This window comes from Citrobacter sp. Cb041 (assembly GCF_030336655.1).
Classification (GTDB): Bacteria; Pseudomonadota; Gammaproteobacteria; order Enterobacterales; family Enterobacteriaceae; genus Citrobacter; species Citrobacter braakii.
Genome location: NZ_JAOWDD010000009.1, coordinates 1 through 115,343 on the forward strand (window position 1 = coordinate 1; position 115,343 = coordinate 115,343).

The window sequence follows — 115,343 nt, forward strand, 5'->3', positions numbered from 1 at the left end:
TTGTTCCGTGTCAGTGGAGGCGCATTATAGGGAGTTATTTCAGGCTGACAAGGGGAAATTTAAAATAATCTTCCGAGTGCCTATTTTTCCACCAAAACAGCCTAAACAGCCAGTTTTTCGAGCGTCTTAAAGCCATAACGCTGCAGCACGGGCAATAATTGTTCGGCTTCTGCCGTCATTGCCATGCAGAATGCGACATTCTCATCAGTTGATTTCGCGTCTGGCGCTTCATGTTCTAATAACCAGGCCGTACGACGCGCAATCGCGGCACCAGAATCCACCAGCCGCGTCCCCTCGGGCAGGACCTGTAAAAGTTCTTCCCGTAATAGAGGGAAATGGGTGCATCCGAGCACCACCGTGTCAGGTGGTTCCGACATCCGCAGCCAAGGGCGCAGGACACGACGCAGTTCTTCCAGAGAAACGGTTTCACCGTGCAGCTTCGCTTCCGCCAGTTCCACCAGCTCAGCGGAACCCAGCATCGCTATCTGACATTCGTTAGCAAACCGTGCAATCAACTCATGGGTATATGAACGCTTCACCGTTGCACGCGTAGCCAGCAGTCCCACCACACCATTCGCCGTGAGTCGCGCCGCCGGTTTAATGGCAGGCACCACGCCCACAACCGGAAAGGCAAATTTCTCACGTAATGCAGGGAGCGATACCGTGCTTGCTGTATTACACGCGATGACCGCAAGAGAGAGGGGATAGCGCTGCTGGACCGCAGTCACAATCTCAACAACACGTTCGACGATAAACTCCTCGCTCTTCTCTCCATAAGGAAAGGCGACGTTGTCGAAAGCGTATATATAGTGGAGATCCGGCAGAAGACGCCGGATCTCGTCATAGACCGACAACCCACCGACGCCGGAATCAAACACCAGCACGGTGGGACGCGGATCAGAAAGTGTAGCTGCCAGACAAGGTGTATTCCCGTCCTGCAGTTGCGTAGCCATAAACTGTCTCGTAATCTTTATCGAACAGGTTGGCGATTTTACCACGAACTGTCAGTTGTGAGGTGATTGGATATGACACGCCAAGATCCCACAGGCTAACCCCACCCATTTTTACTGGCTGGTAGGTTACGTAGTCAGTGTCATAACGCGTTCCCAGGTAATGATACGTCAGGCCCCAGTCAAAATCATAAACCTGCCAGTCGAGCTGGTACTTCACCTGGTTTTTAGAACGGCGTGCGAGCGGCTTGTCCGTAATCGCATTGCGCGAATCGACATAATCGTAGCTCAGCGTATGTGCCAACGGCCCGGTATCAAAGTTTGCGGTCGCTTCCACACCTTTAATACGAACTTTACCTTCGTTAAAGTATTTCTCGGTATGCGGGTCGTAATCGATCATGTCATCGATATCATTACGATATCCGGATACACGCCAGTTCACGCCCGCCGTTAAGCCTTCAAACGCCCCTTCCCATTGCTTACTTTGTTCAGGATCCAGGTTCGAATTACCGTAATAACCATGCAACTGTCCGAGATTAGGCGCTTTGTAAGATGTACCGTAGGACGCAATAAAGCGATAGCCTTCAATAAACTCCCATCCGGCGCTGGTCTGCCATGTGCCATGACGGCCAAACTCGGAGTTATCATCACTGCGCGCCGCACCTTCAAAGGTAAAGTCGCCCAGTTGCTGCAACCCGGTCAGGTAGAGACCCGTATTACGCTGATCGTAACCGTCCGTGACATACCCGGTGCCAGGCGTCGTGGTTTGCTTTTGCCAGTCAACGCCTGCGCCTACGTTACCGTGACCAAGCACCATACTGTTGGACCACTGAACATTATATTGCTTCATATCATCCAGTGTGGCCGAGGAGTCATAGCGGCCATAATCCGGATCATAGTTGTAATCTTTACTATGGCTATAGCTGGAAACCAGTTGTGACTGGATAAGCTCGCCATTAAAGCGCAGCCCGGCATCCCAGCTTTGGCTATAGAGCTGACGGGTATCCACTAACGGCGTCCCAGGATAATAATACGCGTCATAATCTGTTCGGTTATCATAGCCGTAGCCGCGAACAAACCCGCTCCATGTATCGGAAAAGTTATGTTCCAGCGCGCCATATAGCGTCTTACTTAAGAAACCGTCTTTGTCGGGCTGAGCCTGAGAGCCAGTGCTACCGTATGCGACAACATCAAAACCTTTGGTATAGGCATAATCGCCCATTAATGTGACGCGCGTATTTTCGCCAAGCTGTTGTTGGGTTGAGACATCATAATTCTGATACCCATTGCTCCCCACACCAGCAGTGAGTTCCGTCCCCGGCTTTTCACGCGTGGTAATGATATTCACCACACCACCAATCGCATCAGACCCATAAACCGCCGACCGCGGCCCACGAATGTATTCGATACGTTGCACTAACGAGACTGGGAACTGGCTAAGATCGGCTGCGCCGCTAACCCCTGCCAGGTTCAGACGCACGCCGTCAATCAACACCAGCACATGGCTGGCATTGGTGCCGCGAATAGAAATAGACGAATTTTGTCCCATACCACCGTATTGGGCGATATCCACGCCCGGCAGGCGACGAAGCACATCATTGACGGAAGTGGATTGCCAGCGATCGATGTCCTGACGCGTAACAACGGTGATAGGGGCAAGTACAGCGCTACGAGGCTGCTGAAAACGGTTGGCAGTGACGACGAGAGTATCTGGGCTAGTGTCCTGCGCCCAACCCGAAAATGCTGTGACGGACAGCGCCGTGCACAGCAACGATTTTTTAATCATTGTAAAGCATCCACAATATAAGAAGGATGCCGCAGGTCCCACCGATAGTACGCGATGATGAAAACCAGATGCGACGTTAGCCGGCAGGTCTTCGGGCTTGGAGGCAACTTAAAGAGATGATGACTTCCCACGGCAAGCCGCAGTGTCTGCACCAGGTGCGCTCATCTCCTACCTTCCTTACCGCTGCGCGTCAGCTCCAGATTCACACTGGATTCCCTTTTAACTCACAGGACCGGAAAACGGATGCTACAGTTTGTTACAACCTGGTGTCCAGACCGCGCATCACAATATCGGAAATCATCAATGACTGGACATCTGTTGAGCAATCCCTACAATCCCCGCGTACTTTTATTTTTCAGGACGCATCATGACCCCCGAACACCTTCCGACAGAACAGTACGACGCCCAGTTAGCTGAAAAAGTAGTGCGTCTGCAGAGCTTAATGACGCCATTTTATGCACAGGCTCCGGAAGTGTTTCGCTCGCCGGTCAGCCACTACCGTATGCGCGCGGAATTTCGTCTGTGGCATGACGGGGATGATCTGTACCACATCATGTTCGACAGCCAGACCAAAAGCCGTATCCGCGTCGACAGTTTCCCGGCGGCCAGCGAGCTTATCAACACGCTGATGACGGCAATGATCGACGGCGTTCGCAACAACCACGTCCTGCGCCACAAACTGTTCCAGATTGATTACCTCACTACCCTGAGCGATCAGGCGGTGGTATCGATGCTGTACCATAAAAAGCTGGATGATGAATGGCGTCAGGAAGCTGAAGCGCTGCGGGATGCGTTACGGGCGCAAAACCTGAACGTGCATCTGATTGGCCGGGCAACCAAAACCAAAATCGAGCTGGACCAGGATTACATTGACGAACGCTTGCCGGTTGCGGGTAAAGAGATTATCTACCGCCAGGTTGAGAACAGCTTCACCCAGCCGAATGCCGCCATGAATATTCAGATGCTGGAATGGGCGATTGATGTCACCAGGGGATCAAAAGGCGACCTGCTTGAGCTGTACTGCGGCAATGGCAATTTCTCGTTAGCCCTCGCACAAAACTTCAACCGCGTGCTGGCCACTGAAATCGCTAAACCGTCCGTGGCTGCTGCACAATACAACATTGCGGCTAACCATATTGATAACGTACAAATTATCCGCATGGCGGCCGAAGAGTTTACTCAGGCGATGAACGGGGTTCGTGAGTTCAACCGTTTGCAGGGAATCGATCTGAAGAGTTACCAGTGTGAAACCATTTTCGTTGACCCACCGCGCAGCGGTCTGGACAGCGAAACAGAGAAAATGGTGCAGGCGTACCCGCGAATTCTGTACATCTCCTGTAACCCGGAGACATTGTGTAAGAACCTGGAAACGTTAAGCCAGACGCACAATGTTTCACGCCTGGCTCTGTTCGATCAGTTCCCGTATACGCACCATATGGAGTGCGGAGTATTACTGACCGCCAAGTAAATGATGTCCTGGCCGGGGGCGCTTCGCTTGCCCGGCCTACAAATATTACTCCACGATTTCCTGTCTACGGTTACGCACTTTAAAGCCGATCCAGAACACCAGAATCACCGACAGAACCGCCGGGAAGAAGTTAGAGCCAATATCCGGATATTCAGCGCGTACCACAGTGCTGTACAACAGAACGCCGAGAATAAAACAGGCGGCGGCCAGGCCCGGTAACCCCACAGGCATGGTACGGTTTTGATAGCGTTGATGCAGACAATAAACCGTCAGCACTAGCGAAATAATTGGGAATACTGAGAATGGCACAATGGAGCTAAACAGCGCCGCAAATGTGCCATTGATCGATAAGCCAGCAACCAGCGCCAGCAGCAGCGTACCTTTATCTTGACCTGACTGTTTCATTGCTCGTCCTTCTCGTTACTCGGAGTGATGCGTCATCTTCTCTTGTTCACGGCGGTACCAATAAAATGCGCCCTTCGCGATCATGCGCAGTTGCAATACCAGCCGTTCTTCCAGCTGTCGACGCTGCTCGGCGCCAACATCCAGTGCTTCTGCCCCAGCGCTGAACACAATGGTGACCATGGCTTCGGCCTGCGCTTCAGTAAACGCACGAGGCATATGGTTTTCGAGTTCGAGATAGTCCGCAAGTTCCGCAATGAAGTGCTGAATTTCACGAGCGACCGCTGCACGAAACGCTGCGGAGGTTCCCGAACGTTCGCGCAATAATAAACGGAAGGCGTTGGGATTGTTGCCGATGAACTCCATAAATGTTGAGACCGAGGTGCGGATCACACTCCCGCCCTTCGCGATACGCTGACGCGCCTGACGCATCAACTGACGCAGCATCAAACCACTCTCATCCACCATCGTCAGGCCGAGTTCATCCACATCACGGAAATGGCGATAAAACGAGGTTGGCGCAATGCCCGCTTCACGAGCGACTTCGCGTAAACTGAGGCTGGCAAAACTACGCTCAGCGCTGAGTTGACTAAATGCGGCTTCTACCAGCGAACGCCGGGTTTTTTCTTTTTGTTGCGCTCTAACGCCCATCACGATGTCTGAATCCTTCCACATACCTTGCTGGCACTATACCAGAGATTCGGCGGTTGGCATGGCTTTGTGAATGATTGTTTACGCGCAGTTTGTGCTTCGAGTTCGCAAAAAAGCACAACGATAATTGGGTTATCCCGACAACGATGTTACTATTCTGTTGCTTTTATGTATAAGAACAGGTAAGCCTGACCATGTCACATTCCTACGATTACGATGCAATAGTAATAGGTTCCGGTCCCGGCGGCGAAGGCGCTGCAATGGGTCTGGTTAAGCAAGGAGCGCGCGTCGCGGTGATTGAGCGCTATCATAACGTCGGCGGAGGCTGTACCCACTGGGGGACCATCCCGTCGAAAGCCCTCCGCCACGCCGTCAGCCGTATTATTGAATTCAATCAGAACCCACTTTACAGCGACCACTCCCGACTCCTTCGTTCTTCTTTCGCCGATATTCTCAACCACGCTGATAACGTTATTAATCAGCAAACGCGTATGCGGCAAGGATTTTACGAGCGCAACCACTGTGAAATTTTGCAAGGAAATGCCCGTTTTGTTGATGAACACACACTCGCCCTTGAATGCCACGACGGCACGGTGGAAACGCTGACCGCGGATAAGTTCATCATCGCCTGTGGTTCACGCCCCTATCATCCGGTGGATGTCGACTTTTCCCATCCCCGGGTTTATGACAGCGACTCTATCCTGAGCCTGCACCATGAACCCCGCCATGTTTTGATTTATGGCGCGGGAGTAATTGGTTGCGAATATGCGTCGATCTTCCGTGGAATGGACGTCAAAGTTGATTTAATCAACACCCGCGATCGTCTGCTTGCGTTCCTCGATCAAGAGATGTCCGACTCGCTCTCTTACCACTTCTGGAACAGCGGAGTGGTCATTCGCCACAACGAAGAGTACGAGAAGATTGAAGGTTGCGATGACGGCGTCATCATGCATCTGAAATCCGGTAAGAAACTGAAAGCCGACTGCCTGTTGTACGCCAATGGCCGTACCGGTAATACCGATTCGCTGGCGCTGGAAAATATTGGGTTGAAAACCGACAGCCGCGGACAGTTGAAGGTCAACAGCATGTACCAGACGGCGCTGCCGCACGTGTATGCCGTAGGAGATGTGATCGGCTATCCGAGTCTGGCATCGGCGGCCTACGATCAGGGACGCATTGCCGCCCAGGCATTGGTAAAAGGCGAAGCTACCGCGCATCTGATCGAAGATATCCCGACCGGGATTTATACCATTCCGGAAATCAGCTCCGTCGGGAAAACCGAGCAGCAGCTCACGGCCATGAAAGTTCCATACGAGGTTGGCCGCGCCCAGTTTAAACATCTGGCACGTGCGCAAATCGTGGGTATGAGTGTCGGAACGCTGAAGATCCTGTTCCATCGCGAAACGAAAGAGATTCTGGGGATCCACTGCTTTGGGGAACGCGCGGCCGAAATTATTCACATCGGTCAGGCGATAATGGAGCAAAAAGGTGGTGGTAACACCATCGAATACTTCGTTAACACCACCTTTAACTACCCAACCATGGCGGAAGCCTATCGGGTAGCAGCGCTAAATGGCTTAAACCGCCTGTTTTAACGTACTGTCGAAATGGCCATCCATTGACCCACGGATGGCCTCTGCCAGCTGTTCATAACGGCTGCGCAGCGGCGAACCTGGACGATACACCAGGCCAATCGTACGGCGCGGTTCAGGCTTGATGCAGGGCAGATAGACAACGCCATCACGCTTACGCTCCGGCGGCACGGCCAGCGCGGGCAGTAAGGTAATACCGCTGCCTGCCGCCACCATGTTACGCAGCGTTTCCAGACTGGTCGCCCGGAAATGGGTATCCTCATCGGCACCCGCTTCAAAGCAGAAGCCCATCGCCTGATCGCGCAGGCAGTGGCCATCCTCTAGCATCAGCAGTTTCTCACCCGCCAGATCGGACATCGGTACACAGTCGCGGTTTGCCCATGGGTGATCTTCATAGATCGCCAGCAGCATAGGCTCATCAAATAATGGTACTTCGATGAACGCCTCACTCTCTTTCACCAGCGCCAGAATGACGCAGTCGAGCTTACCGCTATCCAGTTGCGCCAACAGCTGATGCGTCTGCGCCTCATGGAGATACATTTCCAGTTTTGGGAAGGTCTGGTGCAACATAGGAATAATATGCGGCAGCAGGTATGGCCCCACCGTTGGGATCAAACCAATATGCAGCGGTCCAGACATTGTCTCGCCTTGTTGGCTTGCCATCTCCTTGAGCACTTTGACCTCGCGCAGCACGGTGCGCGCCTGATCCACCAGCAGTAAACCTGCCTGAGTGAACAGCACTTTGCGACTCGTACGCTCCAGCAGCATGACGCCAAGCTCATCTTCCAGCTTGCGGATCTGTCCGCTCAGCGTTGGCTGACTAACGTGACAGGAGTCTGCCGCTCGTCGGAAGTGACGATGTTCGGCTAGCGCCACCAGGTATTCAAGATCACGAATATTCATTATTCATCCTCCATCGCCACGATAGTTCGTAGCGATAGGTAGAATAGCAACGAACGATTATCCCTATCAAGCTTTCTGTTTAATAATGCACCACAGAAACGGAACGGTACCCCTTTAACCCTTGAAGCTACTGTCCGTTTTGAGAGTTTCTCTCATACTCGAAATAACTAAAGCCAACGTGAACTTTTGCGGACCTTGAGTCCGCATTTTTTTTTGCGCCCGGCGCGAATACATTCAAAAAAATATATACAAAATATAAATTACATATTTCCATTCGATTATTTAAATGAAAATCGTATTAAATTAAAATAATCAAAAACATTTTGTATCATTTATATATTTGACGCCCTATCAGGTTCATAAATAATAACCGCGCGATATTCAATATATGGCAAATCGCAAGAACACTCGTTTCTTCGCCACTCTAATTATTTAGAGTACATTCACCCATATTTTTCTAATATTTATCGAATGGAATCTTTTATGAAACTCAATACTATTTCGCGATATTTTCTCGCGGCAGGCCTGATGTCGTGCGCCGCAAACGCATTCGCCCTGGAAGCCTGGAGCGGTCAGTCAGGTGGAAACACCATTGAAGTTATTTTTGACAGTAAAGTTTATAGTAACCGCTGGTATGTAAATGCCGATAATTGCCCACAGGGCGCGTCCGCTGAAAACTGGGATAATCCGTGGAGTTATGTGCGCGATGCCACAAAAGCGGAAATAGACCAATACGGCAACCCAACGACCTGTGACGCGGGCAGCGCCACGCCGGTCGCCCACGACGCATTCAGCGCAGAAAAAGATTATGCCAAAGATGATATTGTCGCTTATCAGGATGTGACATATGAAGCGTCCAGGCCCATTCCGGCTTATTCCTTCACCCCAGGTGCCGACAACCCGTGGAAACTCTATACGCCAGTACCCGACTGGAGTTCCAGCCAGGTTTATAACAAAGGGGATGAGGTCAAAGTTGACGGCCAGTCTTATGAAGCGCTGTACTATACCGTTGGCGAAAATCCTTCTATTGCAGGTAACCAGAACCCGACCGGCACCAATGGCCGTCCGTGGAAACCGTTAGGCCCAACGGTCGAATTCACCCAGGAACAATTTAATAATGCCCCACAGATCAACTCCATTGCGCTTTACGAAGCTGGCAAACTGGCGGTGTACAAAGGGATACCTTATGTCGCTCAGACGAAAGTCAAAGGCGTTATGCCGGATGATAACAACCCGTGGGCGATTTATACCAACTGGGCAGGCACCAAAGAGCGCGTAGGGACGCCGAAAAATCCGTGGCCTGCCCACGTTTATGCGCCATACGTCGACTTTAGCCTGAACAGCATTCCGGATCTGGCAAAACTGGCGAAAGAGCAAAATATTACCCACTTCACCATGGCGTTTGTCGTCGCGAAAAGCGGCGAGCAGTGCATCCCAACCTGGGGTACGGCCTATAATCTGCAGGATTACTCACAGTACAGCAAAATAAAAGCGCTGCGTGAAGCTGGTGGCGATGTGATGGTTTCCATTGGCGGAGCGAATAACTCCCCGCTGGCAGCAGCCTGTAAGAATGTTAAAGACCTGCAAAAACTCTACTACGACATTGTTGATAACATGAACCTGAACGTGCTGGATTTTGATATCGAAGGCACATGGGTGGCCGATCAGGATTCCATCGATCGCCGCAACCAGGCAGTAAAAGAGGTTCAGGCTCAGTGGAAAGAGGAAGGTCGCAAAGTCGGTATCTGGTACACCCTGCCAATTCTGCCGACCGGTCTGACGGCTGAAGGTCTGTATGTACTGGAAAATGCGCGCCATGCCGGCGTTGAGCTGGCTGGTATTAACGTGATGACCATGGACTACGGTAACGCCGTCTGCCAGTCAGACGGCACCGAAGGGCAGAACATTCACGGTAAATGCGCCACATCCGCTATCGACAACATGTTCACCCAGTTGAAGAAAATCTGGCCAGAGAAATCTGACAAAGAGATCAACGCCATGATGGGCACCACCCCGATGATCGGTTACAACGATGTACAGGGCGAAGTGTTCTATCTGTCCGATGCGAAACTGGTAATGGAAGATGCGAAAAAACGCAACCTCGGCATGATTGGCGCGTGGTCAATGGCACGCGATCAGCCGGGCGTGGCGAAGCAGGTCAGCCCGGAGCACAGCGGCATGACCGCACAGCAGGCACCGATGTACGCATACAGCCAGGTATTTGCGCCGTTTACTCACGCAGATGAAAAAGAGGTCGTCACCGGTGTTTATAAATCACGGAAAAACAACCTCTGCCTGGATGTCAAAAACGGTCAAATCCGGAATGGCGATCGTTTGTTCACCTATGCCTGCTCCGGCTCCAACAACCAGACCTTTAAATTTGATGCCCGTGAACATCTGGTAATTGGCAATAGCCAGAGCTGCCTGGATATTCAAAACGGTTATAATGTTGAAGGCAGAAATATTATTTCTTACACCTGCCACACCCCGACTGATACCAACAAAAATCAGACATGGACCTGGCAAAACAACAAGTTCGTCTCACAGAAGGAAGGCACGCAACGTTGTATGACGGTGGGTAACGACGGTTATGTCACCTTAAGTACCTGCACCGACAATAACGTCGCCCAGGAATTTGAAATTTATCGTCCGTAAACTGCTATCCAGGATAGAAACATGACAAGGCCATCCCTCGGGATGGCCTCTTTTATTACCGACGTTAAATCAGACGCGCCTTCGCGTAGTCGATCGCCTGCGCCACCTGCTGTGGCGACACGCCGCCTTTCGCCGCACGTTTATCCAGGCACGATTGCAACGAGAGGATCGGATAAACGTCCTCGCCAATCACCTGACTGAACTTTTGTAAGTCAGCAAGCGACAGCGCTTCCAGCGGTTTGCCCTGACGAATCGCCTCGACCACCGTCTCACCCACAATATGGTGTGCTTCGCGGAACGGGACGCCTTTTGCTACCAGATAATCCGCCAACTCGGTGGCGTTAGCATAACCCTGCTGCGCCGCTTCCTGACAACGCGGACGTTTCACCTGAATGCCATCCAGCACCAGCGCAGCCATATGCAGACAGTCCAGCCAGGTGTCGAGCGCATCGAACAGCCCTTCTTTGTCTTCCTGCATATCTTTATTGTATGCCAACGGGAGACCTTTTAAGGTCATCATCATGCCGGTCAGCGCACCCTGCACGCGACCGCATTTGCCACGGATCAGCTCCAGCGCATCCGGGTTTTTCTTCTGCGGCATCAGAGATGAACCCGAAGTTACACGATCGGACAGCTCGACAAAACCCGCTTCGCCGGTATTAAAGAAAATCAGGTCTTCAGCAAAACGCGACAGGTGCACCATGCCGATAGAAGCGTTGGAGAGTAACTCCAGCACGTGGTCACGGTCAGAAACACTGTCCAGACTGTTACGCGTCGCCGAGGCAAAGCCCAGCCAACCGGCCAGCTGCTCGCGATCGATTTCATACGCCGTACCCGCCAGCGCGCCGCAGCCCAGTGGACTGACGTCCAGACGCTTGAGCGAATCCTGCAGACGGCTCTCGTCACGCGCCAACATTTCGACATAGGCCAGACACCAATGAGCAAACGTCACCGGCTGCGCACGTTGCAGGTGGGTGTAACCCGGCATGACGGCGTCCTGGTTATTCTCTGCCGTCACCACCAGCGCACTTTGCAGCTGACGGTTGGCCGACAGTAATTCAATAACCGTGTCTTTACACCACAGTTTAAGATCGGTCGCGACCTGGTCATTACGGCTACGTCCGGTATGCAGTTTTTTACCAAGCTGGCCGACTTTATCAATCAGCTTACCTTCCACCCAGCTATGAATATCTTCGGCATCGCTTTGCAGGATCTGCTGCGGATTAACGCGAACCTCTTCCAACAGAGTGTTCAGCGCCTCTTCCAATTGCAGTTGTTCATCGGCAGTCAGTACGCCGACCGTTACCAGCGCTTTAGACCAGGCCACAGAGCCGACAATATCCTGTTCTGCCAGGCGGTAGTCAAAACGCAACGAGTCGTTGAACTGTTTGAACCGCTGATCTGCTGCCTGTGTAAAACGCCCACCCCAAAGTGCCATAACTTGCTTCCTTAATATCTTGAATTTCAACGCCGGATGGCGCTTAGCTTATCCGGCGTACAGGTTCGATTCACGTAGGCCCGATAAGGCATAACCGCCATCGGGTACAAAATAGTTTACGCTAAAATCCGCGTGCCAATTGGCATGCCGTTAAACAGCGCCGGCAGTTGCTCGGCATGACGCCAGGAGGCAATATCCACAGGGCGACCCAGCGTGCGCGCGGCATCCAGCGCCGCATTGACCTTCACGATCATGCCGTCAGTAATAATACCTTGTTCAATCAGTTGTTCCGCTTTCGCGGCGGTCATTTCGGCAATACGCTGGCCTTTACCATCCAGAATACCGCTTACGTCAGAGAGCAGGATCAAATCCGCACCCAGGGTTGCCGCCAGCGCCGTTGCCGCCTGATCGGCATTAACGTTCATCAGCAGTCCGTCTTCAGTAACACCAATAGAGCTAACTACCGGCAGAAAACCGCCTTCCAGCAGTGTGTTAATCAGCTTAGGCGAACCCGGCTGCGCCAGTCCAACATGACCCAGCGCTTTATCGAGCGGCGTCACTTTTACGCTATCGCCATCACCAAGATACAGACCCACGGATGCGATGTGGTGCTTTTTCGCCCAGGCCAGTAAGGTTTTATTCGCTGTTCCCGCCAGGGCGCCGGTAATAATGTCAATTTGATCGGCTGGCGTGACGCGCAGACCATTTTTCTTTTTCACCGGCAGGTTCAGCTGCTTCATCAGATCGTCAACCACGCAGCCGCCACCGTGCACAATGACCAGCGGTCGCTGATGCGACTCACGATAATTCACCAGTGCGGTAAACAGACGCTCCAGCGCCTCTTCGCTATCCAGTAAAACGCCGCCCAGCTTGATAATTAATGGATTCATCGTTGCACCCTTAAATAAGAGACTGAGTTTCAGCAAAGCCAAAACGAATATTTGCGCACTGCATCGCCTGTGCCGACGCGCCTTTCAATAAGTTGTCTTCAGTTGCCACCACGATCAGGTGCTCACCCTGTACGGCAAACCCGATATCACAGAACGGTAAGCCAACCACGTTCTTCAGCGCCGGAACGCCTTTGTCATACAGACGCACCAGTGGCTTATCGCCATACGCCTGTTGCAACGTTTGAGCCACTTGCGCATGGGTTACGCCCGCTTGCAAACGGCAGGTGATGGTTTCCAGAATTCCGCGCGGGAAGTTGCCCAGATGCGGGGTGAAGATCACCTCCGCACCAAGGTGAGTAGCGATTTCCGGCTGATGGCGATGGGTAAACACGCCATACGGCTGCAGGCTCACCTCACAAAAGCTGTTGGAAATAGCCGCCTTACGTCCCGCGCCGCTCACGCCGCTGGTGGCGTTAATTACCGGCCACTGGCTGAGATCCAGCAGCCCGGCATCAATCAGTGGTTTCAGCGACAGCTGCGCCGCCGTCGGGTAGCAACCCGGCACGGCAATCAGATTCGCGTCTTTCAGTTGGTCTGCGCTCCACTCCGCCAGTCCATAAACCGCCTGCTCCAGCAGGTCGGGATGCTGATGGGTAAAGCCGTAATATTTTTCATAGAACGCGCCGTCGTTTACGCGAAACGCGCCCGAGAGGTCAAACACCACGCATCCGGCCTGCAAAAACTGCGGGGCCAGGTCATGGCTCACCTCATGTGCCGTTGCGAGGAACACAACGTCCACCCCTGCGCTAAACTCGCTGATATCTGACATTGGCTGTAACGGTAAATCGACAATGCCTTTCAACTGCGGATGCAAATCGGAGATTAATTTTCCTGCATCATTGCTTTGCGCTGAGACGGTCAAAGCGGTTATGGTCATATCAGGATGGCGATTTACATAGGTCACAAGCTCTGCGCCGGCATAGCCACTGGCGCCCACAATCAGCGTATTCAACATCGGGGCTGCTCACCTTCTTAGATTCTGTTGCCAGATATAAGCCTTTATCACCTCACCTTACACTTGGTGGGTTTTATTACGCTCAACGTTAATGTATTTTTATTCACAAATACTGCATGAATATTGATACTATCATGACCCGAGGTGTGTCAACAATGAAAAACAATTTACCGCCATTTATCGAGATATACCGCGCTCTGATTGCCATGCCGTCGATTAGCGCCACCGAAGAAGCGCTCGACCAAAGTAATGCAGGTTTAATCACTCTGCTGGCGGACTGGTTCAAAGATTTGGGCTTTAATGTGGAGGTCCAGCCGGTTCCCGACACGCGCAATAAATTCAATATGCTGGCAAGCATTGGACAGGGAGCCGGTGGTTTGTTGTTGGCGGGCCATACCGATACCGTCCCCTTTGACGACGGACGCTGGACGCGCGATCCGTTCACCCTGACCGAGCATGACAATAAGCTCTACGGTTTGGGTACGGCAGATATGAAAGGCTTCTTCGCCTTTATCCTCGACGCGCTGCGTGACGTCGACGTCACTCAACTGAAAAAGCCCCTGTACATTCTGGCCACTGCCGATGAAGAGACCAGCATGGCGGGAGCGCGTTATTTCTCTGAAACCACCGCTTTACGCCCGGACTGCGCGATCATTGGCGAACCCACTTCTTTGCAACCGGTCCGCGCGCACAAAGGTCATATCTCTAATGCGATTCGCATTTTGGGACAATCGGGTCACTCGAGCGATCCGGCTCGTGGCGTGAATGCCATTGAACTGATGCATGATGCCATCGGTCATATCATGAATCTGCGAGATGATCTGAAAGAGCGCTATCACCATGATGCTTTTACCGTCCCTTATCCGACGTTAAATTTGGGTCACATCCACGGCGGCGACGCCGCCAACCGAATCTGCGCCTGCTGCGAGCTGCATATGGATATTCGCCCACTGCCCGGCATGACGCTTAACGATCTCAATGGCTTACTTAACGACGCGCTGGCCCCGGTCAGCGAGCGCTGGCCAGGTCGCCTGACGGTGTCGGAGCTACATCCGCCAATTCCAGGCTATGAGTGCCCACCAGATCATCAACTGGTACAAGTGGTTGAGAAACTGCTGGGCGCACAGACAGAAGTGGTGAACTACTGCACCGAAGCGCCGTTTATCCAGACGCTTTGCCCGACGCTGGTGTTAGGGCCTGGCTCCATTAATCAGGCGCATCAGCCGGATGAGTATCTGGAAACTCGTTTTATTAAGCCAACCCGCGAATTGATCACCCAGGTTGTGCATCATTTCTGCTGGCATTAACCGCTTATCGCCTCGCTAACCCTTTAGTGGTAAGCGAGGTAATTTATTAACATTTCCATAAGCAAAGCTTATTTGATTCGATGTGAATTAAATAACGTAAATTCCCGTCATTTTTTCGTTTGCTGAACCGATTTCGCAGCAATTGACGTCACGACTTTTACGTGGCTTTATAAAAGACGGCTAACATACAAAGTCCGAGATATTTCGTGTCACAGCAAGGCGGCAAGCGAGCTCATACCAGGAGCTTACATAAGTAAGTGACCAGATGGGCAAGCGCAGCCAACGCCGATGTCGCGCGAAAGATACAGGACGCATAAATTAAAGATGGGGTGTCTGGGTTAATATGAACGAACAATATTCCGCGTTGCGTAGTAATGTCAGTATGCTCGGCAAAGTGCTGGGGGAGACCATCAAGGATGCGCTGGGAGAGAACATTCTTGACCGCGTAGAAACAATCCGTAAGTTGTCCAAATCATCCCGCGCCGGCAATGAAGTCAATCGCCAGGAGCTGCTCACTACGCTGCAAAACCTGTCTAACGACGAGCTGCTGCCGGTTGCCCGCGCGTTTAGCCAGTTTCTGAACCTGGCCAACACCGCCGAGCAGTACCACAGCATTTCGCCAAAAGGCGAAGCAGCCAGCAACCCGGAAGTGATTGCTCGCACTCTGCGTAAACTGAAAGAGCAGCCCAACCTCGATGAAGCCACCATCAAAAAAGCCGTCGAATCTCTCTCCCTGGAGCTGGTTCTCACTGCCCACCCGACCGAGATCACCCGCCGTACGCTGATCCATAAAATGGGTGAAGTGAACGCCTGTCTCAAGCAACTTGATAACAAAGACCTCGTCGATTACGAGCGCCATCAGTTGATGCGCCGTCTGCGCCAGTTGATTGCCCAGTCCTGGCATACGGATGAAATCCGCAAGCTGCGCCCAAGCCCGGTTGATGAAGCCAAATGGGGCTTCGCGGTGGTTGAAAATAGCCTGTGGGAAGGCGTACCAAATTATCTGCGCGAGCTGAACGAACAACTGGAAGAGCATCTGGGCTATAAGCTGCCCGTTGATTTTGTCCCGGTTCGCTTTACCTCCTGGATGGGCGGCGACCGCGATGGCAACCCGAACGTAACAGCGGATATCACCCGTCACGTGCTGCTACTCAGCCGCTGGAAAGCGACCGATCTGTTCCTGAAAGACATTCAGTTTCTGATTTCTGAGCTGTCGATGGTGGATGCCACACCGGAACTGTTGGCGCTGGTGGGTGAAGAAGGCGCAGCAGAACCTTACCGTTATCTGATGAAAACCCTGCGTTCACGTCTGATGGCAACCCAGGCCTGGCTGGAAGCCCGTCTGAAAGGCGAGAAATTGCCGAAACCTGCGGGACTTCTCACCCAAAACGAACAGCTCTGGGACCCGCTATATGCGTGCTATCAGTCTCTGCAGGCCTGTGGCATGGGCATTATCGCCAATGGCGAATTGCTCGACACCCTACGCCGCGTGAAATGTTTCGGCGTACCGCTGGTACGTATTGATATTCGTCAGGAAAGTACCCGTCACACTGAAGCCCTTGGAGAACTGACCCGTTATCTGGGCATTGGCGACTACGAAAACTGGTCGGAAGCGGATAAACAGGCTTTCCTGATCCGCGAGCTGAACTCCAAGCGTCCGCTGCTCCCACGTAACTGGGAGCCGAGCAACGACACCCGCGAAGTGCTCGACACCTGCCGGGTCATTGCTGAAGCCCCGTATGGCTCTATTGCCGCCTATGTTATCTCAATGGCGAAAACACCATCGGATGTACTGGCCGTACATCTGCTACTGAAAGAAGCCGGTATCGGTTTTGCTATGCCGGTTGCCCCGCTGTTTGAAACGCTGGACGACCTCAACAACGCCGATGACGTCATGTCTCAGCTCCTGAACATTGACTGGTACCGTGGCTTTATTCAGGGCAAACAGATGGTCATGATTGGCTACTCTGACTCCGCAAAAGATGCGGGCGTGATGGCGGCCTCCTGGGCGCAATATCAGGCGCAGGACGCGTTGATCAAAACCTGCGAAAAAGCCGGTATCGAACTGACGCTGTTCCACGGTCGCGGTGGCTCCATTGGTCGCGGTGGCGCGCCTGCGCATGCGGCGCTGCTTTCTCAACCACCAGGCAGCCTGAAAGGCGGTCTGCGCGTGACAGAACAAGGGGAGATGATCCGCTTTAAGTACGGCCTGCCGGAAGTGACCATCAGCAGCCTGTCGCTGTATACCGCAGCAATTCTGGAGGCCAACCTGTTACCGCCGCCAGAGCCGAAAGATAACTGGCGTCATATCATGGATGAGCTTTCCGATATTTCCTGTGAGCTCTATCGTGGATATGTACGTGAAAACAAAGACTTCGTCCCTTACTTCCGCTCCGCAACGCCAGAGCAGGAACTGGGTAAATTACCGCTCGGTTCACGTCCGGCAAAACGTCGCCCAACCGGCGGGGTAGAGTCTCTGCGCGCCATTCCGTGGATTTTTGCCTGGACGCAGAACCGTCTGATGCTCCCGGCGTGGCTGGGTGCAGGCACCGCACTGCAAAAAGTGGTTGAAGACGGTAAGCAAAGCGAACTCGAAGCAATGTGCCGCGACTGGCCATTCTTCTCCACACGTCTTGGCATGCTGGAAATGGTTTTCGCCAAAGCAGACCTGTGGCTGGCAGAATACTACGATCAGCGCCTGGTCAAAAAAGAGCTGTGGCCGCTGGGTGAAGAGCTGCGTCAGCGCCTGGAAGCCGATATCGATGTCGTGCTGGCGATTGCCAACGACTCACATTTGATGGCCGACCTGCCGTGGATTGCCGAGTCCATTCAGTTAAGAAATATTTATACTGACCCGCTGAATGTCTTACAGGCTGAGCTGTTACACCGCTCACGCCTGGCGGAAGAGCAAGGCAATGCACCGGATCCGCGCGTTGAACAAGCGCTGATGGTGACAATCGCTGGTGTCGCAGCCGGCATGCGTAATACAGGCTAACGTCCCCCCTCGTCGCCTTCGTGCTATTGTACGAAGGCGACAACAAAAACTGCTGTCATAACCGCTTCTTTTTCAATATATTCCCGCCTGAATATATTCACATTGTGAATATATCAACAGCAAAACACGATCCTAAGATCGTGATGCTTAAGTTCCTCTTAATATTAAGTCGCTACTCTTGGCGCTACGATTAAAGACAGGCTCACATTATGCAATCCTTACAACTCCAGTCTAAACCTAAATTTAGCTGGAAAGCCCTGGGTTGGGCGCTCCTCTATTTTTGGTTTTTTTCCACTTTACTCCAGGTCGTTATTTGTTTAACCGGATATAGCGGAACTAATGGATTACGCGACTCCTTGCTATTCAGTTCGCTGTGGTTAATCCCGGTATTTTTATTTCCAAACCGTATCCGTATTATTGCTGCCGTCATTGGCATGGTGCTATGGGCGGCCTCGCTGGCTGCTCTGAGCTATTACGTCATCTACGGACAAGAGTTCTCGCAAAGCGTTCTGTATGTGATGTTTGAAACCAATGCGAACGAAGCCAGCGAATATCTCAGCCAGTATTTCAGCCTAAAAATTGTTCTTATCGCCCTGGCCTATACGGCTATCGCTATTCTGCTGTGGACGCGTCTGCGCCCTGTTCATATTCCATCGCCCTGGCGCTATCTGGTGTCGTTTGCGTTGTTATACGGTTTGATTCTGCATCCGATAGCCGTTAACACTTTCATCAAACACAAGCCGTTTGAAAAAACGGTAAATGGTCTCGCCTCACGCATGGAGCCCGCCGCACCGTGGCAATTCATCTCCGGGTATTATCAGTACCGTCAGCAGTTGACCTCACTCAATAGCCTGCTGAATGAGAACAATGCCCTGCCGCCGCTGGCTAACTTCAAAGATAACTCCGGCGATGCCCCACGTACGCTGGTGCTGGTCATTGGCGAGTCAACGCAGCGTGGTCGCATGAGCCTGTATGGTTACCCGCGCGAAACGACGCCAGAACTGGATGCCTTGCATAAATCCGATCCTAACTTCACCGTATTCAATAATGTCGTGACCTCACGTCCGTACACCATTGAAATCCTGCAGCAGGCGCTGACCTTCGCCAACGAGAAGAATCCGGACCTGTACCTGACTCAACCGTCTCTGATGAATATGATGAAACAGGCAGGTTATAAAACCTTCTGGATCACCAATCAGCAGACGATGACGGCTCGCAACACCATGCTGACCGTGTTCTCTAAGCAGACGGATAAGCAGTTCTATATGAATCAGCAGCGTACGCAAAGTGCGCGCGAATATGACAGCAATGTGCTGGCGCCATTTAAAGAAGTACTGGCCGACCCGGCACCGAAAAAGTTCATCATCGTGCACCTGCTGGGTACGCATATTAAGTACAAATTCCGCTATCCGGATGGTCAGGGTAAATTCGATAACAATGTCGACCATGTTCCCCCCGGCCTGGATGATGATGAGCTGGAAGCATACAACGATTACGACAGCGCGAATGTCTACAATGACCATATCATTGCCAGTCTGATCAAAGACTATAAAGCGACCGATCCGAACGGCTTCCTGCTCTACTTCTCCGATCACGGGGAGGAGGTATACGATACGCCACCGCATAAAACGCAGGGTCGTAATGAAGACAACCCGACGCGCCATATGTATACGGTACCGTTCCTGCTGTGGACCTCTGAAAAATGGCAGGCTGCACACCCGCGTGACTTCTCACAGGATGTGAATCGTAAATACAGCAGCTCAGAGCTTATCCACACCTGGTCTGATTTAGCGGGATTCACCTACGACGGTTTCGATCCGACCCGATCCATTACCAGCCCGCAGTTCAAAGAGACGACCCGCTGGATTGGCAATCCGTACAAAAAGAATGCCCTGATTGATTACGATAGCCTGCCGTACGGCGATCAAATCGGTAATCAGTAATACTCGTATCGGCCACTCTTAAAGAGTGGCCTTTTTTTATGATGGCGGTTACTGTTTCCCCTGTCTGCTGCCTGCAAGGGATTAACATGTATCACGACGTCAGCCATCTTCTCTCCCGCCTGATTAACGGCCCCACGCCGCTGCGCCAGGTTTATTTTGCCAGCACCAGTAGCTCAACGCCGGAGCTGGCGTATCAGGTCGATTTTCCCCGGCTGGAAATTGTGCTGGAAGGTGAGTTCACCGATAACGGAGTTGCTGGCGCATCCGCGACGTTACTGCCTTGCGATGTGCTATTCGTTCCGGCTGGCGGCTGGAACTTTCCGCAGTGGCTCACACCGGTCACCACGCTCAGCATTCTGTTCGGCAAACAGCAACTGGGTTTCAGCATCGTCCAGTGGAACGGCAAGCAGTATCAAAATCTTACCCGCCAGCACGTCGCGCGGCGTGGGCCACGAATTGGCTCTTTCCTGCTGCAAACGCTCAATGAAATGCAGATGCAACCGCAGGAGCAACAAACCGCCAGGCTAATCGTTGCGAGCTTACTGAGCCACTGCCGCGATCTGCTGGGCAGCCAGATCCAGACCGCATCACGCAGTCAGGCGCTTTTCGAAGCCATTCGCGACTATATTGATGAACGCTACGCTTCGCCGCTCACCCGAGAATCCGTCGCGCAGGCGTTTTACATCTCACCCAATTACCTCTCCCACCTGTTTCAAAAAACGGGCGCTATCGGGTTTAACGAATACCTGAATCACACGCGACTGGAACACGCGAAAACGCTGCTGAAGGGTTATGAGCTGAAGATCAAAGAAGTGGCGCACACCTGTGGGTTTGTTGACAGCAACTATTTCTGCCGCCTGTTTCGCAAAAATACCGAACGTTCGCCGTCAGAATATCGTCGGCAATACCACAGCCAGCTGACGGAGATAAAAGCTAATCCAAAGTAAGATGTGTGTGCTGTGGTGCAGAAAGCAGCTTTCGCACGGCGCTCATCACCCGCTGCGGCTCTCGCAGAAATGCGCTAATGCCCGACTGGACGTATCGGCTCTGCGTAAATCGCTCGGCTCCTGCCAGTTCAATATCGGTAATGAGCAACACCGCATCAGCGCGGTTAATATCTTCTTCCGTCAGGCGATTTTCGGTACCCAACGCGCCCTGAGTTTCAATCTTGATGCTCCATTTCTCCTGCTGGCAGAGTTTCTCCAGCCGTTCAGCAGCCATATAAGTATGGGCCACGCCGCTTACGCACGCGGTGACTGCAACCAGATATCGTACAGGTGCGATGGCCATACTATCCTCCTACTGTTACCTGAAATCCGGCGCATTCTGCCATCTTACGTATAAAATCTATCTCTTGCGCCGACGGGACGGGCACTTCTTTCATCGACCAGGGTAATCCGAGCAGCTTGTATTTCGGTTCGCCATATTGATGAAACGGTAGCAGGTGCACCTGCTTTATGCCCAATGATGACAACAGCGTCAACGCCTGCTGCGTGTTCTCTACATTCATCGTGAAGCCCGGAATCAGCGGCAGGCGAGGTATGACATTAATTCCTTCAGCGACCATTAGTCGTAAATTCGCCAGCACGCGCGGCAGGTTCATATTAATGGTCTCACGCGCCAAATGGACATCCATAATTTTGAGGTCAAACAGCACCTCATCGCACTCTCTTGCCAGCGATAACAAACGACTGGCTGGCGCATCGCCAGCCGTTTCAATCGCGCAGCGAACATCCCAGCGCCGCAGACGTTGCAGGAATCGTACGGCAAAGGGCGCTTGCATCAGCACTTCACCACCGGAAAGCGTCACCCCCCCGCCAGAGGTGCGAAAGAAAATATCATCTTTCATCACTTCACGTTCCAGCTCATCCAGTGAGATATCACGACCAATACGTTCAAACGCACCGGAGGGACACTCATCAGCATCACGTAGACAGGGTGTACAGTGCAGGCATTTACTCTCCCGCCGTACTGTTTCAATACGTGGGGAGAGAGATTCAGGGTTGGCGCACCACGGGCAGGTATGCGGACAACCTTTAAAAAAGACTACCGTACGAATACCTTGTCCATCATTCAGTGAGTAACGCTGAATATTAAATATACGCGCGACGTCCTCGCCACGTGGGTCAATAACCTCACAGCTGATGCGCGGTGCGGCGAATGATGTCATCCTGGATCTCCTTCGACAGCTCGACAAAGAAGGCGCTGTAACCCGCCACGCGCACCACCAGCCCGGCGAAATCTTGTGGGCGCAGCTGCGCCTCTCGCAATGTGTCGGCATTCACCACGTTAAACTGGATGTGCTGGAGCTTGAGCTGGGTAAATGCCCGCAGAAAATCCGCCAGCTTGCGTAAACCAGCCTCACCTTCCAGTGTGGCTGGCGTAAACTTCACGTTCAGCAAAGTCCCATTGGAAAGCAACGTGTTATCCAGCTTGCTGACCGATTTCAATACCGCCGTCGGCCCTTGCATATCCTGCCCCAGCATCGGCGACAGCCCTCCGTCCGCCAACTGTTCCCCGGCGAAGCGACCATCTGGTGTCGCTCCGACGACCGAACCCAGCGGCACGTGCGCAGAGACAGTATATGAACCCGGCGTAAATTGCCCGCCGCGTGGATTCTGGTATTTCTCTACCTCTTTACAGTAATGACGCAGCAGTTCGGCGCTGATGTTATCTACATCATCAATATCGTTGCCGTATTTTTCGAAGCGGTTAATCAGCCTGGCGCGAATTTTCTCGCCTTCCGGGGTAGCAAAGTTGTCTTTTAGCACCGACAAAAGTTCGTCAAAAGTTAAGCGCTGTTGTTCAAATACCAGTCCATTGAGCGCATGCAGCGAATCGCTCAGGTTCGCAATGCCGATCCCCTGTACGCCGGAGAAGTTATAACGCGCGCCGCCGTCGGTAATATCACACCCTTTATCCAGGCAATCGCTAATAAACGAGGAGAGCAGCGGCACCGGCGCCCAGTCGCGATGACCGATATCGCAGATGTTACTGCCTTCGACCATCAACGTAATGTAGTGGCTGATTTTGGCACGAATATGCTTCAACAGGTCTTCGTACGTCAGCGCGCGATTGCCTTCGTTCTCATGCAGGCAGATTTCCATTACTTTCAGCAGATTAAACATGGCGATGTCGTGCAAACCGTATGTTCTGCCTGGAATAGACAGCTCGACACAGCCGACTACCGCGTAATCTCGCGCATCTTCCAGCGAGACGCCACGGTTAAGAAATGCGGGCACCACCACTTCATCATTAAAGATTTGCGGGATACCGGTCCCGAGGCGAATGGTCTGTGCCGTTTTCATCAGGAACGGCGTATCGATCAACGCGTTCGTGCGCACACCGAGATTTGGTTGCGGCAGTTGTACGCTCTGATAAGCATCAAGGCAGAGAAACGACAGTACGTTTACCGCACTACGACCATTCTCCGTTAATCCCCCAAGCAGTGCGGTGTAACCCGTTGGGAAGCCAGCGAAATAGCGCGCGCTGCTGGTGGATCGCAGCAGTACAATGTCATTGCATTTCACCCATAGCGATTCGAGTATTTCTTTTAAGAATGCAGGATCTTCCCCCTGCGTCAGCGAGGTCTGATAAAACGGCAGCATATACTGGTCGAAGCGTCCGAGTGAGAGCGAACTGGCGTTGGACTCATATTGCAAAATAATGTTCATGTACCAGAACAGCTGACATGCTTGCCAGAAGGTTTGCGGTTTATGCTGGGCGTTATGCCGGGAGTTTTCAGCAATCGTCAGCAATTCCTGACGTCGCTGCGCATCCGGGCAGTTTTCCGCCATTTTTTCTGCCAGCAGGGCGTAACGCAGAATGTGGCTTTGCGAAGCCTCAAGCAGCAGCAGCGCAGCCTGATAAAAGTGGTTATCCGCCTGCTGCAGACAATGCGCCCGCATCTGCGCTACCAGTTCGCCAAGCCCGAGATTCAACAGGCGTGGATAATCAATAATGATATGCCCCTGACCTTTATCCGTCTGGTTAACGCTAAAAATCTGCGTACGGACAGCGGCTTTTACCTCATCGGTCATCTGACCGTTGATGAAATCTTTCATCGACCGCTTTTCCCAGTACGGATACAGCACATCGCGATAGAGATGTTTATCCTCTTCGCTGATGTCAAAACGGTCCTGCGGACGGGTTGGAAACTGCTCCAGCTCGTTGAGCAGCCAGTAAGGATCCATTTCCGGCGACATTATGCCCGCCCGCGGTTTAACGGTGCGGTTCCCGGCTATCAGTTCCTCATCACGAATCGATATTTCAACGTGCTCAAGAATATATGCGGTGGCTTTCGCCCGCCGCAGAATAACCGGCTCTCCCTCCGTCTGCTGGTGGCTGGCGGTATATAGCAGCGCACGCTCAAGCGAAATTTCGCGGTTATTTTGAAACAGAGCGTTTTTTAAACGTTGGATACGGCTAGTCATGAGGAACTCCTGTAGAAAAACTGATGCCAGATGACGCTGTGCTTATCTGGCCTACGTATCAGTAGGCCGGATAAGTCGAAACCACCTTCCGGCAAACAAACCGTTATGCGGTTTGCGCAAGGTGTGCGCCAATCTTGTTCATGATGGCGTCGGCACGTTTCACTGCATCGCTGATGTTGACACGAACGATAGTTTTGCCCGCAAAACGCTCTTCAAACTTAATACCAATGTCTTTGGTCAAAATGACCATGTCGGCTTCTGCCACATCCGCCGCGGTCAGTTCGTTTTCCAGACCGATCGACCCCTGAGTCTCAACCTTTACTTCCCACCCCTTGGCTTTAGCGGCGCTTTCCAGCGCTTCAGCGGCCATATAGGTGTGGGCAACGCCAGAAGGACATGCAGTTACTGCGATAATCTTGGTCATGACTCATTCCTCGCTTAATTCATTTCAAAATCTAAATCCAGGTCGTCTTCTTTCTGGTCGACCTGAGACACTTTTTTCCGCGCCAGACTTTTCAGTACGTTAACGCACACTGCGGTCACTACAGCCCCTACGGCAACCGCCGCGATATAACCCAATTTTCCTTCAACGACCGGCAGAACAATCAGCCCGCCCCAGCCGGCATAACACTGCGCACCAAACAGCGCGGCGGTTACCGTGCCGCAGGCGGAACCCACCATAATGGATGGGATAACGCGCAGCGGATCGGCGGCAGCAAAAGGAATTGCGCCTTCCGTTACGCCAACGCAGCCCATCACCAGCGCGGCTTTACCGGCTTCACGTTCTTCAGAAGAGAAATTCTTACGACCAATCAGCGTCGCCAAACCTAAGCCCAGCGGCGGCACGCAGATCCCTACCGCGGCGATGGCCACCACGGTATAAACCCCCTGCGCCACGCAAATCAGCATGAAAGCGTAGGCAACTTTGTTAATCGGCCCCCCCATATCGAAGGCCAACATCAGTCCCATAATTACCGCCAGCAGCACGATGCTGCCCTGCTGCATACCCTGCAGCCACTCGGTTAGGCTAGTGGTTAACGCGCCAACGGGTTCTCCCAGGCCCCACATCATGATGCCTGCGGTGATAAAGGTGCCGACAATAGGAATAACGAAGATAGGCATTACCGATCGCAACACCTTATGTACGGGGATCTTCTTCAGATAATGGACGACGATACCGCCAATAATCCCGGCAATTAGCGCGCCGAAAAAACCTGCGCCGAAGCTGTTTCCCACCCATGCGCCAATCGCACAAGGGGCGAGAGCAGAACGTTCAGCAATGGAATAACCAATGTAAGCGGCAAGGAATGGCACCATCAACGTCAGCCCTGCGACGCCAATATCAAACAGTTTCTTGAGATTAGGATCGGTCGCTGCATCCGGTACCGCGCCCTTGCCATACAACATGACGGAGACCGCCAGCAAAATTCCACCCGCGACAACGAAGGGGATCATATGCGAAACACCCGTCATCAGGTGCTGACGGGTATTTTTCAGGATTTGTACCAACTCTTTCATAAGTCGCTCCCAGGCTGCCTAAAGCCCATATCCATAAACTTGTTGCGGAAAACAATAGGCAATCCGACGCGGCGCAAACAGTGGATAAAAAGGCCATTTGCTGGACTTTTGTAATGTCAGCGCAAAAATGCGATCCGCCTCATAACTTGTAGTTTCTCGGAATTTATAGAGGACAAACTGACTTGTGAGGGATATCTCACTTTGATGGTTACATTACATTTATCCAGTTTTTGGCAGATTTGTCAGATGGCAGGCTCAGGCGTTGCCCTTTTATCCTGTAGCGAGAAATCGTTATGGGAGATGAGGCTATGGCCCTGATTGTGGAATTTACCTGTGAGCTGCCCAATGGCGTACATGCGCGCCCGGCAAGTCACATAGAAACGCAGTGCAACATCTTTACTTCGCACATTGAGTGGCACAACCTGCGTACCGAACGTAGGGGTAACGCCAAGAGCGCATTGGCGCTGATTGGCACCGATACTCTGGCAGGTGATAGCTGCCAGTTGCTGATTTCCGGTGCTGATGAACAGGCAGCCCACCAGCATTTAACCCAATGGTTACGTAATGAATTTCCACACTGCGATGCACCGCTAGCGGAAGCCAAAAGCAACGAGCTGGAGCCACTTCCTGCATCCCTCACCAATCTAAACCCACAGCTTTTTCGCGCTCGCACCGTCTGCAGCGGCAGTGCGGGAGGCGTTCTGAGTCTGCTCTCTTCGCTGGATCTCAACGCCCTTAACAATCTCCCATCCGCTAAAGATATTGAAACCGAGCAGGCGGCACTGGATAACGGCTTAACGCTGCTGATGAAGAATATTGCGTTTCGGTTACTCGACAGCGACGGCGCAACCAGTGCGATTCTGGAAGCACACCGCTCGCTGGCAAGCGACCTCTCACTGCGTCAGCACCTGCTCGCTGGAGTATCTCGCGGGTTAAGCTGCGCCCAGGCGATTGTCGAAAGTGCCGGACATTTTTGTGATGAATTCGCCCGCTCCAGCAGCAGTTATTTACAGGAACGTGCGCTGGATGTGCGCGATGTCTGCTTCCAGCTTCTGCAGCAAATTTATGGAGAGCAGCGTTTTCCTGCGCCGGGAAAACTAAGCCAGCCTACGGTCTGTATGGCGGACGAGCTCACACCGAGCCAGTTCCTCGAACTGGACAAAACATTGCTGAAAGGCTTGCTGTTAAAAAGCGGCGGTACCACTTCACACACGGTGATTCTCGCCCGGTCATTCAACATTCCTACGCTGGTTGGCGTGGATATTGAATCCTTAATGCCATGGCTGCAGCAAACGGTTTATATCGATGGTAACGCAGGAGCGGTCATTGTTGCCCCTGATGAATCCGTCGTACGTTACTACCAGCAGGAAACCCGTATCCAGGATGCCATTCGAGAACAACAACGTATCTGGCTGACCCAGGAGGCGCGCACGGGTGATGGCATCCGCATGGAAGTCGCCGCCAACATCGCCCATTCCGTGGAAGCGCAAGCAGCCTTTGGCAACGGTGCGGAAGCGGTTGGCCTGTTCCGCACGGAAATGCTGTATATGGACCGTACCTGCGCCCCGGATGAGAACGAGCTATACAACATTTTCTGCCAGGCGCTGGAGCCCGCACAGGGACGCAGCATCATTGTGCGCACCATGGATATCGGCGGTGATAAACCCGTTGATTACCTGAATATTCCTGCCGAAGCCAACCCGTTCCTCGGTTATCGCGCGGTGCGTATCTATGAAGAATACGCCGCTTTGTTTACCACACAACTGCGATCAATCCTGCGCGCATCAGCGCACGGTAGCCTGAAAATCATGATCCCAATGATCTCCTCTATGGAAGAGATCCTGTGGGTCAAAGAGAAGCTGGCCGAAGCCAAACAGCAACTGCGTACTGAACACATCCCGTTTGATGAGAAGATCCCGCTCGGTATCATGCTGGAGGTTCCGTCAGTGATGTTCATCATCGATCAATGCTGCGAAGAAATTGATTTCTTTAGTATTGGCAGTAATGACCTGACGCAATATCTGCTGGCGGTCGACCGCGACAACGCCAAAGTTACCCGCCATTACAACAGCCTGAATCCAGCCTTCTTGCGCGCACTGGATTACGCCGTACAGGCGGTACATCGGCAGGGGAAATGGATTGGCCTGTGCGGCGAACTTGGCGCTAAAGGTTCAGTGCTACCGCTGCTTGTGGGACTGGGTCTGGACGAGATCAGCATGAGCGCTCCCTCCATTCCCGCCGCCAAAGCGCGGATGGCGCAACTTGACAGCCGCGCCTGCCGTCAGTTGCTGAATCAAGCAATGGCGTGTCGAACGTCGCTGGAGGTCGAACATCTGCTGGCTCAGTTCCGCATGACCCAACAGGATACCCCTCTGGTTACCGCCGAGTGCATCACGCTGGATAGCGACTGGCGTAGTAAAGAGGAGGTCATCAAAGGGATGACCGACAACCTCCTGCTGGCAGGTCGTTGCCGCTATCCGCGTAAACTGGAAGCCGATCTGTGGGCGCGCGAAGCGGTCTTCTCTACCGGATTAGGTTTTAGCTTCGCCATTCCGCACAGCAAATCAGAACATATTGAGCAGTCCACTATCAGCGTAGCGCGCCTGCAAGCGCCGGTACGTTGGGGTGATGATGATGCGCAATTCATTATTATGCTGACGCTCAACAAACACGCCGCGGGCGACCAGCATATGCGTATTTTCTCGCGTCTGGCACGGCGCATTATGCATGAAGAATTCCGTAACGCGCTGGTTAACGCCGCCTCTGCCGACGCTATCGCCAGCCTGCTGCAACATGAACTTGAACTTTAAAGAGGGTGTTTTTGTATGGAACTTTACCTTGATACCGCCAACGTTGCGGAAGTCGAACGTCTGGCACGCATCTTCCCTATCGCGGGTGTCACCACCAACCCAAGCATTGTGGCAGCAAACAAAGAATCCATCTGGGATGTGCTGCCGCGCCTGCAAAACGCCATTGGCGAAGAGGGCATTCTGTTTGCCCAAACCATGAGCCGCAACGCACAAGGCATGGTGGAGGAAGCCAAACGTCTGAGCAACGCGGTCCCCGGTCTGGTGGTAAAAATCCCGGTGACATCCGAAGGTCTGGCCGCGATCAAGATGCTGAAAAAAGAGGGTATCACCACGCTGGGAACCGCCGTGTACAGTGCCTCTCAGGGGCTGCTGGCAGCGCTGGCGGGGGCGAAATATATCGCACCTTACGTTAACCGTATTGACGCGCAGGGCGGCGACGGAATTCGCACGGTACAAGAACTGCAAACGTTACTGGAACTGCATGCGCCAAACAGCATGGTACTGGCAGCCAGCTTTAAAACCCCTCGTCAGGCGCTGGATTGCTTACTGGCAGGATGCGAAGCAATCACCCTGCCATTAGACGTAGCGCAACAAATGCTCAATACCCCTGCGGTAGAGTCAGCAATAGAGAAGTTTGAACATGACTGGAACAATACATTTGGTCACATCAACCTGTGAGGGAAATAAAGTATGGATCGCATTATTCAATCACCTGGTAAGTACATCCAGGGTGCCGATGTTATTACCCGTCTTGGCAACTACCTCAAACCACTGGCAGAGCGCTGGCTGGTCGTTGGGGACAAGTTTGTCTTAGGCTTTGCCCAAGGCGCACTGGAAAAAAGCTTCCAGGATGCCGGACTGGCGCTGGAGATTGCACCGTTTGGCGGCGAGTGTTCACAAAACGAAATCGACCGTCTGCGCGGCGTGGCAGAAAAAGCGCAATGTGGCGCAGTACTTGGTATTGGCGGCGGTAAAACGCTGGATACTGCCAAAGCGCTGGCGCACTTTATGGGCGTGCCTGTCGCCATTGCGCCAACCATCGCCTCTACCGATGCACCGTGCAGCGCGCTGTCCGTTATTTACACCGATGCCGGTGAATTCGATCGCTATTTGCTGCTGCCCAATAACCCGGACAGGGTCATTGTTGATACCAAAATTGTCGCGGGCGCACCGGCGCGTCTGTTAGCCGCGGGCATCGGCGATGCGTTGGCGACCTGGTTCGAAGCGCGCGCCTGTTCACGCAGCGGCGCAACCACCATGGCGGGCGGTCAGTGCACTCAGGCGGCGCTGGCGCTGGCTGAGCTGTGCTTTAATACGCTGATAGAAGAAGGTGAAAAAGCGATGCTGGCCGCCGAGCAGCACGTGGTAACGCCTGCGCTGGAGCGCGTTATTGAAGCCAACACCTATCTGAGCGGCGTCGGTTTTGAAAGCGGCGGTCTGGCAGCGGCGCACGCCATCCATAACGGCCTGACGGCAATCCCGGATGCGCATCACTATTACCACGGCGAGAAAGTGGCTTTCGGCACGCTGACGCAACTGGTACTGGAAAACGCGCCGGTCGATGAAATTGAAACCGTTGCGGCGCTGTGTCATTCCGTTGGCCTGCCGATTACCCTGGCGCAACTGGACATCAAACAGGATATTCCGGCGAAAATGCGCATTGTGGCTGAAGCTGCCTGTGCCGAAGGCGAAACCATCCACAACATGCCTGGCGGCGCAACGCCGGACCAGGTGTATGCCGCCCTGCTGGTGGCTGACCAGTACGGTCAACGTTACCTGCAAGAGTGGGAATAACCGACCAATAAAAATCCCCGCAATTGCGGGGATTTTTTTGTTCATACTATGCCGTACCCGCGCAAGCGACATCCGGCATGGTCTGTTACAGCAGATCGAAACGATCCAGGTTCATCACTTTCACCCATGCGGCAACGAAATCTCTCACGAACTTCTCGTGAGCATCGCTGCAGGCATAAACTTCAGCCACTGCGCGCAGTACAGAGTTAGAACCAAACACCAGATCGGCGCGAGTTGCGGTGTATTTTACCTCGCCGCTCGAACGGTCACGGCCTTCAAACAGCTCTTGTGACTCATCAACCGCCTTCCACTCATGACGCATATCCAGCAGATTGACGAAGAAGTCAGTGCTGAGTACGCCAGGGCGATCGGTAAAGACGCCGTGCTGGCTACCATCAAAGTTGGTGCCCAGTACGCGCATACCGCCCACCAGCACGGTCATTTCCGGTGCGGTTAGCGTCAACTGCTGCGCTTTGTCGATCAGCAGCGACTCGGTGGTCGACACGTCAGGACGAGCGCGGTAGTTACGGAAACCATCGGCAATCGGCTCAAGCAGTTCAAACATCTCAATATCCGTTTGATCCTGACGCGCATCCACGCGACCCGGCGCAAAAGGTACCTTGATGCTGACACCCGCAGCGCTAGCCGCCTGCTCGATACCGACAACACCGGCCAGCACGATAATATCGGCCAACGAGGCAGTATGGGCAGACTTATAAATACCTTCCAGCACAGGCAGAACGCGTGCCGCGGTGGCATTCACATCCCAGCCGCGTTGTGGGTCCAGCGCCAGACGCGCACCGTTAGCGCCGCCACGTTTATCCCCGCCACGGAAAGTCGATGCCGAAGCCCACGCTACCGATACCAGTTCGCCCACGGACAGTCCGGAAGCAGCGATGGTCGCCTTCAGCTTCAGGATATCTTCTTCGCTTGGGTTGAAGAACGCATGCGGCAGCGGGTCTTGCCAGATCAGATCTTCTTTTGGCACTTCCGGGCCAATGTAACGCGATTTTGGCCCCATATCGCGGTGCGTCAGTTTAAACCACGCACGGGCAAACGCTTCGTTGAACGCTTGCGGATCGTTCAGGAAACGGCGAGAGATCTTTTCGAACTCAGGATCGAAACGCAGCGTCAGGTCAGTAACCAGCATCGTCGGCTTGCGTTTTTTCGACGGATCAAACGGATCGGGAATAATTTCTGGCGCGTCAACCGCTTCAAACTGAATCGCGCCTGCCGGACTGCGAGTCTGCACCCACTCATATTTGAACAGGTTCTCGAAGAAATAGTTGCTCCATTGGGTAGGCGTCTGCGTCCACACCACTTCCAGACCAGAAGTAATTGCATCCGCGCCCGCGCCACTACCGTAGCTGCTGGCCCAGCCCAGGCCCTGCGCTTCAATCGGTGCAGATTCTGGATCGGCGCCAACGTGCGATGCCGCTGCTGCGCCGTGGGTTTTGCCCAACGTATGACCGCCGCCAATCAGCGCCACGGTTTCTTCGTCGTTCATCCCCATGTTACCGAAGGTCGCGCGAATAGCCGCTGCCGCAGAAAGCGGTTCGCCGCTATGGTCCGGCCCTTCCGGGTTCACATAAATAAGGCCCATTTCGGTGGCGCCCAGCGGCGCTTTTGCCAGCTCTTCCGGGTGACGGTGAGTCAGCCAGGCTTTTTCATCACCCCAGTTTACGTCGAGATCCGGTTCCCAGACATCTTCACGACCGGCACCAAAGCCAAAGGTACGGAAACCTGAGTTTTCCAGCGCCACGTTACCCGCGAGGATAAACAGGTCGGCCCAGGAAATTTTCTGACCATATTTCTGCTTGATTGGCCACAGCAGACGACGCGCTTTATCCAGGCTGACGTTGTCCGGCCAGGAGTTCAGTGGTGCAAAACGCTGCTGTCCGCGACCCGCTCCACCGCGTCCATCGATAGAGCGATAGGTTCCCGCGCCGTGCCATGCCATGCGGATAAACAATCCGGCATAGGTTCCCCAGTCAGCGGGCCACCACGGTTGAGATTCGGACAGAAGGGCTCTGAGATCCCCTTTCAGGGCAGAATAGTCGAGTTTACTAAACTCTTTGCGGTAGTCGAAGTCCTCACCCAGCGGGTTCGAACGGTTGGAATGTTGGTTTAAAAGATCAACGCGGAGTTGATTTGGCCACCAGTCGCGGTTGTTCGTTCCTGCTCCCGCGCTCTGATCGTGACCGCCTTGATGAAAAGGACACTTACCGGCAGTTGATGCGTTTTGGCTATCGTCGGACATGCTCATCTATATGCTCCCTTTACAGTGTTCTGACTACGATATACACCACCAGAGATAAGATATAGTCGAAATAACCCACAGATTCGATAGCTAATTCCTTTTATATTTTAAGTTGCAGAGATGTAGATCAAAATGATCAACAAAAAGCCCTCCGTAGAGGGCTGGGGCATCTGTTTAGTTAGGTCTTACACCCAGTGTGTGACAAATAGCGTAGCTCATCTCGGCACGATTGAGGGTATAGAAGTGAAAATCCTTCACCCCTTCGCGACTGAGAATTTTCACCATATCCATGGCGATATTCGCGCCTACCAGCTTGCGGGTTTCCGCGTCATCATCAAGACCATCAAACATGGTCGACATCCACGCAGGAATGCGGACGTTGGTCATGTCAGCAAATTTTTTCGCCTGCTTAAAGTTAGATACCGGCAGGATGCCCGGAATAATTTCCACATCAATTCCCGCAGACACGCAGCGATCGCGAAAGCGCAGATAGCTTTCTACATCGAAGAAAAACTGGGTGATCGCGCGGTTTGCACCGGCATCAACCTTACGCTTCAGGTTCAGCAAATCCGCCTGAGCGCTTTTCGCTTCCGGGTGCACTTCCGGGTAAGCCGCAACGGAGATATCGAAGTCTGCAACGTCTTTCAGCAGAGTCACCAGGTCGGAAGCATACATATCCGGTTTACCGCTTCCCGGCGGCAGGTCGCCGCGCAGGGCAACAATATGACGAATACCGTTATGCCAGTAGTCCTGAGCAATGGTACGCAGCTCATCGCGGGTCGCATCAATGCATGTCAGGTGCGGGACCGCTTCAAGACCAGTGCGATCCTTAATGCCTTTAATAATGCTATGCGTACGGTCGCGCTCACCAGAGTTTGCACCGTAAGTAACTGAAACAAACTTCGGCTTCAGGCTGCTCAGGCGATCGATGGAGTTCCACAGGGTTTGCTCCATTTCACTGGTGCGCGGCGGGAAAAACTCAAACGAAACGTTAATCTGACCCTGCACTTCTGCCAGGCTCTGATTCAGGGCTTCCCGCTGGTTGGCGTGAAAAAAGCTCATACCTTACCTCATCAATCTTTTGTCGTTATATGTTGTGTTGTGAACTGCTATACGTTTAGACGTCTAGATGTAAAAATGACGGAAAAGCATGCTGGCGTCAACACAAAAATCATCGTTAAAGGTGAGGAATACTCAGCCAACGTGAAAAAAATTCACATCAGATTGAAATGGTGAGGGATTGCGTCACGACCGTCTGTAGCCACTCTACTTTTGTTACGTTCTCAGGCAGCGTCGCTAACCCCATGCTAAGACGCAATTCTGTATCAGTAAGCGGAAGGAAGATCACGCCCTGACGCTGGATAGCGGAAAAGGAGGCCGGAACCAGGCTCAGACCGTCACCCTGCGCGATCCGTGCCAGCAGCACGTCATGTTCCATCGGCTCCTCAATAAGAGCAGGAGAGTAACCGGCACGACGAAAAATGTGTCGAGTGTAATCAAAAAAAGCAGGGTTACGTTCACGTTTGAACCAGAACAGCGGTCGGTGGTTCAGCGACGTTAACGAGAGCGAAGGTAGAGCCGCCTCGGGCCAGAGCGTGGGTAAGGCGGCAATCATCGATTCTTGCCAGCCGAGCGGCGTGACGCTAAGACCCGAATTCTCAAGCGGTAGCGCCACCAGCGCTGCATCCAGTTTTCCCCGACGCACCTTACGCGCCAGTTCAGGCGAACCATGACGGACAATATGTAGCTTCTGTACACGCGTAGCAAGCTGCGACTCAAACGCAGCAAAAACGCCCTGCTCAAACGCCGTACTTAGCCCTAAGCGCAGAGATTGCTCTCCCGTTTTCGCTATCTGACTCAACGCCGTCCAGGTTTTATCCTGTAACGCCAATAGCGGGCGCACGATTTCAAGTACGCGTTGGCCGTCCTCCGTCAGCGTAAGTCCACGGGTATGACGGACAAAAAGCGTCACCCCCAGGCGCTCTTCAAGCTGGCGAATGTGGCGACTCAGCGGCGGCTGCGACATAAATAAACGCAGCGCCGCTCGACTCATGTTGTTCTCTTCCGCCACCACGGAAAAATAGCGTAGAAGGCGGATATCCAGAGAGTGCAAAGGCGATGTTGTCATACCGAAAAGGTATCACGGAAACGGTATTACCCCAATCATTCCGCACGCTCTATCCTCATGCCATACACTAACTCACGAGGTGATTATCATGGATTCAGAACGCTATTTAACCGGTCAGAGAATGCTGCAACAGGTTGATGGAAAAGGCGGAGATGCGGTAGTCGAAAGTCTGCAGGATATTGCGCCAGACTTCGCCCAATACCTGATTGAATTTCCTTTTGGCGACATCTATTCAAGGCCGGGGCTGGATTTACGCAGTAGAGAAATTGCCACCGTCGCCGCGCTCACCGCCATGGGTAACGCCGCACCGCAGCTTAAGGTACACATCGCCGCCGCGCTGCACGTTGGCTTAACGCAGGAAGAGATTATTGAAGTGATGATGCAGATGGCTGTTTATGCGGGATTCCCGGCAGCACTAAACGGCCTGTTCGCCGCAAAAGAGGTGTTTGCGGCGAACAGTAAGCGCTAACTACAGCAGTTGCGCCAGGCGGTTGATATCAGACTGAATCGCCCCGGCGGTCACATCGCGGCCCGCCCCCGGTCCGCGAATGACCAGCGGGTTATCACGATACCAACGGCTTTCAATGGCGAACACGTTATCGCACGGCAGTAGTGCCGCCAGCGGGTGCTCAGGGCGTACCGCTTCAACGCCAACGCGTGCCTTACCGTTAGCATCAAAACGCGCCACATAGCGTAGCACCAGTCCCATTTCACGTGCCGCTTCCAGGCGTTGCACCATCTGCTCGTTCAGCTCATCGCCATTTTCAAAGAAATGGTCAATAGAACCTGCTTCACAGTGCGCAGGCACCAGCGACTCTACGCGCACCTGGTCCGGTTCGATGTCGTAACCCGCTTCACGCGCCAGAATCACCAGCTTGCGCATCACATCTTTGCCGGAAAGATCCACGCGCGGATCAGGTTCAGTCAGACCCTGCTGCCACGCCTGATCCACCAGATCGGTGAACGGGACCGTGCCATCAAATTGCAGGAACAACCACGACAACGTGCCGGAGAAGATCCCGCTGATCGACAGAATAGTATCTCCGCTATCAATCAGATCGCGCACGGTATGGTTGATCGGCAAGCCTGCGCCGACGGTGGCGTTATACAGCCAGTGGCGACCGGTTTTTTCAAAGGCGTCATGAATCTGGCGGTAATTATTACTGCTGCTCGCCCCCGCCAGCTTGTTGGCGCTGATAACGTGGAAGCCATGACTGGCGAAATCCAGATACTGCTCCGCCAACTGCTCGCTGGCAGTGACGTCCAGCACCACTAAATCATCATACGGGTGGGCGCGCATCCACAGGAACAATGACTCTTCATCCTGTTCTACCGCCTCGTCATCGAAGAAGGCCAACGCGCGGCTGGCATCCAGCCCTTCGTAATTCAGCAGGCTACGGCGGCTATCAACCACTCCTGCCAGCACGAACTCTAATCCGGTACGCGCCGAGAGCGTGCTCTGCTCGCGGGCAAACAGCTCCAGCCAGCGCGACCCAATGTTACCTTTGCCGAACAGCACCAGACCAATGCGTTTTTCCGCGCGGAAGATTGACTGGTGCAGACCCTGAATCAGGCTCTCCGTTGGCCCGGTACGCAAGACGGCGACCAGGCTAATGCCCTCTTCCGACTGCCAGGTGAATTCGACCGGCTGACCTTTCAGCTGTTGCCAAAAGCGATGGCAGTGCAGCGGGTTACGGGTGACGCCCGCCCCAACCATCGCCACTAGCGCCAGCCCCTGGCGCAGACGCAGTTCGCCCGGCAGGCCAGCTTCATCCAGAATTTTCAATGCGCCATCAGCGACTTCGGAGGTATAGCAAAATTGCAGCAACTGGCGGTCAGGATGCACACCCACTGCCAGCGGACGCACCTGGGTGCGTTTTAAAATCTGATCGATTTCTTTATAGGCCAGTTTAAAGTCCTGGCCAGTGGGAACCTGAAACTCAATCAGGCAAACGTCGTCATGGCTGGTCACAATACGTGCCCCGGTACCGGAAGCCAGCACGCGTTCAATACGCGTCGATCCCTGCTCCGGCGTATAGCTACAACGCAACTGGAGATCGATATCGCTGCCGGAAACCGGCTGGAGGGTGCGGGCATGGAGAACCGGAGCCGCCAGACGCGCCAGCTCGCTGGCTTCATCCAGACGCAGCAGCGGCAGCAGACAGGCATCTTTTACTTTACGCGGATCCGCGCTGTAAACCCCGGCCACATCGCTCCAGATGGTTACGCGGGAAACCCCCGCCAACGCGCCAACCTGCGTCGCCGAGTAGTCGGAGCCGTTACGCCCCAGCAGTACCGTCTCACCGGCGTTGCTGCGGCTAATGAAACCGGTAACGACCAGGCGTTTGCCCGGATGCTGCGCCAGCAGTTGCTGCAGCAATGGGTAAGAAAGACCTTCATCCACCTGCGGCTGAGCGCCGCGCTCGGCACGTAAAAAATCGCGCGCATCCAGCCAGGCTGACTCCAGCCCCTGTTGGTTAAGGACGGCAGACATCAAACGCGCCGACCACACCTCGCCATGCCCGACGACTTCAGCATAGACGGCATCATTCACGCCGCTGTCGAGTAACCCAGCCAGACGCTCCAGATCGTGAATAAACGCGCCGATCAGCCCATCCGCCACCTCAGGAGGTAACAAACCGCTGATAAGCTCACTCTGATAGCGACGTAACGCCTGTTGAACCTGATGCGCAGACAGACGATCGGTCTGGCTTAATTTTAGCCAGCTAATCAACTGGTTAGTGGTACTGCCTGCGGCTGAAACAACCATCATGTCATCAGGCTGCGAGTACTCCGCCATAATGCCTGCGACACGCAGATAACATTTCACATCAGCCAGACTACTACCACCAAATTTGTGCAGTTGACGACCCTTCGTCCCTGCCTGCGCAATCACACTCATGTTTACCCCTTGTTTGCAGCCCGGAAGCCATTTTCCAGGTCGGCAATTAAATCTTCGCCATCTTCAATACCGGTGGAGATACGCAACAGCGTTTCCGAAATTCCGGCAGCAGCACGCGCTTCTGGCGCCATTCCCGCGTGTGTCATGGTTGCGGCATGAGAGATCAGACTTTCAACGCCCCCTAACGATTCCGCCAGCGTAAACAATGACAACCCGCCGAGGAAGCGACGCAGCGTTTGCTCATCGCCATCCAGCTCAAAACTCAACATCGCGCCAAACCCTTTTTGCTGACGCGCGGCAATCTCATGGCCCTGATTATCCGGCAATGACGGGTGATACAATTTTTTCACCAGCGGCTGAGTTTGCAGATAATCCACAATCGCCTGAGCATTACGTTGCGCCACCTCCATACGAGGTGACAGAGTACGCAGGCCGCGCAACAGCAGATAACTATCAAACGCGCCGCCGGTCACACCAATATTATTCGCCCACCATGCCAGTTCAGTGACCGTTTCCGGATCTTTTGCTATCACCACACCAGCCACTACGTCGGAGTGACCGTTTAAATATTTCGTGCATGAATGCAACACCAGATCGGCGCCTAATGCCAGTGGATTTTGCAGTGCCGGGCTTAAAAAAGTGTTGTCCACCACGCTGACCGCTCCAGCTTCGCGCGCCAGCTGGCAGATTTTCGCGATATCCACCACGCGCAGCAGCGGGTTGCTTGGGCTTTCTACCAGCACCAGCTTCGGTTTTTCCGCCAGTGCCGCCTGCAACGCCTGCTCATCTCCTTGATCGACAAACAGTACGCGATAACAGCCACGCTTTGCCAGGCTGTCAAACAGACGATAACTCCCGCCGTAGCAGTCGTGCGGTGCGACCAGCAGATCGCCAGGCTTGAGGAATACCGTAGTCACCAGATGAATCGCCGACATGCCGGTATTGGTCAGTACTGCCCCCGCCCCACCTTCCAGTTCCGCCAGCGCACGCTGAACGACATCACGCGTCGGGTTACCGCGGCGCGAATAGTCATGGGCGCGAGGCTCATTAAAACCGGTAAAGTTATAGGTGCTGGAGAGGTGGATCGGCGGGACAACGCAACCGTACTGTTCGTCGTCATTTAACCCGCTACGCACTGCGATGGTGGCCTGTTTACGCGTCATATTGAGGAGATCCTGGCTGAGTCGGTGAAAAGTCAGACACCAGAGTAATCATAGTTACGATAGCCGTCAATACATCTGGACATCTAAACTTCTTTGCGTATAGATTGAGCAAACCGGAAATAGCCGTTAAAATTATATGCATTAGCGTACATCTGCGTCGGCTTACTTCGTGTCAGGGCCACGCCACTACGATAAACTACGCGCAATTATGGTCCGGGCTCAGGTTCTGGCCTCAATATTAATGACAAAGAGGATTAGGTATCTCATGGCTGAATGGAGCGGCGAATATATCAGCCCATACGCTGAGCACGGTAAGAAGAGTGAGCAAGTCAAAAAAATTACGGTTTCCATTCCTCTGAAGGTGTTAAAAATCCTTACCGATGAACGCACGCGTCGTCAGGTTAACAACCTGCGTCACGCCACCAACAGCGAACTGCTGTGTGAAGCGTTTCTGCATGCTTTTACCGGGCAACCATTACCCAACGATGACGACCTGCGTAAAGAGCGCAGCGATGAAATCCCGGAAGAAGCTAAGGTAATCATGCGTGAACTGGGTATCAACCCGGAAACGTGGGAATACTGATTTTTCAAGACAGATGAGAAAAGGCGGGATTACTCCCGCCGCTTCTCACTACGTTACTTACTGATACCATTAAGCTTATTCAATGTTTCTTCCATTTTGAGCGTCTCTTTACGGTTCAATGGATAGAAATAAATCAGAATGACCGCGGCCAAAAACAGGCATAAAGCCGGTAACAGATTCGCCATCGTATAGATGTTTTCCTGCACAATGCTGGTTTGCACAGCGCCACCCGTTGACGAAGATTGATAACCAATGATGGCCAGCATAAAGCCGCCAATAGCCCCTGCGCACGCCTGGCCAACCTTGCGGGCGAAGAAGTTCACGCCATAGACGGTCCCATCTTCACGATCGCCGGTGACATACTGGTGATAATCACACACATCGGTCATAAACGCCCAAATCATCAGGTTGAATAACCCGGCTCCCAGCGTCGCCAGGAACAGGAAAACCAAATAAACCTTCGCGTCGGTAATGTGGGTGAAGTACATAATCACATACATGGCTACCGCAAAGAGCAGCGCGCCTACGCTGGCTTCTTTCTTACCAAAGCGCTTCGTGAGCCAGGATGCCGAGGGTGCCAGCAAAACCAGAGAGCCAAAGGTGAAGAGCAATGCAACGGACATGGCCTCTTTGTTATGGAAATAGTCATTAAACAGGTAAGTCATGTTGGTACCAGACAACCCCTGATTAATCACAATCAGCAGATCCACAACCACTAAAACAATCAGCGCTTTATTGCGTAGCAACCCCTTCAGCAGCACAGAAACCGGCATGCTCTCTTTTCTTTCCACCCGCACGCGTTCCGTCGTTAACTGACAGGTCAACGTTAAAAAGATAAACCCCAGCACAGAACAACCAATGGCAATCCAGAAGAAATGCTGCCCAGAGATCACCTGGCTTCCGTCCACCAGAGTGGTGTACATCAGGATCGGAATAAAAAAGCCGGTTGTCCCGCCACCGATGGCGGACCCAACGCTGCGCCAGGTTGACAGCGATACGCGATCTTCCGGATTCGAGCTAATCGCCGCAGACATGGCGCCATACGGAATACTCACTGTCGATAACAGCGAACCGTAAATAAAATAGGAACAGCAGATGTAGATAATTTTCGCCGTATAAGAAAAATCATGCACAAACGGCAGGAACAGGACGACCGCAATGATGCAAAACGGGTACTTCATGCGGCGCACCCAGGGGTTAAATCGCCCATGTACCGTCAGTTTAGAGGTATCACATAAGCGCCCTACGCCAACGTCGACAAACGCATCAAAGAGTTTGGTCACAAAATAGAGTGAACCAACAATAACACCGGAAATACCGAGTACGTTGGTGTAATAAATCATTAAAAAACTATTTACCAGTCCAAGAATAAAACAGGTTCCGAGGTCACCACATAAATAACCGAATTTATCTCTTAATCCGAAAGGCCTGACGGCAATATTTTGATTGCTTCCGATCATTGTTCCATCATTAGACATGATGTTAACTCCTTAGACACATTATTCACGCAAACTATGCGTATACCGATGCTCAGCGTAATAAATCGATACGAAGTGTATTAACGGTCAGAAGTTATAACCGAGACCAACGCGATAGCGGGTCTGACGATCGTCTGTGGTTGTGGTGTTATACCCCGAGGAAACGTTACCTACCTCAACAAATGGAACCCATGAGCCTATTTTATACGCCACACGGAAGTTATATTCGTAATCGTCTTTTCGGTTGTTATATAAATCTTCGCTATCGGCAATTTTATAAATACCGTTCAGCTCAAACATCCAGTCATTGATGTTGTAACCGAGCCATGCTTCCGGACGATAGACCATGCGGTCATCCTTGCCGTCAGTGTTTCTGCGCATGTACTCCTGACGATAGCGGAACGCAGTCCACCAATGGTCATTGATGTTATACTGCACGCGAATATAAGGCTTATAAATCGCGATGTTATCGCCCGTTTCGATCGCAATACCCGGCTGCCAGACAAGGTCATTCCAGGTGAACTGATAGCTCGCCGTATACTCGTTGCCATTACTTTCCATATTATTCCACGCATCATTAGATTGCGTATTTTCGGAACGTGAAATGGCCTCGACTGCGACACCAAAACCAGTAGCAAAACGATGCGACATATAAACACGGTCGTAATTACGACCATCATCATAATATTCATGTCGATAATCAACATAACCCGCTTGCGCGGCCGCAGAGAATAATGAAATCAGTAATAACGCGGATTTAAATTTCATGACCATCCCTCTTCACACTAAATCTAGGAAATTGCCCATCTCGCTCCGTCCATAAATGAAGAAACGATGAAGGAATAAGAATAATTTTATATTTCCACGAAAGTGTATTTTAGAAAGAAGGAAGAAACCTTTGGTATTTTGCCAAAGATTGGCATAAGTGGCAAAAACAAGAAGATAAAAAGGACGCAGATCACCAGTTGAAACATTTTATCGTAAAAATAAAAACGCTGTTTTATTTATTAAATAAAAGACATTATTCAATACATCAATACGAATTTCAGTCTGCAGGCGCAGATACAAAAAAAGCGCCATAAGGCGCTTTTTTCTGACAGCTGAAACTTACTTGCTGCCTGGGATGCTGAAACGCTTGTTGAAGCGATCAACACGGCCACCGGTAGCAACATCACGCTGCTTGCCAGTATAGAACGGGTGGCACTGACCGCACACGTCCAGGTTCAGATCGTGACCGACGGTAGAGCGGATTTTCATGACGTTACCGCAAGAGCAGTTTGCAGTAATTTCTTCGTATTTCGGGTGAATATCTTTTTTCATGGGAAAACCTCGGTTTAAGGCCGCGTCGCTCTTCCAGCCCTAACGCCAGACACCACGCGATGTTAATTATTCCCCGTCACCTTTCACGCTGCATCAACAGCCTGAAACTCTCGGGTAATGGTCATTGTTTGACGCAATCAATTTGCATCAAAGGCGGCGAATCATACAGAAATTAACCTGCTCATGCAAACTGATCCGCATTCTACCCTTCACTAATGTGTATACTAACCCGCCAGATTTCAAGTCAGGATGATTCAATGCCCGTTGCGCATGTTGCCTTACCCGTTCCGCTACCTCGCACCTTTGACTACCTTCTGCCAGAAGGCATGAGCGCCAAAGCTGGGTGTCGTGTACGCGTGCCCTTTGGCAAGCAACAGGAGCGCGTGGGCATCGTTTTATCCGTCAGCGAGCACAGCGAACTGCCGCTGAGCGAATTGAAAGCCGTTCTCGAAGTGCTGGACAGCGAGCCGGTTTATTCGACCTCCGTCTGGCGTCTGCTGCTGTGGGCGGCTGACTATTATCACCATCCTATCGGCGACGTACTGTTTCACGCCCTGCCGATTCTGCTGCGCCAGGGACGCCCGGCGACAAACGCGCCCATATGGTACTGGTTTGCCACTGAAGAAGGTCAGGTTATTGATCTCAACAGCCTGAAGCGCTCTCCCAAGCAACAGCAGGCGCTGGCTGCGCTACGCCAGGGAAAAATCTGGCGCGACCAGGTGGCTGAGCTCGAATTTAATGACGCCGCATTACAGGCGCTGCGGAAAAAAGGGCTGTGCGATCTGGCGAGCGAAACGCCTGGTTTTAGCGACTGGCGTACCCACTACGCGGTTTCCGGTGAGCGTCTTCGACTGAACACCGAGCAAGCCACCGCCGTCGGGGCGATTCACAGCGCCGCGGACAGTTTTAGCGCCTGGCTATTAGCGGGCGTGACGGGCTCAGGCAAAACAGAGGTCTATCTAAGCGTACTGGAAAATGTCCTGGCCCAGGGCAAGCAGGCGCTGGTGATGGTGCCGGAGATTGGCCTGACGCCGCAAACTATTGCCCGTTTTCGCGAACGCTTCAATGCGCCAGTCGAAGTCCTGCACTCCGGTTTGAACGACAGCGAACGTCTTTCGGCCTGGCTGAAAGCAAAAAATGGCGAAGCGGCGATTGTTATCGGCACACGCTCATCGCTGTTTACACCGTTTAAAAATCTCGGCGTGATTGTCATCGACGAAGAGCACGACAGCTCTTATAAACAGCAGGAAGGCTGGCGCTATCATGCGCGCGATCTCGCGGTTTATCGCGCCCACAGCGAGCAGATCCCGATTATTCTCGGCTCAGCCACTCCGGCTCTGGAAACGCTGTGCAACGTGCGACAGAAAAAATATCGCATGCTGCGCCTGACGCGTCGTGCCGGAAATGCGCGCCCCGCCACTCAGCACGTGCTGGATCTCAAAGGTCAGCAGGTGCAGGCCGGACTTGCCCCTGCGCTTATCACCCGTATGCGTCAGCACCTGCAGGCGGATAACCAGGTGATCCTGTTTTTGAACCGCCGGGGCTTTGCTCCTGCGCTGCTGTGCCATGACTGCGGCTGGATTGCCGAATGTCCGCGCTGCGATCACTACTACACGCTGCATCAGGCACAGCACCATTTACGCTGCCACCACTGCGACAGCCAGCGCCCAATACCACGTCAGTGCCCTTCCTGCGGCTCAACGCATATGGTTCCGGTTGGACTCGGCACCGAACAGCTTGAGCAGGCTCTGGCCCCTTTTTTCCCCGGCGTGCCAATCTCACGCATCGATCGCGACACTACCAGCCGTAAAGGGTCGCTGGAGCAGCATCTGGCGGAAGTACATCGCGGCGGCGCACGAATTCTGATCGGCACGCAAATGCTGGCCAAAGGCCACCACTTCCCGGACGTCACCCTGGTGGCGCTTCTGGACGTTGACGGCGCACTATTCTCTGCAGATTTCCGGTCGGCAGAACGCTTCGCCCAGCTTTACACGCAGGTCTCCGGGCGAGCAGGACGCGCCGGGAAACAGGGCGAAGTGGTGCTACAAACGCACCATCCTGAACATCCGCTGCTGCAAACTTTGCTGTACAAAGGTTATGACGCGTTTGCCGAGCAGGCGCTAGCCGAGCGACAAACGCTCCAGCTTCCACCGTGGACCAGCCATGTGATTGTGCGGGCAGAAGATCATAACAACCAGCATGCGCCAATGTTCTTACAACAGTTGCGAAATCTGATCCAGGCCAGTCCGCTTGCCGATGACAAACTGTGGGTGCTCGGCCCGGTTCCCGCCCTGGCCCCCAAGCGCGGCGGTCGCTATCGCTGGCAAATTTTGTTGCAACATCCGTCGCGAATTCGCCTGCAGCATATCGTCAGCGGTACGCTGGCGCTGATCAATACGCTACCCGATGCACGTAAAGTAAAATGGGTGCTGGATGTCGATCCCATCGAGGGATAATCCTTCACGATGCGAGGCGGATCGTAAAATTAAAGATCCATCACACTTTTTATGAAAATTCTGTAACCGCTTCCATTAACTATCTGATAAAAATGTTTCAGATGAAGGCTATTCAAGGACGAGTCTGTGCCAGCAGCTCTCTGGCGAGGAGAAAGAGTGAAACCGAATAAGCAGGTTGCCGCCGCTACGATGAAAGATGTTGCTCTGAAGGCGAAAGTCTCAACGGCAACCGTATCCCGCGCGTTAATGAACCCGGACAAAGTCTCGCAGTCAACCCGTAACAAGGTTGAACAGGCTGCGCTGGAAGTGGGATATTTACCCCAATCAATGGGACGCAACGTTAAGCGTAATGAATCACGTACCATTCTGGTGATTGTGCCGGATATCTGCGATCCGTTTTTTAGCGAAGTGATTCGCGGCATAGAAGTGACCGCCGCTGAGCAGGGATATCTGGTGCTTATCGGCGACTGCGCCCACCAGAATCAGCAGGAAAAGACCTTCCTCAACCTCATTATCACCAAGCAGATCGATGGCATGGTGCTGCTCAGCTCGCGCCTGCCGTTTGATGCCAGCGTGGAAGAGCAGCGCAACTTGCCGCCGATGGTCATGTCCAACGAGTTCGCGCCAGAGCTGGAACTCCCCACCGTGCACATTGATAATCTCACCGCCGCCTTCAACGCGATGAACTATCTGCTGGAACTGGGGCATAAACGCATTGGCTGTATCGCCGGACCAGAGGATATGCCGCTGTGCCATTACCGTCTGCAAGGTTACGTTCAGGCATTGCGTCGCAGTGGAATTACGGTCGATCCGCATTTCATCGCGCGTGGTGACTTTACCTATGAAGCGGGAGCCAATGCGCTTAAGCAACTCCTTGAGCTTCCACAGCCACCTACTGCGGTCTTTTGCCACAGCGATGTCATGGCGCTGGGGGCACTCTCTTACGCCAAACGTCAGGGTCTGAAGGTACCTGACGATTTATCCATCATTGGCTTTGATAATATTTCGCTCACGGAATTTTGTGATCCACCCCTGACAACCGTCGCACAGCCGCGTTTCGATATCGGACGTGAAGCTATGCTGTTACTGCTCGATCAACTACAAGGTCAGAACGTCAGCAGTGGCTCACGTTTACTGGACTGCGAGCTTATTATTCGGGGTACTACCCGGGCACTGACGTAAAGTAAAGTGCTTTCGGACTCCCCTGTCTGGTCAAAGGCCCGCCGCTTAAGTAACATGGCGGGCTGACGAACGAATAAATACAGCGAAACGATAGTGGCACAACGAGATTATGTACGTCGCGGCCAACCGGCACCTTCGCGGCGCAAGAAGAGCACATCACGGAAAAAACAACGCAATACGCCTGCGGTATCGCCCGCTATGGTTGCTATTGCTGCAGCCGTACTCGTGACCTTTATCGGTGGTCTGTACTTCATTACGCATCACAAGAAAGAAGAGTCCGAAACGCTGCAAAACCAGAAAGTCACCGGTAATGGCATCCCGCCAAAACCGGAAGAGCGCTGGCGATACATCAAAGAGCTGGAAAGCCGTCAGCCTGGCGTACGTGCGCCTACCGAACCGTCTGCAGGCGGCGAGGTACTGAACGCCGATCAGCTTACCAATGAGCAGCGCCAGTTGTTGGCGCAAATGCAGGCCGATATGCGCCAACAGCCAACGCAGCTCAACGAAGTACCGTGGAACGAACAAACTGCTGAACAACGCCAGCAAACTCTGCAGCGTCAGCGTCAGGTGCAACAGCAGCAGTGGAATAACACCCAACAGCAGGCTCAACAGCCGCGCCAACGGGTAACGGAACAGCCGAACCAGCAGCAGCAAACGCGTACTGCGCAAGCCGCACCGGTACAGCAGCCGAAGGCGCAGCCAAAACCGGCGGCCCAACAGCCGTATCAGGATCTACTGCAAACACCTGCGCATACCACCGCCGCTCAGCCGAAAACGCAGCCGGCCGCGCCGATAACGAATGAAACGCAGCCGCCAAAACAGACGGCGGAGAAAAAAGATGAACGCCGCTGGATGGTACAGTGCGGCTCATTTAAAGGCGCTGAGCAGGCAGAAACCGTGCGCGCGCAGTTGGCTTTTGAAGGCTTCAACTCACGTATTACCACCAATAACGGCTGGAATCGCGTGGTCATTGGTCCGGTCAAAGGCAAAGAGAATGCCGACAACACCATCAGCCGCCTGAAAGTTGCTGGTCACACAAACTGCATTCGACTCGCCACTGGGGGTTGAAACCCCCAAAATCCCCCCCATCTATACTTGCATTACGCCCCGCATACTGCGCGGGGCCTGTGTTTTGCATTTGTAACCAAGGGGTCTGCTCGTGACAACAATAGTAAGCGTACGCCGTAACGGCCATGTGGTAATCGCCGGTGATGGTCAGGCCACACTGGGTAACACCGTAATGAAAGGCAACGTGAAGAAAGTCCGCCGTCTGTACAACGACAAAGTCATCGCGGGCTTTGCGGGCGGTACTGCGGATGCATTCACGCTGTTTGAACTGTTTGAACGCAAGCTGGAAATGCACCAGGGTCACCTGGTGAAAGCTGCCGTTGAACTGGCAAAAGACTGGCGTACTGACCGTATGCTGCGCAAACTCGAAGCGCTGCTGGCCGTTGCGGATGAAACTGCATCACTCATCATCACCGGTAACGGCGACGTCATCCAGCCAGAAAACGATCTGATTGCCATCGGCTCCGGCGGTCCCTACGCCCAGGCTGCTGCACGCGCTCTGCTGGAAAACACTGAGCTTGGCGCACGCGAGATTGCTGAGAAAGCGTTGGATATTGCAGGGGATATCTGCATTTATACCAACCACTTCCATACCATCGAAGAATTGAACTCCAAAGCGTAAGGATCCCCCATGTCTGAAATGACCCCACGCGAAATTGTCAGCGAACTGAACAAACACATCATCGGCCAGGATAACGCTAAGCGTTCCGTGGCGATTGCCCTGCGTAACCGCTGGCGCCGCATGCAGCTCAACGAAGAGCTGCGCCACGAAGTTACGCCGAAAAACATTCTGATGATTGGCCCAACCGGCGTCGGTAAAACCGAAATCGCCCGTCGTCTGGCAAAACTGGCCAACGCGCCGTTCATCAAAGTTGAAGCAACAAAATTCACCGAAGTCGGCTATGTTGGTAAAGAAGTTGACTCTATCATCCGCGATCTGACCGATGCTGCCATCAAAATGGTCCGCGTTCAGGCCATCGAGAAAAACCGCTTCCGTGCCGAAGAGATGGCGGAAGAGCGCATTCTCGACGTGCTGATCCCACCAGCTAAAAATAACTGGGGACAGTCAGAGCAGCCGCAGGAACCTTCTGCAGCGCGTCAGGCGTTCCGTAAAAAACTGCGTGAAGGCCAGCTGGATGATAAAGAGATCGAAATCGATCTCGCGGCCGCACCGATGGGCGTTGAAATCATGGCGCCTCCGGGAATGGAAGAGATGACCAGCCAGCTACAGTCCATGTTCCAGAACCTGGGCGGTCAGAAGCAAAAACCGCGTAAGCTGAAAATCAAAGACGCGATGAAGCTGCTGATTGAAGAAGAAGCGGCCAAACTGGTGAATCCGGAAGAGCTGAAACAGGAAGCTATCGACGCGGTTGAGCAGCACGGAATCGTGTTTATCGACGAAATCGACAAAATCTGTAAGCGCGGCGAATCCTCCGGCCCGGACGTGTCCCGTGAAGGCGTACAGCGCGACCTGCTGCCGCTGGTTGAAGGCTGCACGGTCTCCACTAAACACGGTATGGTGAAAACAGACCACATTCTGTTTATCGCCTCTGGCGCATTCCAGGTAGCGAAACCGTCTGACCTGATCCCGGAACTGCAGGGTCGTCTGCCGATTCGTGTCGAGCTGCAGGCGCTGACCACCAGCGATTTTGAGCGTATCCTTACCGAACCGAATGCCTCCATCACCGTCCAGTACAAAGCGCTGATGGCGACCGAAGGTGTGGACATCAACTTCACCGAATCGGGCATTAAACGCATTGCCGAAGCCGCCTGGCAGGTCAATGAAACCACCGAAAACATCGGTGCACGTCGTCTGCATACCGTTCTCGAGCGTCTGATGGAAGATATTTCCTATGATGCGAGCGATTTAAACGGCCAAAGCATCACAATTGATGCCGAATATGTGAGCAAACATCTGGATGCGCTGGTCGCAGATGAAGATCTGAGCCGTTTTATCCTATAATCGCGTTCAATGCATTTTCATCACTGTTGATGGGGCTGATAAAGCCCCATTTTTATTGGCGCTAAATATGACTGAACAACAAAAAATTAGCCGCTCACAAGCCTGGCTGGAAAGTTTACGACCTAAGACCTTACCGCTCGCCTTCGCGGCGATCATCGTCGGTACGGCATTAGCATGGTGGCAAGGATACTTCGATCCGCTGGTTGCTCTGTTGGCATTGATTACAGCAGGACTGCTGCAAATTCTGTCCAACCTCGCTAACGACTATGGCGATGCCGTCAAAGGCAGCGACAAGCCCGACCGCATTGGACCGCTGCGCGGTATGCAAAAAGGGGTTATCACCCAACAGCAGATGAAGCGTGCGCTGATCGTCACCGTGGTGTTGATCTGTCTGTCGGGTCTGGCCCTGGTTGCTGTGGCCTGTCACACGCTGGCGGATTTTGTCGGTTTCCTGGTACTTGGGGGCCTGTCGATTATCGCGGCGATCACCTACACCGTGGGTAATCGCCCTTACGGATATATCGGTCTGGGCGATATTTCCGTGCTGGTATTCTTTGGCTGGCTTAGCGTGATGGGAAGCTGGTATCTGCAGGCGCATACGCTGATTCCGGCGCTGATTCTGCCTGCCACCGCCTGTGGTCTGCTGGCAACTGCCGTGCTCAACGTCAACAACCTGCGCGATATCAACAGCGACAGAGAGAACGGCAAGAACACGCTGGTAGTACGTTTAGGTGCCGTCAATGCCCGCCGCTACCATGCCTGCCTGCTGATGGGTACGCTGGTCTGCCTGGCGCTGTTTAACTTGTTTTCGCTACAAAGTCTGTGGGGATGGCTGTTTATCCTTGCCGCTCCGCTGCTTTTCAAACAGGCGCGTTACGTGATGCGCGAAATGGATCCTGCGGCAATGCGTCCGATGCTGGAACGCACCGTAAAAGCGGCGCTATTAACTAACTTGCTGTTTGTCGTTGGAATTTTCTTAAGTCAGTTGTCTCTTTAACTGACAAATATCAATTAACAATTGATGATTTTGCCAACAGTACACATAGCGCGATATACTAAAAATTCTCGCAGCAACTGAACGTTAAGCCTATGAAATACGATACATCCGAGCTTTGTGACATCTATCAGGAAGATGTCAACGTCGTGGAACCGCTGTTCTCTAACTTTGGAGGACGGTCGTCGTTTGGCGGACAAATCATCACGGTAAAATGTTTCGAGGACAACGGGTTGCTGTACGATCTGCTCGAACAAAATGGCCGTGGTCGCATTCTGCTGGTCGATGGCGGCGGTTCTGTCCGTCGTGCGCTGGTCGATGCCGAACTGGCGCGACTGGCCGTACAGAATGAATGGGAAGGTCTGGTCATCTACGGCTCAGTCCGCCAGGTAGACGATCTGGAAGAACTGGATATCGGCATTCAGGCGATTGCCGCAATTCCGGTAGGTGCTTCAGGAGAAGGTATTGGGGAAAGCGATGTGCGCGTCAACTTTGGCGGCGTGACATTCTTCTCCGGCGACCACCTGTACGCCGACAACACCGGGATAATCCTCTCCGAAGACCCGCTCGATATCGAGTAAGTGAAAAAGGCACCGCAAGGTGCCTTTTTTATGCGTTGTCACTGATTGCCGGTTGGCGGCTTACGCCTTATCCGGCCTACAGGCACTCACAGTCTACATCCTCTATAGATTTCGCGTCAGGGCAAGGCGGCAAGTAAGTGAATCCCAGGAGCATAGGCCACTATGTGACTGGGGTGAATGTACGCAGCCAACGCCGCCATAACGTGAAATATGACGAGGATTAGACTTCTTCCATACGCCCCAACAGGGCATGCAGACGATCCTGCCAGCCGTTCTGCTGTTCTTTCAGGTTGTTGTTCTCACGCTCCAGCTCTTCACGCTGCTGCTGTGCAGACTGAACTTCCTGCGACAGTGAGTTGTTCTTTTCTTTCAGCTCTTCGATTTCCATCTGCAACAGCGTGATGGTATCAATCGCCTGCTGTACTTTTGCTTCCAGTTTCTCAAACACTTCTAATGACATCGTCATACCTCTCCTGAATTGCAAGGCGTTGATGGATAAAAATCCTCGTCCCGATAACCGGCGACGCCTTAATAAAAACGAGCGCACTCTACTTAACACCGATTGTATGAAGCCGCGTCATCCCTGTCCAGCGGCATCCCGCGCAGATTGCGGTTTGCAACACTTTTCGTCTTTCTCCTGGTGACATTACTATCATAACTCTTAAGTGTTAACGAATTGATCATTGAAATGATTCAGCTCACACTATTTTTGTATAACAAATACCGCGAAATGGCGCGATAACGCTCATTTTGTTGATGGAGTACACACATTTCAATTTCGATATTTCTCGTTTTTGAGCGTTAACGATAAATTAACAGTGTGCCTACCGGCTCCGGGGATGTCAGTGACCTTCTCGCATACAATAAACATTAAACTCTCTTCAGGATCCGATTATGAGTCAAACATCAACCTTAAAAGGCCAGTGCATTGCTGAATTCCTCGGTACCGGGTTGTTGATTTTCTTCGGTGTGGGATGTGTCGCTGCACTCAAAGTTGCTGGGGCTACTTTTGGTCAGTGGGAAATCAGTATCATCTGGGGTCTGGGGGTAGCGATGGCTATCTATCTGACTGCAGGCGTTTCTGGTGCACACCTGAATCCAGCGGTAACCATCGCACTCTGGCTGTTCGCCTGTTTTGATAAACGCAAAGTTGCTCCTTTTATTATTTCGCAAATTGCCGGCGCCTTTTGCGCAGCGGCACTGGTTTACGGGCTTTATTACAATCTTTTCATCGATTTCGAACAAACTAACCATATCGTGCGCGGCAGTACCGAGAGCCTGGGTCTGGCAGGTACTTTCTCGACCTATCCGAACCCGCATATCAATTTTGTGCAGGCCTTCGCGGTTGAAATGGTCATTACCGCTATTCTAATGGGGCTGATTCTGGCTCTGACCGACGATGGTAACGGTGTACCTCGTGGTCCGCTGGCACCACTGCTGATCGGCTTGTTGATCGCCGTTATTGGTGCTTCCATGGGTCCGCTAACAGGTTTTGCGATGAACCCGGCACGTGACTTCGGACCGAAACTCTTCGCCTGGATGGCCGGATGGGGTGAGATTGCCTTCACGGGTGGTCGTGATATCCCTTACTTCCTGGTCCCGGTGTTTGGCCCGATTACCGGCGCGATTTTAGGCGCATGGGCATATCGCAAACTGATTGGTCGCCATTTACCGTGCGATGTCTGCGCGATTGAAGAGAAAGACGTTGCGACCAACACTCAACAAAAAGCTTCGCAGTAATGTGACTACGGGACAAATAATCATGACTGAAAAAAAATATATCGTTGCGCTCGACCAGGGCACCACCAGCTCCCGCGCGGTCGTAATGGACCACGATGCGAATATCGTTAGCGTTTCACAGCGCGAATTCGAGCAAATCTACCCGAAAGCAGGTTGGGTAGAACATGACCCAATGGAAATTTGGGCGACCCAAAGCTCCACGCTGGTAGAAGTTCTGGCGAAAGCCGATATCAGTTCCGATGAAATTGCAGCGATCGGTATTACCAACCAGCGTGAAACCACCATCGTCTGGGAGCGTGAGACCGGTAAACCTATCTATAACGCAATTGTGTGGCAGTGTCGTCGTACCGCGGATATCTGCGAAAAGCTCAAGCGCGACGGAATGGAAGAGTACATCCGTAATAACACGGGTCTGGTAATTGACCCGTACTTTTCCGGCACTAAAGTGAAGTGGATCCTCGACCACGTGGAAGGTTCACGTGAGCGCGCTCGTCGCGGCGAACTGCTGTTCGGTACGGTAGACACCTGGCTTATCTGGAAAATGACGCAGGGACGCGTACACGTAACGGATTACACCAACGCCTCTCGTACCATGCTGTTCAACATCCACTCCCTGGACTGGGATGACACGATGCTGGATGCGCTGGATATTCCGCGTGCAATGCTGCCAGAAGTGCGTCGTTCTTCTGAAGTGTACGGCCAGACCAACATCGGTGGTAAAGGCGGCATTCGTATTCCTATCTCCGGTATTGCCGGTGACCAGCAGGCCGCTCTGTTTGGCCAGCTGTGCGTGAAGGAAGGGATGGCGAAAAACACTTACGGTACCGGCTGCTTCATGCTGATGAACACTGGCGAGAAAGCCGTTAAGTCCGAAAATGGACTACTGACCACCATCGCCTGTGGACCGACCGGGGAAGTGAACTACGCGCTGGAAGGTGCGGTATTTATGGCTGGCGCATCCATCCAGTGGCTGCGCGATGAAATGAAACTCATCAGCGATGCATTCGACTCTGAATATTTCGCCACTAAAGTGAAAGATACCAACGGCGTGTACGTCGTTCCGGCATTTACAGGCCTTGGCGCACCGTACTGGGACCCGTATGCACGCGGAGCCATCTTCGGCCTGACCCGTGGCGTAAACTCCAACCACATCATCCGCGCAACGCTTGAGTCTATCGCTTACCAGACCCGTGACGTACTGGAAGCGATGCAGGCTGATTCCGGTATTCGCCTGCACGCCCTGCGCGTCGATGGCGGTGCGGTCGCCAACAACTTCCTGATGCAGTTCCAGTCCGATATTCTCGGCACGCGCGTTGAGCGCCCGGAAGTCCGCGAAGTCACCGCATTGGGTGCGGCTTACCTTGCCGGTCTGGCAGTAGGTTTCTGGCAGAATCTGGATGAACTGCAGGAGAAAGCGGTCATCGAGCGTGAATTCCGCCCGGGCATCGAAACCACCGAGCGTAATTTCCGTTACAGCGGCTGGAAAAAAGCGGTCAAACGCGCCATGGCGTGGGAAGATCACGACGAGTAATTCGTCATTGCCGGATGGCGACTTTACCTTGTCCGGCAATATCTTCGTGCGGGGGCAACCCCGCACACACATCAATAATCTAGTCCCCTCCCCTGTGCTACACTTCGCGCCATTCCTTTCAGCTACGAGTTTGCAATGAGACGAGAACTTGCCATTGAATTTTCACGCGTGACCGAAGCGGCCGCGCTGGCTGGCTATAAATGGCTGGGCCGCGGCGATAAAAATACCGCTGATGGCGCGGCGGTGAACGCTATGCGTATTATGCTCAACCAGGTCAACATCGACGGCACCATCGTGATTGGCGAGGGTGAGATTGATGAAGCGCCGATGCTGTTTATCGGCGAGAAAGTCGGAACCGGTCACGGTGATGCGGTCGACATCGCCGTCGATCCTATCGAAGGCACGCGTATGACGGCAATGGGCCAGGCGAACGCGCTGGCGGTGTTGGCTGTAGGCGATAAAGGCTGTTTCCTGAACGCGCCAGACATGTACATGGAAAAGCTGATTGTCGGTCCTGGCGCAAAAGGGTCCATCGACCTGAATCTGTCGCTGGAAACCAACCTGCGAAACATTGCAGCCGCGCTGAACAAACCACTGAGTGACCTGACCGTCACCATCCTGGCAAAACCACGCCATGACGAGGTTATTGCAGAGATGGCGAAACTGGGCGTGCGCGTCTTCGCCATTCCTGACGGCGACGTTGCGGCCTCGATTCTGACCTGTATGCCAGACAGCGAAGTTGACGTGCTGTACGGTATTGGCGGCGCACCGGAAGGCGTGGTTTCCGCGGCCGTCATCCGCGCGCTGGACGGCGACATGCAGGGCCGCCTGCTGGCGCGCCATGACGTCAAAGGCGACAACGAAGAGAACCGTCGTATTGGCGAACAGGAACTGGCCCGCTGCACCGCGATGGGCATTGAAGCGGGCAAAGCGCTGCGTCTGGATGAAATGGCGCGCAGCGACAACGTCATTTTCTCCGCTACCGGCATCACCAAAGGCGATCTGCTGGAAGGGATTAGCCGTAAAGGCAATATCGCAACCACCGAAACGCTGTTGATCCGCGGCAAATCACGCACGATCCGCCGCATTCAGTCGATTCACTACCTCGATCGCAAAGATCCCGATGTGCAGGCGCACATCCTGTAATTGATTTGATCAATAGAGCCTTCCAGCCCATCCGGGCTGGAAATCTTTCGTCCAACGAACGAAGATAAGGCAATCAAAGCAGACAGGAGAAAACCATGGCAGATTGGGTAACAGGCAAAGTCACAAAGGTGCAGAACTGGACCGATGCCCTGTTTAGTTTGACCGTGCGAGCTCCGGTTCTTCCTTTCACTGCAGGTCAGTTCACCAAGCTTGGCCTTGAGATCGACGGTGAGCGCGTACAGCGCGCCTATTCCTACGTGAATGAGCCCGATAACCCCGACTTAGAATTTTATCTGGTGACGGTTCCCGACGGCAAACTCAGCCCTCAACTGGCGGCGCTAAAGCCTGGCGATGAAGTTCAGGTGGTGAGTGAGGCCGCTGGTTTCTTCGTGCTGGATGAAGTCCCTGATTGCGAAACGCTATGGATGCTGGCAACCGGCACGGCTATCGGCCCGTATTTGTCGATTCTGCAACTAGGCAAAGACCTGGATCGCTTTAAAAATCTGGTGCTGGTCCACGCCGCACGCTATGCCGCCGATTTGAGCTACCTGCCATTGATGCAGGCGCTGGAAAAGCGCTACGAAGGTAAATTACGCATCCAGACGGTTGTTAGCCGTGAGACAGCCGTAGATTCGCTGACCGGGCGTGTACCGGCGCTGATTGAAAGCGGTGAACTGGAAAAGGCGGTAGGGCTGCCAATGGATAAAGAAACCAGCCATGTGATGCTGTGCGGAAATCCACAAATGGTACGCGACACGCAGCAACTGCTGAAAGAGACCCGGCAGATGACCAAACACCTGCGCCGTCGACCGGGCCATATGACTGCTGAGCACTACTGGTGAGGGTTGCCGGGAGGCGCTTGCGCTTCTCCGGTCGACAACTACTGGCGCTCGGCTTTGTACTTTACGTCCTGCGTATCCTTACCATATTTATTTTCGTCCTGGGTGCCAATGAACGCGCCCAGATCGATGAGCATGCCGACCAGAATGAGCGTCGGAACAAAGCGACCAACCGCCCATTGCCAGACGCCGGGTAACATCGTCCAATTTCCGGCCAGCAGCATCCACGCCAAAATCATCAGCAGCGCCCACGCTCCAGAACGACCCCGATCGTGCAGGCGTTTTACCGTCACTGCCGCCGTCGGCCATAGCAGACAAACCAGACAAAATGCCGCAGTCTGAATATCGAGTAATTGCTTGCTCGCCAGCGAGAACAGAACCAGCATTCCGACGATCCACAGACCTATCCAAATCCAGAAATCACGGCGCCCGATGCGCCCTTTAAATGAGAATAACCACTGCTGTATGGTCATGTAAGTTCCTTTATTATTACCTTCCAGAACAGTTTACCCTTTTGACAAGCCCGACAGTTACCGTTTTAATCGTGAGCAGTCATAACGAAAGGTACGATTGATGAAGCAAGGATTTACACTGTTTTTATTATTGTTTTCAGCCTTCACCGCGAGCGTTGCGGCACGGGCGGAAGAGCCATCGACGGCAACCACGGCCCCCTATTTACTGGCGGGTGCGCCGACCTTTGACCTGTCGATTAGCCAGTTTCGCGAAAACTTTAATACGCAGAATCCGAAGCTTATCCTGAATGAGTTCCGCGCCATCGACAGCAGCCGCGATCGGGCAAACCTCACCCGCGCGGCCAGTAAAATCAATGAAAACCTGTATGCGTCCTCCGCCCTTGAGCGCGGCACGCTAAAAATCAAAAGTATGCAGATAACCTGGTTGCCGATTCAGGGACCAGAACAAAAGGCGGCCAAAGCGAAAGCGCTGGAATACATGACCGCCGTCATTCGTACCGTCGCGCCGCTACTGACGAAAGAGCAGAGCCAGAAAAAGCTGCAAAAACTGCTCGCTGCCGGCAAAGGTAAACACTATTACGCCGAAACAGAAGGCGCAATTCGCTATGTTGTGGCAGATAACGGTGAAAAAGGGCTGACCTTCGCTGTTGAACCGATTAAGCTGGCACTATCAGATAGTCTTGAGAAGGCGAATTGATGACAAAAAGCAAAGCCTTTCCGCAGACGAATCTCTATACTGTTTCACAGACCATGCTGCCCTGACGGGCGGCCATATTCCTTAATTCGCTGACAAGCGTGGAGAAATGAAATGCGACATCCTTTAGTGATGGGTAACTGGAAACTGAACGGCAGCCGCCACATGGTAAACGAACTGGTTGCTAATCTGCGTAAAGAACTGGCTGGCGTTGCTGGCTGTGCAGTAGCAATCGCTCCGCCGGAAATGTATATCGACCTGGCGAAACACGCCGCTGCCGGTAGCCACATTATCCTGGGCGCGCAGAACGTTGACCTGAACCTGTCTGGCGCATTTACCGGTGAAACAAGTGCTGAAATGCTGAAAGATATCGGCGCGCAGTACATCATTATCGGTCACTCTGAGCGTCGTACTTACCACAAAGAGTCTGACGAGCTGATCGCTAAAAAATTCGCCGTGCTGAAAGAACAAGGTCTGACTCCGGTTCTGTGCATCGGTGAAACCGAAGCAGAAAACGAAGCGGGCAAAACTGAAGAAGTCTGTGCACGTCAGATCGACGCCGTTCTGAAAACTCAGGGCGCGGCAGCATTCGAAGGCGTCGTTATCGCTTACGAACCAGTATGGGCTATCGGTACCGGTAAATCTGCAACTCCTGCTCAGGCTCAGGCTGTTCACAAATTCATTCGTGACCACATTGCTAAAGCTGACGCGAAAATCGCTGAACAAGTTATCATCCAGTACGGCGGTTCCGTAAACGCAGCGAACGCAGCAGAACTGTTCGCTCAGCCGGACATCGATGGCGCGCTGGTTGGCGGTGCTTCTCTGAAAGCAGATGCCTTCGCGGTCATCGTTAAAGCAGCAGAAGCCGCTAAACAGGCGTAATGCTGTTGAGGCGGGTAGCGCTTCGCTGACCCGTCCTTCAAGACTGTAGGCCCGGTAAGCGTTAGCGCTACCGGGCTTTTTTTACAACTTACCCAACACGCTAAACCACAGATAATCCAGCGGCAGAAGAAGCAGATATGTTGCCGTCGCCAGCGCGATACACAGCAGCATCCCCGCCCTCGCAGGCACTTTCCCAAGCGCCATCGCCACCACAATCGGCGAAGCCTGATACGGCAGTAGCGGTGTGGAATACCCCAATACCTGAATCATAATCACCGACAGCAGCGGGAACCCAGTCGCATCGGCAAAACTTTGCGCCAGAGTGGTATACAGCGCCGGAACGCCGTTCGCCGTCATAATAAAATTGAGTGCGGTGGTAATGCCGGTCAGCGCGAGAAAGCTGGTAAATGGTTTTTCCGCATCCAGCGGCATCACCTGTAACAGCGCCTCGCCCACTGCACTGCCAATGCCGGTCTGGGTAACGGTGATTGCCAACCCCAGAATCCCCGCCACGTAAATGCAGGTCCTGATATTTACCCCGGAGGAAAACTCGTCGCCATTGATAAAACCCACCCGTGGTAGCAGCGTGATAACCGCCGCCGCCAGCCCGGTCCACGCAGGCCCTATACCGTGCCAGCTTTCACTTACCCACAGCAGCAGCACCACTGCTAACATCCAGGCCAGACGTTTTTCATCCCGGCTCATTGGTTCCGCTGGCGTGAGATCGCGCGGTGCGTGGGGCTTGCCAGGGAACAGCCAGCAGATAAGCATGATGAGCACCGCGCCTTTCAGCCAGCCCAGAACCGGCGTATGCAGCAGCAAATAGGGAAGATAATTGAGGTGGATGCCGTAAGAGCCTTCCGCCGCGCCGCTCATTACCAGATTTGGCACGTTAGCGGGTAAAATTGTCGCGGAAAGCTGGAACGTCCCAAACCCGACGGCCAGCGCCAGACCATACCAGGCGCGCGTACCCTCGTTAATTCCGGCACGCTTCGCCATTGCGGCAACAATCGGCATCAGCAGCGCAATACGCCCCATATTGGACGGCATCACAAACGCCAGCGCGTAACTGAGCAGCACCACGCTCGCCACCATTAACGGCCAGGAATCGGTCAATCGCGATGACAGCGCTCTCGCCGCCCTGTCCGCCAACCCCGTTTTGCGAATCGCGATACCCAGCACAAAACCACTAAAGACCAGCCAGAATGCCGAAGACGCAAATCCGCCAAAGATCACATCCGCAGGTGCGATTTTGGCGACCATTGCTACGGCAAAGAACAGCAGCGCCGTTATAAACTCCGGCAGTAGCGACGTCGCCCAGAGCAGGATGGTAATGCCAATCACCAGAGAGGGGATAAACAGAGGGTGTGTAAGCCAGAGCGACATGCCTGTCTCCTGTTGTTTTTTTCAACAAGAATACGGGGACAGACATGCGGAGTAAATGCCAGATTAGGTGGGGTTAACGCAGAATATCACATTGATGATCCTGAATTTCCTCAGCGGAGGCGAGATTGAGCGACAACAGATTGCGCTGGGTCGCCAGCAGGACAAAGGACTCATCGCTCTGACGCACCATCGCCAGCGCATAGCTGCCCATGTGCTCACGCGCATCCGGCACCTCTTCTGCCAGCATCATAAACGGGCTGCGTTGCGCCAGTTCATTTTCCGTGACGCGACGCGCCAGATATTCATGACCGCGCAGCCCACCCGGTAATGGCAGCCAACGAGTGCTGATTTTCGCCAGATTGTCATCCAGCTGTTTTCGGACATCGGTTCGCAGGCAGGAGATATGAATATGCAGATGATTTTGCGTACGCCCACTACGCGAGTTAATGGTCAGCGATACCGCTTTGTCAGGGATTTCCTGACCGTATTTTTGGCTCATAAAGCTGCGCGCCTGCCAGGCCAGCCAGAAAAAGTTCGGCGTACCTGATTTCAGCAGCAGCGGGCTTTCCGTTCCGTTGATGCGCCAGGTCGGCATCAACAGGTATTGCAGTGGGCCGTTACGATCCTTGAACACCACATATCCGGCATCCGGCTTCACTTCGGCGCACGGCGTGGGATCCTGCTGCTGCAACTGGTGCGGCAGGCATTGCTGAAGAACAATCTGGCGTAATGCGTCCGGGTTACCGGTGAATTTCCAGTACCCGATACCTGCAGCAGCGGCGACTACAATCACCGCCAGTAAAAGATAGCCTGCTTTTTTCATTACGCGTTCCCTGTATCTCATTGAAGGGCAAGAGTAACGCAAAACCATGACAAATAAAAAACCCGGTCGCGTTATGCCACCGGGTCGGTAAATCACAGACTTATTTAGCGCTTGCTGATCTGGTCAAACGTACCACCGTTTGAGAAGTGCTCTTTCTGCGCTTTCGTCCAGCCGCCAAACTCTTCGTCGATGGTGAACAGTTTCAGCTTCGGAAATGCATTTTCGTATTTCTTCGCAACGTCTGCATCACGCGGACGATAGTAGTTTTTCGCTGCAATTTCCTGACCTTCCGGTGAGTAGAGATATTTCAGGTAGGCTTCCGCCACCGTTTTGGTGTCTTTCTTTTCCACTACTTTGTCGACCACGGAAACGGTCGGTTCCGCGAGGATAGATTCACTCGGCGTCACTATCTCGAATTTGTCTTTGCCCAGCTCGTTTGTCGCCAGCAGGGCTTCGTTTTCCCAGGCGATCAGCACATCACCGATACCGCGTTCAACGAAGGTATTGGTTGAGCCACGCGCACCGGAGTCCAGCACTTCAACATTCTTATACAGGGCCTTCACGAAGTCTTGTGCCTTGGCCTGATCGTTGTTGTTGTGGTGCAAGGCGTAGCCCCATGCCGCCAGATAGTTCCATCGTGCGCCGCCTGAGCTTTTCGGGTTTGGCGTAATGACCGACACGCCTGGTTTGATCAAATCGTTCCAGTCATGAATTTGTTTGGGGTTGCCTTTGCGGACCAGGAAAACGATGGTGGAGGTGTATGGCGCGGAGTTATCCGGCAGACGCTTAATCCAGTTTTTATCGATACGACCACGTTCAGCAATGGCATCCACATCGTAAGCCAGCGCCAGCGTCACGACATCGGCTTCAATGCCGTTAATGACGGAGGTCGCTTGTTTACCCGAACCGCCGTGCGACTGGCGGATCACGACGTTGTCGCCCGTTTCCTGCTTCCAGTGCGCGCTGAAGGCCTTATTGTACTGCTCGTACAGTTCACGCGTTGGATCGTACGATACGTTAAGTAACTGAATATCCTTTGCCAGAACGCTGGTCGATGCCAGCAATAATGTTAACCCTACGCCCCATTTGTTCATCGCCCAGCTCTCTTATGTGGTGTTGTGATGAGCAAAGCGTGCCAGAAAGGTATCCAAACATTAAAGAATAAAAAAAGATTTGCTATAACTTGGGGGAATAAATGCGGGGAATTGTGCCGAATGGTGGTTAGCGGCTGATCAGGCCTACAAGTCTTTACAACCTGTAGGCCTGATGCGCTTAGCGCCATCAGGCGCGGAAAAAACAATCAGTACAGTTTTTTCGCGCAGTCCAACCAGTCACCTTTGAACGGACGCTTCATGTTTTCAATCGCGTCGATGATGTCGTGGTGAACCAGTTGCTCGTTCTGAATACCTACACAGCGACCGCCGTGACCGGCCAACAGCAGTTCAATGGCATATGCGCCCATACGGGACGCCAGGATACGGTCGTAAGGCACCGGAGAACCACCACGCTGGATGTGACCCAGTACGGTTGAGCGCGTTTCACGACCCGTTTCTTTCTCGATGTAATGCGCCAGTTCGTCAACGTCACACATGTGCTCAGTGATCGCCACAATCGCGTGTTTTTTACCTTTCGCGATGCCTGCTTTGATTTCAGCAACCAGATCGTCACGGCTGAATTCCACTTCAGGAACCACCACGAACTCACAGCCGCCAGCAATGGCAGCCGCCAGGGTCAGATCGCCACAGTAGCGGCCCATCACTTCAACGATGGAAATACGCTGGTGAGAAGAAGAGGTATCACGCAGACGGTCAATCGCTTCGACTACGGTACCCAGAGCGGTGAAATAACCGATGGTGTAGTCGGTGCCTTTGATATCGTTGTCGATAGTGCCTGGCAGACCGATGCATGGGAAGCCCATTTCAGTCAGGCGTTTTGCCCCCATGTATGAACCGTCACCACCGATAACAACCAGCGCGTCAATGCCACGCTTTTTCAGGTTTTCGATAGCCACGGCACGCACGTTTTCGTCGCGGAATTCCGGGAAGCGGGCAGAACCGAGGAATGTACCGCCACGGTTGATCATGTCGGACACGCTGTAGCGGTCAAGTTGAACCATACGGTCTTCATACAAACCCAGGTAGCCATCATGGATCCCCATGACTTCCAGCCCTTCCGTCAACGCTGCACGTACAACACCACGGATTGCTGCGTTCATGCCCGGCGCATCACCGCCGCTTGTCAACACACCGATTTTCTTAATCATGACTACCTCTGAACTTTGGAATGCAAAATGAAATCTGCTGCCGGAAGTCGATTCCGCATATCGAAACGATCCAACGAATATGCAGATAGTATAACAATCACTTCCTGCTGAATTGATTCAGGTCAGGCCAAATGGTGGTAATTTATACACAAAATGCTGGCCCGGTTCACTTTTTTTACAACGAATTATAAAAGCTCAAACATCTTGCCTTCCTTGGGTACGACCGAACAGGGATCCAGATGAATGATGACATCCGATCCCGGGAAACGCCGTAAAATTGCCTGCTCTACCTGTTCAGCCACTAAATGCGCCTGAACGAGCGGCAGATTATCTTCCATTTCCAAATGAATCTGAATAAAGCGGGTCGGCCCTGACTGCCGCGTGCGAAGATCGTGAGCGCCGCTGACTCCAGGCCATGACGTCACAATATCAATAATTTCCTGACGTTCTTCATCGGGTAAAGCGCGATCCAGCAAAGACTGTACCGCCTCATAACCCATGCGTAATGCACTATATAAAATATAGATGCCAATCCCGAGCGCAAACAAGGCATCTGCGCGATGCCAGCCGTACCATGCCAGCCCAAGCGCCACGAGAATCGCACCGTTCATCATAACATCAGACTGATAATGAAGCATATCCGCCCTAACGGCCTGACTTTGCGTGCGCTTCACTACCCAGCGCTGAAACGAGACCAGAATGATTGTACACACTAACGCAATGATGGTGACAACCACCCCGACGCCAGGATCTTTCATTGGCGTGGGTTGGATGAGATGCTGAATCCCGGTCAGGAATAAAAACAGCGCCGAACCGGAAATAAACATGCTTTGCGCCAGCGCCGCCAGCGATTCCGCTTTTCCGTGTCCGAACGTATGTTCATCATCGGCCGGTTGCAAAGAATAGCGCACCACCAACAGGTTGGTTAACGACGCAGCGATGTCCACCAAAGAATCCACCAGCGCTGCCAGAATACTGACCGATCCGGTGTACCACCACGCAAAAATTTTGATCAAAAGTAACAGCGATGCCATCACGGTCGCCGCGATTGCCGCCCGGCTAACCAGCCGCCCATAGGTTTGATTCATAAACACTCCTGCCAGGATATGCCGCTAGTATAACGGATGAAGTAAAACAGTCAGGCAATAACCGAGTGACAAATTTTGGGCAAAAAAAACCCCCACATCATGTGGGGGAAGACAGGGATGGTGTCTATGGCAAGGAAAACAGGGTTACTACTGGGAACGTGAGTTGCTACTACTCAATAAATTCAACGATGAGCTTTTTTTCCAGTGCGCTACGTCGCGCAGTTGCTCCATTCGTTGTTCATGTCTCTCATTTAAAACCGCTTGCTGCTCGGGCGTTAACAGGCGATACATCTGGTTGCGAACCTTGGCTATTTCAACCTGGCGGGCAACCTGTTCTTGCGCCATTCTTTCTGCCTGAGCGCGCACAGCGCGTTCATCAAATTTCTCTGCGGTGACAAGGCGATGCATTGTCTCCATTTCGCTAACATTAACAGGAGGCTGTTCGTGTCTTGCCTGCTGCATTAAATCTCGCATCTGTTGACGTTGATGTTCGGTTAAACTGATACCGTCGAACATGTGGCTCTGAACGCTGCGTTGCGCGGAGCCTTCACCCAGGTGCCAGTGATCGCCTGTGACGACTTCAGCTGCATGGCTTAAAGTACTCAGTGCCAGCGTTGAGGCCATGACGGCAGCGGTAACTTTGCCCATCACTTGCTCCCAAAATCTTTTCTGTCGCGATTCAACGAGAGACAGTTTACGATTCGGGCTGCAAACATGCGTCAGGGGGTGTAAAACAACGTAAAGTCATAGATTAGCGACGCCTGATGACGTAATTTCTGCCTCGGAGGTACGTAAACAATGAATAAAATCCTGTTAGTTGATGATGACCGAGAGCTGACTTCCCTGTTAAAGGAGTTGCTCGAAATGGAAGGTTTCGATGTGCTGGTTGCCTATGATGGGGAACAGGCGCTTGAGCTTCTGGATGACAGCATCGATTTACTTTTGCTCGACGTCATGATGCCGAAGAAAAATGGCATTGATACGCTGAAAGCACTTCGTCAGACACACCAGACACCCGTAATCATGCTGACCGCTCGCGGCAGCGAATTGGATCGCGTACTTGGCCTTGAGCTGGGCGCGGACGACTATTTACCCAAACCGTTTAACGACCGTGAACTGGTCGCGCGCATCCGCGCTATTTTGCGTCGCTCACACTGGAGCGAACAGCAGCAGAACAGCGACAACGGTTCGCCGACTCTGGAAGTGGATGCGTTAAGCCTTAATCCGGGTCGCCAGGAAGCCAGCTTTGACGGGCAAACCCTGGAATTAACCGGCACCGAATTCACCCTGCTCTATTTGCTGGCACAGCATCTCGGTCAGGTGGTTTCGCGTGAACACCTGAGCCAGGAAGTGCTGGGCAAACGCCTGACGCCTTTTGATCGCGCGATCGACATGCATATCTCGAACCTGCGTCGTAAGCTGCCAGAACGTAAAGACGGACACCCGTGGTTTAAAACCCTGCGCGGTCGCGGCTACCTGATGGTCTCCGCTTCATGATAGGGAGCTTAACCGCACGCATCTTTGCCATCTTCTGGTTGACGCTGGCACTGGTGTTGATGTTGGTACTGATGTTACCCAAGCTTGATTCACGCCAGATGACCGAGCTACTGGACAGCGAGCAGCGCCAGGGGTTGATGATTGAGCAACACGTTGAAGCTGAACTGGCGAACGATCCACCCAACGATTTAATGTGGTGGCGTCGCTTGTTTCGGGCGATAGACAAGTGGGCGCCGCCAGGACAGCGGTTATTGCTTGTTACGACGGAAGGACGCGTGATCGGCGCAGAACGCAACGAAATGCAGATCATTCGTAACTTTATTGGTCAGGCCGATAACGCCGACCATCCGCAAAAGAAAAAATACGGTCGCGTTGAGATGGTCGGGCCTTTCTCCGTCAGAGACGGCGAAGATAACTACCAGCTGTATCTCATTCGACCTGCCAGCAGCTCACAATCTGACTTTATCAATCTGTTGTTCGACCGACCGCTGTTGTTGCTGATTGTCACCATGTTAGTCAGCTCTCCGCTATTGCTCTGGCTTGCCTGGAGTCTGGCGAAACCGGCGCGTAAGTTGAAAAACGCGGCGGATGAAGTGGCCCAGGGCAACCTGCGTCAGCATCCGGAACTGGAAGCCGGTCCGCAGGAATTTCTGGCGGCAGGCGCCAGCTTTAACCAGATGGTGACGGCGCTGGAGCGAATGATGACCTCGCAGCAACGCCTGCTGTCGGACATCTCCCACGAGTTGAGAACGCCGTTGACGCGTCTGCAGTTGGGCACCGCGCTGCTGCGCCGTCGTAGCGGTGAGAGCAAAGAGCTGGAACGTATTGAAACAGAAGCGCATCGGCTGGACAGCATGATCAACGACCTGCTGGTGATGTCACGCAATCAGCAGAAAAACGCGCTGGTCAGTGAAACGGTGAAAGCCAATCAGCTGTGGGGCGAAGTGCTGGATAACGCCGCCTTTGAAGCCGAGCAGATGGGTAAATCACTCACGGTGAATTTCCCGCCGGGCCCGTGGCCGCTGTACGGCAACCCAAATGCGCTGGAAAGCGCGCTGGAAAACATTGTGCGCAACGCCCTGCGTTATTCACACACGCAGATTGAAGTTGGCTTCGCGGTGGATATCGATGGGATTACCATCACTGTCGACGACGATGGCCCGGGCGTTAGCCCTGAAGACCGAGAACAGATTTTCCGTCCGTTCTATCGTACCGATGAGGCGCGCGATCGCGAGTCTGGCGGAACAGGTCTGGGTCTGGCGATTGTTGAAACCGCAATCCAACAGCATCGTGGCTGGGTGAAAGCCGAAGACAGCCCGCTGGGTGGTTTACGGCTGGTAATTTGGTTGCCGCTGTATAAACGCGCTTAACAGGCTTCCCCGGTAACGTCGTACCGGGGAAGTTCTCACATTATGCTGCCACAGTCGCAGCCGCTAGCTTTTGCTTTTTAATCCGCTTCACCAGAATGGTCGAACAGATAAAGCCCATTAAGCTGAATGCAATCATCACGCTAAAGACATAGTTATAGCCCGTGATGCCGCTATTGGTATCCAGTAAATAGCCGTATAACGTATACGCAAACATGGCGGGCATATAACCGATGATACAGCCAAATGCCATCGCCGAACCGGCATATTCACGCGGGGTACCAATCTCATCCATTGGTGCAAAGAAAATGGCGCGCTGTGAGAAAATAATCGCCCCAAATCCTAGCGTCGCCGCCATACCGATATACACATTCATCGTTTGATGTGGCAACAGCATAAAAACAACCATAGCAGCAGCAGAGATCAGAAACGTCCACTTCAGGTAAACCGTAGGTGATTTAGCAACCTTATCCGCCAGCAGCCCACCAATCGGCCCTCCCACCATTTTCAATGCATACTGGTTGATGATGCCGTACGCGCCGACGAGCGCTACCGGCAGCATGTAGATATCTTTTAAGAATGGGATGAAGTAAGTCAGGCCACAGTACGCGGCGTAAACGAAGAAAATCCCTAAAGAAGCCAGCCAGACGTTAGGGCAGGACAACACATGTTTGATACCCTTTAAGACTTCCATGTTGGCACTGGTTTTCTCGCCGCCTTTCACTTTGTCATCATCGACAATAAAGTAAGTGAGAACGCCCGCAGCCAGCGTAATTAGCGTATAAAACAGCAGTCCAGCCTGCATCCCCGCTTTACCTTCACCAAACTGGACGAAAACAAACAGAGCGCCAGAAGCGACGATAACATCCACCACGCCGCGTCCTGCTTCTAAAAAGCCAAACATGCGCCCTTGTTCTTCTTGCGTACCTAGCAGACGCACAGCTTTCAATAACACCGGCCAATAAACCACATCGGCAAAGAACGCCATTGCGGCAAAGCAAATAAGATAACCGGTAAATGACGGTAGCGTCGCCAAATATAAACCGCATAACCCAACGCCGATCAGACCAAATGGTAATAATATTTTCTTGGAATAACGGTCTGCGATATAGAGCGACAGAAAAAGCCCGGTTGTCTGAACAATCGTATAAACAGTAAAACTTAAACCAATTTGCGTATTGGTTAAACCCCAGTCACTTTGCATTGGCACATAGAAAACGTCTTTCATACTTGAAAGTTTGAATATTGTGCCGCCGCCTAAAATTAAAAAACAGAGCCTTGCCCATTTATTCATGAACATAATTAAACCCTCATTGCTTGTTGAGAGAAATATTTAAATTAAATCATGCAGTTAATAAATTAAGAGAGTTATTTTCATAACCCCTTTCGCATTTAATAATATTTAAAGAAGTTTATTTATTACTTGTAAACTTGTCGCATAAATCACGGATATACTTTATTTGAGCAAGAGCATGTTCTTTTTCCTGCGCCAGTCGCGCATCAATCATGTCACTGTCGGGCAGCGGCGTATAGCTTGCATCGCGCCATGGGATCCAGGGATTATCACCTTCATCATCAAAACGAAATGCCGGAGCATAATATTCAACTTCCTCTTCCAGACCAAAAGCATTTACTTGTGGTTTATCCTCACCTAAAAGTAATAATTCCTTAAGCATCTCTTCCATTGGTAAGTCACCGTATCCTGAACGACAAGCCTCATGCCCCCAGCCTTTACCTTCTTTAATAATTTTTGCGTCTTTGATATGTACCTGAGTGATTAGAGGGGACATGACCTCTAACGCAGAAAGCGGCTGCTCATTGGCGTTAATCATGTTGCCAAAATCAAACAGAATAGAGAGATTCTTCATTCCACTATTATTAACCAGCGTCACCAGTTCATGGCCTTGCAGATCTTCATGCTGTTCGATAGTAAAGCTTAGTCCGCAATCGTCATACTGAGACAACCACGCAATATCATTGGCAATCTTTGCCATGACATCGTTGAGATGTCCTTCATAGCGGGGGTAGAAACGTACTGAAGTTGCGCCAGTTGCCACAGCAATACGGATCGCATCCGTCAATGTCGCCTTGTCCGATGCGCTCGTTTCAATATGTACATCGAGGTTATATTTTTTTGCCTTTTCTTTAAAATCGTGCAACTGCCGATCGTTTAGTTTCTGCAGTGATTGGGACTCACCATCCTCAACATGTATTTTCACTCCCTTTAATTGTTGCTGATGCGCAATATCCAGAAGATCGCCCGGAAGGACTCTCTCATAGCGCATATTCAGATGAAAGGCATAAGCATGTAGGTACAGTGGTATATTTCTCGCACGTTCAGCGAGAAGTTCTTGGTTGCATTTTCCCATTATTTTTCTCATTCATCACGAATAACAAGTTCCACAGATTCAAGTCGCCAGTATTCAAAATCAACCTGAACCACTTTTTTATCTCGGGTAGCCCGATGTTTTTCTACTAAAATTCCATAAGTATTAGGCGCAACGCCCAACTCTTTGCAGGCCACTTCTGGCATATTGACCGGTTTAAAAATCATTTCTTTGATATTTAAAGCATGACCAAACGCATCTTCCCAGACGCTGGCAAAAGACTGATTGCCCAATTTGTTAATGAATCCTGGCGCAACATCAGCATCAATATAGGACTCATGGTAAAACACTTTATGCGAATCAAGACCACACCAACCGGTAACTAAATAGCGATCACCGGAGGAGAGAAAAACATCATCAACATGGTGCGGAACCGTCGCAATCGTTTCTTTGGTTAAATAACCCCAAAAAGGCTTGCGCCCCTGAGCACAGGCTTCAGCATTAAAGCTGGAAAGTGATTTGGGATTATAAATAAATCGCTTCGATGAAATAAACCAACCACTGCGGTTCTTTCGGAAGATACGCGCATCGATCTCAAGCTCAATCAGAACCTGACGTAAAGTCATGCGCTTCGCATCCAGCAACTCACATAACTCTCTCTCCGAAGGCAATTTAGAGCCCGCTGGCAAATTATTCTCGTTTAACCAGCTTTCAAAGCGCTCTCTAAGCACATCAACATTGTTTTTCTTTTTCATCTTGCTCATCTGGTTTAAACCAATTTAAAGCTAAGATATTTGAGTGCAGGAAATACTCAAGTTTTTTTTCAACGCAGAGTTTCTTTTTGTGGGCCAGGTATCAAGAATGGACTGAAAACATGGCGTGACAAGCAGGTTTTTTAACCCGCTTTAGTATGCAGAGATAAGAACCACGAGAGAGGCAAATCAGGTGTTACCACCTGATTTAATTGCATGGCCAGAATGGCTTTATTTTCCCCACAAACGTCGGGAATTGTCTTCGATCTTACCGCTTAAACGACGCTTTTGCATCGTTCTGGTCCAGCTTTTCGATAACCCGGCAGCCGAGAGTAAACGGTGATATTGTGAGTCATCAAACGGCATATGCCAGGCAATGGCAATCGCCTCCCGCACGCTGACGTCGCTGACGCGTGAAGCCAGGATCAAAGGCGCGTCCGCCGACACCTGGCCTGGAGCGATGACGCTACACAACCAGCCCGTCTTGCCTGCCTCCTGCATCTGGCTGGCCATATCGCTGATGCCAAAATGGAAATTCAACTTAAAGCACGGCGAGCGCGGCTGCGTGACCTGAATCAGCGCATCTCCCCACTGGAAAATGTCGCCAATAAATACATTCTCTTCCGTTAGCCCCTCAGTAGAGAGATTCTCGCCAAACGCGGGCGCGACAAAGAGCTCTGCCTGCTCCGGAAACTCTTGTCTCCAGTGCTGATAGTGTTCACGCGGATAGTGGCACAGCGCGCGATCCGGCCCACCGTGAATTTTCGTTTCCGCCTGTTCATCACCCGTCAGCCCCAGTTCGGTCAGCATCAGCTCGCCGTCAACCTGGACCTTAGCAATCGCGCTGGGACGGCTTCCCGTGTAGTCCCGAACCTTGCCTGTAAAAACATCGACCGGATATCGCATCTGTTCCCTCTCCCGATAAATTTCCCCCATTACACCACATTTATTTTACCCCAGTCGCTCAAAATGAGAGCACGGTTCACATGAAACTTAGGGACACATGCTATCAATGTAATCTGGTTTTGAAACATCATTTCAAATAAGGAGTCAACAACGTGACTGGTCAATCGCAATTTGCTGGCGTCTGGTGTCCTTCCATTACGCCAATGGATAATGACGGCAAGATCGATCTTAACGGTCTGAGCCAGCATCTCAAACGCCTTACCGAGGCCAAAATCGACGTGATTTTGCTGATGGGTAGCATCGGGGAATTTGCCTCCTTTACGCTCGAAGAAAAGCTGTTACTGATCCGCGAGGCCCGCGCTATGAGCTCGCTGAAGATGGTCGCCAACGTCTCATCCACCTGCCAGAATGATGTGCTGTTGATGGCGCAGGAAGCGTATCGCGCCGATTACGACGCCGTGATGATCCTGCCGCCTTACTACTATGGGCAAACGGCAAAACAGCTGCTGAGCTACTTCCGTCAGTTGGGGCAAAAGCTCAGCGGTAAATGGTTTGCCTATAACTTTCCGGCGCGCACTGGTTGCGATTTAACGCCCGAACTGGTTGCCACCCTCGCCGCCGAGTTCCCCAACTTCGCAGGCATTAAAGATACCGTCGACTGCCAGTCCCATACTCGCAGTATGATCCAGACCACCCGCGCCGTACGGGAGGATTTTGCCGTGTTGTCCGGCTATGACGAATACTACATTCCTAACCTGCTGGCAGGCGGCGCGGGGGTGATTTCAGGATTAAACAACGTCATGCCTGAACTGTTTGTCAGCGCACGGGAAGCATTTAAACAGGGCGACCTGACAGCACTTCGCGACATTCAGGACCAGATTGGCACCTACATGTCCATCTACGCCATCGGCGAAGATTTCGTCACCACCATCAAAACCGTGGTATCGCGTAAGTTTGGCTATTGCACCGGCGTGTCACGAAATGCCGGCGGAGAGTTGAACGAGGGTGAGTGTCGGACCATCAATGAGGTATTTGTCGTCAAAGCGTAAATCGTTAAGCCGGATGGAACAGACCATCCGGCAAAAGAGGCTTACTTCACGGCGCTACGAATATCAATTTCCGCCGCCCTGGCTTTAACTCTTTTCGACCAGATGGAAGTGATAATCGGCACCAGAATGGAGGTCACAATCACCGACGTGGCGACAAGGGAAGTTGCTGCCGGCGCCATCGGTTTAAATGCCGGAACCATTTCAGCAATCAGCACTGGCGTAGCGACCGCCGCACCGGCTGAGCTGGAGGCCGCAATCCCCGCTGTGCCATCGCCGCCACCAATCAGTTTATCGGCGATAATCAATGGAATACCGGTAATGATAATTACCGCCACGCCCAGCAAAATACCCAGTACACCGGTCTGCGCAATCACGCTCAAATCAATGGTGTTACCAAGCGCGAAGGCAAAGAAAGGAATCAATGTCTGCACCGCTTTGCTGAAGAACTCCCGCAGCTCAGGGTCCAGATTCCCCAGCGCAAAGCCAATCAGGAACGGTAATACGGCCCCCACAAACACGTGTGGTTCAAACGAAGCGATCCCGGCGGTTCCCAGAATCACCATAGTCATCAGCGGGCCAGACTCCAGTGACATTAGGACAAACGCCCCGGCCTCTTCTTTGGTGCCGTACTGCTGCATAATCGAGGCATACAGCCCGCCGTTGGTCATATCCATGGCGGCCACCAGCGCCAGCGTAGACAAGCCGGCGAAGAAACCAACTTCTACACCATGTTCCGGCAGAATACGTGAAGCAATCGCCGCGACCACCCACGCTACCAGGATCTTGGTTATGACCAGCGTACCCGATTTACGCAGTACGGTACCGGTAGCGCTTAGCTTGATCGACGCCCCCATACAAAAGAACCAGACCGCCAGAATAGGCACCGTACCGGTGATCATACCGTTGGTAAAGGAGCCGAAGTATTTCCCGGCGCCGGGGGAAAAGGTGTGACACAACGCGCCCAGAAAAAGCGGCACCAGCATCATGCCTCCTGGGATTTTCTCTATCGTTCGTTTGATCTGCATTTCCATCACCTGTAGACATAAAAATGGGGCAATTTTTATGGGCGATTGCATCTTGCTTATGAGATGCGCCCGTCTTGATGAAACGAAGATAGACATTCATAGAGACTATAAAAGTGATCCCACTCGCATAATAAAACCTTGTTTCAATTTAAGTGGATCATTGTTTTTATATTGATTTTGATCACAAAAAAACCCCCACAAGCATCGCTTGCAGGGGCTTACTAAAGCGTAGAACTTATTTTTTCGCTGCGAAACGTGCGGCAGCTTCGTCCCAGTTCACCACGTTCCAGAACTCTTTGATGTAGTCCGGGCGACGGTTCTGGAATTTCAGGTAATAAGCGTGTTCCCAAACGTCCAGGCCCACGATCGGGAAGCCGGAAGCGCCAGAGATAGCTTCACCCATCAGCGGGGAATCCTGGTTAGCAGTGGAAACAACAGCCAGTTTGTCACCTTTCAGAACCAGCCACGCCCAGCCGGAACCAAAACGGGTTGCTGCAGCTTTTTCAAATTCAGCTTTGAAGTTGTCCACGGAGCCGAAGTCACGTTCGATAGCCGCTTTCAGGTCGCCCTGCAGCGTAGTACCGGTTTTCAGACCTTTCCAGAACAGGCTGTGGTTAGCGTGGCCGCCCGCGTTGTTACGCAGTACGGTTTTCTTGTCTGCTGGCAGTTGATCCAGTTTGGTGATCAGCTCTTCAACAGGCAGGCTCGCGAATTCAGGCAAGCTTTCCAGCGCAGCGTTAGCGTTGTTTACGTAAGCCTGGTGGTGTTTGGTATGGTGGATTTCCATCGTCTGCTTATCGAAGTGCGGTTCAAGGGCATCATAAGCGTACGGCAGGGATGGCAGTGTATAACTCATAATCATCTCCAGTATTGTCGGGCGGCCAGTGTTAACGCCGCGTAAGCAGTTGGGTCATTATAGTTAATTAAATGATATTGAAAATGATTATCAATGCCGTACTTTTTACATGGCTATTATGAGGTAAAAGTGTGAGCATCACTGGGAAAATCAGGCTGATTTTGCCAATCTGAGTAGAAAATAGGCAACGACATGAAGGACATGGGAGATAAAGCACGACATAGTCTGAAAATTATCTCACAAGGAAATATTGCTATGTCTGTCAACATCGCCCTTTTTGGTATCGGCCTCGACACATACTGGCCCCAGTTTACAGGCCTGGAGTCACGTCTTCAGGGCTATCTGCAATCAATTGATGAGCGCCTGACGGCGCAACAAGCCAGCGTGATTAATGGCGGCCTGATTGATAACGTCGATAAAGCCGATGCCCTTATCAGACGGTTGCAGCAACAGCCGGTCGATGCTGTCTGTCTTTACATCAGCACCTATGCGCTCAGCTCAACGGTGCTACCGCTTGTGCAGAGTATCAATAAACCGGTCATTATTCTGGCCCTACAGCCAGAGCCAGGGCTGCCTTATTCAACAATCCGTCAAATTCCCGATCGGGGAGGCCGTACTGGAGAGTGGCTGGCGCACTGTCAGGCCTGCAGCGCCCCCGAACTGGCAAACGTGTTTAACCGTGCGAATATCCGCTTTCAGTTGATTGTTGGCGCATTACAGGGCGATGAGTATGTCTGGCAACAAACGGCGCAGTGGCTACAGGCACTTAACGCTCGTCAAATGCTGGCAAATTGTCAGGTCGGCGTCCTCGGGCACTATTATGACGGCATGGTAGACGTTTACAGCAATATGACGAACTTGTCCGCCAAAATGGGCGTACGCTTTAAGCCACTGGAAATGTGTGAGTTGGCGGAATATCGCGAGCAGGTCAGCGAGGCAGACCTCAACGCCAAACGACAGGAAATGCACCGTGTACTTCAGTTGGATGCGGCATGCGAACCTGCAGAGCTCAACCGCGCACTCACCACTGCCTGCGCCATGGATAAACTAATTGCCCAGAATAAACTCGGTGCACTAGCCTATTACTATGAAGGCCGTAACGGCAACGCTTACGAGAACATCATCACCTCAATCATTCTCGGCAACACGCTGCTTACCCACCGTGGTATTCCCGTAGCGGGAGAATATGAAATCAAAAATGTGCTGGCGATGAAAATTCAGCAACTTCTGGGGGCTGGCGGTTCATTCTCAGAACCATATGGCATTGAATTTAATGATGATGCTGTTTTGTGGGGACATGACGGTCCGGCACACCCGCTGATGGCGGATGGTCCGGTGAGTCTAGTGCCGCTGCCGGTTTATCATGGTAAACCCGGTAAAGGTGTATCTATCCAGATGACCGTAAAATCAGGTCCGGTGACCTTTCTTTCGGTAATTGAAGATGCCGAAAACGGGGTGCTTTTACAGTATGCCGAAGGTGAAGCTGTACCAGGTGAAGTCCTGGATATTGGCAACACCAATAGCCGCTATCGCTTCCCGTTATCAGCTCGCGAGTTCACCACACAATGGTGCATGGGCGGCCCAGCTCATCATTGCAGCATTGGCCTGGGGCACCATGGCGAGGCACTGGAAAAACTCGCCTGGCTACTGGGTATTCAGGCAGTAAGAATTTGCTAATCCTCTATATTTCCGCCCTTCTCAAAAAAGAGGGGCGGGGCCGCATTTGTGATCAATATCCCTTTCATCCCCTGAATTTTGCCAGCATTACTGATCACACGGCAGCATGCTGAAGGTTAATCTATTGCTCACTCTTTAGACTTTTGAACATCAAAACGGGTGTTTTCATCCTGCCAAATCGATAATTCAAAAGGAAACAGAATGGGTAACGCAATTACGATGGGGATAATATGGCATCTAATCGGTGCCGCTAGTGCCGCTTGTTTCTATGCCCCTTTTAAAAAGGTACAACACTGGTCTTGGGAAACCATGTGGTCTATAGGTGGTTTTGTTTCATGGCTGATCCTTCCCTGGCTCGTCAGCGCGATCCTTCTGCCGGACTTCTGGGCCTATTACAGTTCATTCAGTGCGTCCACCCTGCTGCCGGTATTTTTATTCGGTGCCATGTGGGGGATTGGTAATATCAACTATGGCCTGACTATGCGCTATCTCGGTATGTCGATGGGGATCGGGATCGCTATCGGCATTACGCTAATTGTTGGTACCTTAATGACGCCAATCATTGCCGGTAAATTTGACGTGCTCATTGGCACACCAGGCGGACGTATGACCCTGCTCGGCGTGCTGGTCGCCCTGATCGGGGTGGCGATTGTCACCCGCGCCGGACAGTTAAAAGAGCGCAAGATGGGCATCAAGGCCGAAGAGTTCAATCTGAAAAAAGGTCTGATACTGGCGGTGATGTGCGGCTTTTTCTCCGCGGGGATGTCCTTTGCCATGGATGCGGCTAAACCAATGCACGAAGCCGCTGCAACACTCGGTATCGATCCGCTGTATGTCGCCCTGCCAAGCTACGTAGTCATCATGGGCGGTGGTGCGGTGATCAATCTGGGATACTGCTTCATTCGTCTGGCAAAAATGAAAAACCTGTCAGTAAAGGCCGACTTCTCTTTAGCAAAACCGCTGATTATCAGCAATATCCTGTTTTCTGCGCTTGCTGGCCTGATGTGGTATCTCCAGTTCTTCTTTTACGCCTGGGGCCATGCCAAAATTCCAGCACAGTATGACTACATGAGCTGGATGCTGCACATGAGCTTCTACGTCCTGTGCGGCGGTATCGTGGGCCTGATCATGAAAGAGTGGAGCAATGCAGGGAGACGTCCGGTCAGCGTGCTAAGTCTTGGCTGCGTAGTGATCATTGTCGCGGCAAACATTGTTGGTCTGGGAATGGCCAGCTAACGACACAACCCCCGACGACGATGACGCCACTGCGCTGGCGTCATCCCAACTTTACGGTTAAATACCACCGAAAATCAGTTTCCGTTGTACTACCTTAAATTAACCAAATAATGATGGCGTTACTCACAAAATACCTCCGTTCGAGCGTATAGCTTAAATCCGTTCAGCAATAAAAACAGATACCCGATAACCGGCACCCAAAAGCTCAAACGCAGGCCAATAGCATCAATAACCATCCCCTGGATAAAGGGCAGCACCCCGCCGCCAATGCCCGCCATAATCAAGCAAGCAGAAATAGATGCCGCATAGCGATCAAGGCCGGAGAGCGTGCGAGAGAAAATAATGGGATACATCACCGAGTTCATGAGTCCCGTCGCCAGCAGACAATAGCCGCCAAAACGGTTAGCGAAAACTATCGCGGCAACGGTTAGTAGTACCGCTCCCGAAGAACACAGGCAAAACAACAACTGAGGTCGGCAACAGTGAGCCAGCAAGCCATACAAAAACCGCCCCGCCAATGCACCGCCCCAGTACAACGCGATAAAGGAGGTCGCTTGTGCAAGCGAAAACCCGCCCAAAGATGGGTCGTGAAGATAGCTGAGAGCCGTAGTACCAATGCTGACTTCAACGCCAACGTACACAAGAATGCCACTCACCCCAGTACGAAACTGCGCATAGCGCCTGAGCGCACGAATCGCAGAAAAAATATTCTCGTGCGCGTCACGAAAATCAGCAATTGAAAAACGGTATAACGCAACCAGCAGTATGCCTCCCACCAGCATCAAACCGAGATACATCCCTGGAACTGAAATGACAGAGCCAGCCAGAACAACCGCCAGGACGACAGGCGCCAGCGCCGCCCCGAGGGAGTTGATGGACGACGCCAGACTGAGGCGTCCAGCCGCACTTTGCGCCTCGCCAAGCCGATTAACATAAGGGTTTGCGACCACCTGCATCGCCGCAACCCCCATCGCCACAATGAAAATCCCCACCAGGCAACCGGCAAATGACGCCAGCCAGAGCGATACGGCAATCACCACCGAACCACTTGCGGCAAGTATCAACGCCAGTAAGAGTGCGCTGCGATACCCTAAACGCGCCATCCAGCCTGAACACGGTAAACAAATCACAAACGGTGCGAGATAAAACGCCACATTTACCAACATCGAGTCTCGCCATGAAAGCGAAAAAACTTGCCGGAAAAAGGGAATCGTGGCGCTATTAATTGCCGTCAGGACGCCCCAGTAAAAAAAGACAGCCGACAGCATAATGAACGCCCGGCGAGGATTCTGTACCATGATTTATCCCGCCATTTCCTGTGCCAGATGCACGGCGACATCCTGCGGCGACATGCTGCCAAGCAACTGCTCACGGAACTCCACATGCATCAACTTACGCGCCAGACGGGAGAAGATTTTCATATGATCGCCCTTCTCCTGCTCACTCACCGTCAGCATGATAACCAGCGAGACATCCACCTCGTCGCTCCACGCCAGCGGCTCACTCAAACGCATCACCGACACGCTACTGTGCGCGACCGCCGCCGATTTGCAGTGCGGAAGCGCAATCGCAAATCCTAATGCGGTAGAGAAAATCGCCTCACGCTGCCAAATAGCCTCTTCAACGGCTGAGCCGGAAAAGACCCGCTGTTCGACCTCAAGATTATCGGTGAGCACCTTAATCGCCTCCGCTTTACGGGTAATCACCCGATCGAGCAGGATCAGGGCGGGATCAAACACGGGTTTTGCTTGCGCCGTCACCTGTTGTGAAAGTAGTACCGCCACGTCCTGACCACTTTCGCAAGCTAATGCCCGTTCCAGCATCTGCTCGCTGTGCCCGAGAGTTAAGGTCATTAAGCGCGCCTTGGCTGGCGCAATACGGCTTGAGGACATGCTGATCTGTCGTAAACCAACGCCCAACAGTAGCGCCAGCGCCGACGGGTCGCCGCCCATCTCGCCGCACAGGCTGATCTCAATACCGGCCCGCTGCGCGCGCGCCGTCATCTCCTTCAGTAGCTGTAAAAACGTGGGATCAAAATAGTTGTAGAGATGTCGAACCTGCGCGTTGCCCCGGTCACAGGCCAGGAAGTATTGCGTCAGGTCGTTGCTGCCAATCGAAACAAAGTCGATATACGCAGCGGCTTTCTCCAGCAGATAAAGCACTGATGGCACTTCCGCCATAATACCCAGCGACCACTGCCCAACCGCCGCCCCCTCGGCCAGCAGTTGCGCCGCTGTTTGCTGGAACTGTTCACGCAGCCACTTCACCTCAGCAAGCGTAGTCACCATCGGCGCCATAATGTGCAACGGTCCGGCGGCGCTGGCACGCAGTAGCGCACGTATCTGAGGACGGAAAATCGACATAAATTCGGGATACAGGCGGATGCCGCGCCAGCCAAGAAACGGGTTTTCCTCCGGCGGCATCGCCAGATAGTCACAGGGTTTATCGCCACCAATATCCAGCGTACGGATCACCACTTTACGCCCCCGCGCCTGTTCCAGCACATGACGATAGGCCTGGTATTGCTCCTCCTCGTCAGGCGGCGCGGCTCGTTCGCAGAACAGCATTTCAGTGCGGAACAGACCAATCCCCTCCGCCCCGGCGGCAAATGCCGCTTCCACTTCCGCCGCCAGCGCGATATTCGCCAGCACCGTCACCCGTTCGCCCTCTTGCGTCGCCCCAGGGCGTTGAATAAGCGGCTGTAAACGCGCTTCAAGGCGCTGACGTTTGTCCTCTTCCAATTGATACCACCGCAGAGCCTGCTCATCCGGTGACACCACCACCACCCCGTGGCGAGCGTCGAGCAGCAGCGCTTCACCACCGCGAATATGCCCCGCTTCCGCCGCCTCTACGCTCAGTAGCGGAACCCCAAACGATCGCGCCAGAATGACGGTATGTGATGTTTCCCCGCCCGCGCCCATCACCACACCTTTCAGATGCGGGCCGCGCAGCGCCAGAAACTGGCCTGGCGTTATGGGAACCGGACTGATAACGATGGTGTCTTGCGACAATGCCGTTTGCGGCATCAGCGGCTGCGCGGTGAGATGCGCCGCCAGACGCAGGCCCAAATCCTGTAAATCCAGCACCCGCTGTTGTAGGTAGACGCTGCGACTTTCGCGCAGCGGCGCGCTCAGTTCATCCAGCGCCAGCGCCAATGCTGCCAGCGCATTGCGCGCTGTACGGTCGGTAAGTAGCGAGGTTTCGAAGAGCGCATCGTCCAGCAGTTTGACATGAGCCTGTAGCACCGCTGCGGCTTCTCCCTGTGTATGCGGTAATGCGTCGTGCAGCTCGCGGCGTACTTGCTCAAGTGCCGCCGTCAGCGCGGCTCGCTGTACAGCCGGCGCCGCCACCGCCTCTTGTTCTGCCAATTGATACAGATCCGGCACGCCCAGATGCATTGCCACCCCTTGCGCCAGCCCAGCGCTCACGCCGTTACCGCGCACCCACTCCGCACGGGTCTGCGCCAGAAAAACCGGCAGAGGTTGTTCCACCCGTTCCGGCGTCTGGGCAACGGGTTCGTCACACGCGGCAAACTCTTGCCTCACAAACTGAGTCAGCGCCTGATGCGCGGCAGATTCATCCTCGCCCTCAATCACCAGTTCACACGGGTCCTGATACAAAATATCGGTCCCAATCATCGCCAACACGCTACGGGCATCGGCCTGACGCTGGTTACGCAGATTGCCTATTTGAACGCGAGCCTGAAATGCGCTGACGCGCTGCTCTAACGCACTGGCGGGGCGGGCATGTAGACCATTTGGCAACGGGCAGGTAAAACGAATGTTTAACACAATATTATCCTCTGGCTGCAGGCGTAATACGCCATGAGATCGGCGTGCAGGCCGGTATCGTTTCATGCGATGAGTTCAGCGATTTTTCCGCCAGCGTAACTTCGCGCACTGTCGCATCAGCAACCGGCGTTGAGCTGATCTGCGGCTGCGAGCCGGGGTTCCAGCCGCGTAAAATCAGCGCATCTTCACGTTGCGCTTTTTTCAAGGTGCTGAAATGGAGTGGTGTCTCCCAGTGCAGCAGGCTGTAGGCTGTCGGGAATGTCAGCGCGTGTGGATTGGTTTTAAAACGCGCCCAGCCGGAATCCAGCCAGCCAACTGGCGGTGTGCGCCAGGCTTCGACTTCACGCCAGAAGTTCGGGCTTTCACCATCGCACAACGGGATGAGCGCGAAGCGGGCGCTAAATTCGCCTGGGATCTGTGAGTCTGGGGAAGGCAACGCCATACCGGATGCGCGTCCCGGACGCCACGGCATACCGGCACGTCCCAGCCAACCCACGCTACGCAGTAGCGTAATGGCGATAACCGATGGGCGTTCTGCGGGAATTTCATATTCTCGCAGCCCATCCGTCACCACACTGATGCCCTGCTTGCCATCATGCATCATTACCAGACTTTGCATTGGCCACAGCGATGCCGGGGCTTCACCCCAATTTTCCTGCTGCCAGACATCCAGCGTGGCCGGTCGGTTGGCGCGACGAATGAGACCAAACGGTTGATCGGCAAAATGGACATCGGTAAAGACATCAGCAGGAATTTCCACCTGTAAACGATGATCGTGCAAGGTGTTGTTGACGCTAACCTGGAGGTCCAGCGTCGGGCGCTGGTGATCCAGCATGACCACCATGCTGACATCCAGTCGTGCATTACAACGGTGCTCCTGCCTGTCGGCCAGCGTGTGCGGTGCTGCGATAGACCAGCTTAGCGACAACGTGTCCACCAGCGCGCCGCGCTGCCAGTCGGCGTGAAGCAGCGCCCCTGCGCCGGTAACGCGCCAGTCATCCTCTGGTGGAGAATAGTTATAGGTGTCGCCGGCATCGCCGCCGTCCACCAGTTGAATAAGGTTCTCCCAGCGCTTACCGCTGCGCTTATCGACCAGAACGACCTGTTCACCTTCCAGCGTCAGGCGTAACCACGGGTTCTCCAGCGCCTCTTCTGTCGAGGACGGCACAGCAAATCCGGGGGCGCACTCATCTTGCAGATACAGGGTGGTATAGCCGCAGGCGGGGAGCGATGCGACCTCCAGTAAAATATCGCACCGCCGATAGAAGACCGGATCGGGGCTATTGGACAGTTCCTGAACAATGACGGACATATCTTGCGATGTCTCACGCATAATCTGCCAGCGGCAGGGTTGTCCCTGCTCGTCAACAATGCGGAACGCCTCACCGGGTAGGTAGAGCGTCAGCGCCACCAGGCCATCGCGCACCGACGGCAGCGCGTTAAAGACGATGATTTTTTTACCCTGTTGCTGCGTCGTAATGCCGTTTGCCAACATCTGCATATTCAGCTCGTACAGGCGCTCGGCTTTTTCCTGACCCGAGATCAAACGCGCCTTCACCATTGCATTCACGCGATCGGCGTTACACCCACCGATGCTATCGTGAGCGTGGGATTTCATCGCCTCGCGCCATATTGTCTCAATGGCGCGCTGCGGATAGGGCAACCCCAGCGTCCAGGCCACACTCAGCAGCGGTTCTAGCTGACGGCTGACGAAGTTCTCCAGCCGGACGTTGGCCTGTTTAATATCCATGCGGGTAGAAAAAATACCGCGATGGATACGCATATATTTCGGGCTTAGCAGTTCGCCCTCAAAGATCGCCAGCGGCGTATCCGCCAGTGCGGCAAAGTAACGGCTAAAGTCGCTGCGAATAAAGCGGTACGCCGTTTGTTCCTGATTCAGCGTGTCGAGCATTACCGGAACGCCGTACTCAAACGGTGACTGATCGTTACCGTTCGGCAGTAGTAGCTGCGTACTGCGGCTAAATGCCGCCTGCTTTTCCATAACCGCAGAGAGGCGCGGCCAGGCCTGGTTGGCATCCGTCGGCAACCACTTAGCGCACCCATAACCCTGCGGTAATACCGCCGTCGTCACCACGCTGCCCCCCTGGCTTCGCCAGCGGAACTCGGTAAACGGCGTGTCGTACTCGCTCCAGCCGCGCCAGATAACCGCGTGGTCGATGGCAAACTGATTAAGGAACATGGGCAACTGTGCGCTCTGGCCAAAGGAGTCCGGCACATAACCGACCGCCATTCTCGGCCCTATCTCGTCACAGTCAGCCTGCCCCAGCAGCAGATTGCGGGTGATGGACTCAGCGCCAACCACCAAAAAATCGGTCTGTGTATACCAGGGGCCGATTAACAAACGTCCGGCTTTCACCAGCGCCTGCACGCGTTCGCGGTTTTCTGGTGCCAGTTGGAAATAATCCTCCAGCACCACCGTTTGGCCATCAAGCATAAATGGACCTAATGATTCATCCGCTTCAAGATGTTGAATAAGATCCGCCATAAAATAATAAAGCAGAGCCTGGGAATCATTCTCCGTAAAATACCATTCACGATCCCAGTGCGTATGCTGAATTAAATGAACCGTTTTCATTTCGTTTATTCCTGTTTTAAGGCGTAGGTAACCCGCACGGATATTTACCCGCGCTAAACATAGGGAAATATTAATTCAGTAGTACGTCTAACGGCTGGCTTTAAATTTCGGCGCCGCCGTCTCTTTTCTCACCTCAGGCGTGGCTGTCGGGCCACGGAATATCAACAATGAGCCGCAGGCGATAATCGCCGAGCCGCAGACAATCGAGAGCACATAAATCGGCCATTTTTCTACCGCCAGCCAGCCGTAAAAACCGGAGATCGGCGCATGGTTTACCGCCCCTAATCCTACCGCCATCGCCGCCCCCACCGCCGAGCCAATCACGTTGACGACAATAATTCTTGGGTTTGACAGCGCAAACGGAATGGCGCCTTCAGAAACACCAATCAGCCCCATCAACGTAGAGGCTTTACCCGCCTCACGCAGGGATTCCGGGAAGCGTGACGACCACAGCAGCGTAGCGACACCCAGACCAATTGGCGGCACGATAATCGCCACCTGCGCGGCGGTGTTTGGGTCATAAATACCGGAGGCCAGTAACGCCATTGCCGTCGTCACCGCCGCCTTGTTAATCGGGCCGCCGAGATCAAACCCAACCATGCCGCCAATGACCGCCGCCAGCAGCACTTTGTTCGTGCCGGACATGGATAACAGCCAGCTTTCCATGCCGTGATTCAACGCCGCCAGCGGCGTACCGATAATAAATGCCATCACCACGCAGGTCAGCAGCGTACCGCCGACTGGCAGAATGAAAATAGGCACAGCAGAGGAGAGCGCCTTCGGCAATTTGATGTAGCGGTTCAGGGCGCGAACGATATAGCCCGCGACAAAACCGGCCGCCAGCGCGCCGAGAAAACCCGTTCCCAGGTTACTCGCCAGCAGTCCGCCAATCATCCCCGGCGCAAGACCCGGTTTGTTCGCCAGCGCAAAGCTGATATAGCCGGCCACCACCGGCAACATCAGGGACAGCGCCAGCCCGCCGAAACCATCAAATTTGTGCAGCAACTGCACCACCATACCGGCCTGCTCGTAGCTGGCATCCCAGATGTTATCAATACCGTAGAGAGAAGCGCCGATACGGGCGATCCCCATTAGCACCGCTCCAGCAATGACAAACGGCAGCATCCATGAAACGCCGGTCATAATGGCGTTCTTGACCTCTATCCCGGTAGACGGTTTGTCTCCCCCCTGAAACTTAGCCATTTGCAACCTCCTGCTCTACTGCTTCAAACACCGCATCGCCAAATTTGATGGGATCAGAGACGCTGCATTCGAGCTTCACCATGCCATCGAAACGCTCTTTCCCGCTAATCGCAACGTCGGCAGCAATGATGACCGCGTCAGCGCGCGCCAGATCCTCTGGCGTAATTTCATTCTCAGCGCCAATGCTCCCCTGCGTTTCCACTTTGACTTCATGCCCACGGTTTTTCCCCGTGATTTCAAGCGATTCCGCAGCCATGTAGGTATGAGCAACGCCGGTCGGACAAGCTGCAACACAAACAATGTACATAATGATTCCTCGTAGATTCAGGCAATAAAAAAAGCACAATGGCGAAAGTGCGCATTGTGCTTTGTATAGGACTAACAAATTGATAAACCTGGCTTTCACCGTCAGCGCCGCTGGCATGGCGGCAAACTAACAGTTGGTGCAGGCTGGAGTTACGGAAACTGAAGGCCAGCTCGTCACGTTTGCGACGGCACAGCAGCGCCTGCGGGAAATGCAGGCCAAAACGGGCAGGACGATGACAGCGTTGACGTACGCTCGCGCCGATAGCTTCGCTGGCGCAGTCCCACAGGCTGGACCATTCGCGCGCCATTTGCGTATCCATACACTCCTGCTCGGCGATATCATTTTCAGCCAGATCGTTAACGGAATTAAACCAGCAAAAATAATCAAGCATACGTTTAATTTTGCGATCGCAAGATAGCAAAATTAAAAGCAGACTTTTGATGATTATAGAGTTGGTCAACACAAACGTTACTCCGATAAATAAGTTTGCTGAGAATAAAACAAAAATAAAAGAGCAACTGTGATTTATTGCACAGAGCATTCACTCATTATGTCTAATTTAGTCTGAATATGTATCAAAACGCCACTGCAATATATAAACCAGATTTATATATTATGGTGTCACCCGACTACGATGGCGCCATTGCCCTGGCGTCATCCCGACTTCGCGGTTAAATACCACCGAAAAATAGTTACTGTCTTCAAAACCGCACTGCATAGCAACTTCACCAATCAGCTTTTCAGTATGCGATAACAGATACTGAGCATGGCAAATGCGCAATTGCCGCAGGTAATGGTTGATCGTCATCCCGGTCTGGCTACGGAACTGCTGGCGCAAAACGCGTTCGCTGCACCGTTCACGCTCGCAAAACGTATCCAGTTCGAACGCATGCTCATGGCTACCGGCTAACGCGGTGATCAGTTTATCCAGCAGCGTTTCACTTGACGTCGCCGGGAGCGTATCCGTGGCATAACGATGACGTTTAAGGTGAGTTACCAGTTGACCAAACAGCAGCTCAGCCATGGTAAAGGCCTGCGCATCGCGCTGATTACTTTCATGCTCAAGCTGGCTTATCACCTGTCTGGCCTGGGTCATGCCAACGCTGCCAAGTCGCCAGTGCGGCTGCCTTGGCGTACCGTCAAATCCGGGGATCGCCCCTTGCCAGTCAACATTCAGCGTTAACCGCTCCGGGCAGTAGATGATATTTTGCAACACAAGGTCGTTAACGGAGGTATAGGAGTGTTTATCTTCGGCGCGAATGTAAAACAGATCGCCACGGGTTATCCGGTACGGACGATCGTTAAGGACATGCAGACCATTGCCGCGCCAGACCAGAACCAGCTCGCAAAACTCGTGGGTATGCTCAGCAAAGACATCCTGCGGATAACGATCGGCCACGGCGACAGCCTGCTGCTCATGCGCAAAAAAGTCTGATTTCGAAAGAACCAGATGATTCGCCATCACATCACCTCAACCTGTACGCTTGCCGGATGCGCTGCGCTTATCCGGCATGAAAGGGTATGATTATCAGCAAACGGACGGTAAAAAACGTTGATAGCTTTCGCGTTACTGAAGGCTGCTTCCCGCTATAAGGTCACGCCCCTGACGAATATCGCGTGGTGACCACTCGAACTCACGGCGAAAAAGCGTCGAAAAGTGGTTACTGTCACCGAAACCGCAGAGATAAGCGATATCAGTCACGCTGTCATCACTGTGGCGGAGCAGATGTCTGGCTTTAATCAGTCGCAGACGGTTAAGGTAGCGCTGCGGCGTCAATCCTGTTTGCTGTTTAAGCTGGCGATGCAGAGTGCGTAAAGAGAGCGAAAACTTCTCGGCCAGCGCCTCCCAACACACCTCTTCGGCAAAGTTATCCTCCAGCCATGCCATCAAAAGGTTAAGCCGCGCATCGTTATCGGTCGCCGCTTCCATCAGGCTGCTTTTACGCAGCAGTACCAGCAACTGCATAAACAGGATCTCGCGATTTGCCGCCGTGGGCGTATCCATCTCCTCGCCGAGCGTCTCCATCTGCCCCACCAGGTGACGAACCTGCTGCAGTACGCCCTGGTTTACGCGCCAGTGGGAGGGATACTGCCCATTTTGTTCCTGAGGCAAAAGCTGATTCAGCCCGGCCAGAAATTGAAACGCATCCGGAGAGCGATACAACACATTGGTCAGACACAGATTGTCAGTATGTTCATATAAATGCCTGTCATGATCGCGGACGAAACACACCGTACCACCGCTGATGGTGTAAGGCTGTCCGTTGAACACATGGATCCCCGTTCCATGTTCGACCACCACAATTTCATGAAAATCATGATGATGTTCAGGAAACGCGGGCTGAGGAAGCCGCGGTTCAATAGCCACAGGTGCTTTACCTGTCGGAAAAAAATCCACGCAATGCAGTACGGTCATGACGGCTCCCCCTGATTAACGAATATGGCTGAATAGTAATTAAGGGTTCCTACCCTCACCTTAATTTTTTGACGCCAAAGTGCGTAAACACGGTTAATTCTTCAAGAAATGGCGGGAAAGATCGGGAAATGCGGAAGGCGTCACATCCGCCAAAATCCGCGCGATTAGTGGAAACTGTGAACAACATCACGTTCACCTTTGCCATGTTGCCAGCCGCTAATTGGGGCTGTCACTGTCAAGAAGGTACGCTTTATTCGGGGTTCTTAGACTGAGTGCAATAAAACTCAGAAGGACCTCGCCATGACTTTTCGCCATTGTGTCGCTGTCGATCTCGGCGCATCCAGTGGGCGCGTAATGCTCGCACTTTACGACAGTAAACACCGCACCCTGACGCTGCGTGAAATTCACCGCTTCGTTAACTGTCTGCAAAAAACGGACGGTTTTGACACCTGGGACATCGACAGCCTGGAAAACGACATTCGCCTTGGCCTGAAAAAAGTCTGTGATGAAGGCATTCGGATAGACAGCATTGGCATTGATACCTGGGGCGTGGATTACGTATTGATCGATAACACCGGCCAACGTGTTGGTCTGCCGGTCTCTTACCGTGACAGCCGCACGACCGGCATTATGTCACAGGCGATGGCGCAGCCAGGTAAAGGTGAAATCTACCGCCGTAGCGGCATTCAGTTTCTGCCGTTTAACACCTTGTATCAGCTACGTGCGCTGGTTGAACAGCAGCCAGAACTGCTTGCGCAGGTGGCACATGCTCTGCTGATCCCCGACTACTTCAGCTTTCGCCTGACCGGCAAATTGAACTGGGAATACACCAACGCCACCACCACCCAGCTAGTCAATATCAACACCGACGACTGGGATGACACGCTGCTGGCGTGGACCGGGGCAGACAAATCCTGGTTTGGTCGCCCGACGCATCCGGGGAACGTCATTGGTCACTGGATTTGCCCGCAGAAAAACCAAATTCCGGTTGTGGCCGTCGCCAGTCACGACACCGCCAGCGCGGTCATCGCTTCACCGCTGGCCGATAAAAATAGTGCGTATCTCTCTTCCGGTACCTGGTCGCTGATGGGCTTTGAGAGCAGAACGCCGTATACCAACGATGCGGCGCTGGCGGCGAACATCACCAACGAAGGGGGCGCGGAAGGGCGCTACCGCGTACTGAAAAACATCATGGGACTGTGGCTGCTCCAGCGTGTTTTAAAAGAGCGCCAGATTACCGACCTGCCAACGCTTATTGCCCAAACGCAAGCGCTGCCGGCCTGCCAATTCCTGATAAACCCGAACGACGATCGCTTTATCAACCCCGACGATATGAGCGCGGAAATTCAGGCGGCCTGTCGTGAATCGGGTCAACCCGTTCCCCAGCAAAACGCCGAACTGGCGCGCTGTATCTTCGACAGCCTGGCATTGCTATACGCTGACATTCTGCAAGAACTGGCACAACTGCGTGGTGCAGCATTTAGCCAACTGCACATCGTTGGCGGCGGCTGCCAGAACGCCCTACTGAACCAGCTGTGCGCGGATGCCTGCGGTATTCGCGTGATGTCCGGGCCGATTGAGGCCTCCACGCTCGGCAATATCGGCATCCAGTTGATGACGCTGGACGAGCTTAACAACGTCGATGATTTCCGTCAGGTGGTGCGTGCCAACTACGACCTGACCACCTTCATTCCAAATCCTGAAAGTGAAATTGCCCGCTACCAGGCGCAGTTTCCATCACTACGACAGACAAAGGAGCTTTGCGCATGACCACTCAACTTGAACAAGCCTGGGAACTGGCAAAACTGCGTTTCGCCGCGGTAGGCATTGATGTCGAGGCGGCCTTACGCCAGCTCGATCGTCTGCCGGTCTCCATGCACTGCTGGCAGGGCGATGATGTCGCCGGTTTCGAGAATCCGGAGGGCTCGCTCACAGGCGGTATTCAGGCTACCGGCAACTATCCGGGCAAAGCGCGTAACGCCACCGAACTTCGCGCCGATCTGGAGCAGGCGCTGAGCCTGATCCCAGGTCCAAAACGTCTGAATTTGCACGCGATCTATCTGGAGTCCGATACGCCGGTTGCACGCGACCAAATCAAACCTGAACACTTTAAAAACTGGGTTGAGTGGGCGAAAGCAAACCAGTTAGGGCTGGATTTCAACCCATCCTGCTTCTCTCACCCGCTGAGCGCCGACGGCTTCACGCTGGCCCACGCCGATGACACCATTCGCCAGTTTTGGATTGACCACTGCAAAGCCAGCCGTCGCGTCTCAGCGTATTTTGGCGAGCAGTTGGGTACGCCGTCAGTGATGAATATCTGGATCCCGGATGGCATGAAAGACATTACCGTTGACCGGTTAGCGCCGCGCCAACGTCTGCTTGAAGCACTGGATGAAGTGATCAGCGAAAAACTCGACCCGGCGCACCATATCGACGCCGTCGAGAGCAAGCTGTTTGGCATCGGCGCCGAAAGCTACACCGTGGGCTCCAACGAGTTCTATATGGGTTACGCCACCAGCCGTCAGACCGCGCTGTGCCTGGATGCGGGTCACTTCCATCCGACTGAAGTGATTTCCGACAAAATCTCCGCCGCCATGCTGTACGTACCGCGTCTGCTGCTGCACGTCAGCCGTCCGGTGCGCTGGGACAGCGATCACGTGGTGCTGCTGGATGACGAAACGCAGGCGATTGCCAGCGAGATCGTCCGCCACAACCTGTTCGACCGCGTACACATCGGCCTCGACTTCTTCGACGCCTCTATTAACCGCATCGCCGCGTGGGTTATCGGCACTCGCAATATGAAAAAAGCCCTGCTGCGCGCGCTGTTAGAACCGACCGAACAACTGCGTCAGCTGGAAGCCAGCGGCGACTACACCGCTCGTCTGGCCCTGCTGGAAGAGCAAAAATCGCTGCCGTGGCAGGCCGTGTGGGAGATGTACTGCCAGCGTCACGACACGCCAGCGGGAAGCCAGTGGCTGGACAGCGTGCGCGCCTATGAGAAAGAGATTTTGAGCAAACGTAGCTAACCGTGACACCAGGCTTACAGGCCGGATAAGACGCCCCACGTCGCTATCCGGCAATGAATGAAAGACGATTGCCGGATGGATCTTCACTTATCCGGCCTACGTAAGACCCGATAACGATCGGGCAATCAACAGGATCACCGAATATGCAAAACATGACTAATTCCTGGTTCGTCCAGGGGATGATCAAAGCCACTTCCGACGCGTGGCTGAAAGGCTGGGACGAACGTAACGGCGGCAACCTGACACTGCGTCTGGATGAGGCTGACATTGCGCCATTTAGCGCCGATTTCCACGAAAAACCGCGCTATATCGCGCTAAGTCAGCCAATGCCTTTGCTGGCAAACACGCCGTTTATCGTCACCGGTTCCGGTAAATTTTTCCGTAACGTTCAGCTCGATCCCGCGGCAAATTTGGGCGTGGTGAAAGTAGACAGCGACGGCGCGGGCTACCACATCCTCTGGGGCCTGACCCACGAAGCGGTGCCAACCTCCGAGTTGCCGGCTCACTTCCTCTCCCATTGCGAGCGTATTAAAGCGACGAACGGCAAAGACCGCGTGATCATGCACTGCCATGCTACCAACCTGATCGCCCTGACCTACGTGCTGGAAAACAACACCCCGCTGATTACCCGCAAACTGTGGGAAGGCAGCACCGAGTGTCTGGTGGTGTTCCCGGATGGCGTCGGCATTCTGCCGTGGATGGTGCCGGGTACGGATGAAATCGGCCAGGCAACCGCCGCGGAAATGCAGAAACACTCGCTGGTACTGTGGCCGTTCCACGGCGTGTTCGGCAGCGGCCCCTCCCTCGACGAAGCATTTGGCTTGATAGATACCGCAGAAAAATCCGCCGAAGTTTTAGTCAAAATCTATTCGATGGGCGGTATGAAGCAGACCATCACACGTGAAGAGCTGGTAGCACTGGCTAAACGCTTTGGCGTGACTCCGCTGGCAAGCGCCGTAGAGCTGTACTGATACCTGCCAACTCAACGCCGGATGCGGCTTCGCTTTATCCGGCCTACATGACGATGCACGTTTCACCGTCGGCCCGATAAGCGTAATGCCATCGGGCACCAGGGATTTTTTTTAAGGAGAATAGTGATGAGCTTTATGTTGGCACTGCCAAAAATTAGCCTGCATGGCGCCGGCGCGATTGCCGATATGGTGAATCTCGTGGCGAATAAACAATGGGGCAAAGCGCTGATCGTCACCGATGGTCAACTGGTGAAGCTGGGCCTGCTGGATAGCCTGTTTGCCGCACTGGATGAACATCAAATGTCTTACCACCTGTTTGATGAGGTGTTCCCGAATCCGACAGAAGAGCTGGTACAGAAAGGTTTTACGGCATATCAGGGGGCAGAATGTGACTACATTATCGCCTTCGGCGGCGGCAGCCCGATCGATACCGCCAAAGCGGTGAAGATCCTGACCGCCAACCCAGGCCCTTCTACCGCTTACTCCGGCGTAGGCAAAGTGAAAAATGCGGGCGTGCCGCTGGTTGCCATCAATACCACTGCTGGTACAGCAGCAGAGATGACCAGCAACGCGGTCATTATCGACTCTGCCCGCAAGGTCAAAGAGGTGATCATCGACCCGAACATCATCCCGGATATCGCCGTGGATGACGCCAGCGTGATGCTGGAAATCCCAGCCTCCGTTACCGCCGCAACCGGCATGGACGCCCTGACTCACGCGGTGGAAGCCTATGTTTCCGTTGGCGCACATCCGCTCACCGACGCCAACGCGCTGGAAGCAATTCGCCTGATCAACCTGTGGCTGCCGAAAGCGGTCGACGATGGTCATAACCTCGAGGCCCGTGAGCAAATGGCGTTTGGTCAGTATCTGGCGGGTATGGCATTCAACAGTGCTGGTCTGGGTCTGGTGCATGCGCTGGCACACCAGCCAGGCGCGACCCATAATCTGCCGCACGGCGTCTGCAATGCCATCCTGCTGCCGATCATCGAAAACTTTAACCGCCCTAACGCCGTGGCGCGTTTTGCCCGAGTGGCGCAGGCGATGGGAGTGGACACCCGCGGGATGAGCGACGAAGCGGCAAGCATGGAGGCCATCACCGCGATTCGTGCCCTGAGCAAGCGTGTAGGTATTCCGGCTGGTTTTAGTTCCCTTGGCGTGACGAAAGAGGATATTGAAGGCTGGCTGGATAAAGCCCTCGCCGATCCATGTGCGCCGTGTAACCCACGCACCGCCAGCCGCGACGAGGTCCGCGAGCTGTATCTGGAGGCGTTATGATCCGCAAGGCCTTTGTGATGCAGGTGAATGCCGACGCGCACGTTGAGTATCAACGTCGGCACAATCCCATCTGGCCAGAACTGGAAGCGGTGCTGAAAGAGCACGGTGCCCATCACTACGCGATTTATCTCGATCAGGAACGCAACCTGCTGTTCGCCACCGTCGAGATTGAGTCAGAAGAGCGCTGGAACGCCGTTGCCAACACCGATGTTTGCCAGCGTTGGTGGAAACATATGCGTGACGTTATGCCCGCCAATCCGGACAACAGCCCGGTCAGCGCTGAGCTAAAAGAAGTGTTTTATCTGCCTTAACCGCTCTGTTTCCTCCCCTGACGGGGGAGGAAACTTTTTCTCCCGTCAGCAGCATTGCGTTCGTTTTATCATCCACGCCATTTCCCCACAACCCGGCACCTGCTCAGGCATACCGATGCTGAAAGTCTCCGGCGTCACCAAACTGGAAGATGGGACGGCATTTAACTACTCGTGTAGCTACAACCGCGCCGACAAGTTCAAAATCAAAAATAACTGGGTGGGGGAATAAAAGCCTGATGACCCGGCTCTAAGAAAAAAGCGCCTGAATCCAGGCGCCTGAGAACGGAAAATCAGAAGAAGTATTTGAAACGGAGACGCGCGCCGTAACGGTCGTCGTCGTCGGTATAATTCTCTGGATTGCTGTTATCGCTGTTAATCATCGAATAATAAGCGCCGAGATAAATATTAAAGTTCTGCATATCCATCACATTCGGAATTAAATAAGACGCGTGAATGGTATGAATATCGTAAGTGCCCTCATTGTAGAACCAGTCATTATCATCGTGATCGATCAGACCGTTAAATTCGTCGATCTTGTTATGAGCATAGATATAGCCCAGTTCAAAGCGCTTCCACAGAGCGTTGGCCGCCGCCGTAAAATCTTTTTCGTTATCCGCATCGAGATAAGCGGTGTTCAGGTTAAACACCAGGCCATTTTCCGGATCGGCTTTCAGACCGTTCCAGGTCATCGTCATACCGTAACCGGTACGATCGGACTGATCGACAAAGTTGCCCTGAGCATCGGTATATCCATAGGCGTTATTGATAACGTTCGATTCCATGGCCGCAGAAATCGTCAGCGCATCCACCGGTGTCCAGGCGACGACCGGGCGCAGATAAGCCACGTTTTTCTCCTGCGACATTTCACGACCATGATAGCTGCTATCCTGATAAAGCGAGGTACCATCTTCCAGCAGGGTATTTAACTCGAAATACCAGTTATCGAGCTGTTTGCTCATCAGGAAGCTGCCGCCGGAATCAGAACGGCCACGACCTTCTTTCATCATGTAGATGTAGCCGCTACCGTCATCATACAAATCGTTGGCGGTATGCCCTGAATGCTCAACAAAGGTATCCTGATTCAGCGGGAACATATCGTAAGCTTCGAAACGACCGACTTTTACTTTCCAGTCATTTTCCTGACCGAAGAAGAAAGCGGCGTCATCAAGATTGACCGAACCCGTCATGTCAGCCAGCGGTTGCGCTGAGAAACCGGCGAAATAGCCGTTATCCAGCTTACGCATACCGTCAAAGCCCAGCAGGATACGTCCGTTCAGATCCCAGCGTTCATTGGTTGGGTCGCCCACATTCGAATTGGTTGCCGCCAGCACGCCTTTGTTGCTTTCCGCATCCATGTTGAATTCCACGTCGCCGTAGATTTTCAGATCGCCATAGCCGGAGAGCACCAGGTTAGGGGTGGTGGCGTTCTTTTTGGTCTCTTGCGCAGGCGTAGTGCCGTTGACTGGCGTATTTCCCTGAGCAACTTTAATTTCCTGGATCTCCGCAGCCTGCTGTACCTGCAATTGCTGCACCTGATTTTCCGCTTTTGCCGCGCGGTTTTCCGCAGCTTCCAGCCGAGCCTCCAGTTGTTCGAGCCGCTGTTCCAGAGTCATTTTTTGCGTTTTAGCAAAGCCATTATTTGCCACTAATAATAGACCTATTGCTAAAGCTAACGTCGATTTCTTCATTATTTGCTTTCCTTGAAATAAAGATCGTCCAACGTCTTCCGGCCGGAAGACGCGCAACATGCAAATCCAAAAAATATTTTTATAGGTAATACGATACCGATGACTGAAATAAATTCAGAACATTAAAACGTGGCACCAGTGCAGGCTAATATTTATTATCATACTGATTTTATTATGTGTAACGTAGATATAATTAAGAATGTGAGGGATATAACAATAGTGCTGAAATTAACGAAAAATAATAAAAACAATTTTATATGAATAACAATAAAACATAATTAAAAATAATAAAGGCGCGAACGATAATCGCCGCACCTTTATTTAATAAGCGTTCAATTAACTCTGCTCAGAAACCAGAATCGCCTGAGTGTCAGGCTCCAGTGCTTTAAAGATATGCGCTTGATCGGCGGGGTAACAAATATAATCGCCCTCACCTAACTCCTCCGGCGCTTCCGTCAATCCCACCATCGCCTTACCCTGCGTTACGATAATATGTTCAACCGATCTCGGTGGATGCGGTTGTGAAATACGATCCGCGCCCGGCTGCGTCAGCAGCAGATAGATATCCCGCCGCGCACCCGGTGGGCAGGCGGCCAGTAAAATGGCCTGATAGTGGGCCTGCTCAGCCACGACTTTTGTCCCTTCGCCGCGGCGAATCACCTGCGTTTTTTGCTCCTGCGGTTCCAGCAGGCGCGCAAAGGGAATATCTAACGCCACACACAGCGACCAGAGCGTTTCCAGGCTAGGATTTCCATTGCCCGCTTCCAATTGCGAGAGTGTCGATTTTGCAATCCCCGCGCGACGGGCAATCTCCGCCAGCGACAAACCGGTGCGCTGACGTTCACGCACCAGACTTTTCGCGATCATACTGATGGGCTGGGTCATTCACGACTCCATGTTTTTTATATCGAACGAATTGTTCGACTTGTAAAGCCAATTAGTCACGTTCATTATAATGGAAACTCGTTCGATATGGCTAAAACGGTATGAAACATTATTTTTCCAGTCTCAAAGGCGACACGATAAAAGCAATATTTTTAGTCTGTCTGGCCGTCGGTGTAGTCGGCATGTCATACGGCTCGCTGGCGATGGCCTACGGCTTCCCGCTGTGGGTACCGTTTGTACTCTCTATTACTGTGCTGGCGGGCGCGTCCGAGTTTATGTTTATCGGCATTATCGCCAGCGGTGGTAATCCACTGGCGGCTGCGGCTGCCGGTTTACTGGTTAACGCCCGACACGTGCCGTTCGGCGTCACCGTGCGCGATCTGGTAGGCACCCGGGCTGCCAGTTTCCTCGGCTGTCATATTATGAACGACGAAAGCGTGGTCTTTGGCCTGTCGCAAAAAACGCCTGAGCAACGTAAAGCCGCCTACTGGCTGTGCGGTCTGGGCGTCGCAATTTTCTGGCCTGTTGGCACCCTGATCGGCGCAGGCGTCGGCAAACTGCTCCCTGCCCCGGAAACCATCGGTCTGGATGCCGTCTTCCCTGCCATTCTGCTGGCTCTGGTCGTCCCGGCATTCAAAAACCGCACTACGCTGATTCGTGCCTGTAGCGGCGCCACGTTGTCGCTTGCCGCCATTCCCTTTGCGCCGGTCGGTTTACCGGTTTTGCTCTCACTCTTTGGCTTACTGACGAGGAAAAAATAATGGGCAACATGACGCTGTTTATCGTCGGTATCGCCATGTTATCTGTGGGAACGTATTTAATGCGTTTAGGGGGAGCTAAGCTTGGAAGCCGTTTAGCGTTCTCAGAACGCTCGCAGGCGCTGCTTTCCGACGCCGCAACGGTATTACTGTTCTCCGTTGCGCTGGCGACCACCTTTTACGAGGGCGAACACTTTGCCGGAATGGCGCGCGTACTCGGCGTGGCTTTTGCGGTATTTCTCGCCTGGCGTAAGATGCCGCTGATCGTGGTGATCGTTGCCGCTGCGGTGGTAACCGCGCTGTTACGAATGGTGGGTATACACTAAGAATATAATTACCCTGGCGAAATATTCATCAGGGTAATCACCTGTAGCGTTATGTGTTTTACCCCACAAAACCAGGCGCTAACTCTGCCTCAAATTGTCACTTCCCGCTGACATATTGCTGCTCATCTCTTCACCATCTCACCGTTAAAATCAAATCAAACAGTTTTTAACGGAGTCCCACCATGACAGCCCTTACAGCTAACTGCATTGACCTGAATATTCAGGGGAATAGCGTTTATGCCATCCTCAAGCAACTGGCGAATATGGCGCTTCAAAATGGCTACGTCTCTGACCGCAGTGCCTTCCTGCAAACGCTGCTGATACGCGAAAAGCTGCATTCCACCGGCTTTGGTTCGGGCATTGCCGTCCCACACGGTAAAAGCGCCTGTATCACACGCCCCTTCGTCTTGTTCGCGCGCAAATCAAAAAAAGTGGACTGGAAAGCCAGCGACGGCGAGGACGTTAACTGCTGGATCTGCCTCGGCGTGCCACAAACGGGCGAGGACGATCAGGTCAAAATTATCGGCACCCTGTGCCGCAAAATTATCCATCAAGATTTCATCAACCAACTGAAGCAAGGCGACACCAACCAGGTGCTCGCCCTGCTCAATCAGACCTTAACCTCATAAGGAAGCGGCTATGGAGTCATCCTTGCGTTTAGTGGCGATTACCAACTGTCCGGCGGGTATCGCCCACACTTATATGGTGGCAGAAGCGCTGGAGCAAAAAGCGCGCTCGCTCGGCCATACGATTAAAGTCGAAACCCAGGGCTCAAGCGGCGTCGAAAACCGACTGACCAGTGAAGAAATTGCCGCTGCCGATTACGTTATTCTGGCTACAGGTCGCGGCCTGAGCGGTGAAGACCGGGCGCGTTTCGCCGGGAAAAAAGTCTATGAAATAGCCATTTCCCAGGCGCTGAAAAATATCGACCTGATTTTTACGCAGTTACCGACTCATTCACAACTTTTTGCCACTGATAGCAGCGTGAAGCTGGGAAAACAGGAGGTCCAGCACGGTAGCGTGATGAGCCACCTGATGGCTGGCGTTTCCGCCGCGCTGCCGTTTGTTATTGGCGGCGGTATTCTGGTTGCCATCGCTAATATGCTGGTGCAGTTCGGTTTGCCCTATGCCGATATGTCGAAAGGTGCGCCGTCGTTCACCTGGGTTGTTGAATCCATCGGCTATCTGGGCTTCACCTTTATGATCCCCATTATGGGGGCATACATCGCGTGGTCGATTGCCGATAAGCCCGCTTTTGCCCCGGCGTTTCTGGTGTGTTACCTGGCGAACGATAAAGGTCTTCTCGGCACCCAGTCCGGCGCGGGGTTTCTCGGCGCGGTCGTACTCGGGCTGGCAATTGGCTACTTTGTGCTTTGGTTTCGCAAGGTTCGGCTCGGCAAAGCGTTGCAGCCGCTGCTCGGCTCCATGCTGATCCCGTTTGTCACTTTGCTGGTATTTGGCGTGCTGACCTATTACGTCATCGGCCCGGTGATGTCCGACATCATGGGGGGGCTGCTGCACTTCCTGAACACCATTCCGCCATCAATGAAAATGGGCGCAGCCTTCCTCGTTGGCGCAATGCTGGCATTTGATATGGGCGGGCCAATCAATAAAACGGCCTGGTTCTTCTGCTTCTCACTGCTGGAAAAACATATCTATGACTGGTACGCCATCGTCGGCGTGGTGGCGCTGATGCCGCCCGTCGCGGCAGGTATCGCTACCTATTTAGCGCCGAAACTGTTTACCCAGCAGGAGAAGGCCGCCGCCAGCAGTGCGATTGTAGTGGGTGCCACCGTCGCCACCGAACCGGCAATCCCCTATGCGCTGGCCGCGCCGCTGCCGATGATTACCGCCAATACGCTCTCCGGTGGTATTACCGGCATGCTGGTCATCGCCTTTGGAATCAAACGTCTCGCGCCGGGTTTAGGTATCTTTGATCCGCTGATTGGCCTGATGTCTCCGGTGGGGTCATTTTACCTGGTGCTGGCTATCGGTCTGGCGCTGAACATTTCGTTAATTATCATCCTGAAAGGATTGTGGCTGAAACGTAAAGCCGCGCAGCAGGAGCTTGCCCATGAACATTGAGTTACTTCAGCAGTTATGCGAAGCCAGCGCCGTCAGCGGTGATGAGCAGGAAGTTCGCACTCTTCTCATTAATGCGCTGGATTCCAGCGTCGATGAAATCACTTTTGACGGCCTCGGCAGCTTTGTCGCACGCAAGGGCAACCGTGGGCCGAAGGTTGCCATCGTCGGTCACATGGATGAAGTGGGCTTTATGGTCACGCATATCGACGAAAGCGGCTTTTTGCGCTTCACCACCATTGGCGGTTGGTGGAGCCAGTCGATGCTGAACCACCGGGTCGCCATCCGCACCCGCAAGGGCGTCAAAATCCCTGGCATAATCGGCTCCGTGGCACCGCACGCCTTAACGGAAAAGCAGAAACAGCAACCTCTGACATTTGACGAAATGTTCATCGATATTGGTGCCAACAGCCGCGAAGAAGTAGAAAACCGCGGAATTGCGATCGGTGACTTCGTTAGCCCGGAAGCCAATTTCGCTCGCTGGGGCGAAGATAAGATCGTCGGCAAAGCGCTGGATAATCGCGTCGGCTGCGCCCTGATGGCCGAGCTTTTACAAACCGTGGATAACCCTGAAATTACCCTGTACGGCGTGGGCAGCGTGGAAGAAGAAGTGGGTCTACGCGGGGCGCAAACCTCAGCGGAGCATATCAAGCCCGATGTGGTGATCGTGCTGGATACTGCGGTTGCGGGCGATGTGCCCGGAATCGACAGCATTAAATACCCACTCAAGCTTGGCGAGGGCCCAGGGCTGATGCTGTTCGATAAGCGCTATTTCCCTAATCAGCAGTTGGTTGCCACATTAAAAGCGTGTGCAGAAAACAGCGGTGCGTCATTGCAGTTTTGCACCATGAAAACCGGGGCGACGGACGGTGGACGCTATAACGTTATGGGCGGCGGTCGTCCGGTGGCGGCGCTATGCCTGCCGACGCGCTATCTCCACGCCAACAGCGGCATGATTTCTGCATCGGATTACGACGCGCTGTTTAGGCTGGTGCGCGAACTGCTCACCTCGCTGTCGACCGAAAAGGTCCGCGCGCTTACTGACTTTCGCCGGGAGAGTTAATGCTTTCGGAACGCCAGTTAAAATTGGTGGATCTTCTTGAACAGCAGCCGTGTTTGCTGGGCGACCTGGCGCGGCAAACTGGCGTTTCAGGCAGAACCATCCTGCGCGATATTGACTACCTCAATTTTACCCTCAGCGGTAAGGCCCGCATTCAGCCCGGTGGCAGTGCGGGCTATCAGTTGGAAATTGTCGACAGACGCGGTTATTTTCAGCTTCTGCAACGCCATGATAATGATGACCGGTTGCTGGCCTTTCTTCTGCTCAATACCTTTACACCGCGTGTACAGCTGGCTTCGGCGCTCAATTTACCTGAAACCTGGGTGGCCGATCGTCTCCCACGGTTGAAGCAGCGCTATGAGCGGGCCTTTTGTCTTGCCAGCCGCCCGGGCGTCGGTCATTTCATTGATGAACCAGAAGAAAAGCGCATTATCCTGTTGGCGAATCTGCTTAAAAAAGATCCCCTCTTAATTCCACTGCCGGGTATTACCCGGGACAATATCGACAGGCTCAATGCAGCATGTGAAAAACTTAATGAATTCCCGCTCATCTCGGGAGAGTACCTGGCAAGTCTGGTGCTGGCCGTCTATGCCCTGCGTAACCAGCTCTCCGGGTCATGGCCGGAGTGTCGGTATGTATCACTGAAAAACGCGGTGGAACAAGGAGGAGTCTACCTGGGCGAGAACGCCTTCAGAACATTGATCGGCCTTCTGGAAATCAGACAACGGCAGGCAATGACAATCTCTGCCGATGCGGTGACCTTGTTGTTAAAAAGCGTTCCCGGCATCGCTGCGTTGAACGTTATCGATACCCAACTGGTTGATAATATTACCGGCCACCTGCTGAGATGCGTCTCTGCCCCGGTTTGGGTACCAGAACATCGCCAGAGCAGTATGCACAACCTGAAGTCGACCTGGCCTGCCGCCTTCGATTTGAGTCTGCGTTTTATTGCCCTGTTGCGTGAAAAACTGGATATCCCACTGTTCGATAGCGACCTCATCGGGCTTTACTTCGCCTGCGCCCTGGAGCGCCATCAAAACGAGCGCCAGCCGGTCATTTTGTTATCCGACCAGAATGCTATCGCCACCATCAACCAACAGGCTATTGAGCGAGATGTTCTGAATTGTCGGGTGATCATTGCGCGAAATACGAGTGAAGTCAGCGCCATCAGTGAAGAAATCACCCCACTGTTAATCATCAACAATAGTCACTATTTACTTGATGAATATATAAAAAATACCTTAACCATCAAGAACATCATCACCGCTGCGGGTACCGAGCAGATTAAACACTTCCTCGCGACGGCCTTTATCCGCCAGCAGCCCGAACGTTTCTTTTTACAGCCGGGCAGCTTCCATTACGCCAATATGAAGGCCGAAAGCTGGCAGAGTATCATCGGCCGGATCTGCGGCCAGCTTGTGGCACAGAGCCATATCACCGAGGACGAATCGCTGCGCATTTGCGCCCGGGAGCATGAAGGTGAAAACCTGATCGTGAATCGCCTGGCGATTCCTCATTGCTGGAGCGAACAGGAGCGTCGCTTTCGTGGTTTCTTTATTACCCTCGCACACCCTATTCTGGTGAATAACGAACCGGTCAGCCATGTCCTGATCGCCTGTGCCGCCGCCGAGGCGCGGCATGAGCTAAAAATCTTCAGTTATTTATCCAGCGTGCTGAGCAGCCATCCGGCAGAAACTATTGCGGGATTGAAAGACTATAACGCGTTTATCGAATTGCTCAGGCAATAAAGCTCCGCCGATTTGTTTTCCACCACAGAAAAAGTGTGGCGATCTCTATCACATTCTAATCAAAACGTAGTTTCATTTTTATTCCATGCCGTGGAAAGTATCCAGTGTCTAATAAAAACAGTGGTGTCTAGTGTCGAAATAAAATCGACGCTATTTTCTACTCTATGCGGGACATTGAAAAATGGCGCTGTCGGCGAAAGAAAAGTTATTCCATAAAATACTCACTCATTATGCAGAGAAACCTGCGGGCTTCACAGCCCAGGACTGTGCAGACTTCATGCAGGTTAATCGCAGCGTCATCAGTCATTATCTCAACAGACTGTGCGATGACGGCCATCTGAGTAAAGAAAATACCCGTCCGGTGCGCTTCTTTGTGCAGACAAATGGTGTGAAAAATGTGCAGGCGTCTCGCGTAGTGTCGAAAAAATACGATGCATTTCGGCAGTTGATCGGCGCACAGGGAAGCCTGGCGGAGGCAATCGCGCTTTGCCGCTCGGCGGTAGATTATCCCGGCGACGGTCTGCCTGTCCTGCTCTCCGGAGAAAGTGGAGTCGGTAAGAGCCATCTGGCGGCGCTGATTTATCAATATGCCATCGAGCGCGGCGTGATCACGGCTGATAAGCCATTTGTTGAACTGAATTGTGCCGACTACGCTAACAACCCGGAGCTGCTTTCGGCAACGCTGTTTGGCTATACCCGCGGCGCGTTCACCGGAGCCGACCGCGAAAAGCGTGGAGCCTTTGATGATGCGGATGGCGGATTTCTGTTCCTTGATGAGGTCCATCGGCTGTCGGCGGAAAACCAGGAAAAACTGTTTCTGTTTATGGACAAAGGATATTTCTACCGTCTTGGCGATAATCGCACGCACCATCCGGCGTCGCTACGCTTTATCTTTGCCACCACGGAGAATATCGACACCGTCCTGCTCAACACCTTTCGTCGTCGAATTCCGGTGCGCGTGACGCTGCCCAATTATATTTCTCGCCCACTCACCGAGCGCGTCGCTCAGGTCAGTCATTTTTTGCATCAGGAGGCGCTCAGCTTGCGTCGGGATATTCATCTTGATAGCCAGCTCATGCATCAGTTGGTGACTTCGCCAGTCCGCGGCAATATCGGCGAGTTAAAAAATCAAATCAAAGTGATGTGCGCCAGCGCCTGGAGCGACAATCACGAGACCGACGTTATTACGCTACGCGGCCCATCGTTCAACGGCGAAATAATCAGAATTACCACTCATCTTCATGATGAGGCGCTGGATCCCAGTCAGCTGTTGCCTAAAGCGATGCACGATGAGGTTATTTTTCGTGACTTTTGCCATAGCGGTAACGTGCTATTACTGAATCGCAAAATGGAACAGCACCTGACCACGGTCAGCGGCGCGGTTACCGCCGAGTCGCTGTACAGTGGATACATCTGGCAGAACACCATCCATGCGTTAAACGAGCTGGAAAGCCTGACCGGCATCAGCTGTAGCCAAGAAATTCGCAAAGCGATATGGCTTTGCGTCATCTATGCGCTACATGCCCCTCAGGAAACGGTCAATGTAACTGAGCTACAAACGATTTCCGACTACGTCTCCGACAAAGCGCGTCTGCTGGCGGAAGAGTGCCTCTCCTTGCTGAGCAAGCACATCATTCACCAGCCGCATCCTCTCTTACTGCCGCTGTTAAGCTGTGCTTTTCATAACCTCGCCGGTGAAGACGACCCGATTCAGGGCATTATCGTTTCGCACGGACGCGCGACCGCGTCTAGCATTGGCAGTATCGCCAATCAACTGACCGGCGGGTACTACTTTAAAGCCTTCGATATGGCTAACGCGACTTCCACCAGGGATATCATCGACCTGCTGATCTCCCACGTCTCGCGCCTCAAACAAGGGGGCGGTCTGATTATCCTGGTGGATATGGGGTCACTAAAAGAGATCTACGAAGAGATCAAGCTCCACCTGCATGGCGAACTGTTGGTTATCAATAACGTCAGCACAGCTATGGCGCTGGATATTGCGGCCAAAATTCAGGATAAGCTGTCAATGGAGGCGATTATTGAGAGCGCCAAAGGAGCGTATGAGGTTGAAACCCGATACTACGCAGGAATCTTGCCGGGGAATAAAATCATTATCTCTTGCATTTCCGGGGAAGGGATATCCCGCAAACTCAAAGATATCGTCCAGCGGTATCTGGCGCAGGAGGAGATCGACATCATTACGATGGAGTATGACGATCTGAAATGGAAAATCGCCCATGCCGACCCGGCGCTGAACGGCACGCGGCTGATCATCACCACCACCGATCTGGAAGCAGGCTATATTCCGCTGTTAAGCGTAGAGCAGTTGATCAAAGAAAAAACACTGGTGCTAAAACGCGATTACTTCAACGGGCTGCTGATGGAAGGCGGTCTGGAACCCATGATTGATGAAGTGGTGAAGCTGTTCACCGTCGAAGGCGTCGCCAGCCGTCTCAACTTTCTCAATCCGGTGGTCATTATTGATGAAGTTGAAGCAGTTATTAAGCAGTATGAATCTTTCTACAAAATACATTTTGAAAGCTACCTGCGTATCAATTTGTTTATGCATATCGCGCTGATGATTGAACGGGTGATGGTCAACAACAGCGTGCGCCACCGCGAAGAGGCAGAACTAACACTGGCTCAACAGGCTTTTGTCGCCGTACATGACACCTTCTTCCAGGTGCTGAACCGTAAATACAATATCACCCTGCCACTCACCGAAGTGCTGATGATCTATGAAATCATGGAGCCGTGGATCGCGGCCGAATAGCTCAACTAACCGCTCTGCCAGTGCAAGCTGGCAGACGGTTCGACACTCCCCTTACCGCCGCTTTCAACACTATGAATACGTGCAGACACTGCTATATTCCCTCTATAAATCATTAGGTTAAAAACATGGCACGGCAGTTGCAATATCCTCAACTGATACCGAAAAACGAAGGAATACGCAATGCGAGAGATGTACATCGCGACCCACGGACATTACGCAGAAGGGATTATCTCGGCGCTGAATCTGCTGGTTGGCGACGATCACGGCGTGACGCCCATCTGCGCCTACTGCGGAGAGATCGGCTCCACGGCAGAGTTGGCGGTACGCTTCGACGCTATCGCACAGCAGGCGGCTAGTCGGGGAAAAGAGCTGGTGCTGTTTACCGATATGCCGGGCGGTAGCGTCAATAACACCGCTGTACAGATGTTGGTGAAATATCCGCATGCCCACGTGATCAGCGGCGCCAATTTGATCATGCTGATGGAATTCTGCCTCTCCGAACATACGGATACCCCATCACGCCTTAAGGACGCCATCACCGCCGCCAGCGGCGCGATGCAGTACATGAATGAGCAGCCGGAAATTATCGCCGCTCGCCAGGCCGCACAACCTGCCGTTGAGGATGATATCGACGACTTTTTTGCCACGGAGACACAGCCATGATCGTTGCGCTGGAAACGCTCGACCGCCGCTATCTTGCGCTACAGCCGGGCTTAGACTCGCGCTGGCTGAGTGAAGCACTCCGTGAAGTGCTCGCCAGCGTTGACGCCATGCTGCCGCGTTTTACCGCCACTTTTCCCGCAGCCAGCGCAACGGATGGCCGCTACCCGGCGGTAGAGAAGGTCGACTGGACCGAAGGATTCTGGACCGGAATGCTGTGGCTGGCCTGGGAAGTGACCGGCGATGATAAATACCGCACAGTGGCGGAAGGCCTGCTCGACAGTTTTGAAGAGCGTCTTGATAAACAGATTAAAGTCGATACCCATGACCTGGGCTTCCTCTATCTGCTCTCCTGCGTCAACGCCTGGAAACTCACCGGTAACCTTCGCGCCCGCGACCTGGCGTTGCGTGCAGCTGAACTACTGTACCGCCGCTTTAACGCCACGGCAGGCGTCATTCAGGCCTGGGGCGATCTCAACGACCCGACGCGCCAGGGGCGCATGATCATTGACTGCAATCTCAACGTGCCGCTGCTGTTCTGGGCCGCCGATGAGACAGGCAACGCAGCGTGGCGGGAAGCCGCGACGCGTCACCTGGCGCAGGCCGCGCGTTATCTGGTCCGCGAGGATGCTTCCAGCTTCCACACCTTCTACATGGATGTGCACAGTGGCCAGCCGCTACTCGGCGATACCCATCAGGGCTTTAGCGACAGCTCGTGCTGGGCGCGCGGCCAGGCGTGGGGAATTTACGGTTTTGCGTTGGGCTTCCGCCATACCGGCGATGTCACTCAGCCGGAGCTGGCGCGTAAGCTGGCGCACTATTTTCTCAACCGTCTGCCAGAGGATTTCGTCTGCTACTGGGACCTGATTTTCACGCCGCAGGATAACGCGCCACGAGATACTTCCGCCGCTGCCGTCGCCGCCTGCGGCCTGACGGAGCTGCTCACGCTGCTGCCGTTAACCGACCCACTGCGCTCTGCTTACGGCAACGCTATCGAACTGATGATGCGCAATTTACGCGAGCGCTATTTTGCCCATACGCAGGACGGCCTGCTGCGTGAAGGCGTTTATAACTTTGGCCGCAACATGGGTATTAACGAACCTAACCTCTGGGGCGATTATTTCTATTTCGAAGCCCTGGTTCGACTTTCCCGCATCTGGACCCCCTACTTTTGCTAACTGGAGCTACACATGATTTCTTTAGTACGAATTGACGATCGCCTGATCCACGGCCAGGTTGCCGTGGTCTGGACCAAGCATCTGGGCGTGAACCGTATTCTGGTCGCCAACGATCAGATCGTGAATAACGAAGTGCAGAAGATGTCGCTGCGCATGGCGGCCCCTGATACCGCGAAGTGCGCCATTATGGCGGTTAAAGACGCAGGCGATATCCTCAATGACCCGCGCTCCGAGGCCATGAAAATTATGGTGATCGTCAATAATGCCGCCGACGCGCGTCGTATGGTTGAACAGGTTGAAGGCATTAAAACGCTGAATGTCGCTAACTTCGGGCGCATTACCGACAATCTGGCAGCGAAAAAACGCATTAGCGACACCGTATACGTCACTCCTGAAGATATTGCTGATTTTCATGCCATTGCCGCGCGCGGCGTGAAGGTGGAATACCAGGTCCTGCCATCTCATTCGGTAAAAAACCTGATTGAGATGCTGGATAACGCTGCTAGCTAAGCGAGGTCGCTATGTTAACGTCTGCATTACTTGTCGCGCTGGTGATGTATATCGCCAAATTCGCCGACCACACTTTGGGCCAACCACTGATTGAACGGCCACTTATCTGCGGTGCAATGGTCGGCTTCGTGCTGGGTGATTTCCAGCAGGGCATTATTATCGGCGCCACGCTGGAGCTAATTTTTCTCGGCACCATCACCATCGGCGGCTCGGTACCAGCCGACCTGGCGGTGGGCTCGGTGCTGGCTACTGCGTTTACCATACTTACCCGCGCGGAGCCTGCGGTGGCTGTCGCGCTCGCGCTGCCCATCAGCCTGCTGGCGGTATTCGTCTACCAAGTGCTGAAGCTGGTTTATACCGCCCTGGTAGAGCAGTACGACGCCTTGCTTGAAGAAGGACGCGACCGCGCCGCGCTCGGTATCACGCTCGGGATGACAATGTTCTACGGTGTGCCGTTCGCCGTCCTGGCGTTCTTCGGCATTCTCTTCGGCACCGACGTTATTCGTAGTCTGGTCGAGAGCATTCCGGATACGGTCATGCGCGGCATGACTGCCGTCGGCGGTATTCTTCCTGCGCTGGGCTTCGCCATCCTGCTTAAAGCCTTATGGAACCGGAACATTGCTGCCTTCTTCTTTATCGGCTTCGCCATGGCGGCTTATCTGCAACTGCCGATTATGGGTATCGCGATTATCGCCGCGTCCGTAGCCGTTTATCTCTGCTTCAACGAATTCAATCAGCTTAAAGCCAATAAACAGGCGGCAACTGCAGCTCCGGCATCGGTTGACGATAAGGATGGGTTCTTCAATGACTGATATCCAACACAGCGCTCTCAACGCACATGATGACAGCAAAGGCGAGAAAAAGATGTTCCGCCAACTGTTCCTCCGCCAGTTTCAGCTGCTCGGCTCCATGAACTTCACCCGCATGGAGGGGCTGAGCTACGGCTGGATTCTGGCACCGTTACTTAAAAAGATTTATACAGGCAACCCGCACGGCTATATTGAGTCACTGAAGCGCAACAGCCAGTTCTTCAATACCAACCAGCATTTAGCTCCCTTCATTATGGGCCTGACGCTGTCGATGGAAAAAGAGAATGCCGCCAACCCGAATTTTGATACCTCCAGTATTAATGGTATTAAAGTCGCGCTGATGGGGCCGTTCGCAGGCGTTGGCGATTCATTCTTCTATGGTGTGCTGCGCATTATCGCTACCGGGATTGCTATCGGCCTTGCATCACAAGGGAACCCTCTGGGGCCGCTGCTGTTCCTGCTGATTTACAACATTCCGAGCTACCTGCTGCGCTACTATGGCGGCGTTATGGGCTACCGGCTAGGTTCGAAGTACATCGCCGAAGCGACGCAGTCGGGTCTACTAAGCTGTATTACCAAAGCCTCGGCAATGATGGGCCTGATGATGGTGGGTGCGATGAGCGCCAGCATGGTGAAGTTTACTACCACCTTTAAAACCACTATCGCCGGACAGCCGTTCGTATTGCAGGAGATCCTCGACAAAATTTGCGTTGGATTGATTCCTCTGCTTTTAGTTTTGGGGTGCCTGAAGCTACTGAATAAAAAGGTCAGCCCGAACAAAGTGCTTATTATGCTGATTGTTTTTGGCTTTGCGTCAGCGGGCGTGGGAATTATTTAAACTTTCATCCGGCTCCCTTTTACTAAAGGGAGCCCTTTCGCATTCTCTATGAGAATGTTCACCTTAATTTATTTACCTCCACCACAGAACCTGTTCATATTAAGAAAACCTTTTACTCCCCCAATGAATAAATTTATAAAAAATCGATTGGTCTTTATTTCTCTCGACGCAAGTGGATGAAAAAGCCATTATCGCCATTAGTGTCGATCTCACTTTTCAACAAAAACCATAAACAATTGTAATTTATAGCTTTTAATTACTGGCACGGGATTTGCAATTAATTTCTGTCTTTTATTTTTTCACAGAAAAAATGGCATTAAATATTCAACAAATTCTACAGGAATAAAAATGAAAAAATTACACACGCTTGTGATCGGCATACCGCTATCCTGCTTTGCACTGAATGCATTTTCCGCAGCCACCTGGGTTGATAACCGCTACGCACACACTACGGCCTCTGAGAAAAATCAGTATAAAATTGGTCTTGGCCATATATTTGATAACGGCGCAGGAGTCCTTGCTTCCGCCATGTATGACCTCGGACAAGACTTTAATCAAATGAAAAGCTCTTTTCAGGAGTTTGAAGGTTGGTACCCTATTCCGCTTAATGAAAAATGGACGCTGACGCCTGGCGGATTAACTGATATTGATAGTAACGGGACGAAACTGGCACCTTATATCAGCCTCGATTATAAAATCAGTAAGACATTAAGTTTTAGCGGCCGCTACCGCTACAATCATATGACCCATAAAGAACGCGATTACAACGGTTATATGGATTATAACGACAGCCATCAGTTCGACCTGTACCTTAATTATCAGGCAACGGAGAAACTGTGGCTCCAGTTCAACCCGGAATTCTTTGTGAACACCAACGACTTTAATGCCTCTAACGGGCAGAAAACTCACTGGGAACCAAGTATTGTGGCGCGTTACCGCGTCGATAAACACTGGCTTCCTTATGCTGAAATTGCCTGGCTGGATCAAGACCAGAATCATGACGATCAGGTGCGATTTCGCTTGGGAATTCGTTATTACTTCGATTAAACACAACAAGAACAGAGCGTAATAACAAACCTGTTTTAGCTATTGTGCTACATTTTGCCGGGCGACTAATGCTTCGTCCGGCCACAACACTCACAATATCAAAAAATTACACATGGTTTGTCGGCCTGTAAAAGACACAAAAAAAGCGCCTCAAGGGCGCTCTTTCGACAGTACTGAGGTATCTTATTTCAGCAGTTCAGCGGTCATGTGCACGCGGTTGCCGGTGTATGCCTGAGTGATTTTATAATCGCTGGCACCTGCACGTTCAGCCTGAGCGGCAATTTTTGCTTCAGCGCTTTCCAGTGTAGAACCGGTTGCGGTAACTGTCTGAGCAGCGAAAGAACCGAAAGAAGTAGCCAGAGCGATAACTGCGACAAAAGTTTTGATGCTTTTCATGATGTAAACCCTTTAACTTAGTTGTTTGATTAAGGCACCGTGCCTTGATGTGATAAATAATAGCCATCTCATCGCACAACTAAAAGCGGAAGGATTTGCCAGTCTTATTCAAATTAATTGAACACTGGTTACTCAGTTATCAGACGCTCGGGATGTGTATAAATCGTCGCCCGGCCCGGTTTGCAAAAACCCACCAGCGTCAGGTTACAGCGTTCGGCAACTTCCACAGCGAGCGTTGTCGCCGCAGAAACAGCAAACAGGATTTCCACGCCGCACATTGCCGACTTCTGCACCATCTCGTAGCTGGCGCGGCTGGAGACTAATACCGCGCCCTGCTGCCAGGTTTCCCCTTCGATCGCACGTCGTCCCAGCAGTTTATCCAGCGCAACATGACGTCCAACATCTTCATGCCCGCCCGCCAGATGACCTGACGGCTGTACCCAGGCAGCCGCGTGCGTGCAGCCTGTCAGTTGCCCAACAGGCTGGAAATCAGGGAGATGCCTTAAGGCGTTATCGAGATGCGCCAGATTGAATGTCTGGGTAAACGGCAGCGGCTGGACCGGTTTGCCAATATCATTAAGTTGTTCCACGCCACAAACACCGCAGCCAGTCCGACCGGCCAGTGCGCGACGACGCTCTTTCAGCCCCATAAAGCGCCGGCTGGACAGCTCAACCTGCACTTCTAATCCGTTGCAGGAAGGCACCACGTCCATCCCGTAAATATCTTGCGAGGACTCAATAATGCCTTCAGAAAGTGAAAAACCCATCGCAAAGTGCTCAAGATCTTTCGGTGATGCCATCATCACCACGTGTGAGATCCCGTTGTATACCAGCGCCACAGGCACTTCTTCAGCTACCTCATCTGGCTGAGGATGTTGCAAGTCCTCGCGCTTCCAGAGGGTCAACTGACGAGATCCTGTCGGAGATGTCACATTCTTGATGTTTTCTTGAATAATCTTATTCACTTTCTTTTAACCGTATTGGAACACGCATACCAACATTGTGGTATTCTTTACAAATCCCTCCTGGACGGAGGGAAATTCACCCAATTCTGGACCTTTGCGGTCCCGTCCGCAAAGAAAAATAACAACCACTTCCCTCGCGTTCGCGTTATAGGAAAACGAAGGGAACGTGACAATGTCGAAACAAGGAGCGAACCATGCAGGTCAGCAGAAGGCAGTTCTTTAAGATCTGCGCTGGCGGTATGGCAGGCACCACGGCAGCGGCACTGGGCTTTGCACCCGGCGTAGCGCTAGCGGAAACACGGCAATATAAATTGCTGCGCACCCGCGAAACCCGTAACACCTGCACTTACTGTTCCGTTGGCTGTGGACTGTTAATGTACAGTCTCGGTGACGGAGCAAAAAACGCCAAAGCATCCATCTTCCATATCGAAGGGGACCCGGATCACCCGGTGAACCGTGGCGCACTGTGCCCGAAAGGGGCAGGACTTGTGGACTTCATCCACTCTGAAAGCCGCCTGAAATTCCCGGAATACCGCGCACCTGGCTCTGATAAGTGGCAACAGATTAGCTGGGATGAGGCATTTGACCGCATCGCTAAGCTGATGAAAGAAGACCGCGACGCTAACTACGTTGCACAAAACGCCGAAGGCGTAACCGTTAACCGCTGGCTTTCCACCGGGATGCTGTGTGCTTCCGCTTCCAGTAACGAAACCGGCTATTTAACACAAAAATTCTCCCGCGCGCTTGGTATGCTCGCGGTCGACAACCAGGCACGCGTCTGACACGGACCAACGGTAGCAAGTCTTGCTCCAACATTTGGTCGCGGTGCGATGACCAACCACTGGGTCGACATTAAAAACGCCAACCTCGTTGTGGTGATGGGCGGTAACGCCGCTGAAGCTCACCCGGTCGGGTTCCGCTGGGCGATGGAAGCCAAAATTCACAACGGCGCGAAGCTGATTGTTATCGATCCGCGCTTTACGCGAACCGCGGCGGTGGCTGATTTCTATGCTCCGATTCGTTCCGGTACTGACATTGCTTTCCTGTCAGGCGTTTTGCTGTACCTGCTGAACAACGAAAAATTCAACCGCGAATACACTGAAGCCTATACCAACGCCAGCCTGATCGTGCGTGAGGATTACGGTTTCGAAGATGGCCTGTTTACCGGCTACGACGCGGACAAACGCAAGTATGACAAAACCAGTTGGAACTACGAACTGGATGAAAAAGGCTTCGCCAAACGCGATGTCACCCTGCAACACCCGCGCTGCGTATGGAACCTGCTGAAACAGCACGTCTCCCGCTACACGCCGGACGTCGTAGAAAATATCTGCGGTACGCCAAAGGCCGACTTCCTGAAGGTCTGTGAGTACATCGCAGAAACAAGCCGCCCAGATAAAACCGCGTCGTTCCTGTACGCACTGGGCTGGACGCAACACTCCGTTGGTGCGCAGAACATCCGTACCATGGCGATGATCCAGTTGCTGCTGGGTAATATGGGGATGGCAGGCGGCGGCGTTAACGCCCTGCGCGGACACTCTAACATTCAGGGTCTGACCGACTTAGGTCTGCTGTCACAAAGCCTGCCGGGCTATATGACGCTGCCAAGCGAGAAGCAAACTGACCTGCAAACTTACCTTGCCGCCAACACGCCAAAACCGTTGCTGGAAGGCCAGGTGAACTACTGGGGCAACTACCCGAAATTCTTCGTTTCGATGATGAAAGCCTTCTTTGGCGATAAAGCGACAGCGGAAAACAGCTGGGGCTTCGACTGGCTGCCGAAGTGGGATAAAGGGTACGACGTCCTGCAGTACTTCGAGATGATGAACCAGGGCAAAGTGAATGGCTATATCTGCCAGGGCTTTAACCCGGTCGCATCATTCCCGAATAAAAACAAGGTGGTGGCTTCGCTATCCAAACTGAAGTTCCTGGTCACCATCGACCCGCTCAACACAGAGACCTCCACCTTCTGGCAGAACCACGGTGAGTCGAACGATGTTGACCCGTCGAAAATCCAGACCGAAGTATTCCGTCTGCCGTCCACCTGCTTCGCCGAAGAGAACGGTTCTATCGTCAACTCCGGTCGCTGGCTGCAGTGGCACTGGAAAGGTGCGGATGCCCCGGGGATTGCCGTTACCGATGGTGAAATCCTCGCCGGTATCTTCCTGCGTCTGCGCAAGATGTATGCCGAACAGGGTGGCGCGAACCCGGAACAGGTACTGAGCATGACCTGGAACTACTCCACCCCACACGAACCGGCTTCGGAAGAAGTGGCGATGGAGAGCAACGGTAAAGCCCTGGCCGACATTACCGACCCGGCCACCGGTGCCGTTATCGTCAAGAAAGGCCAACAGCTTAGCTCGTTCGCCCAACTGCGTGACGACGGTACCACCTCCAGCGGCTGCTGGATTTTTGCCGGTAGCTGGACGCCGGAAGGCAACCAAATGGCACGTCGCGATAACGCCGATCCGTCAGGCCTTGGCAATACGCTGGGCTGGGCATGGGCGTGGCCGCTCAACCGCCGCATTCTGTATAACCGCGCCTCCGCTGACCCGCAGGGGAATCCGTGGGATCCAAAACGTCAGATCCTGAAATGGGACGGGGCGAAATGGAGCGGGATGGATATTCCAGACTACAGTGCCGCCGCGCCGGGCAGCAACGTTGGGCCGTTCATCATGCAGCCGGAAGGGATGGGACGCCTGTTTGCTATCGATAAGATGGCAGAAGGTCCGTTCCCGGAACACTACGAGCCGTTTGAAACGCCGCTGGGGACTAACCCGCTGCACCCGAACGTTATCTCTAACCCTGCCGCACGTATCTTTAAAGGTGACGCGGAAGCACTGGGTAAAGCGGATAAGTTCCCGTACGTCGGTACGACCTACCGTCTGACCGAGCACTTCCACTACTGGACTAAGCATGCGCTGCTTAACGCTATCGCCCAGCCGGAGCAGTTTGTGGAAATTGGCGAGAAGCTGGCGAATAAGCTCGGTATCTCTCATGGCGATACCGTCAAAGTCTCCTCTAACCGTGGCTACATTAAAGCCAAAGCGGTAGTGACCAAACGTATTCGCACGTTGAAGGCCAACGGTCAGGATATCGACACTATCGGAATCCCGATTCACTGGGGCTACGAAGGTGTGGCGAAAAAAGGCTTTATCGCTAACACGTTAACGCCATTCGTCGGTGATGCGAACACGCAGACGCCGGAATTTAAGTCCTTCCTCGTGAACGTGGAAAAGGTGTAACGGAGACGACCTATGGCTTATCAATCGCAAGACATCATTCGTCGTTCCGCCACTAACGGTTTCACCCCCGCGCCTCAGGCGCGGGACCATCAGGAAGAGGTGGCGAAGCTTATCGACGTCACCACCTGTATCGGCTGTAAAGCGTGTCAGGTGGCGTGTTCAGAATGGAACGACATCCGTGATGAAGTGGGCAACAACGTTGGGGTGTACGACAACCCGGCTGATTTGACCGCTAAATCCTGGACGGTAATGCGCTTCTCGGAAGTGGAACAAAACGACAAACTGGAGTGGCTAATCCGCAAGGATGGCTGTATGCACTGCGCCGATCCGGGCTGCCTGAAGGCGTGTCCGGCCGAAGGAGCAATCATTCAGTATGCCAACGGTATCGTCGACTTCCAGTCCGAGCAGTGCATCGGCTGTGGCTACTGTATCGCGGGCTGCCCGTTCGACGTGCCGCGCCTCAACCCGGAAGACAACCGCGTTTACAAATGTACGCTGTGCGTTGACCGTGTAGTGGTCGGACAAGAACCAGCCTGCGTGAAAACGTGTCCAACCGGCGCTATTCATTTCGGCACCAAAGAGTCGATGAAAACGCTGGCCGGTGAGCGCGTGGCGGAGCTGAAAACGCGTGGTTACGAAAACGCGGGTCTGTACGATCCGGCAGGCGTTGGCGGTACGCACGTGATGTACGTATTGCACCATGCGGACAAGCCGAATCTGTACCACGGTCTGCCGGAGAACCCGGAAATCAGCGCCACCGTGAAGTTCTGGAAAGGCATCTGGAAACCTCTCGCAGCCGTCGGCTTTGCAGCGACATTTGCGGCCAGTATCTTCCACTACGTCGGCGTAGGCCCGAACCGTGCGGAAGAGGAAGAAGACAATCTGCATGAAGAAAAAGACGAGGTGCGCAAATGAAACGACGTGACACCATCGTGCGCTACACGGCGCCGGAACGCATCAACCACTGGATCACCGCCTTCTGTTTCATTCTGGCGGCAGTGAGCGGGATGGGTTTTCTCTTCCCGTCTTTTAACTGGCTGATGCACATCATGGGCACGCCGCAACTGGCGCGAATTGTGCACCCGTTTGTCGGCGTGATCATGTTTGCCTCGTTTATCATCATGTTTTTCCGTTACTGGCACCACAATCTAATCAATCGGGATGATATCTTTTGGGCGAAGAATATTCGTAAGATTGTCGTCAACGAGGAAGTAGGTGACACGGGACGTTATAACTTCGGCCAGAAATGCGTATTCTGGGCGGCGATTATCTTCCTGGTCCTGTTGCTGGTGAGCGGAGTGGTCATCTGGCGTCCGTATTTTGCGCCTGCTTTCTCAATCCCGGTGATCCGATTCGCGTTAATGCTGCATTCATTTGCCGCAGTAGCGTTAATTGTGGTTATCATGGTGCACATTTACGCCGCCCTTTGGGTGAAAGGCACCATTACCGCGATGGTGGAAGGATGGGTTACCAGCTCATGGGCGAAGAAACATCACCCGCGCTGGTACCGTGAAGTCCGCCAGAAACAGGAAAAGTCATCTGAATGAGTATTCGCATAATCCCGCAAGATGAGCTGGAGAAGAGCGAGAAACGCACGGCGGATATGATTCCGCCGTTATTATTCCCCAGACTCAAAAATTTGTATAACCGCCGCGCTGAACGTCTGCGCGAGCTGGCCGAGAACAACCCGCTGGGTGATTACCTGCGTTTTGCCGCGCTGATCGCTCACGCGCAGGAAGTGGTGTTGTACGACCATCCGCTGCAGATGGATCTGACCGCTCGCATCAAAGAAGCGAACGATCAGGGCAAACCGCCACTGGATATCCACGTTCTGCCACGCGACAAGCACTGGCAAAAACTGCTGCAATCGCTAATTGCTGAGCTGAAGCCGGAAATGAGCGGCCCTGCGCTGGCCGTGATCGAGAATCTGGAAAAAGCCTCGGAGCAGGAGCTGGAACTGATGGCCAGCGCGCTGTTTGCCTCCGATTTCGCCTCCGTCAGCAGCGACAAAGCACCGTTCATTTGGGCTGCCCTGTCGCTCTACTGGGCGCAGATGGCGAGCCTGATCCCCGGCAAAGCCCGTGCGGAATACGGCGAACAGCGTCAGTACTGCCCGGTGTGTGGTTCAATGCCGGTCTCCAGCATGGTGCAAATCGGTACCACTCAGGGGCTGCGCTATTTGCACTGCAACCTGTGCGAAACCGAGTGGCACGTGGTGCGCGTGAAGTGCAGCAACTGCGAGCAGAGCCGTGATTTGAACTACTGGTCGCTGGATAACGAACAGGCGGCAA

Annotated in this window: 99 protein-coding genes and 1 riboswitch (1 of these 100 running past the window's edge); of the genes, 52 read left to right on the top strand and 47 right to left on the bottom strand. The window is 53.1% G+C overall.

Annotation, left to right across the window (positions count from 1 at the left end):
• Positions 1-101: 101 nt before the first annotated feature.
• Complete coding sequence (gene murI, locus OGV52_RS00050; protein ID WP_016157938.1) at positions 102-953, bottom strand: glutamate racemase; 852 nt, start codon at positions 951-953, stop codon at positions 102-104.
• Entirely contained in the window at positions 898-2,736 is a 1,839-nt protein-coding gene (gene btuB, locus OGV52_RS00055; RefSeq protein ID WP_047497611.1) for a TonB-dependent vitamin B12 receptor BtuB, read from the bottom strand. The genes murI and btuB overlap by 56 nt, the downstream gene beginning before the upstream one ends.
• 65 nt (positions 2,737-2,801) lie before the next feature.
• Positions 2,802-2,988: riboswitch (cobalamin riboswitch) on the bottom strand.
• 115 nt (positions 2,989-3,103) lie between these two features.
• On the opposite strand from btuB, the gene trmA reads away from it, so the two are divergent.
• A complete protein-coding gene (gene trmA, locus OGV52_RS00060) occupies positions 3,104-4,204 on the top strand; it encodes a tRNA (uridine(54)-C5)-methyltransferase TrmA (protein WP_019077891.1) in 1,101 nt (366 codons plus the stop codon).
• A gap of 45 nt (positions 4,205-4,249) precedes the next feature.
• Here the strand turns inward: trmA and OGV52_RS00065 are convergent, their stop codons facing one another.
• Together OGV52_RS00065 and fabR are read right to left on the bottom strand one after the other, a co-directional pair.
• Positions 4,250-4,609, bottom strand: a complete 360-nt coding sequence (locus tag OGV52_RS00065) for a YijD family membrane protein (protein ID WP_016155292.1) — start codon at positions 4,607-4,609, stop codon at positions 4,250-4,252.
• 15 nt (positions 4,610-4,624) lie between these two features.
• Positions 4,625-5,260, bottom strand: coding sequence for an HTH-type transcriptional repressor FabR (fabR, locus tag OGV52_RS00070; RefSeq protein WP_003028862.1), 636 nt, complete (start codon positions 5,258-5,260; stop codon positions 4,625-4,627).
• A 191-nt stretch (positions 5,261-5,451) separates the two neighbouring features.
• Between fabR and sthA the strand changes: the two genes are divergently transcribed.
• Positions 5,452-6,852, top strand: coding sequence for a Si-specific NAD(P)(+) transhydrogenase (gene sthA / locus OGV52_RS00075; protein WP_016155291.1), 1,401 nt, complete (start codon positions 5,452-5,454; stop codon positions 6,850-6,852).
• Here sthA and oxyR read toward each other — a convergent pair.
• Positions 6,835-7,752: a DNA-binding transcriptional regulator OxyR gene (gene oxyR / locus OGV52_RS00080; RefSeq protein WP_287107910.1), complete on the bottom strand. Its 918-nt coding sequence runs from the start codon at positions 7,750-7,752 to the stop codon at positions 6,835-6,837. The genes sthA and oxyR overlap by 18 nt on opposite strands.
• A gap of 483 nt (positions 7,753-8,235) precedes the next feature.
• Between oxyR and OGV52_RS00085 the strand changes: the two genes are divergently transcribed.
• Positions 8,236-10,407 (top strand): ricin-type beta-trefoil lectin domain protein, encoded by a 2,172-nt coding sequence (locus OGV52_RS00085; RefSeq protein WP_080756004.1) that lies wholly within the window; start codon positions 8,236-8,238, stop codon positions 10,405-10,407.
• A 64-nt stretch (positions 10,408-10,471) separates the two neighbouring features.
• Here the strand turns inward: OGV52_RS00085 and argH are convergent, their stop codons facing one another.
• The 3 genes from argH to argC form a co-directional block, all read right to left on the bottom strand.
• Positions 10,472-11,845 carry an argininosuccinate lyase gene (gene argH / locus OGV52_RS00090; protein ID WP_049282375.1) on the bottom strand — a complete coding sequence of 458 codons (1,374 nt, stop codon included), beginning with the start codon at positions 11,843-11,845 and terminating at the stop codon, positions 10,472-10,474.
• 116 nt (positions 11,846-11,961) lie between these two features.
• The gene (gene argB, locus OGV52_RS00095; protein ID WP_016155288.1) at positions 11,962-12,735 is read right to left on the bottom strand and encodes an acetylglutamate kinase; all 774 of its coding nucleotides are present in this window, start codon (positions 12,733-12,735) and stop codon (positions 11,962-11,964) included.
• 10 nt (positions 12,736-12,745) lie between these two features.
• Positions 12,746-13,750 carry an N-acetyl-gamma-glutamyl-phosphate reductase gene (gene argC / locus OGV52_RS00100; RefSeq protein ID WP_200052269.1) on the bottom strand — a complete coding sequence of 335 codons (1,005 nt, stop codon included), beginning with the start codon at positions 13,748-13,750 and terminating at the stop codon, positions 12,746-12,748.
• Between the two features lie 155 nt (positions 13,751-13,905).
• Here argC and argE point away from each other — a divergent pair, with 155 nt between their 5' ends.
• The 4 genes from argE to OGV52_RS00120 all read left to right on the top strand — a co-directional run bounded on the left by argE (position 13,906) and on the right by OGV52_RS00120 (position 20,942).
• Positions 13,906-15,057: an acetylornithine deacetylase gene (argE, locus tag OGV52_RS00105; protein ID WP_151223053.1), complete on the top strand. Its 1,152-nt coding sequence runs from the start codon at positions 13,906-13,908 to the stop codon at positions 15,055-15,057.
• Positions 15,058-15,400: 343 nt separating this feature from the next.
• Positions 15,401-18,052, top strand: coding sequence for a phosphoenolpyruvate carboxylase (gene ppc, locus OGV52_RS00110; protein ID WP_016157932.1), 2,652 nt, complete (start codon positions 15,401-15,403; stop codon positions 18,050-18,052).
• A gap of 209 nt (positions 18,053-18,261) precedes the next feature.
• Positions 18,262-19,995, top strand: coding sequence for a phosphoethanolamine transferase CptA (locus OGV52_RS00115; RefSeq protein WP_047497602.1), 1,734 nt, complete (start codon positions 18,262-18,264; stop codon positions 19,993-19,995).
• Positions 19,996-20,081: 86 nt separating this feature from the next.
• Complete coding sequence (locus OGV52_RS00120) at positions 20,082-20,942, top strand: helix-turn-helix transcriptional regulator (RefSeq protein WP_287107936.1); 861 nt, start codon at positions 20,082-20,084, stop codon at positions 20,940-20,942.
• Here the strand turns inward: OGV52_RS00120 and OGV52_RS00125 are convergent.
• From OGV52_RS00125 to OGV52_RS00145, 5 genes are all read right to left on the bottom strand, one after another.
• Positions 20,929-21,285: a PTS fructose-like transporter subunit IIB gene (locus OGV52_RS00125; protein WP_016155282.1), complete on the bottom strand. Its 357-nt coding sequence runs from the start codon at positions 21,283-21,285 to the stop codon at positions 20,929-20,931. The two genes, OGV52_RS00120 and OGV52_RS00125, sit on opposite strands and share 14 nt — an antisense overlap.
• 1 nt (position 21,286) lies before the next feature.
• A complete protein-coding gene (locus tag OGV52_RS00130) occupies positions 21,287-22,165 on the bottom strand; it encodes a [formate-C-acetyltransferase]-activating enzyme (protein WP_047497598.1) in 879 nt (292 codons plus the stop codon).
• Complete coding sequence (locus tag OGV52_RS00135; protein WP_287107915.1) at positions 22,131-24,428, bottom strand: formate C-acetyltransferase; 2,298 nt, start codon at positions 24,426-24,428, stop codon at positions 22,131-22,133. The genes OGV52_RS00130 and OGV52_RS00135 overlap by 35 nt, the downstream gene beginning before the upstream one ends.
• A 103-nt stretch (positions 24,429-24,531) precedes the next feature.
• Positions 24,532-24,852 (bottom strand): PTS fructose-like transporter subunit IIB, encoded by a 321-nt coding sequence (locus OGV52_RS00140; protein WP_016155279.1) that lies wholly within the window; start codon positions 24,850-24,852, stop codon positions 24,532-24,534.
• A 14-nt stretch (positions 24,853-24,866) separates the two neighbouring features.
• Positions 24,867-25,946, bottom strand: a complete 1,080-nt coding sequence (locus tag OGV52_RS00145) for a PTS fructose transporter subunit EIIC (RefSeq protein WP_003825153.1) — start codon at positions 25,944-25,946, stop codon at positions 24,867-24,869.
• Positions 25,947-26,254: 308 nt separating this feature from the next.
• On the opposite strand from OGV52_RS00145, the gene ptsP (OGV52_RS00150) reads away from it, so the two are divergent.
• The 3 genes from ptsP (OGV52_RS00150) to gldA are packed head-to-tail and all read left to right on the top strand — an operon-like array spanning position 26,255 to position 30,550.
• Positions 26,255-28,756, top strand: a complete 2,502-nt coding sequence (ptsP, locus tag OGV52_RS00150; protein WP_287107937.1) for a phosphoenolpyruvate--protein phosphotransferase — start codon at positions 26,255-26,257, stop codon at positions 28,754-28,756.
• A 15-nt stretch (positions 28,757-28,771) separates the two neighbouring features.
• The gene (fsa, locus tag OGV52_RS00155) at positions 28,772-29,434 is read left to right on the top strand and encodes a fructose-6-phosphate aldolase (RefSeq protein WP_016157926.1); all 663 of its coding nucleotides are present in this window, start codon (positions 28,772-28,774) and stop codon (positions 29,432-29,434) included.
• 12 nt (positions 29,435-29,446) lie between these two features.
• Complete coding sequence (gldA, locus tag OGV52_RS00160; protein ID WP_016155275.1) at positions 29,447-30,550, top strand: bifunctional L-1,2-propanediol dehydrogenase/glycerol dehydrogenase; 1,104 nt, start codon at positions 29,447-29,449, stop codon at positions 30,548-30,550.
• Positions 30,551-30,635: 85 nt separating this feature from the next.
• Here gldA and katG read toward each other — a convergent pair whose 3' ends face one another.
• From katG to OGV52_RS00175, 3 genes are all read right to left on the bottom strand, one after another.
• Positions 30,636-32,816 carry a catalase/peroxidase HPI gene (katG, locus tag OGV52_RS00165; protein WP_016155274.1) on the bottom strand — a complete coding sequence of 727 codons (2,181 nt, stop codon included), beginning with the start codon at positions 32,814-32,816 and terminating at the stop codon, positions 30,636-30,638.
• Positions 32,817-32,984: 168 nt separating this feature from the next.
• The gene (gene metF, locus OGV52_RS00170; protein ID WP_016155273.1) at positions 32,985-33,872 is read right to left on the bottom strand and encodes a methylenetetrahydrofolate reductase; all 888 of its coding nucleotides are present in this window, start codon (positions 33,870-33,872) and stop codon (positions 32,985-32,987) included.
• Between the two features lie 157 nt (positions 33,873-34,029).
• Positions 34,030-34,938, bottom strand: a complete 909-nt coding sequence (locus tag OGV52_RS00175) for a LysR family transcriptional regulator (protein ID WP_287107917.1) — start codon at positions 34,936-34,938, stop codon at positions 34,030-34,032.
• An 88-nt stretch (positions 34,939-35,026) separates the two neighbouring features.
• Here OGV52_RS00175 and OGV52_RS00180 point away from each other — a divergent pair, with 88 nt between their 5' ends.
• Complete coding sequence (locus OGV52_RS00180) at positions 35,027-35,407, top strand: carboxymuconolactone decarboxylase family protein (RefSeq protein WP_047497591.1); 381 nt, start codon at positions 35,027-35,029, stop codon at positions 35,405-35,407.
• Here OGV52_RS00180 and metL read toward each other — a convergent pair whose 3' ends face one another.
• Positions 35,408-37,840, bottom strand: coding sequence for a bifunctional aspartate kinase/homoserine dehydrogenase II (gene metL, locus OGV52_RS00185; RefSeq protein ID WP_016155268.1), 2,433 nt, complete (start codon positions 37,838-37,840; stop codon positions 35,408-35,410).
• A 2-nt stretch (positions 37,841-37,842) separates the two neighbouring features.
• Positions 37,843-39,003: a cystathionine gamma-synthase gene (metB, locus tag OGV52_RS00190; protein WP_003028818.1), complete on the bottom strand. Its 1,161-nt coding sequence runs from the start codon at positions 39,001-39,003 to the stop codon at positions 37,843-37,845.
• 265 nt (positions 39,004-39,268) lie between these two features.
• Here metB and metJ point away from each other — a divergent pair, with 265 nt between their 5' ends.
• The gene (gene metJ / locus OGV52_RS00195) at positions 39,269-39,586 is read left to right on the top strand and encodes a met regulon transcriptional regulator MetJ (RefSeq protein ID WP_003825168.1); all 318 of its coding nucleotides are present in this window, start codon (positions 39,269-39,271) and stop codon (positions 39,584-39,586) included.
• A gap of 53 nt (positions 39,587-39,639) precedes the next feature.
• Here metJ and OGV52_RS00200 read toward each other — a convergent pair whose 3' ends face one another.
• From OGV52_RS00200 to rpmE, 3 genes are all read right to left on the bottom strand, one after another.
• Positions 39,640-41,064: an MFS transporter gene (locus OGV52_RS00200; RefSeq protein WP_047497587.1), complete on the bottom strand. Its 1,425-nt coding sequence runs from the start codon at positions 41,062-41,064 to the stop codon at positions 39,640-39,642.
• Positions 41,065-41,151: 87 nt separating this feature from the next.
• Positions 41,152-41,832, bottom strand: a complete 681-nt coding sequence (locus OGV52_RS00205) for an oligogalacturonate-specific porin KdgM family protein (protein ID WP_047415573.1) — start codon at positions 41,830-41,832, stop codon at positions 41,152-41,154.
• 339 nt (positions 41,833-42,171) lie between these two features.
• A complete protein-coding gene (rpmE, locus tag OGV52_RS00210) occupies positions 42,172-42,384 on the bottom strand; it encodes a 50S ribosomal protein L31 (RefSeq protein WP_008787040.1) in 213 nt (70 codons plus the stop codon).
• Between the two features lie 257 nt (positions 42,385-42,641).
• Between rpmE and priA the strand changes: the two genes are divergently transcribed.
• The 7 genes from priA (at position 42,642) to rraA (ending at position 50,628) form a co-directional block, all read left to right on the top strand.
• Positions 42,642-44,840, top strand: a complete 2,199-nt coding sequence (priA, locus tag OGV52_RS00215) for a primosomal protein N' (protein ID WP_016155264.1) — start codon at positions 42,642-42,644, stop codon at positions 44,838-44,840.
• Between the two features lie 156 nt (positions 44,841-44,996).
• On the top strand, positions 44,997-46,022 hold the full coding sequence (cytR, locus tag OGV52_RS00220) for a DNA-binding transcriptional regulator CytR (protein ID WP_016157916.1): 1,026 nt from the start codon (positions 44,997-44,999) through the stop codon (positions 46,020-46,022).
• Positions 46,023-46,115: 93 nt separating this feature from the next.
• Entirely contained in the window at positions 46,116-47,090 is a 975-nt protein-coding gene (gene ftsN, locus OGV52_RS00225) for a cell division protein FtsN (RefSeq protein ID WP_072034024.1), read from the top strand.
• Positions 47,091-47,181: 91 nt separating this feature from the next.
• Entirely contained in the window at positions 47,182-47,712 is a 531-nt protein-coding gene (gene hslV, locus OGV52_RS00230; RefSeq protein ID WP_003028805.1) for an ATP-dependent protease subunit HslV, read from the top strand.
• 9 nt (positions 47,713-47,721) lie between these two features.
• Entirely contained in the window at positions 47,722-49,053 is a 1,332-nt protein-coding gene (gene hslU / locus OGV52_RS00235) for an ATP-dependent protease ATPase subunit HslU (RefSeq protein WP_003028803.1), read from the top strand.
• A gap of 67 nt (positions 49,054-49,120) precedes the next feature.
• Positions 49,121-50,050 (top strand): 1,4-dihydroxy-2-naphthoate polyprenyltransferase, encoded by a 930-nt coding sequence (gene menA / locus OGV52_RS00240; RefSeq protein ID WP_047497579.1) that lies wholly within the window; start codon positions 49,121-49,123, stop codon positions 50,048-50,050.
• A gap of 92 nt (positions 50,051-50,142) precedes the next feature.
• Positions 50,143-50,628, top strand: coding sequence for a ribonuclease E activity regulator RraA (gene rraA, locus OGV52_RS00245; RefSeq protein WP_008787034.1), 486 nt, complete (start codon positions 50,143-50,145; stop codon positions 50,626-50,628).
• A 220-nt stretch (positions 50,629-50,848) separates the two neighbouring features.
• Here the strand turns inward: rraA and zapB are convergent, their stop codons facing one another.
• Positions 50,849-51,094: a septal ring assembly protein ZapB gene (zapB, locus tag OGV52_RS00250; RefSeq protein ID WP_019077914.1), complete on the bottom strand. Its 246-nt coding sequence runs from the start codon at positions 51,092-51,094 to the stop codon at positions 50,849-50,851.
• A gap of 428 nt (positions 51,095-51,522) precedes the next feature.
• Here zapB and OGV52_RS00255 point away from each other — a divergent pair, with 428 nt between their 5' ends.
• The 4 genes from OGV52_RS00255 (at position 51,523) to fpr (ending at position 55,887) form a co-directional block, all read left to right on the top strand.
• The gene (locus OGV52_RS00255; RefSeq protein WP_016155255.1) at positions 51,523-52,368 is read left to right on the top strand and encodes an MIP/aquaporin family protein; all 846 of its coding nucleotides are present in this window, start codon (positions 51,523-51,525) and stop codon (positions 52,366-52,368) included.
• Positions 52,369-52,390: 22 nt separating this feature from the next.
• A complete protein-coding gene (gene glpK, locus OGV52_RS00260) occupies positions 52,391-53,899 on the top strand; it encodes a glycerol kinase GlpK (RefSeq protein ID WP_016155254.1) in 1,509 nt (502 codons plus the stop codon).
• A gap of 135 nt (positions 53,900-54,034) precedes the next feature.
• The gene (glpX, locus tag OGV52_RS00265) at positions 54,035-55,045 is read left to right on the top strand and encodes a class II fructose-bisphosphatase (protein ID WP_287107919.1); all 1,011 of its coding nucleotides are present in this window, start codon (positions 54,035-54,037) and stop codon (positions 55,043-55,045) included.
• Positions 55,046-55,140: 95 nt separating this feature from the next.
• The gene (gene fpr, locus OGV52_RS00270) at positions 55,141-55,887 is read left to right on the top strand and encodes a ferredoxin--NADP(+) reductase (protein WP_287107920.1); all 747 of its coding nucleotides are present in this window, start codon (positions 55,141-55,143) and stop codon (positions 55,885-55,887) included.
• Positions 55,888-55,925: 38 nt separating this feature from the next.
• On the opposite strand, the gene OGV52_RS00275 is transcribed toward fpr, so the two are convergent.
• Positions 55,926-56,357: a DUF805 domain-containing protein gene (locus tag OGV52_RS00275; protein WP_047497573.1), complete on the bottom strand. Its 432-nt coding sequence runs from the start codon at positions 56,355-56,357 to the stop codon at positions 55,926-55,928.
• Positions 56,358-56,457: 100 nt separating this feature from the next.
• On the opposite strand from OGV52_RS00275, the gene OGV52_RS00280 reads away from it, so the two are divergent.
• Complete coding sequence (locus tag OGV52_RS00280) at positions 56,458-57,054, top strand: YiiQ family protein (protein WP_049282363.1); 597 nt, start codon at positions 56,458-56,460, stop codon at positions 57,052-57,054.
• A 111-nt stretch (positions 57,055-57,165) separates the two neighbouring features.
• Positions 57,166-57,933, top strand: coding sequence for a triose-phosphate isomerase (gene tpiA, locus OGV52_RS00285; protein ID WP_003028783.1), 768 nt, complete (start codon positions 57,166-57,168; stop codon positions 57,931-57,933).
• Between the two features lie 81 nt (positions 57,934-58,014).
• Here tpiA and OGV52_RS00290 read toward each other — a convergent pair whose 3' ends face one another.
• From OGV52_RS00290 to cpxP, 6 genes are all read right to left on the bottom strand, one after another.
• Complete coding sequence (locus OGV52_RS00290) at positions 58,015-59,319, bottom strand: SLC13 family permease (protein WP_287107921.1); 1,305 nt, start codon at positions 59,317-59,319, stop codon at positions 58,015-58,017.
• Positions 59,320-59,392: 73 nt separating this feature from the next.
• Positions 59,393-60,142, bottom strand: a complete 750-nt coding sequence (locus tag OGV52_RS00295) for a CDP-diacylglycerol diphosphatase (protein ID WP_019077918.1) — start codon at positions 60,140-60,142, stop codon at positions 59,393-59,395.
• A 104-nt stretch (positions 60,143-60,246) separates the two neighbouring features.
• Positions 60,247-61,236, bottom strand: coding sequence for a sulfate/thiosulfate ABC transporter substrate-binding protein Sbp (gene sbp / locus OGV52_RS00300; protein WP_016155247.1), 990 nt, complete (start codon positions 61,234-61,236; stop codon positions 60,247-60,249).
• Positions 61,237-61,442: 206 nt separating this feature from the next.
• Complete coding sequence (gene pfkA / locus OGV52_RS00305; protein WP_003028778.1) at positions 61,443-62,405, bottom strand: 6-phosphofructokinase; 963 nt, start codon at positions 62,403-62,405, stop codon at positions 61,443-61,445.
• 185 nt (positions 62,406-62,590) lie between these two features.
• Positions 62,591-63,493, bottom strand: a complete 903-nt coding sequence (gene fieF / locus OGV52_RS00310) for a CDF family cation-efflux transporter FieF (protein WP_287107922.1) — start codon at positions 63,491-63,493, stop codon at positions 62,591-62,593.
• Positions 63,494-63,640: 147 nt separating this feature from the next.
• Positions 63,641-64,141, bottom strand: coding sequence for a cell-envelope stress modulator CpxP (gene cpxP / locus OGV52_RS00315; RefSeq protein ID WP_016155211.1), 501 nt, complete (start codon positions 64,139-64,141; stop codon positions 63,641-63,643).
• A 150-nt stretch (positions 64,142-64,291) separates the two neighbouring features.
• Here cpxP and cpxR point away from each other — a divergent pair, with 150 nt between their 5' ends.
• Positions 64,292-64,990, top strand: a complete 699-nt coding sequence (gene cpxR, locus OGV52_RS00320; RefSeq protein ID WP_006686193.1) for an envelope stress response regulator transcription factor CpxR — start codon at positions 64,292-64,294, stop codon at positions 64,988-64,990.
• Positions 64,987-66,360 (top strand): envelope stress sensor histidine kinase CpxA, encoded by a 1,374-nt coding sequence (cpxA, locus tag OGV52_RS00325; RefSeq protein WP_016155210.1) that lies wholly within the window; start codon positions 64,987-64,989, stop codon positions 66,358-66,360. Before cpxR ends, cpxA begins: the two co-directional genes overlap by 4 nt.
• A gap of 40 nt (positions 66,361-66,400) precedes the next feature.
• Here the strand turns inward: cpxA and OGV52_RS00330 are convergent, their stop codons facing one another.
• The 4 genes from OGV52_RS00330 to yiiM form a co-directional block, all read right to left on the bottom strand.
• A complete protein-coding gene (locus OGV52_RS00330) occupies positions 66,401-67,651 on the bottom strand; it encodes an MFS transporter (RefSeq protein WP_029139693.1) in 1,251 nt (416 codons plus the stop codon).
• A 118-nt stretch (positions 67,652-67,769) separates the two neighbouring features.
• Positions 67,770-68,726, bottom strand: coding sequence for a sugar phosphate isomerase/epimerase family protein (locus OGV52_RS00335; protein WP_279265379.1), 957 nt, complete (start codon positions 68,724-68,726; stop codon positions 67,770-67,772).
• An 8-nt stretch (positions 68,727-68,734) separates the two neighbouring features.
• Complete coding sequence (locus tag OGV52_RS00340; RefSeq protein ID WP_019077919.1) at positions 68,735-69,439, bottom strand: GntR family transcriptional regulator; 705 nt, start codon at positions 69,437-69,439, stop codon at positions 68,735-68,737.
• Between the two features lie 228 nt (positions 69,440-69,667).
• A complete protein-coding gene (gene yiiM, locus OGV52_RS00345; RefSeq protein ID WP_053388910.1) occupies positions 69,668-70,342 on the bottom strand; it encodes a 6-hydroxyaminopurine reductase in 675 nt (224 codons plus the stop codon).
• Between the two features lie 152 nt (positions 70,343-70,494).
• On the opposite strand from yiiM, the gene OGV52_RS00350 reads away from it, so the two are divergent.
• The gene (locus tag OGV52_RS00350; RefSeq protein WP_287107925.1) at positions 70,495-71,391 is read left to right on the top strand and encodes a dihydrodipicolinate synthase family protein; all 897 of its coding nucleotides are present in this window, start codon (positions 70,495-70,497) and stop codon (positions 71,389-71,391) included.
• A gap of 41 nt (positions 71,392-71,432) precedes the next feature.
• On the opposite strand, the gene kdgT is transcribed toward OGV52_RS00350, so the two are convergent.
• Positions 71,433-72,416, bottom strand: coding sequence for a 2-keto-3-deoxygluconate transporter (gene kdgT, locus OGV52_RS00355; protein ID WP_016155204.1), 984 nt, complete (start codon positions 72,414-72,416; stop codon positions 71,433-71,435).
• A 235-nt stretch (positions 72,417-72,651) separates the two neighbouring features.
• The gene (gene sodA, locus OGV52_RS00360; RefSeq protein ID WP_016155203.1) at positions 72,652-73,272 is read right to left on the bottom strand and encodes a superoxide dismutase [Mn]; all 621 of its coding nucleotides are present in this window, start codon (positions 73,270-73,272) and stop codon (positions 72,652-72,654) included.
• Between the two features lie 255 nt (positions 73,273-73,527).
• Here sodA and OGV52_RS00365 point away from each other — a divergent pair, with 255 nt between their 5' ends.
• Positions 73,528-74,949, top strand: coding sequence for an L-fucose/L-arabinose isomerase family protein (locus OGV52_RS00365; protein ID WP_200080383.1), 1,422 nt, complete (start codon positions 73,528-73,530; stop codon positions 74,947-74,949).
• 201 nt (positions 74,950-75,150) lie between these two features.
• Complete coding sequence (gene rhaT / locus OGV52_RS00370) at positions 75,151-76,185, top strand: L-rhamnose/proton symporter RhaT (protein WP_016157897.1); 1,035 nt, start codon at positions 75,151-75,153, stop codon at positions 76,183-76,185.
• A 119-nt stretch (positions 76,186-76,304) separates the two neighbouring features.
• On the opposite strand, the gene OGV52_RS00375 is transcribed toward rhaT, so the two are convergent.
• The 8 genes from OGV52_RS00375 to rhaS all read right to left on the bottom strand — a co-directional run bounded on the left by OGV52_RS00375 (position 76,305) and on the right by rhaS (position 86,498).
• Positions 76,305-77,483: an MFS transporter gene (locus tag OGV52_RS00375; RefSeq protein WP_181221048.1), complete on the bottom strand. Its 1,179-nt coding sequence runs from the start codon at positions 77,481-77,483 to the stop codon at positions 76,305-76,307.
• Between the two features lie 3 nt (positions 77,484-77,486).
• Positions 77,487-79,976 (bottom strand): phosphoenolpyruvate--protein phosphotransferase, encoded by a 2,490-nt coding sequence (gene ptsP, locus OGV52_RS00380; RefSeq protein WP_287107926.1) that lies wholly within the window; start codon positions 79,974-79,976, stop codon positions 77,487-77,489.
• 4 nt (positions 79,977-79,980) lie between these two features.
• Positions 79,981-82,572, bottom strand: coding sequence for a glycoside hydrolase family 38 N-terminal domain-containing protein (locus OGV52_RS00385; protein WP_287107928.1), 2,592 nt, complete (start codon positions 82,570-82,572; stop codon positions 79,981-79,983).
• A gap of 87 nt (positions 82,573-82,659) precedes the next feature.
• Complete coding sequence (locus OGV52_RS00390) at positions 82,660-83,775, bottom strand: PTS fructose transporter subunit IIC (RefSeq protein ID WP_049282357.1); 1,116 nt, start codon at positions 83,773-83,775, stop codon at positions 82,660-82,662.
• A complete protein-coding gene (locus OGV52_RS00395) occupies positions 83,768-84,082 on the bottom strand; it encodes a PTS fructose transporter subunit IIB (RefSeq protein ID WP_016157892.1) in 315 nt (104 codons plus the stop codon). The genes OGV52_RS00390 and OGV52_RS00395 overlap by 8 nt, the downstream gene beginning before the upstream one ends.
• Positions 84,012-84,473 (bottom strand): hypothetical protein, encoded by a 462-nt coding sequence (locus OGV52_RS00400; RefSeq protein WP_141876144.1) that lies wholly within the window; start codon positions 84,471-84,473, stop codon positions 84,012-84,014. The genes OGV52_RS00395 and OGV52_RS00400 overlap by 71 nt, the downstream gene beginning before the upstream one ends.
• A gap of 222 nt (positions 84,474-84,695) precedes the next feature.
• Complete coding sequence (gene rhaR / locus OGV52_RS00405; protein ID WP_016157891.1) at positions 84,696-85,544, bottom strand: HTH-type transcriptional activator RhaR; 849 nt, start codon at positions 85,542-85,544, stop codon at positions 84,696-84,698.
• Between the two features lie 105 nt (positions 85,545-85,649).
• Positions 85,650-86,498 (bottom strand): HTH-type transcriptional activator RhaS, encoded by an 849-nt coding sequence (gene rhaS, locus OGV52_RS00410; protein WP_016157890.1) that lies wholly within the window; start codon positions 86,496-86,498, stop codon positions 85,650-85,652.
• A gap of 300 nt (positions 86,499-86,798) precedes the next feature.
• Between rhaS and rhaB the strand changes: the two genes are divergently transcribed.
• The 5 genes from rhaB to rhaM all read left to right on the top strand — a co-directional run bounded on the left by rhaB (position 86,799) and on the right by rhaM (position 92,081).
• Entirely contained in the window at positions 86,799-88,268 is a 1,470-nt protein-coding gene (gene rhaB, locus OGV52_RS00415) for a rhamnulokinase (RefSeq protein WP_279263642.1), read from the top strand.
• Positions 88,265-89,524: an L-rhamnose isomerase gene (rhaA, locus tag OGV52_RS00420; RefSeq protein ID WP_019077926.1), complete on the top strand. Its 1,260-nt coding sequence runs from the start codon at positions 88,265-88,267 to the stop codon at positions 89,522-89,524. Before rhaB ends, rhaA begins: the two co-directional genes overlap by 4 nt.
• 143 nt (positions 89,525-89,667) lie before the next feature.
• Positions 89,668-90,495, top strand: a complete 828-nt coding sequence (gene rhaD, locus OGV52_RS00425; protein ID WP_103848125.1) for a rhamnulose-1-phosphate aldolase — start codon at positions 89,668-89,670, stop codon at positions 90,493-90,495.
• 126 nt (positions 90,496-90,621) lie between these two features.
• A complete protein-coding gene (gene fucO, locus OGV52_RS00430) occupies positions 90,622-91,770 on the top strand; it encodes a lactaldehyde reductase (protein ID WP_016155196.1) in 1,149 nt (382 codons plus the stop codon).
• Positions 91,767-92,081: an L-rhamnose mutarotase gene (gene rhaM / locus OGV52_RS00435; RefSeq protein ID WP_103767188.1), complete on the top strand. Its 315-nt coding sequence runs from the start codon at positions 91,767-91,769 to the stop codon at positions 92,079-92,081. Before fucO ends, rhaM begins: the two co-directional genes overlap by 4 nt.
• 290 nt (positions 92,082-92,371) lie before the next feature.
• Here the strand turns inward: rhaM and OGV52_RS00440 are convergent, their stop codons facing one another.
• Together OGV52_RS00440 and OGV52_RS00445 are read right to left on the bottom strand one after the other, a co-directional pair.
• A complete protein-coding gene (locus tag OGV52_RS00440) occupies positions 92,372-93,769 on the bottom strand; it encodes a carbohydrate porin (RefSeq protein WP_287107930.1) in 1,398 nt (465 codons plus the stop codon).
• Between the two features lie 336 nt (positions 93,770-94,105).
• Positions 94,106-94,654 (bottom strand): helix-turn-helix domain-containing protein, encoded by a 549-nt coding sequence (locus OGV52_RS00445; protein WP_287107931.1) that lies wholly within the window; start codon positions 94,652-94,654, stop codon positions 94,106-94,108.
• A gap of 101 nt (positions 94,655-94,755) precedes the next feature.
• On the opposite strand from OGV52_RS00445, the gene OGV52_RS00450 reads away from it, so the two are divergent.
• The 13 genes from OGV52_RS00450 to OGV52_RS00510 all read left to right on the top strand — a co-directional run bounded on the left by OGV52_RS00450 (position 94,756) and on the right by OGV52_RS00510 (position 108,446).
• Entirely contained in the window at positions 94,756-95,415 is a 660-nt protein-coding gene (locus OGV52_RS00450) for an AzlC family ABC transporter permease (RefSeq protein WP_016155191.1), read from the top strand.
• A complete protein-coding gene (locus tag OGV52_RS00455) occupies positions 95,415-95,738 on the top strand; it encodes an AzlD domain-containing protein (protein ID WP_016157884.1) in 324 nt (107 codons plus the stop codon). The genes OGV52_RS00450 and OGV52_RS00455 overlap by 1 nt, the downstream gene beginning before the upstream one ends.
• A 182-nt stretch (positions 95,739-95,920) precedes the next feature.
• Positions 95,921-96,367 carry a PTS fructose transporter subunit IIA gene (locus tag OGV52_RS00460; RefSeq protein WP_047497522.1) on the top strand — a complete coding sequence of 149 codons (447 nt, stop codon included), beginning with the start codon at positions 95,921-95,923 and terminating at the stop codon, positions 96,365-96,367.
• 10 nt (positions 96,368-96,377) lie between these two features.
• Positions 96,378-97,823, top strand: a complete 1,446-nt coding sequence (locus tag OGV52_RS00465) for a PTS fructose-like transporter subunit IIBC (protein ID WP_047357775.1) — start codon at positions 96,378-96,380, stop codon at positions 97,821-97,823.
• On the top strand, positions 97,813-98,883 hold the full coding sequence (locus OGV52_RS00470; protein WP_200052253.1) for an aminopeptidase: 1,071 nt from the start codon (positions 97,813-97,815) through the stop codon (positions 98,881-98,883). The genes OGV52_RS00465 and OGV52_RS00470 overlap by 11 nt, the downstream gene beginning before the upstream one ends.
• Positions 98,883-100,628, top strand: a complete 1,746-nt coding sequence (locus OGV52_RS00475) for a putative frv operon regulatory protein (RefSeq protein ID WP_287107932.1) — start codon at positions 98,883-98,885, stop codon at positions 100,626-100,628. The genes OGV52_RS00470 and OGV52_RS00475 overlap by 1 nt, the downstream gene beginning before the upstream one ends.
• 181 nt (positions 100,629-100,809) lie before the next feature.
• Complete coding sequence (locus OGV52_RS00480) at positions 100,810-103,404, top strand: sigma 54-interacting transcriptional regulator (protein ID WP_103767191.1); 2,595 nt, start codon at positions 100,810-100,812, stop codon at positions 103,402-103,404.
• Between the two features lie 180 nt (positions 103,405-103,584).
• Positions 103,585-104,067: a PTS sugar transporter subunit IIA gene (locus tag OGV52_RS00485; protein ID WP_103767192.1), complete on the top strand. Its 483-nt coding sequence runs from the start codon at positions 103,585-103,587 to the stop codon at positions 104,065-104,067.
• Complete coding sequence (locus OGV52_RS00490; RefSeq protein WP_103767193.1) at positions 104,064-105,242, top strand: glycoside hydrolase family 88 protein; 1,179 nt, start codon at positions 104,064-104,066, stop codon at positions 105,240-105,242. Before OGV52_RS00485 ends, OGV52_RS00490 begins: the two co-directional genes overlap by 4 nt.
• A 12-nt stretch (positions 105,243-105,254) precedes the next feature.
• Positions 105,255-105,752: a PTS sugar transporter subunit IIB gene (locus OGV52_RS00495; protein WP_103767194.1), complete on the top strand. Its 498-nt coding sequence runs from the start codon at positions 105,255-105,257 to the stop codon at positions 105,750-105,752.
• An 11-nt stretch (positions 105,753-105,763) separates the two neighbouring features.
• On the top strand, positions 105,764-106,564 hold the full coding sequence (locus tag OGV52_RS00500; RefSeq protein ID WP_103767195.1) for a PTS mannose/fructose/sorbose/N-acetylgalactosamine transporter subunit IIC: 801 nt from the start codon (positions 105,764-105,766) through the stop codon (positions 106,562-106,564).
• Positions 106,557-107,399, top strand: coding sequence for a PTS system mannose/fructose/sorbose family transporter subunit IID (locus OGV52_RS00505; RefSeq protein ID WP_103767196.1), 843 nt, complete (start codon positions 106,557-106,559; stop codon positions 107,397-107,399). The genes OGV52_RS00500 and OGV52_RS00505 overlap by 8 nt, the downstream gene beginning before the upstream one ends.
• A gap of 348 nt (positions 107,400-107,747) precedes the next feature.
• Positions 107,748-108,446, top strand: a complete 699-nt coding sequence (locus OGV52_RS00510) for an oligogalacturonate-specific porin KdgM family protein (RefSeq protein ID WP_103767197.1) — start codon at positions 107,748-107,750, stop codon at positions 108,444-108,446.
• A 183-nt stretch (positions 108,447-108,629) separates the two neighbouring features.
• On the opposite strand, the gene OGV52_RS00515 is transcribed toward OGV52_RS00510, so the two are convergent.
• Positions 108,630-108,842: a YdgH/BhsA/McbA family protein gene (locus tag OGV52_RS00515; protein WP_003825262.1), complete on the bottom strand. Its 213-nt coding sequence runs from the start codon at positions 108,840-108,842 to the stop codon at positions 108,630-108,632.
• A 128-nt stretch (positions 108,843-108,970) separates the two neighbouring features.
• On the bottom strand, positions 108,971-109,807 hold the full coding sequence (fdhD, locus tag OGV52_RS00520; protein ID WP_049040549.1) for a formate dehydrogenase accessory sulfurtransferase FdhD: 837 nt from the start codon (positions 109,805-109,807) through the stop codon (positions 108,971-108,973).
• 194 nt (positions 109,808-110,001) lie between these two features.
• On the opposite strand from fdhD, the gene fdnG reads away from it, so the two are divergent.
• The 4 genes in view from fdnG to fdhE are tightly spaced (at most 12 nt apart) and all read left to right on the top strand, a layout consistent with a single transcriptional unit that may run on beyond the window.
• Positions 110,002-113,052, top strand: coding sequence for a formate dehydrogenase-N subunit alpha (fdnG, locus tag OGV52_RS00525; RefSeq protein ID WP_087121869.1), 3,051 nt, complete (start codon positions 110,002-110,004; stop codon positions 113,050-113,052).
• Positions 113,053-113,064: 12 nt separating this feature from the next.
• Positions 113,065-113,967 (top strand): formate dehydrogenase O subunit beta, encoded by a 903-nt coding sequence (gene fdoH, locus OGV52_RS00530; protein WP_003028691.1) that lies wholly within the window; start codon positions 113,065-113,067, stop codon positions 113,965-113,967.
• Positions 113,964-114,599, top strand: coding sequence for a formate dehydrogenase cytochrome b556 subunit (fdoI, locus tag OGV52_RS00535; protein WP_003028686.1), 636 nt, complete (start codon positions 113,964-113,966; stop codon positions 114,597-114,599). The genes fdoH and fdoI overlap by 4 nt, the downstream gene beginning before the upstream one ends.
• A protein-coding gene (gene fdhE / locus OGV52_RS00540) for a formate dehydrogenase accessory protein FdhE (protein ID WP_003028685.1) crosses the window boundary here: on the top strand, positions 114,596-115,343 show its 5' portion. 182 nt of this gene lie beyond the right edge of the window; the window shows 748 of its 930 coding nt (coding positions 1-748); it begins with the start codon at positions 114,596-114,598; its stop codon lies beyond the right edge, outside the window. The genes fdoI and fdhE overlap by 4 nt, the downstream gene beginning before the upstream one ends.

What these genes read in the sequence shown, in the direction of transcription:
- yiiM (WP_053388910.1), bottom strand. Translation starts at nt 70,342, where the DNA reads ATGCGATATCCGGTCGATGTTTTTACAGGCAAGGTTCGGGACTACACG.
- rhaA (WP_019077926.1), top strand. Translation starts at nt 88,265, where the DNA reads ATGACCACTCAACTTGAACAAGCCTGGGAACTGGCAAAACTGCGTTTC.
- hslU (WP_003028803.1), top strand. Translation starts at nt 47,722, where the DNA reads ATGTCTGAAATGACCCCACGCGAAATTGTCAGCGAACTGAACAAACAC.
- OGV52_RS00145 (WP_003825153.1), bottom strand. Translation starts at nt 25,946, where the DNA reads ATGAAAGAGTTGGTACAAATCCTGAAAAATACCCGTCAGCACCTGATG.
- argB (WP_016155288.1), bottom strand. Translation starts at nt 12,735, where the DNA reads ATGAATCCATTAATTATCAAGCTGGGCGGCGTTTTACTGGATAGCGAA.
- OGV52_RS00500 (WP_103767195.1), top strand. Translation starts at nt 105,764, where the DNA reads ATGTTAACGTCTGCATTACTTGTCGCGCTGGTGATGTATATCGCCAAA.
- tpiA (WP_003028783.1), top strand. Translation starts at nt 57,166, where the DNA reads ATGCGACATCCTTTAGTGATGGGTAACTGGAAACTGAACGGCAGCCGC.
- OGV52_RS00290 (WP_287107921.1), bottom strand. Translation starts at nt 59,319, where the DNA reads ATGTCGCTCTGGCTTACACACCCTCTGTTTATCCCCTCTCTGGTGATT.
- sbp (WP_016155247.1), bottom strand. Translation starts at nt 61,236, where the DNA reads ATGAACAAATGGGGCGTAGGGTTAACATTATTGCTGGCATCGACCAGC.
- rhaR (WP_016157891.1), bottom strand. Translation starts at nt 85,544, where the DNA reads ATGGCGAATCATCTGGTTCTTTCGAAATCAGACTTTTTTGCGCATGAG.
- OGV52_RS00490 (WP_103767193.1), top strand. Translation starts at nt 104,064, where the DNA reads ATGATCGTTGCGCTGGAAACGCTCGACCGCCGCTATCTTGCGCTACAG.
- OGV52_RS00460 (WP_047497522.1), top strand. Translation starts at nt 95,921, where the DNA reads ATGACAGCCCTTACAGCTAACTGCATTGACCTGAATATTCAGGGGAAT.
- OGV52_RS00205 (WP_047415573.1), bottom strand. Translation starts at nt 41,832, where the DNA reads ATGAAATTTAAATCCGCGTTATTACTGATTTCATTATTCTCTGCGGCC.
- OGV52_RS00480 (WP_103767191.1), top strand. Translation starts at nt 100,810, where the DNA reads ATGGCGCTGTCGGCGAAAGAAAAGTTATTCCATAAAATACTCACTCAT.
- OGV52_RS00515 (WP_003825262.1), bottom strand. Translation starts at nt 108,842, where the DNA reads ATGAAAAGCATCAAAACTTTTGTCGCAGTTATCGCTCTGGCTACTTCT.
- OGV52_RS00340 (WP_019077919.1), bottom strand. Translation starts at nt 69,439, where the DNA reads ATGAAAAAGAAAAACAATGTTGATGTGCTTAGAGAGCGCTTTGAAAGC.
- OGV52_RS00510 (WP_103767197.1), top strand. Translation starts at nt 107,748, where the DNA reads ATGAAAAAATTACACACGCTTGTGATCGGCATACCGCTATCCTGCTTT.
- btuB (WP_047497611.1), bottom strand. Translation starts at nt 2,736, where the DNA reads ATGATTAAAAAATCGTTGCTGTGCACGGCGCTGTCCGTCACAGCATTT.
- rpmE (WP_008787040.1), bottom strand. Translation starts at nt 42,384, where the DNA reads ATGAAAAAAGATATTCACCCGAAATACGAAGAAATTACTGCAAACTGC.
- OGV52_RS00465 (WP_047357775.1), top strand. Translation starts at nt 96,378, where the DNA reads ATGGAGTCATCCTTGCGTTTAGTGGCGATTACCAACTGTCCGGCGGGT.
- OGV52_RS00395 (WP_016157892.1), bottom strand. Translation starts at nt 84,082, where the DNA reads ATGTACATTGTTTGTGTTGCAGCTTGTCCGACCGGCGTTGCTCATACC.
- OGV52_RS00455 (WP_016157884.1), top strand. Translation starts at nt 95,415, where the DNA reads ATGGGCAACATGACGCTGTTTATCGTCGGTATCGCCATGTTATCTGTG.
- sthA (WP_016155291.1), top strand. Translation starts at nt 5,452, where the DNA reads ATGTCACATTCCTACGATTACGATGCAATAGTAATAGGTTCCGGTCCC.
- priA (WP_016155264.1), top strand. Translation starts at nt 42,642, where the DNA reads ATGCCCGTTGCGCATGTTGCCTTACCCGTTCCGCTACCTCGCACCTTT.
- sodA (WP_016155203.1), bottom strand. Translation starts at nt 73,272, where the DNA reads ATGAGTTATACACTGCCATCCCTGCCGTACGCTTATGATGCCCTTGAA.
- OGV52_RS00335 (WP_279265379.1), bottom strand. Translation starts at nt 68,726, where the DNA reads ATGGGAAAATGCAACCAAGAACTTCTCGCTGAACGTGCGAGAAATATA.
- fdoI (WP_003028686.1), top strand. Translation starts at nt 113,964, where the DNA reads ATGAAACGACGTGACACCATCGTGCGCTACACGGCGCCGGAACGCATC.
- fpr (WP_287107920.1), top strand. Translation starts at nt 55,141, where the DNA reads ATGGCAGATTGGGTAACAGGCAAAGTCACAAAGGTGCAGAACTGGACC.
- rhaD (WP_103848125.1), top strand. Translation starts at nt 89,668, where the DNA reads ATGCAAAACATGACTAATTCCTGGTTCGTCCAGGGGATGATCAAAGCC.
- OGV52_RS00275 (WP_047497573.1), bottom strand. Translation starts at nt 56,357, where the DNA reads ATGACCATACAGCAGTGGTTATTCTCATTTAAAGGGCGCATCGGGCGC.
- gldA (WP_016155275.1), top strand. Translation starts at nt 29,447, where the DNA reads ATGGATCGCATTATTCAATCACCTGGTAAGTACATCCAGGGTGCCGAT.
- ppc (WP_016157932.1), top strand. Translation starts at nt 15,401, where the DNA reads ATGAACGAACAATATTCCGCGTTGCGTAGTAATGTCAGTATGCTCGGC.
- zapB (WP_019077914.1), bottom strand. Translation starts at nt 51,094, where the DNA reads ATGACGATGTCATTAGAAGTGTTTGAGAAACTGGAAGCAAAAGTACAG.
- OGV52_RS00365 (WP_200080383.1), top strand. Translation starts at nt 73,528, where the DNA reads ATGTCTGTCAACATCGCCCTTTTTGGTATCGGCCTCGACACATACTGG.
- argC (WP_200052269.1), bottom strand. Translation starts at nt 13,750, where the DNA reads ATGTTGAATACGCTGATTGTGGGCGCCAGTGGCTATGCCGGCGCAGAG.
- metF (WP_016155273.1), bottom strand. Translation starts at nt 33,872, where the DNA reads ATGAGCTTTTTTCACGCCAACCAGCGGGAAGCCCTGAATCAGAGCCTG.
- rhaB (WP_279263642.1), top strand. Translation starts at nt 86,799, where the DNA reads ATGACTTTTCGCCATTGTGTCGCTGTCGATCTCGGCGCATCCAGTGGG.
- oxyR (WP_287107910.1), bottom strand. Translation starts at nt 7,752, where the DNA reads ATGAATATTCGTGATCTTGAATACCTGGTGGCGCTAGCCGAACATCGT.
- OGV52_RS00475 (WP_287107932.1), top strand. Translation starts at nt 98,883, where the DNA reads ATGCTTTCGGAACGCCAGTTAAAATTGGTGGATCTTCTTGAACAGCAG.
- glpK (WP_016155254.1), top strand. Translation starts at nt 52,391, where the DNA reads ATGACTGAAAAAAAATATATCGTTGCGCTCGACCAGGGCACCACCAGC.
- OGV52_RS00120 (WP_287107936.1), top strand. Translation starts at nt 20,082, where the DNA reads ATGTATCACGACGTCAGCCATCTTCTCTCCCGCCTGATTAACGGCCCC.
- OGV52_RS00130 (WP_047497598.1), bottom strand. Translation starts at nt 22,165, where the DNA reads ATGACATCATTCGCCGCACCGCGCATCAGCTGTGAGGTTATTGACCCA.
- OGV52_RS00445 (WP_287107931.1), bottom strand. Translation starts at nt 94,654, where the DNA reads ATGACCCAGCCCATCAGTATGATCGCGAAAAGTCTGGTGCGTGAACGT.
- OGV52_RS00200 (WP_047497587.1), bottom strand. Translation starts at nt 41,064, where the DNA reads ATGTCTAATGATGGAACAATGATCGGAAGCAATCAAAATATTGCCGTC.
- OGV52_RS00085 (WP_080756004.1), top strand. Translation starts at nt 8,236, where the DNA reads ATGAAACTCAATACTATTTCGCGATATTTTCTCGCGGCAGGCCTGATG.
- ptsP (WP_287107937.1), top strand. Translation starts at nt 26,255, where the DNA reads ATGGCCCTGATTGTGGAATTTACCTGTGAGCTGCCCAATGGCGTACAT.
- OGV52_RS00280 (WP_049282363.1), top strand. Translation starts at nt 56,458, where the DNA reads ATGAAGCAAGGATTTACACTGTTTTTATTATTGTTTTCAGCCTTCACC.
- cpxP (WP_016155211.1), bottom strand. Translation starts at nt 64,141, where the DNA reads ATGGGCAAAGTTACCGCTGCCGTCATGGCCTCAACGCTGGCACTGAGT.
- rraA (WP_008787034.1), top strand. Translation starts at nt 50,143, where the DNA reads ATGAAATACGATACATCCGAGCTTTGTGACATCTATCAGGAAGATGTC.
- OGV52_RS00505 (WP_103767196.1), top strand. Translation starts at nt 106,557, where the DNA reads ATGACTGATATCCAACACAGCGCTCTCAACGCACATGATGACAGCAAA.
- OGV52_RS00470 (WP_200052253.1), top strand. Translation starts at nt 97,813, where the DNA reads ATGAACATTGAGTTACTTCAGCAGTTATGCGAAGCCAGCGCCGTCAGC.
- OGV52_RS00175 (WP_287107917.1), bottom strand. Translation starts at nt 34,938, where the DNA reads ATGACAACATCGCCTTTGCACTCTCTGGATATCCGCCTTCTACGCTAT.
- OGV52_RS00485 (WP_103767192.1), top strand. Translation starts at nt 103,585, where the DNA reads ATGCGAGAGATGTACATCGCGACCCACGGACATTACGCAGAAGGGATT.
- fieF (WP_287107922.1), bottom strand. Translation starts at nt 63,493, where the DNA reads ATGAATCAAACCTATGGGCGGCTGGTTAGCCGGGCGGCAATCGCGGCG.
- rhaM (WP_103767188.1), top strand. Translation starts at nt 91,767, where the DNA reads ATGATCCGCAAGGCCTTTGTGATGCAGGTGAATGCCGACGCGCACGTT.
- OGV52_RS00140 (WP_016155279.1), bottom strand. Translation starts at nt 24,852, where the DNA reads ATGACCAAGATTATCGCAGTAACTGCATGTCCTTCTGGCGTTGCCCAC.
- cpxA (WP_016155210.1), top strand. Translation starts at nt 64,987, where the DNA reads ATGATAGGGAGCTTAACCGCACGCATCTTTGCCATCTTCTGGTTGACG.
- OGV52_RS00180 (WP_047497591.1), top strand. Translation starts at nt 35,027, where the DNA reads ATGGATTCAGAACGCTATTTAACCGGTCAGAGAATGCTGCAACAGGTT.
- OGV52_RS00255 (WP_016155255.1), top strand. Translation starts at nt 51,523, where the DNA reads ATGAGTCAAACATCAACCTTAAAAGGCCAGTGCATTGCTGAATTCCTC.
- menA (WP_047497579.1), top strand. Translation starts at nt 49,121, where the DNA reads ATGACTGAACAACAAAAAATTAGCCGCTCACAAGCCTGGCTGGAAAGT.
- OGV52_RS00330 (WP_029139693.1), bottom strand. Translation starts at nt 67,651, where the DNA reads ATGAATAAATGGGCAAGGCTCTGTTTTTTAATTTTAGGCGGCGGCACA.
- OGV52_RS00385 (WP_287107928.1), bottom strand. Translation starts at nt 82,572, where the DNA reads ATGAAAACGGTTCATTTAATTCAGCATACGCACTGGGATCGTGAATGG.
- OGV52_RS00390 (WP_049282357.1), bottom strand. Translation starts at nt 83,775, where the DNA reads ATGGCTAAGTTTCAGGGGGGAGACAAACCGTCTACCGGGATAGAGGTC.
- fdoH (WP_003028691.1), top strand. Translation starts at nt 113,065, where the DNA reads ATGGCTTATCAATCGCAAGACATCATTCGTCGTTCCGCCACTAACGGT.
- metJ (WP_003825168.1), top strand. Translation starts at nt 39,269, where the DNA reads ATGGCTGAATGGAGCGGCGAATATATCAGCCCATACGCTGAGCACGGT.
- OGV52_RS00125 (WP_016155282.1), bottom strand. Translation starts at nt 21,285, where the DNA reads ATGGCCATCGCACCTGTACGATATCTGGTTGCAGTCACCGCGTGCGTA.
- glpX (WP_287107919.1), top strand. Translation starts at nt 54,035, where the DNA reads ATGAGACGAGAACTTGCCATTGAATTTTCACGCGTGACCGAAGCGGCC.
- OGV52_RS00065 (WP_016155292.1), bottom strand. Translation starts at nt 4,609, where the DNA reads ATGAAACAGTCAGGTCAAGATAAAGGTACGCTGCTGCTGGCGCTGGTT.
- fucO (WP_016155196.1), top strand. Translation starts at nt 90,622, where the DNA reads ATGAGCTTTATGTTGGCACTGCCAAAAATTAGCCTGCATGGCGCCGGC.
- OGV52_RS00440 (WP_287107930.1), bottom strand. Translation starts at nt 93,769, where the DNA reads ATGAAGAAATCGACGTTAGCTTTAGCAATAGGTCTATTATTAGTGGCA.
- OGV52_RS00495 (WP_103767194.1), top strand. Translation starts at nt 105,255, where the DNA reads ATGATTTCTTTAGTACGAATTGACGATCGCCTGATCCACGGCCAGGTT.
- katG (WP_016155274.1), bottom strand. Translation starts at nt 32,816, where the DNA reads ATGAGCATGTCCGACGATAGCCAAAACGCATCAACTGCCGGTAAGTGT.
- OGV52_RS00375 (WP_181221048.1), bottom strand. Translation starts at nt 77,483, where the DNA reads ATGGTACAGAATCCTCGCCGGGCGTTCATTATGCTGTCGGCTGTCTTT.
- murI (WP_016157938.1), bottom strand. Translation starts at nt 953, where the DNA reads ATGGCTACGCAACTGCAGGACGGGAATACACCTTGTCTGGCAGCTACA.
- metL (WP_016155268.1), bottom strand. Translation starts at nt 37,840, where the DNA reads ATGAGTGTGATTGCGCAGGCAGGGACGAAGGGTCGTCAACTGCACAAA.
- OGV52_RS00400 (WP_141876144.1), bottom strand. Translation starts at nt 84,473, where the DNA reads ATGCTTGATTATTTTTGCTGGTTTAATTCCGTTAACGATCTGGCTGAA.
- cpxR (WP_006686193.1), top strand. Translation starts at nt 64,292, where the DNA reads ATGAATAAAATCCTGTTAGTTGATGATGACCGAGAGCTGACTTCCCTG.
- pfkA (WP_003028778.1), bottom strand. Translation starts at nt 62,405, where the DNA reads ATGATTAAGAAAATCGGTGTGTTGACAAGCGGCGGTGATGCGCCGGGC.
- kdgT (WP_016155204.1), bottom strand. Translation starts at nt 72,416, where the DNA reads ATGCAGATCAAACGAACGATAGAGAAAATCCCAGGAGGCATGATGCTG.
- OGV52_RS00450 (WP_016155191.1), top strand. Translation starts at nt 94,756, where the DNA reads ATGAAACATTATTTTTCCAGTCTCAAAGGCGACACGATAAAAGCAATA.
- rhaS (WP_016157890.1), bottom strand. Translation starts at nt 86,498, where the DNA reads ATGACCGTACTGCATTGCGTGGATTTTTTTCCGACAGGTAAAGCACCT.
- metB (WP_003028818.1), bottom strand. Translation starts at nt 39,003, where the DNA reads ATGACGCGTAAACAGGCCACCATCGCAGTGCGTAGCGGGTTAAATGAC.
- OGV52_RS00115 (WP_047497602.1), top strand. Translation starts at nt 18,262, where the DNA reads ATGCAATCCTTACAACTCCAGTCTAAACCTAAATTTAGCTGGAAAGCC.
- trmA (WP_019077891.1), top strand. Translation starts at nt 3,104, where the DNA reads ATGACCCCCGAACACCTTCCGACAGAACAGTACGACGCCCAGTTAGCT.
- OGV52_RS00295 (WP_019077918.1), bottom strand. Translation starts at nt 60,142, where the DNA reads ATGAAAAAAGCAGGCTATCTTTTACTGGCGGTGATTGTAGTCGCCGCT.
- argH (WP_049282375.1), bottom strand. Translation starts at nt 11,845, where the DNA reads ATGGCACTTTGGGGTGGGCGTTTTACACAGGCAGCAGATCAGCGGTTC.
- fsa (WP_016157926.1), top strand. Translation starts at nt 28,772, where the DNA reads ATGGAACTTTACCTTGATACCGCCAACGTTGCGGAAGTCGAACGTCTG.
- argE (WP_151223053.1), top strand. Translation starts at nt 13,906, where the DNA reads ATGAAAAACAATTTACCGCCATTTATCGAGATATACCGCGCTCTGATT.
- OGV52_RS00135 (WP_287107915.1), bottom strand. Translation starts at nt 24,428, where the DNA reads ATGACTAGCCGTATCCAACGTTTAAAAAACGCTCTGTTTCAAAATAAC.
- rhaT (WP_016157897.1), top strand. Translation starts at nt 75,151, where the DNA reads ATGGGTAACGCAATTACGATGGGGATAATATGGCATCTAATCGGTGCC.